Here is a 90,499-nt window from a genome sequence, read left to right on the forward strand (position 1 = left end):
GCTGTCACGCGTGGCGGGGCCGCCCTCTGTTCGGATCTGTCAGTGCGTGGCCAACTCGATCCGCTCCCTGCGCGCCCGCGGCAACTCGGTGCCGCTCTGCAGGTCCACGCGCACGTGGTGCAGCACCGCTCCACGCACCGGGAACGCACCGTCGTAGGCGTGGCTCACGGCACTGCCGCGACTGCGACCGACGTCCAGTGTCTCGTTCATGCTGAACATCGCCGGTGCGGTCACCGCGATGCGCCCGGCACCCACCTGCTCGCCGTCGACGAACAGCACCAGGTCGGCGCCCGCGGCGATCCCGCCGTCGTAGGCGAATTCCAGCTCCACCGTGTGCGCGCCCGGCGCCAACGGCGCGGTGCCCTCGGCCTTGCCGCGTGCGCGACCGAAGAAGTTGTACTCGAACACCGGCACGCCCTCGAGCAGGTACAGCGCCATCCCGCCGAAGCGGCCGCCCAGACTGAGTAGCACGCCCTCGCACGGGTCGTCCTCAGCGGTCTCGGGGGCCACGTCCAGTGACGCCGACAGCAGGAAGCCCCGGTTGAACAGCTTCGGCGCGGCCTTCTCGTTGAGTCCGTCCATGTGCGGGTACAGCGTGATGGACGAGCGGCCCGCCATGGGGTGCGGCGGCCGGTTCTCGGCGCCGGCCTGGCGACCGACCGTGGAATCATCGAGCGGCAGCACGTCATACCGGGCCGCCTCGGCGATGAACTTGGTCTTGAGCCGCTCGAGGAGCTCCGGATGCTCGGCAGCCAGGTCGCGGGACTGCGACCAGTCGACGCTCGTGTCGTACAGCTCCCACCTGCTCTCGGACAATGGGGTCAGGTCGACGCCCCCGGTGGCCATGAGCCACGGCGCACGCTGCGCGGTGACGGCGGTCCACCCGTGGTCGTAGATCCCGCGGTTGCCGAAGATCTCGAAGTACTGCGTGGTGTGCCGGTCAGGCGCGTCGGGCGCGGTGAACGTGTACGCCATGCCCACGCCCTCCAGCGGCTTCTGCGCCACCCCGTCCACGGTGTGCGGCATGGGCAGGCCGGCCGCCTCGAGGATGGTGGGCGTGATATCCACGCAGTGGTGCCACTGGTGGCGCAGGCGCCCGGGCTCGGCGATCCGTCCCGGCCAGTGCGCGACCAGCCCGTTGCGGGTCCCGCCGTAGTGCGAGGCGACCTGCTTGGCCCACTGGTACGGGGTGTTCAGCGCCAGCGCCCACGACGAGGGGAAGTGTGGGTACGACTCCGGCCCGCCGAGCGAGTCCCAGTTCTCCAGGAGCTCCTCGGTGGTCGAGGCGATCCCGTTGAGACCGGCCAGATAGTTGAACGCGCCCAGACGGCCGCCCTCGGTGGACGCGCCGTTGTCCCCCACCATGTACAGGACCAGGGTGTTCTCCAGCGCTCCGGTGGCCTCGAGGTGGTCGATCATCCGCCCCACCTGGTCGTCGGTGTGCTCGAGGAACCCGGCGTACAGCTCCATGAGGCGGGCGGCCACACGGCGCTCGTCGTGGTCCAGCTCGTCCCAGTGCGGCAGGCCGGGCGACCACGGGCCCAGCTCGGTGTCATCCGGCACCACGCCGAGTTCCTTCTGCCGGGCCAGTGTGCGCTCGCGCAGCGCGTCCCAGCCGTCGTCGAACTCACCGGAGTAGCGGTCCCGGTACGACTCGGGCACGTGCAGCGGCGCGTGGACGGCGCCGAACGGCAGGTAGCAGAACCACGGCTGGTCGGGGGCCACGGAACCCAGCTCGTCGGTCCACTGGATCGCGCGGTCCACCAGGTCCTCGGTGAGGTGGTAACCCTCCTCCGGGGTGCGCGGCGGATCGACCTGTCGGCGTCCGTCGTAGAGGACGGGCACGAAGTGGTCGGCCTCGGCGCCGAGGAATCCGTAGAAGGTGTCGAACCCCTCCTCGGTGGGCCAGCGGTCGAACGGCCCGGCGGCCGTGGTCTCCCACGGCGGGGTCTGGTGCATCTTGCCGAACGCGCCGGTGGCGTAGCCGTTGCCGCGCAGGACCCGGGCGACGGTGGCGGCCGAGTCGGGCCGGACCCCGGTGTAGCCGGGGGCGCGGGTGGCCATCTCGGAGATCACGCCCATGCCCACGCTGTGGTGGTTCCGGCCGGTGAGGGTGGCCGCGCGGGTCGGCGAGCACAGGGCCGTGGTGTGGAATCGCGTGTAGCCGGCGCCGTCCCGGGCCAGCCGCTCGATCGTGGACGTGCGACACGGGCCGCCGAAGGCCGAGGAGGTGCCGAAGCCGACGTCATCGAGCATCACCAACAGGATGTTGGGCGCGCCGTCTGGGGCGTGGACCTGCTCCGCGCCGGGGAACGCGTCCTGCTGGTGGCGCCGGTCCATCTCGGCGGGGATCCGGCCGGCGAGGCGGCGGGCCGGGAGGACATGCCGGTCGAGATCGCTCATGCCGGCACGTCCCCCTCGATCGCGACCCGCTCCATGACGCGGCGGTTCGGGAAGTAGTCACTACACGCGTAGTGCTGGGTGGCGCGGTTGTCCCAGAACGCCACCGTCCCCGGCCTCCATCTCAGTCGTACCTGGAAGTCGGGCATCTTGACCTGGTCGATCAGGCGCCGCAGCAGGTGCGCGCCCTCCTCGGGGTCGACGCCGTCGATCCGCGTCGTGAACAGGCTGTTGACGAACAGCAGCTTGCGACCGGTCTCGGGATGGGTGCGCACCACGGGATGGTGCTGCGGCGGGTAGGTCTCCTGCATCGCGGCCAGCTTCTCGGGCGTCATGCCGAGCCCGAACGACGGCGTGAAGTCGTGGGTGGCGGTGAGACCGTCGATGCGCTCCTTGATGTCGGAGGGCAGGGCCTCGTAGGCGTTGCCCATGTCGGACCACAGGGTGTCGCCGCCGGCCTCGGGGACGTCGATGGCACGCAGGACCGACCCGAGCGGCGGGCGCTGCTGCCACGAGACGTCGACGTGCCAGATGTTCTCCATGCCGGGGTTGTCCTGGCCGCGGTCGAACCGGACGACCTCGGGGAGCTCGCCCTGGTCGAGCAGTGGGTGGACCTCGAGCTCGCCCCAGTTCGCGGCGAAGTCGCGGTGCTGGCGGGCGGTCACGTGCTGCTGGTCGCGGAAGAACAGAACCTTGCGCTCGAGCAGCGCGCGCTTGAGCTCATCGATCTGCGCCGATGTGGGGTCGGCCAGGTCCACACCGGAGATCTCGGCCCCGATGTACGGGGTGACCGGCCGGACCCCCACGTGCTGGTAGGGAGCCGGGACGGCGTCGTCGGCGCTCAGCCGCAGCCGTTTGGGGCCGAACTCTATCTGGTGCTCACCGATGGTGATCTGCAAGACGGTGTGTCCTTTCCGGGACTCGCGCAGGGTGTGGCGAGGGGGTATGACACAGACTGTAGACATTCGTCTACAGTCCTGTCCATGGATAGCCCGAAATCGCACCGACCCACCGGGCGCGAAGCCGTGCGACGCGCCGTACTGGGCACCGCTCGCAGGATCTTCGCCGCCCGGGGCCCCCGCGCACCACTGCGGGAGGTCGCCGACGCCGCCGAGGTCAACCTCGGCCTGATCCACCGACACGTCGGAAACAAGGACGACCTGCTCGCGGCGGTCCTCGACCAGGGGCTCCGGCACGGGTCCGCGCGACTGGACGGTTACGACGACGCCGGGGCGGCCATCCGGTCCATGCTGCTGGGCGCCACCGACAATCCCGACTTCAGCCGCCTGCTGGTGTGGCTCTCTCTCGACCCGGGCGCGGTGGGCCGCCCGGTCCTGGACGCCTCGACCCGCCCGGCGCAGGCGGTGGCGCGCATGACCGATCCCCCGCCGGTCGACACCCTCCACCTGGCACTGGCCCTGACCACCGTCTACGCGTGGCCGGTGCTGCGCGAGCAGATCCTGGACGTGCTGGGCTTCACGCAGGACGCGCGTGCGGACGTGGACGCGCGGATGGCGGACCTGGTGGCGCGCGTCGTGACAGGATCCGGTGCGGAGTCCACGACGGAGAGAGAAGAAGTATGACGACGACGAGCTCGTGCTGCGCCCCGTCCGGCCCGCTCGGTCCGGATGACGCGCGAACGCGACCTGAGAAGAGCCCGGATTCCGGGGCGGCGCCGGGGCCCGGCGCCATGGTTCCGGGAGCGGGCGCCGGGCGACCGCGTCGACAGAAGGTGATTCCCGCGGGATCGTTCCTGATGGGCGACCACCACGACGAGGGCTACCCCGACGACGGCGAGTTGCCGTTGCACGAGGTGCGGTTGCGATCGTTCCGGATGGACGAGACAGCGGTGACCAACGCGCAGTTCGCGACCTTCTGCAAGGACACCGGTTACGTGACCGAGTCCGAGCAGGTCGGTGTGTCGGCGGTGTTCCACCTCGCCGTGGACGCCGCCCCCGCCGACGTGCTGCACCAGCTCGACACCACGCCGTGGTGGGTGGCGGTGCGGGGTGCGGACTGGCGGCACCCGGGCGGGCCGCGGAGTTCCATCACAGACCTACAGAACCACCCGGTGGTGCACGTCTCGTGGAATGACGCGTCGGCCTACTGTCAGTGGGCGGGAGCCCGGCTCCCGACCGAGGCCGAGTGGGAGTACGCGGCGAGGGGCGGGCTGCCGGCCGCCCGGTTCCCCTGGGGTGACGAGCTCACGCCACGGGGGCGATGGAACCTGAACGTGTGGCAGGGCCGGTTCCCCGCGCACAACTCCCTGGACGACGGGTATCTGACGACCGCGCCGGTCCGGGCGTTCCGACCGAACGCCTACGGTCTGCACCAGATGGTCGGCAACGTCTGGGAGTGGTGCGCGGACACGTTCGACCCCGGCTGGTACGCCGTGTCCGGGGTCGACAACCCCCTCGGACCCGATCCTGAGGAGCTCTCGGAACTGGCCCCCGGCCGCGCGCCGGGCGTCGGTGACTGGCGGGTCATGCGGGGCGGGTCGTACCTCTGCCACGACTCCTACTGCTACCGCTACCGGGTCGCGGCGAGATCGTCCAACACCGCCGACTCAGCCTCCGCCAACCTCGGGTTCCGGTGCGTCCGCGACCTCTGACTTCTGCGCGCCAATACCTACCCCGGCGCGAAGTGCGGCCTCCACCATGTCGTAGAGGTGCGCCAACACGCTGTCGAAATCCGAGTTGACCACCGTGTTGTTCGCGTCCCGACGATCCTCGTACACCGCCAGTGACCCGGTGAACATCTGCGTGGCCAGGTCGATGCGTTCGAAGGCCGTGCGCCGGGGCAGGTGAGACAGCACGTCGATCAGCCGCACCACAACGTCGTCGGTCGTGGTGCGCAGATTCACCTCCGGCACAGCCGGACCCATGACGGGCCCGACCCGCTGGAGGAATCGCGCGTAGTGGGTGGCCTCCGGCTGCGCACGCAGCAGGTCGACCATCGGGCCGAACAACACGTGCACGAGCGAGGTCAGATCGGTTCCCAGCCCCTGCTCGTCGACCTCGGCCAGCCGACGCTTGCGCTCGACGTCCAGGGCCACGAGCCGCCGGCGCAGGATCTGGGTGATCAACCCGTCCCGGCTACCGAAGTGGTACTGGACGGCGGAATTGTTCCGGTGCCCCGCCATCGCCGCGACATCGCGCATCGAGACGTTGTCCAGTCCCCGCTCGCCGATGAGCTTCTCGGCGACCTCGATCATGGCCGCCTTGGCGTCTCTGTTCTCGGCCTGGACGCCGGGCTCCACCCCGTCCGGCATGTCACCGGCGACGACGTCAGATCTTGGCTGCACCGGGACTCCACTTCCGTCCCGCGGCCTCACCCAGCTGGTTGAAGCTCAGCACGGTGAGAAACAGGACGACGGCCGGGACACCCACGAGGTAGGGGTACCGCTGGAAGTCCGCCTGGCCCGCGCTGATCATGTTGCCCCAGGTCGGCTCCGGCCTCGGGATACTCAGCCCGAGGTAGCTCAGCGACGCCTCGGCGACGATGAGCACCGCCACCAGCATGAAGCTGTAGGAGAAGATCGCCGGGAAGATGTTCGGCGCGACCTCCCGCAACATGATCCGGATCTCGCCCGCACCGAGGGACCTCGCGGCGGTGACGAAGTCGCGCTTGGCGTAGGTCATGGCATTGGCCCGCACGAGGCGCGCGAAGGACGGCACCACCATGATCCCCAGCGCGAGGGTGACGTTGGGCAGCGTGGGGTTGAGCACGGTGACGATCGCGATGAGCAGAACCAGGGAGGGGAATGCCAGAAGGGTGTCGGTGAGGATCGAGACCACGCGGTCGGTCCAGCCGCCGCGGTAGCCGGCGACCAGGCCGAGGGCGCCGCCGATCAGGGCGCCGATCACCACGCCGCCGATGCCCACCACCAGCGACACGCGGGCGCCGTAGAGCAGTCCGCCCAGGACGTCCAGGCCCTGGGAGTCCGTTCCGAGTGGGTGCCCGGATCCGAGGTCCGGCGGGAGCATCGAGGCGGTCGTCAGCGCCAGGGAGGGATCGCGAGCCTCGGCGATCGGCAGGAAGTCAACGATCAGTGCGCCCAGGACGATGACGACGGTCCAGCCCAGTGCGAGCCAGGTGCCGAGTCCGGAGACCCGGGGCAGTGAGCGGCGACGCCTGCCGGGCGTCACGGGGGCGACCGGGTCCACGGGCATATCGGTGCGGGTCGAAGAGATGTCAGCCACGGCGGATCCTCGGGTCGATGAGTGCGTAGGTGATGTCCACGGCGGTGTTGACGAGGACGTAGAAGATGGCGATCACGATCACCCCGCCCAGAACGACCGGGAGGTTGTCGTTCTGGACCGCGTCGACGATCATGCTGCCCATTCCTGGGAGGTTGAACAGGCGCTCGACCACCACGGTGCCACCGATGAGCCGACCGAGGCTGATGCCCGCGAGCGTGACGATGGACACCGTCGACGGGCGCAGCGCTTCGGAGACCAGGACGTGCCCGGTGGGCATGCCCTTCGCCCGGGCGGAGAGCACGAAGTCCTGCTGCAGCGTCGAGATCATGTCCGTGCGCAGGACACGGGTGAAGATCGCGACCTCCATGAGTGCCAGAGTCAGTGCCGGCAGGGCGATACTGCGGAGATTGTCCCCGAGCCCCTCGGCGATGGGCACGAACCCCTGGCGGGGGAACTCCGGCAGCAGCAGCGCGATGAGCGCGAGCACGCCGCCCACCACGAGTCCACCGATGAGGGCGCGTCCCCACATCACACCGGGCGCGCCGCGGCCACCTCGCTTACCGATCGGCGACAGCGCGACGGCCAGTCCGATGACCACCGCGGCCCCGAGGATGACCTGCTGAGCCAGCGAGTGGTTGAACACGAACAGGTAGATGAGCAGCAGGCCGGCCACGAAGCTCGGCACCGAGATGAACGCGAACGCGACGATCGAGGCGACCTGGTCGAAGACCCCGCCACGCCGGTAGGCGGACCAGACCGCAACCGGCACGGCGATCGCCAGCGACAGGATGATCGCGGTGAATGCGAGCTGCATCGTGACGGGCAGCGCGTTGCCGATCATCTCTCCCACGGACTGGTTGGGCGGGATGAGCGAGTTGCCGAGATCGCCTTGCACGATGTCGCCAGCCCAGTTGCCGAAGCGGGTGGAGACCGGATCGTCGAGACCGAGTTCTTCTCGCGCCAGCTGGTACTGCTCTTCGGTCGCGCCGGGACCGACGGCAGACGCCGCCGAGTCTCCCGGCACCGCCTCCATCAGGAAGAACGCGCCGATCGCGGCGAGTATGACGACGACGGCCGCGTGCAGAGCGCGTTCGCCAATGAACCTGAGCACGTGGGGGGACCCTCCATTTGAGACACCGCATGAGGCGGTCGCTTAATTTTCTTGACGTGGACACACTAAGCCGTGATACTCATCACAGCAAGACGGATTAAGTAGATGACTTAGACCGGACCACGATCCTGAGGAGGCAGTCATCCCCGCAGCTTCATCGCGCCGGCCGGACACCCCGGCCGGCGGCGCAGACCTGTTGTTGGAGGTCCGCGACCTACGCACCCACATCGACACCCCCGGGGGACGAATCACCCCGGTCGACGGAGTCGACATCTCACTGCGCCGCGGTGAGACCATCGGCATCGTCGGCGAGTCCGGCTCCGGCAAGTCGATGCTGGTCCGGTCGATCATGGGCATCGCCCCGACCACCGCGCGGATCGATCCCGCGTCGACGGTGCGGTTCGACGGGCGCGACGTCCTGTCCCTCACCCAGCGCGAGTCGCAGAAGTTCTGGGGTCGGGAGATCGCCATGGTCTTCCAGGACCCGCTGACCTCGCTTAACCCGATCCGGACGATCGGCCGGCAGATCACCGACCCGCTGCGCCACCATCTGGGGCTGAGCCGGCGGGAGGCGACCGACCGCGCCGTCGAACTGCTCGAGCGGGTGCGCATCCCCTCCCCCCGTGTACGCATGAACGAGTACCCGCACCAGCTCTCGGGCGGAATGCGTCAGCGCGTCGGTATCGCGATCGCGCTGTCCTGCTCCCCCAAACTGCTCATCGCCGACGAGCCCACGACCGCCCTGGACGTGACCGTGCAGCACGAGATCCTCGACCTGCTGCACGCCCTCCAGTCCGACGGGGACATGGCGATGATCCTGGTCAGCCACGACCTGGCGGTGGTCTCCCAGCACACTGACAGGATCGGCGTGATGTACGCCGGCCATTTCCTCGAGGTAGGCGATACCCGCGCCCTCCTGGACGAGCCCGCACACCCGTACACCGGGGCACTGCTCAGCTCCATTCCGCGCCCCGACCTGCCGCCGCACACGCGGCTGACGGTCATCGAGGGCCGGCCCCCGAACCTCCGGGACATGCCGACCGGATGTCGGTACGCCCCGCGGTGCACCCGGGCACAGGACGACTGCCTGCAGGTCGATCCCCCGCTCGAGGACCTGAGGGCCACGGGAGCCTCCGGCTCCGAAGCGCACAGGGTCGCCTGCTTCCACCCCACCATCCCCGCCCGGGCGAACATGAGTAGCGAGGCATCATGACCGGCATCCCCTCGAGCGTCGCGGACGAGTCGACCCCGGCCGGTGCCGGCCGGGCCGCGGACGCCAAGCTCGTCGTCGACGCCGTGACCGTCGAGTACCACACCCGCAAGGGCACGGTCCACGCCGTCTCGGACGTCTCCCTCGACGTCCCCCGCGGCTCGACACTCGCCCTGGTGGGCGAGTCGGGCTGCGGTAAGTCCAGCCTCGGACGCGCGATGCTCCAACTGCCCCGTCCCACCTCGGGCCGTGTGATCGTGGACGAGACCGACCTGTGCGGTCTCTCGGGCGCCGCGCTCAAGCACGCCCGGAAGATGATCCAGATGGTGTTCCAGGACCCCATCTCCTCGCTCAACCCACGGCGCACGGTCCGGGACATCGTGGCCGAGGGGCTGGAGATCCAGGGCGTGGGCAGCGGACGCGCCGAGATCCGTCAGCGGGTCGACGCGGCACTGGAGGCCGTCGGGCTGGACCCCGCCCACGCCGGCGACCGCCGTCCCTCGGAGTTCTCGGGCGGACAGTGCCAGCGAATCGCCCTGGCCCGCGCCCTGGTGCTCGAGCCCGAGGTCTTGGTGTGCGACGAGCCGGTCTCCGCGCTCGACGTGTCCGTGCAGGCGCAGATCCTGAACCTGCTCGAGGACATGAAGGAGCGCTACCGGCTGACGATGGTGTTCATCTCCCACGACCTGTCGGTGGTGCACAACATCGCCGACCAGGTGGCGGTGATGTATCTCGGCCAGGTGTGCGAGGTCGCCGACACGGAGGCGCTCTACGGCGCCCCTGCACACCCGTACACGATGCTGCTCATCTCGTCCGCCCCCACGCTCGGCGGCACCCTCGCCGACTCCCTGGGCGAGGCGCCCATCGCGGCCACGAGCTCCGAGCTGCCGTCCCCGCTCAATCCCCCGTCCGGCTGCCGATTCCGGACCCGGTGCCCCCGGGCCACCGAGATCTGCGCGACCGAACGCCCACAACTGATCGACATCGCACCCGGCCACAAGGTCGCGTGTCACCACCCTCTCGAGGAGAACTGAATGAAGCGCACTACCGGCGCCTTCGCCGTGCTGGCCGCGGCGACGCTGACCCTGACCGCCTGCGGAGGGGGGCCTGACGATTCCTCGAGCGCCTCGGGCGGCGGCGGACTCACCCCGACCGAGTCCGGCCGGTGCACCGAGGACCAGGTCGGCGGCACCATCACCATGGGTGAGTACGTCATGCTGCCCACGTTCATGCCCGGTCAGGGCCAGTACGGGATCCGCGGCGGCGCCGAGTCCGCCGCCATCTACGACCGGCTCATGCGCTGGAACCCGGAGGCCGAGGAGTTCGAGCCCAAGCTCGCCGAGTCGCTGGAGTCCAACGACGACAACACGGTCTGGACCTTGAAGCTGCGCGAGGGCGTGAGTTTCTCCAACGGCGATCCCGTCACCGCCGAGGACGTCGCGTTCACCATCGGCCTGCACCAGGACCCGGCCACCCGCTCGGTCGTCATGACCGACGCCATGCAGGTCGAGGAGGCCGTGGCGGTCGACGAGCAGACTGTCGAGTTCACCCTCGCCGAGCCGTGGGCCGGCTTCCCGGTACTGCTGTCCGGTGCCGCTGGCGAGGTCATCCCCCAGGCGGCGTTCGAGGCGTCGACCCCGGAGGAGTGGGCGCGCAACCCGATCGGCGCCGGCGCGTTCGTCATGGACTCCTACACCCCTGATCAGAACGTCGTCCTGCAGCCCAACCCGGACTATTACGGCGGCCCGGTCTGCCCGACCCTGGAGTTCATCCGCATCCCCGGCTCCCAGGGCACCATCGACGCCTTCCAGACCGGTGAGCTGCAGGTCGGCGTCCTGCGTGGCGCCAAGTTCGTCACCGAGGCCCAGGACTCCGAGTTCCAGGGCTTCGAGGAGATCATCAGCTCCGGTTCCGTGATCAACATGAACTCCGGCAACGCCGGTTACGACGGTGTCCTCACCGACGAGCGTGCGCGCCGGGCCGTGGGTCACGCCATGGACCGCGACCTGTGGGACCAGCGTCTGGCCGGTGGCACGGGCCAGCCGACCTCGGCGCTCGTGGCCGAGTCCTCGCGCCTCTACGACAACCAGGAGGGCCCGAAGTACGACGCGGACGAGGCCAAGCGACTGGTGGACGAGGTCAAGGCCGAGAACCCCGATTGGGACGGCTCCCTCGAGCTGCTCATCTCAGACGGGCCGGAGAACGTCGAGGCGGGCGTCGTCGCCAAGGCGATGCTCGACGCCGCCGGGTTCGACGTCAGCATCGTCAACGCCCCGGTCTCCCAGGTCACCGCGCGCCAGTTCACGGGCGACTACGAGATCGTGATCGGCGGCCTGGCGCCGTCCGATGCCGACCTGGCCTCGACGTTCGCCGCCGCGATGACCCCCGGCGGTGCGACCAACCTCACCGGGATCGACGATCCGGAGCTGACCGCCGCTCTCACCGAGTTCAAGGCCGCCGCGGACGTGGACTCCCAGAAGGAGGCCCTCAACCGGGTCCAGGAGGTCTACAACCGGGTTCAGCCCTTCGCTGTGATGGCGAACGCGGAGCAGTACGTGATCGTCGACGAGTCGGTCAAGGGCATCGTGCCCACGCTGTCCTCGGTCATGCTCTTCGACGGCGCCTACGTCGAGGAGTGATCCCCGTCGGCCCCTGAGCGGGCCGCGTATCACCAGCTCCACCGCAGAACCGGGCCCCGGGTCATCCGCCCACCGGCGGGACGACCCGGGGCCCGCTCATACGCCTTCACCCCACCACAGGAGAATTCATGACCCGCGCTATCCGCGCTCTGTCCGTACTCGCCACCGCGACGATCGCCCTGACCGCGTGCGGCGGGGGTGGACCTGATTCCGACAATTCGGCCTCGGGCGCCACCGCGCCGGACCAGTCCGAGCGCTGCACCGCCGACCACGTCGGCGGGACCATCACCATGGGTGAGTACGCGATGCTGCCGTCCTTCGCCCCCGGCCAGGGCCAGCATGGCGTGCGCGGCGGATCCGAATCCGCCGCGGTCTACGACCGTCTCATGCGCTGGAACCCGGAGGCCGAGGAGTTCGAGCCCAAGCTCGCCGAGTCGCTGGAGTCCAACGACGACAACACGGTCTGGACCCTGAAGCTGCGCGACGGCGTGAACTTCTCCAACGGCGATCCCGTCACCGCCGAGGACGTCGTCTACACGATCGGCCTTCACCAGGATCCGGCCACCCGTTCGACGGTGATGTCCGATGCCCTGCAGGTCGAGCAGGCCGTGGTGGTGGATCCGCTGACCGTCGAGTTCACCCTCACCGAGCCGTGGGCCGGCTTCCCGATCCTGCTCGCCGGAACCGGTGGCGAGATCATCCCCCAGAAGGCTTTTGAGGCCACGGATCCGCAGGACTGGGCACGCAACCCGATTGGTGCGGGAGCATTCACCGTCGCCAGCTATACCCCCGACCAGGAAGTGGTGCTGGAGCCCAACCCGGACTACTACGGCGGCCCGGTCTGCCCGACTCTGAAGTTCATCCGCATCCCGGGCTCACAGGGCACGTACGAGGCGTTCCAGACCGGCGAGGTCCAGGTCGGGTTCCTGCGAGGTGCCAAGACCGTGACCGAGGCCCAGGACGCCGGTGACCGCGGTTTCGAGACCATCACGAGCTCCGGCTCGGTCGTCAACCTGAACACCGGGGCGGCCGGTTACGACGGTGTGTTCACCGACGAGCGGGCGCGCCGGGCCTTCGCCCACGCGCTCGACCGCGACCTGATCGACCAACGCCTCACCGGCGGTCTCGGTCAGCCGACCGACGCACTCATCGCGGAGTCCTCGCGCTTCTACGACGGTCAGCAGGGGCCGGCATACGACCTGGAGGCAGCCGAGGCCCTCGTCGACGAGGTCAGGGCAGAGCGTCCCGACTGGAACGGAGAGGTGACGCTGCTGATCGCCGACAGCCCGGAGAACATGGAGACCGGCGTCGCGCTCAAGGCGCTGCTGGACGCCGCGGGGTTCGAGGTGACCCTGGAGAACGCGCCCGTCACCCAGGTCGTGGCGCGCCAGTTCACGAACGATTTCGAGGCGGTCGTGGGCGGGCTCGCGACCTCTGATGCCGATCTCGCCAGCACTTTCTACAGCGCGTTCGCGCCGGGCGGATCGACGAACCTCACCGGCATCGACGATCCGGAGCTGACCGCCGCCGTCACCGCGTTCAAGGCCGCTCCGGATCTGGACTCCCAGAAGGAGGCGCTGAACCACCTCCAGGAGGTCTACAACCGGGTGGTGCCGCTGGCGGTGCTCGCCAATTCCGAGGAGTACGTCGTCGTGGGCGACACGGTTCGGGGCGTCTCACCGTCCCTGTACTCGACCTTGCTCTTCGACGGCGCGTACGTCCAGGAGTGACCGGCTCCTGAAGCCGACACGGCCCCGGATCCCGCGAGGGTTCCGGGGCCGTGCTGTATCCCGGCGACTGTCAGTGCACGCGCCGCAGCCTGGTGTTGACGAACTCACCCATGCCCCACCGGCCGAGCTCCCGGCCGTAGCCGGAGGCCTTGACCCCACCGAAGGGAAGACCGGCGCGGGTGGTGCCGTGCTCGTTGACGTAGACCATTCCCGCATCGATCCGGTCGGCCACCCGTGCCGCTTCGTCGGGGTCGGTCCCCCACACTGATCCGGAGAGCCCGAACCGGGTGTCGTTGGCGACCCGCAGCGCCTCGTCGAGTTCGGTGTAGCGGTAGATCATGGCGACGGGCCCGAACACCTCGTCGTGGTAGACGTCCATCTCGTCGGTGATGTCGGTGAGCACGGTCGGCTCCATGTAGGCGCCGGGCCGGTCGATCGGGTCGCCGCCGATCCGGAGCTTGGCGCCCTGTTCGACCGCGGTGCGCACCTGCTCCACCACGCCGTCGCGGGCGTCCTCGCTGGAGAGCGGCCCCATCTCGGTGGCCTCGTCGGTGGCCTCACCCACGGCGATGCGGCCGTAGAGGTCGGTGAGTCCGGCGACGAACTCCTCGTAGATGCCGTCCGGGACGAACATGCGCTTGGGCGAGTTGCACGCCTGTCCGGAGTTGGACAGGCGAGCGCGGCCGACGGTGTCGACCAGCTCACCGACATCGTCCGTGTCCAGGACGACGAGCGGGTCCGAGCCGCCCAGTTCCAGCACGCTCTTGGTGAGGTTCTTGCCCGCCACCTCTGCCACCGCCGCGCCGGCCCCCTCGCTGCCGGTGAGCGAGACGCCGTGGACACGCGGGTCGGCGATCATCTCCGCCACCTGATCGGAGGACGCGTAGACATTGACGTACGCGTCCGAGGGCAGACCCGCCTCGCGCTGGATGCGCTCGATGAGGGCGGAGCTCTTGGCACAGATCGAGGCGTGCTTGAGGATCACGGTGTTGCCGGCCATGAGGTTGGGGGCGGCGAACCTGGCGACCTGATAGTAGGGGTAGTTCCAGGGCATCACGCCGACCAGTGGCCCCACCGGCTCGACGGTCACGGTGTTCTCGCGGGCTCCGCTCACGTCGAGCGTCTCCGGCTCCAGCAGCGCGGGCCCGTGCTCGGCGTACCAGTGGTAGATGGACGCAGCCAGCTTCACCTCGCCGGCGGCCTGCGCGGTCGGCTTACCCATCTCCTCGGAGATCGCGGCGGCCAGCTCATCGACCCGGTCCGAGAACGCGTCGCCGATGGCCGCGAGGATCCGCGCCCGCTCGGCCGACGACCTGCGGCGCCACGAGTCGAATCCGTCGGCCACGCGGGAGATCACCGCGTCGATCTCGTGGTCTGCCAGGCCGTCGTATTCCGCAGCGGTCTGGCCGGTCGAGGGGTTGTGGGTCCGGTACGTGCTCATCCTGCGATCACATCCTGACGTGTCGGGGGTGTCTGGCCGCGACCGTACGCCCCCTCGACTTCCCCGCCCACCGCTCTCGGTCGCCGATCCGCCGCGCCCCGTCAGCGCACGTGCGTCACCAGCCCCGCCGGCTCACCAGCCCTGGTATCCCGGCGCGACCCGCGTCCACGGCGCGGCGACCTCGAGCTGACCGGCCAGCCGCAGCAGCAGGTCCTCCCGCGCGTAGTCGGCCACCAACTGCACCCCGACCGGCATACCGCGCTCGTCAGTGCCGGCCGGCAACGAGACGGCCGGCTGACCGGAGATGTTGAACGCGCTCGCGCACACCGAGTACGCCGAACTACGCGCCCACATCGACTCCGGATCGGTCACATCGAGAAAGCCCAGCTCCGGGGTGGTCGACGGCAGCGTCGGGAGCAGCAGCACGTCCACTCCGTCGGGCCCGAACAGTTCGGCCACCTTCCAGCCGGTCCGCTGCGCGGTCTGCAACGCCCGAGCCACTCCGGGGGCGGTATGGGTTCTCGCGTTCTCCAGGATTGTCCGGGTCCACGGCTCGATGTCGTCGTCGTCGAGCTCCCTCCCCAACTCCGCGAGACGGTCCTCGATGGTCGCCAACAGCTGGGCGCCCATGATCGTGCCCACGGTGGACAGCACCTCGATGGTGTCCAGGCCCAACTCCACCTCGCGCACCTCGTGGCCCAGCCCGGTCAGTGTCGCGGCGGTGCGGTCGACGGCGGCGGTGCAGTCCGGATCGGTGGGGAACGGCCCGGGCGCGACCCTCAACACGCCCACGCGCAGTCGACCCGGATCGATACCCACCTCCTCGACGAACGGGCGCGCCGGCGTGGGCGCCCCGTAGGCGTCGCCGGGCACGTGCCCGGCCACGACGTCCAGCAACGCGGCGCTGTCCCGGACGCTGGTGGTGACCGCGTGGTGGTAGGCCACCGGGGCGGCGAGCCCGATGGGATGCGGCCAGGTGGGGACGCGGCCGCGGCTGGGCTTGAGTCCGACGAGTCCGCACATCGCGGCGGGGATGCGGATCGAGCCGCCGCCGTCGGTGGCGTGCGCCACGGGCACCATTCCCGAGGCGACCGCGGCCGCCGACCCGCCACTGGAACCGCCGGTGGAGTAGCCGGTGTTCCAGGGGTTGCGGCACGGCCCGTGCAGCAGTGATTCGGTGGTGGTGGTCTTGCCCATCTCGGGCACGTTGGTGGTGCCCAGGACCATCATCCCGGCGGCCTTGTAGCGCTGGACGATGGTGCTGTCCACGCTGGCCACGACGTCGGCGAACAAGCGCGAACCGTCGGCGGCGGGCAGACCGGCGACGTCGGTGCCGAGGGACTTGATGACGATCGGCACGCCGCGCATCGGTCCGTCGGGCAGGCCCGCGGCGACCTCGGCGCGAGCCTCGTCGAAGCGGGTGGCGACCATCGCGTTGAGCGCCGGGTCGTGGGCCTCGATACGGCTGATGGCCTGTTCCAGCACGTCGGCGGGGTCGAGGTCGCCGGCGCGGATGTCGGCGGCGAGCGCCAGGGCGTCACGGGGGTCGGTGGTCATGGCGAGGGACTCCTTGGGGTGGGGTGGTGTACTACGACGACGACAACGACTGCGACCCGGTCAGCCCCAGCGGGACTGACCACCGTCGAGCGGGATGGTCGCACCGGACAGGTACGAGGCCTCCGCCGAGCAGAGCCAGGCCACGGGCCGGCCGATGTCGTCGAGGGGGTCGCCCACCCGGCCGGCAGGGATCGCGGCGATGAACTCGGCGGCCTCCTCCGGGTTGTTCTCCATCCACCAGTCGAGCCCGGGACTGTGGGCGTGCGGGGCGATGTTGAGGGCGCGGATGCCGTCGGCGGCCCATTCGTAGGCGGCGGCGCGGGTCAGGGCGCGCATGGCCTCCTTGACGGCACCATAGACACCGTAGTTGCTGGGGTCCCACCGCACGGCAGCCGACGTGACCAAGTTGAGTATCACCCCACCGCCCCGCTGCTTCATGATCGGACGCGCCAACTTCATCAGCGTCAGTGCGATACCCGGCCCGGCGTCGAACGCCTTGCGGAAGCCGTCGTCGGGGTAGTCGGACAAGGGCATCGGGCGGGCCATGTTCGCGTTGTTGACCAGAATGTCGAAGCCACCGAAGTACTCGATGGCGGACTCGATGATCGCGTTCGGCGAGCCCTCGTGCGTGATGTTCACGGCCAGGCACTCAGCGGTGCCTCCGGCGGCCCGGATCTCGTCCGCGACGCCGTGGAGCTTTTCCCGGGTACGTCCGACGAGCAGGATCGCGGCGCCGGATTCGGCGAGCCCGAGCGAGATGCCCCGGCCCACGCCCTGTCCGCCGCCGGTGACGACCGCGACCTTGCCGGCCAGTCGGTTGGCGCGGTCGGCGCCCGCGAGATCGCTGGGGAGCTGAGCTGACATTGTTCCTCCGTGGTGGTGGTTGTTCATGAGGTGACGATGGTGATGATCCCGGCGAGTACCACGAGGGCGATCACGGCCGAGCGGAAAATATGGGTGGGCAGACGTTGTGCGATGGCGATGCCGATCTGGTTGAAGACCAGCCCGGCCACGACGCAGGCGGCGAGCATCGGCAGGATCGCCGGGACATCGACGTCCGTGCCCGCCCACAGCAGCGACAGGGAGACGATGCTGGTGATGACGAAGTAGCCGGCGAGGTCGGCGATGAAACTCAGCGGTGGCAGTTTGGCCCGGCCGAGCAGCAGCACGACGGGTGGACCGTTGAGCGAGGTGGTGGTGGAGAAGTAGCCGCCGATGGCGCCGGTGACCGCGGTGAGCCACGCCGCCGGCGGCCTGGCGCCTGTCGAGGTGGGCAGCGCCATGGCCAGGCCACACACGATGGTGATCACACCGGCGGCGGGTTTGAGGTGCTGCTCGGGCAGCATGCTCACGGTCTCCACGCCCAGCCACGCCCCCGGCAGGCTGGCGCCGCCGAGCAGTGCGACGCGACGCCAGTCGATGTGCTCGCGCAACTGATAGGTCACGCCCACGCGGGTCACCAGGGCCACCACGAGGTTGACCACCACGGTCTCCGTGAGCCCTACCCCGGCCAGGAGCATGAACGGTGTGGCCATGAGCGACGTGCCGAAGCCCGTCGCCCCGCCGATGACCGAGGCGACGGCCACGCACAGCACGGCGATGAGGATCAACTCCACCGCGCACCATCGATCCGGTGATCACACCGCGTCCGCGACTCCGCTGCCGGGCGGGCCGTCACTGCCCGTCGGCGGGGGCGAGATGGTTGTCGTTGAGCTGGAAACTCGGCACGTCCTTGAGGTTGATCATGGCCTCGTAGGTGCGCTTGTAGCCGGTCTTCGTGATCATCCAACGACCGTCGACGAACGCGTACGCGTCGTCATAGAAGGCGCCGCCGAAGATGTAGGTGTCGAAGGCCGGCACGATCACCCGGTCCTGCAGGTACCAGCGGCCGGTCGCGGTGTCGCCGTCGACCTCGATCTCGGGGTGGTGGGCCTGGTGCTCGGTGATCACACCGTCCGTCATCTGTCCCTTGAGCCCCTCGACCACCTGGTCACGGCCGGTGTAGGACAGGCGCTTGCCGTAGGAGGCGGTCACCTCCGGCGCGAGGGTCCCGGCGAGCTCGTCCCACAGACGCAGGTCCACGCAGCGCAGGTAGCGGTACTTGAGCGACTTGATCGCGTCGATGTCGTCGCGGCGGTCACGGGAGGTCATCAGCAGAGGCCTTTCGCAGGGGAACTGGCACGTGTTCTACGTCCACCACTGCGACTGTAGTCAATTGTGTACAGTTTGGGAATGGAACGCGAGAGGCCGACTCCCGAGCAGGCGCCCGCGCCCGAGGCCGCGGCCCGCCCGACCGGCCGCGACGAGATCCGATCGGCCGTCCTGCGCGAGGCCCGCCGACTGTTCTCCGAGCGCGGTCCGCAGGTACCGCTCCGCGACATCGCCGACGCCGCCGGAGTGAACCTCGGGCTGATCCACCGCCACATCGGCCGGAAAGAGGCGCTGATCACCGCGGTCATGCAGGATGCGGTCCGGTTCGGCGCCGCGCGCCTGGAGAACACCGACGACGCCGGCGAAGCCGTCCGCGGCATGCTGCTCGGCTCTTCGTCGCATCCCGAGATCAGCCGCCTGCTGGCCTGGCTGGCACTCGATCGCGACGCCGCCTTTCCGCCGATGGTCGACCCTTCCCAGCGCCCGGCCGCGGAGCTGCGGCGAATGAACGACCCCCCGCCGGCGGGCGACGTCGAACTGCTGTTGGTGTTCACGGCCGTCTACGCATGGCCCGTACTGCGCGGCGCACTGCTCGACGCGCTCGACATCCCCGAGTCCGAGCGCACCGGGATCGACGAACTCCTGGCCGACCTCCTGGCCCGGGTCGTCACGCGTGGCTCCGACGCCGGGAGCCCCTGATCTCTCGGACGAGAGACGACCCGCACCCGCCCGATCTCGTGTGCGCCATCACCACTCCGGGTAGAACTTGTTTCAGCAACTATTCGTAAAGCACTGACTTAGAGGTGGGAATGGGAACGCTTGACGGCCGTGTGGCAGTGGTGACCGGCGCCGGGATGGGCATCGGTCGTGGGATCGCGGGGGCACTGGCCCGTGAGGGCGCCTCGGTGATCGTGGCGGAGATCGACGAGACCGCGGGCGCAGACACCGCGGCCTGGGTGCGGGACCAGTGGGGGGTCGAGGCGGAGTTCATCCGAACCGATGTCACCGACAAGGAGCAGGTCCTGGCGATGGTCGCCGCGGCATCGGACCGTTTCGGCCGACTGGACATCCTGGTCAACAACGCGTGGAAGGGCACCGGCTTCGCGCGGCTGGAGAACATGACCGACGAGAAGCTGCGCGGCGGTTTCGACATGGCCGTGATGGCCGCGTTCTGGGCCATGCAGGCGGCGCTGCCGGAGCTGGAGAAGCACGGCACCGGACGCGTCATCAACCTGTGCTCGCTCAATGGTGTCAACGCGCACATGTACTCGGTGCAGTACAACGCGGCCAAGGAGGCACTGCGCACCCTCACCCGGACCGCGGCACGCGAGTGGGCGCCGCGGCAGATCTGCTGCAACGTCATCTGCCCCGGCGCCCAGAGCGAGGCGTACCGACGGGTCGCCGAGGCGAACCCCGAGATGGCGGCGGGCCTCGCGGCAGCCAATCCGATGGGCCGGGTGGGCGACCCGATGGAGGACATCGGGGCCGTGGCCGCGTTCCTCGCGAGCGACGCGAGCCGCTACCTGACCGGCAACACGCTGTTCGTCGACGGCGGGGGCCACATCAACGGCGTCCAGTGGGCACCGAACGTGGACTGACCCCGGACTTCTTTTCCGCCTCCGGGGCGGCCGAGGGGGACCAACTAGGGTCGGCACCATGTCGGAACCGCACGCAGCCCGGATCCCCCTCGGCCCCGACGTCCTGGTGATCCGGGACCGCTACGAGACGCTGAGCATCGCCAACGACGTGCTGATCGGCATCTGGTTCGTCGTGGGCAGCATTCTGTTCTTCTCCGAATCCACGACCACCGTCGCGACGGCGCTGTTCGTCGTGGGCAGCGTGCAGATGCTGATCCGACCGGCGATCCGGCTCAGCCGGCGGATTCACCTGCGCAGGCGGGGGTACAGCGACTCCGGATCCGACCAGGATTTCTGACCACGATCGCGGGCATCACGATTCCTCGGCGTGTCGGACGTCCGACGTATATTGGAACAGGATCCGCCGAGGAGGGGTGTCATGCACGAGCAGTACCGTTCACCTGCGCACGAACCCGGCGCTCACGAACCCGGCGCTCACGAGCTCGCCTACCCGGCCGGGCAGACCGAGGCGTTCGACACCCGGGCCTTCGACACCCCGTCCGCCGAGACCCGCGGGTTCCCGCCAGCTCCTTCTCCCGGCGCGGCCCCGCACCGGCACGCCCCCGGCCCACAGACGGGGCGCGCGCCACTCGCACACGAGGGGGGTCTGCCGTACGGGAACCCGCCGGCTCCCGCGTACCCCCCACCCCACCAGTTCGTCCCCCAGCACCTGGCGGCCCCGTACCAGTTCGGAACCGGACCGCATCTCCAGAACCCCGGCCCGTATCTGCAGCACCCCTATCAGTACATGTACCCGCCGCAGCCCTTCCAGCAGACGGTGGTCGTGCACAACGGACGCCGCGTCAACCACGTATTGCACCTGGTACTGACGCTGCTGACCGCAGGGCTGTGGTTGCCGGTCTGGATCATCCTGGCGATCGCCAACTCCTAGGCGTGCAGCAGGCACCTGCCACGCCGGGCGAGCCCGCCCACCTCGGGCGAGCCCGCCCACCTCGGGCGAGCCCGGCGGCAGGTCAGGCCGGGGTGCGGCCGTAGCGGTCGTACTCGGCCAGGAGCGAGGCCTTGTCGTCGTCGTCCATCAGGCGGTACTGGTGCGCCTTCGTGTCACCCAGGTACACGGCGTCCTCCACCGTCCACGACTGGCGCCGGAGATCCTTCTTGTCGATCTTGCGGGTCGCGGTGACCGGGATGTCCTGCACCACGCGCACGAACCGCGGCGCCCACTTGGTACCCAGGTCCTGCTGCTCCGCCAGGAAGCGACCGAAGGCCTCGGGATCGAATTCCACACCGGGCGCCATCTCGACGGTGGCCATCACCTGGTCTCCCGTCCGCGGGTCCGGGACGGGGTACACGGCCACCAACACGACTCCGGGGAAACGCGCGAGGATCCGCTCGACGGGCGCGGCGGCGAAGTTCTCACTGTCCACGCGCATCCAGTCACCCCCACGGCCGGCGAAGTAGAAGAAGCCCTCGGCGTCCCGGTAGCCCAGATCCCCCGTCCGGTAGGCGGCACCATCGATCCGCTCGGCAGTGGCCTGGGGGTTTCGGTAGTACCCCTCGAACATCGCCGCGCCGGTGCGGTTGACGATCTCGCCGGTCGCGGCCTCCGGATTGAGCAGACGGCCGGTGGAGTCGAACTCCGCCCGCGGGCACTCCCGCCCGTCGGCATCGAGTATGCAGACGTCCATGTAGTCCGCGGGCAAACCGAGCGCATTCCGCGGCGAATCCGGCGTCAGACTGATGACCACAGCTCCCTCGGACGAGCCGTAGCTCTCGATCGGCCGGGTCCCGAACCGCCGCTCGAACTCGTCCCGGTCATGCGGGGAGGCCTCGGTGCCGAACACCTGACGCAGCCGGGTCTGCTGCTCCTGGGCCGACTCCGGAACGGCGAGGATGTACGCCAGCGAGCGGCCCACGTAGTTGAAAAACGTTGCGCCGAACCTGAGCACGTCCGGCAGGAAACCGGAGGCCGAGAACTTGCGGCGCATACTGAACGTGGCACCGGTGAACACCGATGGGCCCCAGCAGGAGAAGATGGCGTTGCCGTGGAAGAGCGGCATGGCGTTGTAGGTCACGTCGTCGGTGGTGAACGACAGATAGTTGATCGCCGAGAGCGCGGCAAGTCGCCCGGTGCTGCAGATGACCGCCTTGGGCGCTCCGGTTGATCCCGAGGTGAACGTCAGGAGCACGGTCGTCGTGGGATCGCTCGCCTCCGGGACGTTCGGCAACCGCTCCCCCGCCGCGTCCTGAACGAGGTCCCGCCACCGCTGGCCGTCGACGAGGAACACCCGGTCCTCGTCCACGCCCGTGTCGAGACCGTCCAGCAGCGCCGCCTGCGTGGAGTCGGTGACGATGACGTCGCAGTCCACAGCGCGGATGTCCGTCGCGAGTTCGGTTCCCCGCCGGGTGGGATTGATGCCGACGACCGTCGCGCCCGCCAGTGCGGCGGCCCCGATCATGAAGAGATACTCGGGCACGTTCTCCAACAGCACGCCGACGTGGAATGCCCGACCCTCGCGCCGAAGCCCGTGAAGCACGATCGCCCGCTTCTCGGCCTCACGCACGACCTCGTCCCAGGTGAAACTCTGATCCTCGAAGAGCAGCCCGGGTCGCGTGTCTCCACGTCGGCGACCGAGGATGTCGGCGAAGGTGAGTCGCTGCTCGGCGACCTCGGCCGGAAGCAGCCGCTCGACCTCGACGCCGGCCGCCCCCGTCGTATCGGTCGTGGGCGCGAAGTTCGCGTGAGTAGTGCTCGCCATTTCGTGGTCTCCTCGTGTCTTCCGCACTGGTCAGTGCCCTGCCGCACCGACATAACAACTGTTGTGTGAAGTCGTACGGGAAGCGATGCTAGCCCAGATGTGTCGAGAGTCACAAGCGCACCGGGTGGATTACTGTGAACCCTTGAGCGCCCGGCTCACCACACCGTTTCCAGCCGGAGCAGAAGTGAGGACGACCGTGGCCATGCCCCCTTCCAGCGTCGACGCGAACCGGCGTGAGATCGCCTCCGCGGCCTGCGAGCTGGTCGCCGACGGCGGACTGGACAGCGTCTCCATGCGCCGGATCGCCAAGCACCTGGGGGCCACCACGGGCTACATCTCGCATTACTACGCGGACAAAGAAGACCTGCTCGAGGCAGCACTCCGTGCGGCCCTCTCCGAACTCACCGCCGGTTCCGCTCCGCGGTCCACCACCCTGGAGGAGTGGATCGACAACGCGGTTCTGACGCTGCCGCACAACGTCGACACCCAGAGGTTCTGGCGGATACTGACCGCGTACCAGTCCGCCAGCCTCAACAACGCGCGACTGGCCCAGATCCTGCGCGACTACGTGGTGGAGCAGGTCTCGGCGCTGACCGACCACCTCGCCGTCACGCTGGGCAGCACCCCGCCGGAACACGAGGTCACCGCGCTGGCCCGCTCGTTGTTCGCGGTGGTCTCGGGGCTCGGCACCACCTCGACCATCACCCCGGACGCGTTCACGCCCGCCCAGCTGCGCACGATCGTGCGCTCCTCGGTGTGCGGCCTGCTCGACGAGTTCGCCTCGCGACACCCCGAGATCGGCCCCGCACCCGGCAGGCCCACGCCCCCGGCCTGAGCCGACCCCTCACATCGGTGCAGGTGGCGACACGGCGCCACCCCTGCTAGTCAGTAGGTGTCCCAGTGTGGAACGACGCGAGGAGGCACGCAGATGGGTGTCGAGGACCACGATCCCGAGGAATACACGCCCGATCCCGATCCGGTCACGGCGCGGGAGGAGTATGAGCCCGCGCCTGTCGATGCCGGCTCCGTCGGCGAGGCCGACCCGGCCGACGTGGCCGAGCAGTCCGTCGAGGTGCCGGTGATCGAGCCAGGACCCGAGGAAGCCGAGGAGTACGACGACGAGGAGGTCGGCTGACACCAGCCGGCCAGTCGCCCGACGCCCGGATGGGCCAAATAAGGGAATCGCCGGGGCCGCGGAGGGGGGACAACGCGGCCCCGGCGATTCTGACGCACGACGCGGGGTCGCGACCCGGGGGGCGGGTCTGCGGCATCCGCACATCGCTGCAGAGTCGGCGACAGCTGGCGGGGGGATATCAGCTTTCGCCACCGACAAACCCGAGGGTAGCCACACATCTGCGACTTCACAACTGTCAAGTGAGTTCGGAGCCCCCGTTCGGGCGTGCTGCCGCAGCCGGACGCTCGGCGCCCAGATAGGCCAGCGCCGCCACCACCTGCGCGCGCGTGGCCGTGAGGAGCTTCGGCTCCTCCAGCGGCGCGAAGCGCGGCGAGTGGTTGGCCGGGATCTCGCGACCCACCATGCCCGGGGAGAGCGCGTCCCGGTAGCGGTCGGGGTCCACCGAGCCGACGGTCCAGTACGTGTACGGCACACCGAACGCGTCCGGAATCAGGGAGAAATCCTCCGACGCTGTGACCCGACCGGCCTCGTACACCGCGCGCGCCGAAGTAGGCGACGAAGGCCTCGGTGACCGTGTCCGTGACCGCAGGGTCGTTGCGGGTGAGCGGGTACTGGTCGTAGTAGAGGAAGTCCGGATCGGCCGGGGCCCCGGCCGCCACACACTCCGCGCGGACGATGCGCTCGATCGCCGAGATCACCTGCTCGCGCACCGCCGGGTCGTACGTGCGGATGTTGAGCAGCAGCTCGGCCGAGTCCGGGATGATGTTGGCCTTGGCGCCCGCGGAGATCGAACCGACCGTCAGCACCGCGAACGTGCCCGGCTCCACCTCGCGCGAGACGACGGTCTGCAGCCGCAGGACGATCGACGACGCCACCACCGGGTCCACCGCCGTGTGCGGCACCGAGCCGTGCGCGCCCCGGCCGTGGATCGTGATCTTGAGAGAGTCGCCGGCCGAGAGCACCGGACCCGCCACCGTGCCGATCGTGCCCGCCGCCGTGGGCATGACGTGCTGACTCAGCGCCACGTCCGGCCGCGGGACCCGCTCGAGCAGGCCGTCGTCAACCATTGCCCGAGCACCGGCGGCCGTCTCCTCTCCCGGCTGGAACACCGCGATATACGTGCCCGACCACTCGTCGCGGTTCTCGGACAGGACGCGAGTGGCGCCCAGCAGCGCCGCCGCGTGCGCGTCATGGCCGCACGCGTGCATGACCCCCGGGGCCTGGGAGGCGTACTCCAGGCCGGTGTCCTCCTCGATCGGCAGCGCGTCGATGTCCGCGCGGGCCAGGACCGTGGGCCCCTCGCCGTTCCCGATGACCGCCACGACACCGGTCCCGGCGATGCGCTGCGGTTCGAGACCCAGCGCGGCGAGCTCCCGCTCGATCCGGTCCGCCGTCGCATGCTCTGTCATGCTGAGCTCCGGATGCCGGTGGAAATGGCGATAGAGGTCGCGGAGCCACGGGAGAAGGTCCGCCGCGCGGTCGGCCAGCTCGGCGGCCGGGTCGGGAACGGTCCGGCCGGCCATCAGGCCGACTTCTTGGCCGGCGTCTTGCGGGCCGTCGACTTCGTGGCCGGGGCCTTTTTGGCTGTCGACTTCGACGCCGTCGATTTCTTGGCCGTGGATTTCTTCGCGGCGGCCTTCTTCGCGGCAGGCTTCTTCGCGGCGGACTTCTTCTCCGCCGACTTCGTGGCCGGGGCCTTCTTGGTGGACGACCTGGTGCTCTTCTTGGCCGCTGCCTTTGTCGGGGAACCGGAACCGTTGTCGTCGTCGGGCTTGTCGTCGTCGGAGTCATCCACGTCCCCGCCGCGGTCCTTCACGCTCGCGCGCAGGGCGGCGAGGAGGTCGGCGACCTCGTCGTCCCCGTCGTCGTCGGAGCTCTCCCGCTCCTCCACCGTGAATGCCTCACCACCGGCGGCCTTGGCCTCGATGAGTTCCTTGAGCTGGTTCTGGTAGTCGTCCTCGTACTTCTCCGGCTCGAAATCCGCCGCCATGGTCTCGATGAGCGACGCCGCCATCTTGACCTCCTGCGGCCGCACCGTGGCCTCCTTGTCCAGCCCCTCAAGGATCGCCGGGCGGATCTCGTCCGGCCACAGCAGCGTCTGCAGCATCAACACGTCCTTATACACCCGTAGAGCACACAGGCGGGTCCGGTTGCGCAGCGTGAACGTGCAGATAGCCAGCCGATCAGTCGACTCGAGAGCCTCACGCATGAGGATGTACGCGCGGTTCGAGCGCGACGCCGGCTCCAGGAAATAGGCGTTGTCGAAAGCCACCGGGTCCACCTGATCGGCGGGCACGAACTCGGTGACCTCGATCTCGTGGTTCTGCTCAACGGGCAGGCTGGCCAGGTCCTCCTTGGTCAGGATCACCATCTCGCCCTCGTCGGACTCGTACGCCTTGGCGATGTCGCCGTACTCGACCTCGTCGCCGTTGTCGTCACGCACCCGCTTGTAGCGGATTCGCACGCCGTCGTTCTTGTCGACCTGCCGCGCCCGCAGATCGTGGTCCTCCGTCGCCGCGTAGACCTTGACCGGCACGTTCACCAGGCCGAAGGAGACCTCGCCCTTCCAGATGGATCGCATGGGGGCAGTATGCGCCGGATCGGGGCCCGGGGCAGCCGGACGGGCATGGCGCGCTCGCGTCGGTCATGGCGCCCCCACGCCTTCGCCCGCCTTCCGTGCGAGGTACCGCTGCTCGGGCAATGAGGTCGCCTCCGAGGCCGCTCGGCGGTAGAGCTCGCGCGACCGCGCGCGGTCCCCTGCCATGTCGTACAAGTACGCCTGCGCCGCGCTGCGCCTCGCCAGCGTCTCCGGCACCTCGGCCAGAGCGGCCAGCCCGGCGTGCGCGCCGTCGGCGTGCCCCACCGCCACCGACCGGTTCAACCGCGCGACTGGGTTCTCACGCAGGGCCAGCAGCTCGTCGTACCACTCCACGATCTGCACCCAGTCCGTCTCGGTGGTGGATGGGGCGTCGGCGTGCAGTGCGGCGATCGCCGCCTGTGCCTGGTACTCCCCCAGCTGATCGCGTGCGAGCGCCGCCTGCAGTATCGCGATGCCCTCGGCGATCGCGCCCTGATCCCACCGGCTCCGGTCCTGCTCGGCGAGGGGCACCAGCTCGCCGTGGTCGTCCGTCCGGGCCGCCCGGCGCGCGTGATGGAGCACCATGAGCGCCAACAATCCCCGAACCTCGGGGTGGTCGATCGACCTCGACAGCTGCCGCGCGAGGCGCAACGACTCGGCGGCCAGGTCCACCTCCCCGGTGTACCCCTCGTTGAACACCAGGTACAGAACCCGCAGCACGGTCGCCACGTCGCCGGGCCGGTCCAGCCGTCGGCCGGCGAGGGTGCGCTTGGCGCGGCTGATGCGCTGCGCCATGGTCGCCTCCGGCACCAGGAACGCACGGGCGATCTGGCGGGTGGTCAGTCCTCCCACCGCGCGCAGTGTCAGCGCGATGGCCGAGGGCACGGGCAACGACGGGTGGGCGCACAGGAAGTACAGCCACAGGGTGTCATCCATCGCTGGCCCCGTCGCCTCATCTGCACGCTCAACCTCGATCACCTCCTCGCGGCGCCGACGGGCGGCCTCCGACCGGGTCGCGTCGAGAAACCTGCGCCACGCCACCGTGATCAACCAGGCGCGGGGGTCGCGCGGCGGATCGACGGCCCAGGAGCGCAGCGCCTCGAGCAGTGCTTCCTGCACGGCGTCCTCGGCCGCCGCGAAATCCGCCCCGCGCCGGACGAGGACGCCGATCACCTGCGGGGTCAGCGCCCGCAGATCCGGATCATCCACGGGCTCAGCCCTCGACCTCCCCCATACCGGTGAGCAGTGGCCGCAACTCGAGCCATTCGCGGATCGGCTCCCCACCGGGCCCCGGGGCGGCGGACAACTCGCCGGCCAGTTCCACCGCACGCTCGTAGCCGGCCACGTCGATCACCATCCAGCCGGCGATGAGGTCCTTGGTCTCGGCGAAGGGACCGTCCGTCAGCGGCGGACGCCCCTCCCCGTCGAACCGCACCCATGTCCCCGACTCCGACAGCGCGTTGGCGTCCACGTACTCGCCGGACTCCTCCAACCGGGCAGCGAAGTCGTTCATGTACTGGATGTGCGCGGACACCTCCTCAGGCGTCCACTCGGCCATGGGTGGATAGGTGGGCTGCTCGGGGGCGGAACCCCGGTAGTGCTTGAGCATCAGGTACTTGGCCATGACGGTCCTCCTCGGGTCGTGCGACCCAGTGTGGTCGCTTCACCAGGGGGACGGAACCGCTATCGGGTTCTCGACACCACCAGGCGCGGCGCCGCCGTGTCGCACCGGATTCCGCCGTTTTGCCGGCCCGGGCGGGCGGCGCTCATTACCCTCCTCCCATGGGCCGAGGGGCGTCACTTCTGCGGATCGGGGTCGTCTACGTCATCGCCGTCGCCGCGGGACTCGCCTGGCTGACGTGGGGGCCGGACACCGGCCGGCTGTGGCTGGACGGCTTGATCGCCGACCTGATCGCCACGCTGGTGGTCTTCGCGGCCAGCCGGATCTACGGGAACTCGAGTTTCTACGACGCCTACTGGTCGGTCATTCCGCCGCTGCTGGCCTTCTACTGGTGGGTTGCCGCGGACGCAGGGGTGGACGACGCCCGCTGGTGGCTGATGATGACCGTACTGCTGGCGTGGGCGGTCCGCCTGACCGCGAACTGGATCCGCACCTTCCCCGGCATGCACCACGAGGACTGGCGGTACCCGATGGTCCGGGCGAGAGCCGGCCGCTTCGAGTTCGCCGCCGACCTGCTCGGCATCCACGTCTTCCCGACCCTGCAGGTCTTCGCGGGTCTCATCCCGGTCTATGTGGTCGCCACAAGGGCCGGCGAGCCGCTCGGGTGGCTCGACGTTGTCGCCTTCGTAGTGGGCGTGGCCGCGCTGGCCCTGGAGACGATCGCCGATCTGCAGATGCATCGGTTCCTCGCCACCCGCACGCCGGGCCAGGTGATGGACACCGGGGTGTGGTCGTGGTCCCGGCATCCCAATTACTTCGGCGAGTGCGGGATCTGGTTCTCGATGGCGTTGTTCGGCTTCGCGGCCCACCCCGGCTCGTGGTGGGTGTTCTCGGGCGTCGCCGCCATGGTGGCGATGTTCCTGGCGGTGAGTATCCCGATGATGGAGCGGCGAAGCCTCGAACGTCGTCCCGACTACGCCCGGGTCGTCGAGCGGGTGTCTCGGTTCGTTCCGCGCCCGCCCAGGAAGATGCCGGCAGAGAGGACTCCTGTGTAGGACCGATGCCGGTCGCCGGCGTCGGACGCAGATGCGAGAGTGGGGCCATGGCTAGCAAGGGGCAAAAGGAATCGGTGGAGGTCGACGGGCAGACCGTGCGCTTCACCCATCCCGACAAGGTGCTCTACGAGACCACCGGCACCACCAAGGCCGAGGTGCTGGAGTACTACCTGGCCGTCGCGCCGCTGCTCATGACATACGCCGGCCGCCGGCCGGTCACCCGCAAGCGCTGGCCCGATGGCACAGACGACAAGTCGTTCTTCGAGAAGAATCTCCCCCAGCACGCGCCCGACTGGGTACCGCGGGTCGCCATCGAGCATTCCTCGCGCACCGTTCGCTACCCGGTGCTCGACTCCCCCGCGACGCTGGCGTGGTTCGCGCAGCAGGCCTCCCTCGAACTGCACGTGCCGCAGTGGACCCTCGAGAACGCCGAGCCCGGGCGCACACGGCGCATCGTCATCGACCTGGACCCCGGCGAGGACGTGGATCTCGACACCACGGCGAAGGTGGCCCTGCGCGTCCGCGACCTCCTCTCCGAGGCCGGGCTGGACGCATTCCCCGTGACCAGCGGCTCCAAGGGCATCCACCTCTACGCCCGCCTGGACCGGGCGGTGACGTCCAAGAGCGCCGCCGCCGTGGCCAAGCAGATCGCGCAGTCATTGGAGAAGCAGACGCCCGACCTGGTCACCGCCACCATGAAGCGCTCGATCCGCTCGGGCAAGGTGTTCGTGGACTGGAGCCAGAACAGCGGCGCCAAGACCACCGTCGCTCCCTACTCCCTGCGAGGGCGCGCCGAACCCTGGGTCGCCGCGCCCCGCTCCTGGGAGGAACTCGGCGACGGCGGACTCGCGCACCTGCACTGGGACGACGTCCTCAAGCGGCTGGACTCCGACGGCGACCTCCTCGACGGGCTCGAGGGCTCAGGTTCCGGTTCCGGTTCGGCCAAGAAGAAGTCGGCCACTAAATCGGCCGCGAAGAAGACCCCGGCAAAGAAGGCTGGATCCGAAGGCGGGAAGTCCTCGGCCGGTTCGGCATCGCGGGCCAAGAAATCGAGGGGCGGCAAGAAGAGCTCGTCGTCGTCGTCCGATGACGAGGACCCCGAGCCCGCCGACACCAGCTCGACCGACGTCGAGGGCTGCGACGCCGAGCCCGCCAGCGAGGACGCCGTGGTCACGAGCCTGGCCGAGTACCGGCGCAAGCGGGATCGCCGGAACACGCCGGAGCCGTTCGAGGGTGAGGTCGAGACCGATCGCTCAGGAGACGACGGACCGATCTTCGTCATCCAGGAGCACCACGCCCGCCGCCTGCACTACGACCTGCGGCTCGAACATCACGGGGTGCTGGCGTCGTGGGCCGTGCCCAAGAACCTGCCGACCGAGCCCAAGGACCGGCGGCTGGCGGTGAACACCGAGGACCACCCGCTCGGCTACGAGACGTTCGAGGGCACCATCCCCAAGGGCGAGTACGGCGCCGGCCACATGACCATCTGGGATCAGGGCTGGTACGAGTGCGAAAAGTGGCGCTCCGACGAGATCATCGTGTGGCTGCACGGCGACAAGGTCTCCGGCCGATACGTGCTCGTGCGCACCAGCGCGGAGAAGAACCAGTGGATCGTGCAATACATGAAGGACCAGTCGCCCGACTCCTTCTACGGGGGGCGCGACAACCCCAAGTCGTCGTATCCCGAGGGCGACAAGCGGGCACGAGGGTCGGGCAGGGGGGCCGCCCGGCGCTCGGGCGGCGGATCGTCCGGCGACTCGGGCAGCGGGTCCGGCGGCGCCGACCGAACCGACGCTCCCCCGCTGCCGATGATCCCCACCGCCGCCACGGTGACCGAGCTGCCCGGCGAGAAGTGGGCGTTCGAGGGCAAGTGGGACGGCTACCGCGTGACGGTGGCGACGAACGGCGAGCAGGCCCGCATGGTCAGCCGCAACGGCAACGTTATGGACTGGCTCACCGACGGTTTCCCCGGTCTCGCGCAGGCGCTGGGCCGGCCGGCGGTGCTCGACGGCGAGCTCGTGGTGCTCGACTCCGCCGGCGTCCCGGACTTCACGGCGCTGGCCAAACAGGCAGGGGCCGAGGGGACGGATGCCTCGATCGCACCGGTGCATCTGTTCGTCTTCGATGTACTGGAGCTCGATCGCGTGGACCTACGCTCGCAGCCATGGTCGCGGCGGCGGGAGGTACTGGATCTTCTCACGCCCCCACTGGCCGAGGTCCCGCGCGTGCAGGTGCCGGGAGTGCTGGACGGACCCGGCGATCGTGCCCTCGCGGAGGCGGAGGAGTTCGGCTGGGAGGGCATCGTCGCCAAGCGTCGCGACTCCCGGTACGAGTCGGGGCGGCGGTCGCGAGCCTGGCTCAAACAGAAGCTGCTCACCACCACCGACGCCGTGGTGGGCGGGTGGCGGCCGGGCAAGGGCGGCCTCTCCGGCGGGCTCGGCTCGCTGCTCCTCGGGCTGCCCACGGAGACCGGCCTGACCTACATCGGCCGGGTGGGCACCGGCTTCACCGACCGGCAGCGGCGGGCGATGCTCGACGAACTCGAACCGCTGCGGCGCAAGTCCAGTCCGTTCGTCGGGCAATTGCCCTCCGACGCGCGCCGCGACGCGATCTGGGTGTTGCCCAGGCTCGTCGTGGAGGTCCGCCATCAGGGTTTTACGGACGACGGCCACATGCGCCAGCCCGCCTGGCGCGACATCCGCCGCGACAAGCTGCCCGGGGATCTGTAAACACGCGTCCGTACCCGAGTCGAGTGCGACCCCGCTGCCCTGCGGTGCCCTGGAGAGGCTGTTCAGGGCACCGCAGGTCACGGCGGTTCAGTCACGCACGCGCCACCGCGCGGCCGTGCCACGAGGGCTGCCATCACGGCCGCGGCCACCGACGTCCTGGGCCCACTTCCCGCCCGGAGCCCCACCCGAGCCCCGCCCGGATCAGGCGTGAAGTATGTCCGCTGACATGGGGCGCCCTGCACGGCGTCTGCAGAGCACCCCAGGTCAGGCGCGCCGGTCGTGGTCGGGCGGACTCAGGGAGCGATCCCGGCGAGCCGCTTCTCGTCGATCGTGCGGTCGAACACGAACGCATAGAGCAGTCCGGCCACCACGGCGGTGTAGGGCCAGATGAAGTAGACGATCACGGCCATGGAGATCGGAATGCCCCAGAGCTTGGTGTCGCTGCTGTAGGACAGGATCGACCACGCCACGAGACCGGCCAGGACCGCGCAGTACCCGACGATCCCGATCGTGGACTGCCTCTCCCAGGTGCCGTCGGAACGCAACGAACCCTTGAGCATCAGGACCACCGCGAACAGCGGCACGGTGAGGAACACCATCTGCCACACATCGATGAGCATGCCGACCAGCGCGAACGCGCTGACCGCGGCGAAGGCGTGGATCAACATGTCCGCGCGCTTGTGGTCGGGCTCGGGGGCCAGGGCGGCGTCGAGAACGGGCTCAGACATGGTCGTTCCTTTCGGTGGATACGGCGGAGACACGAGCAGCCGCGCCATCGCTCGACGTGGTCGGCCCGCCGTAGAGATGGGCCAGCGTGGCATCGGGGTGGCGGTTGGAGGTCATGAGCGAGACCACATAGAACAGCAGGATCGACACGAGCAGCGAGATGCCGCCGACCTGCATGTACGCGGGCATCGTGATGACCTCTCGTGCGGCCAGGGAACTGATCACGAGATTGCCGACGATCGCGAAGATCACGGTGACGGTCGCGGCGGTGGCCGTGGCGCGATGCCAGTAGATCGACATCACCACGGGCCCGACGATCGCTGCGGCGAAGGCGGCCCACCCCAACGCGCCGAGCAGGAACACCACCTGGGAAAGGAACAGGGTGAGCAGCACGGACAGGACGACCAGGACCAGGCTCGAGATGCGGCTCCACAGCAGTTCGCGGACCACCTTGATACCGAACGCGGAGGGCAGGTCACGCATCATCGAGGACGCGCCGATGGTGATGAAGCTCGAGGCCGAGGACATGATCGCGGCCAGCAGCCCGGTCAGCGCGATGCCGCCGACGATCGGGTGGGTGACCGAATCGAGGAACCAAATGGCGGTGTCGTCGATGTTCGCCAGCTCGGGGGCGTCCCCGGTCACCACCATGGACCGGGTGGCCAGGCCGATCCCGACCGAGAACAGGGTCGTGACGCCGTACGCGATGCCGGCCACCGCCGCGCCCCACTTGAGCTGGGTCATGTCGCGCAGCATGAGGAACTTGGTGAGCAGCTGCGGCTGTCCCACGGCGCCGACGAAGATCAGCAGCCCGAAGGCGAAGATGTAGGTCGGCGACTTGACGCCGTCGATCGACAGGAGTTCGGCGCTGGCCGAGGAGATGGTGTCGAGCATGGGGACCCATCCGCCGGCCATCTGGATGGCGAAGAAGAACAGCCCCACGGACATGACCACCATCAGCACGCCCTGCACGAGGTCGGTCCACACGGCCGCGAGCATGCCGCCGGCCATCGTGTACGCGGCCACGACGAGGGAGCCGATCCACGCGCTGGTCGCGACCGAGGTGCCGAGCAGCAGCGAGATGATCACTCCGATCGAGGTGACCTGTGCCGTCATGTAGGCCACAGCCGCCACGAACACCGCGACGGACATGGTGGCGTGCGAGGTCTTGTCCTGGAAGCGCACGCGGATGAGGTCGGGCACCGAGTAGACGCTGTGCTTCTTGCCGATCCAGTTAAGTCGGCTGCCCAGCAGGAACCAGGCCACGGCGAAGCCGAACGGCGCGAAGAGTCCCACGGCGATGAGGGCCTGGAAGCCCCACGCGTAGGTCTGGCCGGTGCCGCCGACCATGCCCCAGCCGGACTGGATGGAGGAGAAGCTCGCGATGGCCATCACGAAGAAGCCGAGGGACTGCCCGGCCACCAGGAACTCCTTCGCCGACTTCATCTTGGTGTTGGCCCACGCGCCGATGGCGAACATCAGCACGAAGTAGGCCAGCACCACGCCTATGACTACGGGATTGTTCATTGCAGATCCTTTGAGAAGAAGACAGTCTTTGAGAAGGAGTCAGTTTTCGGGAAAATGGAGGGTTCAGCGCCCGTGATCCGAGCGCAGCTGCGCCCGGCGGATCTTGCCGGTGTTGGTGGTGGGCAGCTCGTCCAGGAAGACGACCTCCCGCGGATATTGGTAGAAGGCCAGGCGCTCCTTGACGAAGGCCTGGATCTCGGCGGCCAACTCGTCGGAGCCGGTGACACCGTCAGCGGCGACGATGTACGCGACGATCGCCTCTCCCCGTAGCTCGTCCGGCACGCCGATCACCGCGACCATCTCGACGGACGGGTGCCGCAGGATCTGGTCCTCGATCTCGCCGGGGCCCACCCGATAGCCGGCGGTCGAGATCAGGTCGTCGTTGCGGCCCGAGAACCAGTAGTTCCCGTGGTCGTCGACCGTCGCCAGGTCACCGGTGTGCAGCACGTCGTCGGCGGTCTTCTCCGCCGTCTTGTCGGGGGCGTTCCAGTAGCGCAGGAAGGCGTTGGGGCTGGGGAGTCGCACGCAGATCTCGCCCACCGCCCCGGGGCCGACAGGGTGACCGATCTCGTCGAGCAGCACCAGGTCGAACCCGGGTGTGGGACGGCCCATAGAGCCGGGCGGGGTGTCGAATCGGGCGTGGCAGGTGCCCACGATGAGGTTGCATTCGGTCTGCCCGTAGATCTCGTTGACCCGCACACCGAGGGACTCGCGTGCCCATTCGGCCACGGCCTCGCCCAGTGCCTCGCCGCCCGAGAACGCGGCCCGTAGTCCGGTGTGGGAGTAGTCCACGTCGGAGGCACGCATCATCTTGAGAATGGTCGGGGGCAGGAACGAGCAGGTCACACCGTGTCGCCGGAGGGCGTGCTCGACGGTCTCGGGGCTCGGTCGACGATCGGAGGCCACCACGGGGACGCCGCTGTAGAGGCTGGGCAGCAGCACGTCGAGGAGGCCGCCGGCCCAGGCCCAGTCGGCGGGGGTCCAGAACACGTCGCCGGTCTCACCGGTCGCGGCGGGCCGGGGGAAGCCGTCGAGCGCGCGCACCACCCCGGGCATGTGACCCAGCACCACGCGATGACCGTGGAGGGCGCCCTTGGGCTGGCCGGTGGTCCCGGAGGTGTAGATGAGCAGCGCGGGGTCGTCGGGACCGGTGCCGGGAACGACGACGGCGACGTCGGCCGAATCCGTGACCGACAGCGGGAGCACGGTGAGCGCATCTTCCCCCGGTCTCGCTGGGGCCTCCGGCTCGGCCCCGGTGACGAGGACGAGGCGCAGCTCGGGCAGCCCGGCGAGCTCGTCGGCGAGACGCTCGTGGCAGTCCGCGTCGAACACGGCGGCGACCGCGCCCGAGTCGCCCATGCGGAACAGGGCCGCCTCCGGGCCGAACTTCACCGACAGCGGCACCGCGATGGCGCCCATCAGATATGCGGCCATGTGGGCCACGGCGGTCTCGGCGGACTGTGCGCACATCACCGCGATGCGGTCGCCCTCACCGACCCCGTGGTCGCGCAGGAAGGTGATGAGCCGGCGGGCACGGGCGCCGAGGTCGCCGAAGGTCGTGATCTCCGGTGGGGCGTCGCCGCGGTCCACCACGATCGCGGGGGATTCCGGCGGATGCGCGTCAGTGCACGCGGCACCGATGTTGAATCGCTCCGGGATCTCCCAGTGGAAGCCGTCGGGCTCGAGGGGCGGGCGCCAGGGAACCGCCCGCCGATCTGTGACCTCACTCACGTTGTTCTGCATGCCCTGACCGTAGGAGTGGTCTGATTCACATACAATGGAGATTCCCCCTAGCCTTGGAGCCCTTCGATGTATGAATCCCTATCCCTGGATATGACAGACGGCGTCGCACTGATCACGCTCAACCGTCCGCCGGTCAACGCCCTGTCCCGTGCGATGCAGGAAGAACTGCGTGCAGTCGCTTCGGAGGTCTCGGGGCGCGACGACGTGGAGGCCGTGGTCCTCACCGGTAGCGATCGCGTCTTCGCGGCCGGCGCGGACATCAAGGAGATGCGCGACATGTCGTATGCGCAGATGGTCTCCGAGGCCCGCGACCTGCAGTCGGCGTTCACCGCCGTGGCCGCGATCCCCCAGCCCACCGTCGCCGCGATAACCGGCGCGGCCCTGGGCGGCGGCATGGAGCTCGCCCTCTGCTGCGATCGCCGGATCGCCGAGTCAAAGGCCAAGCTCGGACAGCCCGAGATCCTGCTCGGCATCATCCCCGGCGCCGGCGGCACCCAGCGACTGGCACGGCTCGTCGGTCCGGCCGTGGCCAAGGACCTGTGCCTGACCGGCCGCACCCTCACCGCTGCCGAGGCCCTCGAACTCCGCGCCGTCGAGGAGGTCGTCCCCGACGGGCAGTCCACCGCCCGCGCTCTCGAGTGGGCCCGGCAGTTCGTGGGCGGCCCCCGCATCGCACTCCGGGCGGTCAAGGAAGCCGTCGACCGCGGCATCGAGGTGGACCTGGACACCGGGCTGAGCATCGAGCGCGCCCTGTTCGCGGCCCTGTTCGCCACCGAGGACCGCCAGATCGGCATGCAGTCGTTCATCGACAACGGTCCCGGCAAGGCCGGGTTCACCGGCCGCTGACCGTGTCCGCCGACCTCACCCGCGGGCTCCGCGATGTCCTGGACGCGGCCGCCGAACTGGCCTCCGCCCAGGACGAGGACGCGGTCCTGCACATCGCCATCCGCAGGGCCCGCCAGCTCGTGGGGACCGATCTCGCCTACGTCATGCTGCTCGACCCCGAGCGAGGCGACACGTACATGCGGATGGCCGAGGGCGCCACCAGCCCCAAGTTCGACACCATCCGGCTCGGCATGGGACTCGGACTGGGCGGTCAGGTGGCCGAAGCCATGGCCCCGCGCTGGACCCGCAACTACCTGGCAGACGAGCAGTACACGCACGTCATCGACCCGATCATCATCGACGAGGGCGTTCTGGCGATCCTCGGCGTCCCCGTCCGTACCCACGGCCGCCTCACCGGGATGCTGTTCACCTCGGACCGCTCCGAACGGGACTTCGCGCAGGACGAGATCACCCTGCTCGCGCTGCTCGCCGACCAGATCTCCGCCGCACTCACCGCCGCCGAACGCGCATCACGGCGCCGCCGGGAACTCGACGAGACCCGCGACGCCCTGGACGCCGAACGCGCCCGCACCGCGACCCTCGCCTCCACCGTCGAGACCCATCAGCGACTCACCGAGCTGGTGGTGGGCGGGGCCACGGTGCCCGAGATCGTGGACCTGCTCGTGGACATCGAAGGCGGCACCGCAGCCGTGTACGACCTCGCCCACCGGGAGCTGGGCTCCGCCCGGTCCACCGAGGGGCCGCCGGTCGACCTGCTCCTGCGGGTCCTGCACGAGGTCACGACGGACCAGGAGCGACCGGCCGGACTCATCTCCCGGCGTGTGGACGGCCACGTCGTCGTCGTCACCCCGATCGTCACCGGCCCCGACCACCTCGGCTACGTCACGTTCGGCAGCCGCGGCGGCGCCCCGACGGCCGGCGTCGCACTGGTCCGGGTCGCGTCCGTGATCGCCCTGTTCCTCCTCGGCCACCAGGCGCGCGACGAGGCCGACAACCGCGTGCGGGGCGAGCTGCTCGCCGAGCTCCTCTCTCCCGGCGAGCACGACCTCGAGTCCCTCAGCCGGCGCGCCGACCTGCTCGGGGTGAATGTGGACTCGGACCTCGTCGCGATGGTCATCACCCCGCCAGAATCCCGCATGACGCGTGCCCTGCAGACCGAATGTCGCGCACTCGCCCGCACCGCCGGCGGGCTGGTCACCACCTATGGCGACCGGGCCGTGATGCTCCTTCCCGGATCGGACGCCGGCGCCACCGCGCGGGACGCGGCCGGCCGCCTGTCATCCCACCGCGCCACGGTCGGCGCCTCCGGTCCCATCGCCGGCCTGCCCGGACTCGACGGGGCCGACGGCGGAGGCGGAGTCGTCGACCACGTGGAACGAGCCCGGCGGGCCGCCCGGCTGCTCATCGCCCTGGACCGCGAAGGCGACGGCGCGGCGACCGAGGAGCTGGGGCTGTACGGCCTGCTGTTCAGCGAGGTCGACCGCGAATTCGTGGGCCGATTCATCGAGAGTCACCTGGGACCCGTCCGCGCCAGTGACCGCGCGCGCGGCACCGCCCTACTCGAGACGTTGCAGGCGTGGTTCGCAGCCGAGGGCAGCCCGTCGGCCACCGCCGCGCGACTGTTCGTGCACGTCAACACGGTGTATCAACGGCTCGAGCGACTCGACGCCGTCCTGGGCCCGGGCTGGCGGCGGGGCGACCGCGCGCTCGAACTACGCCTCGCGTTGCGCATGTCCGAGCTCCGCGGGGCCTGAGCAGCTCCCGCCCAGGCCTACGAGCGCACCACGTCGTAGATCATCTTCTGGATCCCGTTCCCGTAAGCCTCGTGCTCGACCAGCGCCAGCGACTGCGCGTCCCTGTCGGCCGCACTGAACAGGCGCTTGCCGGCGCCGAGGAGCAGGGGGAAGACCAGCAGGTGGTAGCGGTCCACCAGCCCGGCGTCGGCGAGCGCGTGCCCGAGCGTCCCGCTGCCCTGCACCAGGATCGGGCCGCCCTCGGTCTCCTTGAGAAGAGCCACCTCCTCCACCGACCGGAGGATGGCGATCGGCCCCCAGTCGTCCACCAGATCCTCATTGCGCAGCGTCTCCGACACCACGTACTTGGGCAGTTCGTTGTAGCGGGCGAAGTCGTCGGTCATCGTGGGCCAGATCGGCGCGAACGCCTCATAGCTCCGGCGGCCCAGCAGCAGCGCCGCAGCCTCCTCCTGCTCCCGCCCCTTGAGTTCGTATGCGGCCGGGTCGAACGCCACGTTCCGGTACGTCCACCCCGCGTTGCGGTATCCCTCTTCTCCACCCGGGGCCTCCATCACGCCGTCGAGCGAGACGAATGCCGTGATGATCAGGGTCCTCATGGGCGTCCTCCTGCCAGCACAGTTTCCTCCAGGCGCGCGTAGCTGATCTCCATGCCGTCGGTCATGCCGGTGCCCAGGATCGCGTCGCGCTGTTCGCGGCTGTCGTAGGTCACCACGAGCGAGATCAGCGTGCCACCGTCGACGGGGGTGAGCGTCTGCTCGTTGCGGGTGGGCGGGCCGTCGACGCCCTCCATCGTCTCCAGGAACACCTCGCGATGCGGTGGGTCGGTCTCCAGCAGCTCGCCGACCAGGGCGAACCCCTGGCCTTCCGTGCCGTTGGTCGGCGCGTACGCGTAGCGGTGCCGGTCCCCCGGCTTCGTGCTCGTGACACATTCGGTGAACTCCCAGCCTTCGGGCCCGTAGCACCACTGCCGCAGCAGTTCCGGATCGTGGTGGGCGGCCCACACCTGCTCCGGGGTCCCGCGCACGACCCGGCTGATCCGGACCGTGGTGTCGGACAGCAGTTGGGCGCTCGTGGCGCGGTCGGCGGCGAAGCTCCGCAGGTCGGCGAGCACGTCGTCGATCTGCCCCATGGCGGAGGTCATGCCCTCCTCCATGCCCATCTCGAGGAGTTGCTCGAGTTCGGGCAGGCTGTTGAAGTGGGTGGTCGTGGTGAGGCGCGAGCCGCCGTCCGTCTCGGCGAACTCGAAGACCATACGCATGGACGGCATGTCGGTGTTGGGCTCGCCGTCGTCGCGGGTGAAGCCGTCGAGGACCTCGAACGAGCGTCCCTCCGCGACCGCCAGGAACTCCCAGTAGCCGCCGGAGCGGTCACCGTCGGGGCCGGTCATGTAGTACTCGGACAGACCGCCGGGCGCGAGGTCGTGGCGGACGAACGTCGCGGGCCACGTGGGTGGCCCCCAGAACTTCTCGAGTTGGCGCGGGTCGGCGTAGGCGTCCCAGAGACGCCGGAGCGGAACGGTGAAATCGGCGACGACGACGAGGGTCAGCGCCTCCGGGTCCTTGGCTACTGAGGTGATGGGCATTGTGAGCCTCCAGGGATGAGATCGGCCTGCGTGGTGGGACGTGGCGGGCCAGTACCTTTCGCGGTCCTCCTTCCTCGGTTTCCGACCAGGGTCGTTCAGTCTTCGGCCAGGAACGCATCGAGGCGGTCGATACGGCCGCGCCACAGCTGTTCATAGCTGGTGAGCAGGCCCTGTGCGGTGCGGATGGTCTCGGGATTGCCGCGGATCCGGCGTTCTCGGCCGATGCGGTTGTTGCTGATCAACCCGGCCTCCTCGAGGACGTTGACGTGCTTACGGACCGCCGCGAACGACATCGCGTACCGCTCGGCGAGTTCGGAGACGGACGCCTCCTCGACGAGCGTGCGCCGGACGATGTCGCGGCGCGTGGCATCAGCCAGCGCTCGGAAGATCCGGTCGACGTCGGCATCGCTGAAGTCCGTCTCGTACGGTTGATGTAGAACCATTTGGTATCACGCTAGGCCGAACACGCCCGCCCGTCAATAGCTGACGCCGCGGAATCCTCCCGGGCCCGGCCCTTGACCTGGACTGCCCTGAAAGGGTGGTTCAGGGCACTGCAGGTCAACGCGCCGGGGCGGTCCCGAGTGCCACCCCGCCCCGCACCTGTCGCATCCCGATTCCGCCGGCCCCGACAATCCCGCCGGTCAACAATGTCGTAACTCGAACATACAGTCGATCACATGACGACCAACCACCCCTTCACCACCCAGAAGTCGGCCCCTTCGACCGAGGCGCTCACCACGCAGTTCGAGCAGAGATTCGAGCCGCCGCCGGGATTCACCACGACCACAGCCCCCGCCACCGAGGTGCTCGTCCCGGACGCTTTCAGCCGATGGGACCCCGGACAGCAACGCGGGTATCTCGCCCAACGAGTGATCAACGCCGCCGAGGGCGGCACCGTCGTCTACGCCTATGCCTGCGTTCGCAGGGCCACCGAGCACGACGAGCAGCGCGACCCGCTGGACACGGCCGCCACCATGGTGGGCGCGTCGATGGCCTTGTCGCGCCGCGGCGCATTCCGCCTCGTCGCCACAGCGGTGGAATTGATCGAGCGGCTCCCGCGAACCGCGGCACTGCTGACGACCGGATGGATCGGGGTCCACGCAGCCCACGCCATCGCCGAGGAGACCGCACTGGTCGAGGACACGCTGATCCCTGAACTCGACCGGCGCATCTGCGAGGGCCTCGCACCGACCAGGCGACGAACGCACCCGCCCAGAATCGGACCTCTCCGCAAGATGCTCAGCAAGCATGTCGCGGCCTGCGACCCCGTGGGTGCCGATGCGCGCGCACAGCAGACGCGACGTGATCAGAACGTGAGGATGACGCCCATATCGGGCGACCTCGCCCGGATCACCGCGACCCTCACCGCAGTGGACGCCATCGAGATCGCCGACCGCATCGAGGCGCTGGTACGCACCGTCCCCGCGGACGATTCCCGGACCAGCGGGCAACTCCGAGCCGCCGGCCTACTCGCCCTGAGTCGCGGCTGGACCTGTCTGCCGGAGCCCGACGGCAGCCACCCCACCGATCCGGCCGCGCAAGAGGCGGCTCGGCGGGTGATCATCCATTCCTATGACGACGGAGATCCCGACTTCCGCGGGCTGTTCCTGACGGGATACGGTCCGGTCACCGGCTACACCGCCGATGAGTTGCAGCGCATGGCGAGACGAAGGCTCGACGCGCTGGACACTCTCGCCGACCCGGACAGCGAGGGCGCGCGCCGGTACTCCCCCTCGGAGGCACTGTCCCACTTCTGCCGGGGCCGCGACGGCACTTGCGTATTTCCCGGATGCCAGACCCCGGCGGACAAGACCGACCTCGATCACATCATCCCGTTCGACCATGACGAACCCGGCCGTGGCGGTCACACGACAAGCGACGATCTCGGCTGTCTCTGCCGCACGCATCATCGCCTCAAGACCGAAGGCCTATGGGCGTACTACCGGAACACCGAAGGGGTCTACGTGTGGATCCACGGGCCGAACCATCCCGACCGGGACCCCGGGACGCGGATCATGAGCGTCCCCAACGGGCCGCTCGCGCAGTTCGCCGCACCGCGGCACCCCGAGCGCAGTTGTCTACAACAGGAGTCGGCGGAGGCCGGCCGGACCGGCGACGGCATAGCCGGGGCAGGACGCCGGCCGCACAGGCGGCAGCGCCGGCACACCGAACGGCGGTACCTGCGGGCGCAGGCCGAGCAGCGGCTCCGGCCGACGGGCGGATCCGCCGAGCAGCCGCCGGGGCAGCAGGGGCGGTCGGCAGCCTAGGCCGCGCCGCCGGGTGTCAGTTCAGGCCCGCGTACGAGTGCAGACCGGAGACCACGATGTTGATGAAGAACAGGTTGAACACCAGCACCACGAATCCGGCGATGTTGATCCACGCCGCCTTCTTCGGGCCCCAGCCGGAGGTGGCGCGAGCGTGCAGGTAGCCGGCGTACAACACCCACGAGATGAACGACACCGTCTCCTTGGGGTCCCAGCCCCAGAACCGGCCCCACGCGCTCTCGGCCCACACCGCGCCCAGCAGGATGCCCACGCCGAAGACGGGGAAGCCGATCACGGTGACGCGGTAGGCCAGCCGGTCGAGGGTCTCCGCCGCCGGCAGGGGGCGGGCCAACCCGGCAGCCCAGCCGTTCTCCTGGCCCTGCGGCTGCCACACGCGGATGAGGTACATGATCGACACGACACCCGGGACGAGCAGGATCCCCGCACCCAGCGAGATGATCGACACATGGATCGGCAGCCAGTACGAGCGCAGCGCCGGCACCACGGGTGCGGCCTCGGAGTACAGGTGCGTCCCGCCGAAGAACATGAGCACCAGCACCGGGAGCAGCAGGTACGGCCATGCCGTCTGCATCGCGGGCTTGCGCAGGAACACCAGCCCGGCGCCCACCCCGAGAATCGACGTGCCGAGGATGAACTCGTACATGTTGCCGAGCGGGAACCGGTCGGTTGCGAGTCCTCGCAGGATCAGCGACGCCACCGAGAAGACGAATCCTATGGTGATGAACAGCTGCGCGATCCGGGCCCAGCGCCGGTTCCCGGCGGCGGCCCGCTCATCGTCGGCGATTCCGGTGGAGCTGAGCGAGGTGGACTCGGTGAGCCCGGTGCCGCCGGCCGCTACGAGCTCCTTCTCCGAGACCTTGGCTACGCGGAACCCCCCGTAGTAGACCAGCGATGCGATCAGCGCCAGTACGTAGATGCCGAACGCCGTCCGGAACGCCAGATCCGAGTACGTGGACAGGGTCTCGTTGACAGGCAGCCCCTGAGCGAGAATCAAGGTATTCACCGGGTGTCGTCCTTCCGCACGGTGTCGTCGGCATCGCCGCGACTGGTTGAAGTGTGTCCCGGCTCCGCCGGATCAGGCAAGCCGTCACCGGGCAACACGGGTGTGACAGTGGATTCAGCGACCAGCCGGTCCCGGAGTGCATCGAATTCCGAGCCCCAGCCCGATCGGTCCGTCCGGGCCAGGCCCCCCAGGTCGACGCGGGTGACGTTGTCGTCGTCGATACTCACCCGGGCCCAGATTCGCCGGCGCCGCACCATCAGGCTCAACACCAGGCCGCCCATCATGACCGCGGCGAACACTCCCACCCAGATCTGTGTGGGGTCCTCGGAGACCTGGATGTTGATGAACTCCTCGGCGCCGTCGAACCGGACCTCGGTGCCGTCGGCGAGCGTCGTGGACTCGCCCGGCCGCAGGTTGACGCGCGCCTCGCGGTTGAGCAATCCCGACTCGATGAGGTCCGGCTCCAGCGAGAAGATCGACTGCGGGCGGCCGGTGTCCAGGCCGGCGTCGCCGCGGTAGACGTCGATCGCCACCGCCGGGTCGTCCATGCGCGGGAAGCGGGAGCTGAGCAGGGTGCCGTCGAACTGCGCGGTCGGCGCGAACAGGCCCTGCACGGCGATCTGCTGCCCACGCCGCTCGACCAGGTCCGGGTACATGCCGGCCGGCGGATCGAAGCGCATGATTCCCGAGGACAGGAACGTCTGCAGCTCCGTCGGCTGCCAGTGCTGGGTGTCGGTGCGGGTCTCGCCGTTGGGGAACGTCACCGTGAACGTGGGCGCGAAGCCGTGTCCCTGCAGGTAGACGCGGGTCGAGCCGATGCGCAGCGGGTGGTTGACCGCCATCTCGTAGTGTTCCCACGTGTCCGGGGAGGTGGTGGCCACGTCCTCGGTGAAGCGCACGTTCGAGGTGAACATCTCGGCCTGGCCGTTGGACAGGTAGTCGGCGCGGAAGTCCTCGATCTTGATGCAGAACTGCTCGAGGTCTGTGCCGTCGACGAGCAGGCCGGCGCGGAACGAATCGTACGCGCTCGGCGTGGTGTTGCAGAACGCCGGCGACTCCTCGTTGGCGATGAGTACCCGCATGCCCTCGGCGTACACGAACTTGCCAGCCGCGAACATGATCAGCAGGGCGAGCAGGGCGAAGTGGAAGACGATGTTGCCGACCTCGCGCGTGTAACCGCGCTCGGAGGACAGCTCGATGGTGCCGGGGACGCGGCCGTCGCCGTCGTTGCGTCGCACCCGCCAGCCACGCAGCGCGCGCTGCACCTGGCCCGCCGCCTCCTCCGGCGTGGCGGTGGTGCGGTACGCGGCGTGGTGCGGCAGCCGACCGAGATTGCGGGGCGTGAGCGGTGGCGGCGTGCGCAGCTGCTTGACCAGGTCGATACAGCGCGGCGTCAGGCAGCCGACCAGCGAGACGAACAGCAGGACGTAGATGGCGGTGAACCACCAGCTGCCGAACACGTCGAACAGCTGCAGTTTGTCGTAGAGCTCGCCGATCCAGCCGTTCTCTTCGATGTACTCGACGACATTGCCCTCGTTGAGGCTGCGCTGCGGCAGGAGTGCGCCGGGGATGGCGGCCACCGCCAGCAGGAACAACAGGATGAGGGCCGTGCGCATCGCCGTGAGGGTGCGCCATGCGTTACGGAAGAAGGCTGTGACGGCGGCTGTTCTGGGCATGGGGTCCATCTGCGTGTCGCGGTGCGTCGAGGCTGCTGCGGCTGGGTGCGCCACAGCCGGTTCGACGCCGGTCGGTCCCAGGCTAGTCGGGGGAACCTGAGCGAAACCTGGCAGGGTACAGCCGGTGACCCCGACTATGACGGGGGTCTCCCGAGGCGGAGATCGACGCGCGGCGAGGGGCCGGTATCGGCGCCCGAGAACCTCTTCGGGGCACCCCGCCTGCGGGCGCTCCGGGGAATGGTCTATTGTTCTTTCTCGCAAGGACACGGGCGCTCACGGGCCCGAGGTCCCATGCGGATGTGGCGCAGCTGGTAGCGCATCACCTTGCCAAGGTGAGGGTCGCGGGTTCGAATCCCGTCATCCGCTCAGAATGTGATGTCCCGGATCGTCGTTCACCGATGGTCCGGGACATCACTCATTTGTGGGCTTCGCAGGTTCGCGCGCGCAGGCTAGATGGGCAGCGTGGTGTCCGAGATGGCGAAGTCGCGCAGCCAGTCGATGAACAGCGCCCATGCGCCGGTCAGCAGCAGCAGGCCCACGACGATCAACATCACTCCGCCGAACACCTGGATGCCGCGGGTGTGCTTCTGCAGCCAGCCGACGGTGCGCATCGCCCAGGTGGAGCCGAAGGCCACCACGACGAACGGCAGGCCGAGCCCGAGGCAGTAGGCCACGATCAGCAGCACGCCGCGGGCGGCGTCGACTCCGGTCCCGGCGGCCACGGACAGCGCGGCGGCCAGGGTCGGTCCGAGGCACGGGGTCCATCCGAGCGCGAACACGGCGCCGAGCAAGGGGGCGCCGAGCCACGTCGACAGCGACCTGGGCTGCATCCGGGTATCACGCTGCAGTGTGGGGACCAGCCCGATGAAGACCAGTCCCATGAGGATGGTCACCACGCCGCCGAGGCGCTGCAGCAGTTCCTGCTGCGGTGCGAGGTACTGCACGGTTCCCAGCACCATGGCGCTGAGCAGGACGAACACCACGGTGAAACCGCCCACGAACAGCAACGACGCCCCCACGACGCGGGCTCGCGACGCCTTCCGGGTTCGGCGTTCCTCCACGGTCAGTGTCGCGTTGGCCGCGCGTTGCCGTTCCGCGGCAGCCGCGGTGGCCGGCGGCCGCTCGGCGCCCACGACGCTGGCCAGGTACGCCAGGTAGCCGGGCACGAGTGGAACCACGCAGGGCGAGGCGAACGAGACGAGCCCGGCGAGCACGCAGGCTCCCAGCGCCAGCAGGATCGGCCCGCCGGCGACCGTCTGCTGGAACGTCTCCCCCACGCTCTGGGCGAGCACGATCACGTCCGGACTCACGCCGGCTCGACCTCCTCGGCCAGGAGCCGCTCGATGGCGCTGTTGAGCTTGTCGTCGGTGATCTCGACCAGGTACACGGCGGCCACGCGGTGCTGCTTGTCGAGCAGAATTGTGGTGGGCACGACCGAGGTGGGGAATCCGCGCAGCGCGGCGACGGCGGCGTTGCTGGGGTCCCAGATCGACGGGTAGGTGACTCCGTTGTCCGACACGAAGTCGACGGGCTTCTGCCGGTTGGGGTCCCGCAGATTGATGCCGAACACCGTCGCGCCCCGGGCGCCGAACTCGTCCTGGATGCGTTGCAGGTCGTCGACCTCGGCCCGGCACGGGCCACACCACTGGCCCCAGGTGTTGAGCACCACGACCTCCCCGGCGTGGTCCTGCTGCAGGTTGAGCGTGGTGTCCGGGTCGAGCAGGTCCGGGCCGGCGATCTCGGCGACGGGCTTACGCTCGGCCGGCGGGTCGTAGAGGATCTCGAGCTTGCCGTCGGGGCTGACGAACTCGAAGGTCTCAGGACCGGCCACCACGGCGTCGTCCCCGGTGGCGCAGCCACTGGTGACCAGCACACCTGTCAGCATCAACGCACCGAGCGCGGTTCGGGTCTTACGCATGGTTTCCGTTCAGGCTCCGGTCTGGGACGGGTCGGACGCACCCGCCGGCTCCGAGTAGACGATGTCGCGCAGTGTGGTGCCCTCGAACACCAACGAGGTGATGGACGCCAGCGAACACTGCCGCTTGCGCGGATCGTGCCACAGTCGGCGGCCCTCGAGAAAACGACGGGTGGTGTAGACGGGCAGCTGGTGACTGACCAGGACCGCCTCGTGTCCGCGCGCCACGTCGAGGGCCGAGTACACGGCCCCGATCATCCGGTGCGCGATCTGCAGGTACGGCTCGCCCCACGACGGCTGCATCGGGTTCAACAGGATCGGCCAGTACTGGGGGTCACGTAGCGCCCCGCCGCGCCCGCCGACCTTGTTTCCCTCGAACCGGTTGTCCGCCTCGATGATGTCCTCGTCGATCCCCACCGGAAGCCCGAGCCGCTCGGCGAGCGGGGCCGCGGTCTCCTGCGCGCGCTGCAGCGGCGAGGCGACGATCGAGACGATGTCGTGCCCGGAACCGAGCACCCGCCCCACGGTCTCCGCCTGGCTCCGGCCCAGCTCGGACAGCCGGAAGCCGGGTAGCCGCCCGTACAGGACGCCGTCAGGGTTGTGTACCTCACCGTGGCGCACGAGGTGGACGATCGTCTGTGTCTCGGGACCACGGGCCGAGGCGTCACGTGAGGTCGACGACGACGAGCGCGGCTCACCCGGCGCGGCGATCGTCCCCGGCTCGGCGCCATAGGCCTCGGATCCCTCGGCCTCGGTCGACACGTGGGCGTCACCGGCGTCGGCCGCGGCACCGGGCCCGGCCAGCGACGGCGGCGCGTCGGCGGGGGCGGGGTGATCACCCCGCAGGGGGATCGGCAGTGACGTGGGGCCCGTCGCCGGGACTGCGAACCTCGCGCGCAGGCCTCGCTTGTTCCCGCTCATCGGGCGTTGTCCGGGGCGGTGGCGGCGGCTGCTGCCTCGGCGGCGACCGGCAGCGCATCGGCAATGTGCTGGAAGTCGTCGTCGGTGAGCGCGGTGGAGACGAACCAGGTCTCGAACGCGCTCGGCGGCGCGTAGATCCCACGATCGAGGAGGGTGTTGAAGAACGGTGCGTACCGGAACGACTCGGCGGCCTTGGCGCCGGCGTAGTCGGTGACCTGGTCCTCGGTGAAAAAGGTGCTGAGCATGGTGCCGGCACGCTGGATGGTGTGGGCCACGCCCGCCGCGTGCAGCGCATTGCTGATCAGCGCCTCGAGCCGGTCGGCGTTGGTCTGCAGCGTGTAGTAGCAGGAGTGGTCGGCCAGACGCAGTGAGGTGAGGCCGGCGGCCACTGCGACGGGGTTTCCGGACAGGGTCCCGGCCTGGTAGACGGGCCCGGCCGGGGCGAGGGCCGCCATGACGTCGGCGCGACCACCGAAGGCGGCCGCGGGCAGGCCTCCGGACATGACCTTTCCGAAGGTGGTCAGGTCGCCGGCCACGCCGTCGATCCCCCACCAGCCGCGGTCACCGGCACGGAAGCCGGTCATGACCTCATCCATGATGAGCAGCGCGCCGCCTGCCGAGCAGAGGCTGCGCAGTTCCTCGTTGAACCCGGGCAGTGGCGGGACCGTGCCCATGTTGCCGGCGGCGGCCTCGGTGATCACGCAGGCGATCTGGTCGCCGTGGTTGGCGAACGCCAGGCGCACCGCGTCGACGTCGTTGTACGGCAGCACGATCGTGTCGTGGGCGCTGGCCCCGGTGACGCCGGGCGAGTCCGGCAGGGAGAACGTGGCCACCCCGGAGCCGGCGTCGGCGAGCAGCGCGTCGACGTGGCCGTGGTAGCAGCCGGAGAACTTGATGACCTTGGCCCGGCCGGTGAAGCCGCGGGCCAGGCGTACCGCGCTCATGGTGGCCTCGGTGCCCGAGTTGACCAGTCGCACCTCCTCCACGGACGTGCGGGCGATGATCTCGCGCGCCAGATCGACCTCACCCTCGGTGGGGGTCCCGAAGCTGAGGCCGCGGGAGGCCGCGGACCGGACGGCGCCGACGATCTCCGGGTGGGCGTGGCCGTGGATCATCGGCCCCCACGAGCACACGAGATCGATATAGCTGTTGCCGTCGACGTCCGTCATGCGAGAACCCCGCGCTTCACGCATGAAACGCGGGGTTCCGCCGACGGAGTTGAAGGCGCGGACCGGGGAGTTGACCCCACCGGGGATCAGCTCTCGGGCCTCCGCGAAGAGCTCGGCCGATCGCGTGGTGCCTGACAGGCCGGTCGGGGTCGGGAGGGCATCACTCGGGTTCGTCACCCCTCCAGTGTCTCAGAGACGCCCGACGAGCTCTCCCCCGCGGTGCGTGGCCTGCGGCTATGCCGGCGGCGCCGGCGGGGTGAACAGCGACTTGGCCGCCGCGTCGATCTGACCGGCCACGTCCTGCAGCGCCTTCTGCGCCTGCGCGTGCACCTCCTGCGGGGTGGGCAGCGGGGCCGGAGCGGGGATCACCGGCGCGGGGGCCGCGTTCACCGGTGCGGCCTCGACGGATCCGGTGACCGGCGCGGTCGCGGCGTCGCGGTGCGTGCCGTACCAGTCGTCGGCGCCCTCGACCGGGGCCCCCATGCCCTCCTGGGCGGCGGAGGCGCGGTCGGCCGCGTCCCACTTGGGCAGCGGGTCCGGCGACGGCTTGCCCGGCACGTGGCCGGGGGTGGCCTGTCCGGTCTCGAGGAACTCCATGACGATCCGGTCGACGGCCTCGTTACCGGTCCGGAACACGGCGTGGTCGCCGCCCCCGACGGTCACCAGCGTGCCGCCCATGGCGTCGGCGACGCGGTGGGCCCCGGCGATCGGGGTCACGGCGTCGTCCTCGGAGTGCAGGACGAGAGGCTTCACGTCCAGCTCGTCTCCGCTGGGGTCGATCGTGCGGGCGACGGGATCCCAGCCCACACAGTCGTCGCCGGCGGCCTCGACCGCGGCGCGCGTCGCGAGTCGGCTGCCTCCGGTGGCCTTGTCGATCTTGGCCGCCGTCACCCCCAGCTGGTCGGCCGGGGCGGCCGTCTCGTTGCAGGTGATGATCGCGTTCATCTCGATGTCGGTGCGGTAGACCGGCGAGCGGTTCTCCTGCGCCGCGAGCATGAGGCCGACGGTCTCGTAGTCGACCCGGGCGATCTGGCCGCCGTCGTTGTAGTACTTCAGGATGTGGGCCAGCATCGGCCACGCCTGCTCGTTGTAGGTGGCGCCCACGGTGGCGTCGTAGAGACCGGTGGTGGCGTTGTTGGTCAGGCCCTGCAGCGCGGCTGCGCGGGCGAAGCCCTCGACGCGGGCGCGGCCCGGCGCGGTCGTGTTGACCACGTCGATGGCCGGCTGCTCGAGCACCGTTCCGCGCAGCTCGACCGGCAGGTCACGGGTCTCGGCCGGCGGGGGCGTCAGGTTGGCGGGGCCGCCCACCTCCTGGTCGGTCACCCACTTCCAGGAGTGGAACACCTTCAGGGGGGTGTCACCGAGCCCGTAGTACTCGTCCCGCTCGGCGATCCACCCGAAGATGTCGTTGATCCGCTTCTCCTGCGCGAACGCGCCCTGCTGCGCCTGCTCGGACCAGCGCCAGTCGGGGTGGGTGTTGGAGTCGAGCACCATCTTCCCGGTGTGCTCGGGGAACAGCGTCGCGTAGTCGGTGCCGATCGCGGTGCCGTAGGACACGCCCAGGTAGTCGATCTCGGCGAGCTCGAGCGCCTCGCGCACCGCATTGGTGTCGCGCGCGGCGTTCTCGGTGGTCATGGACTTCATGTACGCCGGGTCGGTGCCGAAGCACGCGTCGTGCAGCGGGTTGGCGGAGTTCGGGCCGACGTACTCGACCTCACAGACCATCGGGTTGGAGCCGAACATGCCGCGGGGCTGGACCGCCACCAGGTCGTGGTTCTCGTACAGCCCGGCCGGCGCGGAGCCGTCCAGCGGCGGGTTCCAGAAGTTGAGCGCGTAGTTTCCCGGCCCGCCCGGGTTGCCGAACACGGTGGACCTGGCCTGTCCCGAGGAGGCCTTGATCCGGGTCAGCGCGACCTTGGTTGTGGCGCCGGCCGGGTCGCCGTAGTCGACGGGCACCTCGACGGTCCCGCACTCCATCCCGGCGGGGAGGTATTCGGACTCCACGCCGAGCATCTCAGTACATTCCTGCCACTCCACCGGGGCGGCTGCGGCCACTCCCGATCCCAGCAGTGCGATCGCTCCCACGACCGCGGTGGTGCCAACGAAAGTGCTAGATGGCTGCACCGATCCCCAATTCCATGTGCTGTAGGTGTCTTCCCGAGAATCGGACGCCTCGCCGCAGGCTTTCACCATGGCCACATACGTCCGAACTTTCCCAACAGTAGCGTGTGGTGCGCACCACGTGGAATCGCCGGGCAAGCACTCAGCGAACCGTCATCCGATCGTTACCGTGACACGCTGATCCGCCACGAAACCCCAGGCAGAAGTGGATATATCAGCCTCGGAGACGTGAGGTGGCACTCAGGATCGACAGCGTCGCGAACACCATCGCCAGACCGGCTGACACGGTGGCGGCAAGCAGCAACCGGGTGTCCGTGACCGTGCGGACGACGGTGCCGTCCACGGGCGGGTCGATGGCGGGCGGAACGACCTCGATCGACCCCCGCGACAGCCACCACAGGAGCACGGCCAGGGCCGCCGCGACAGTCGCCACGACGACGTGACGCCGAGCCCTCATGCCGGGCCCGACGACGCATCGGCGGCCCCGACGGCGTCGACCAGAGCCGCACGCAACGCGGCGGGACGGCGGCACCATGCGCGGACCTCGGCGCCGGTGTCCAGACGCAGCCCCACGGCCCCGCGTCGCCGCGGGACCTCGCGTAGCTCACCGAGCGTGCGGGCGGTCTGCCAGGACGCCTCGTCAGGGCCCGCGCCGGCAGGGGGGAGTACCTGCTCGACGTGGGCCAGGTCGAGTTCCTCGGTGCCCTGGTAGTAGGCGGTGGGGGTGAGCCGGACGCGTCCGTGCACGCGCGTGGCGGCGATCATGACCCCGTGGCACAGCGCGGACGCGATCGCGCAGATGGTCAGCATCAGCCAGTGCACCGGCGCATCGGTGAGCCACTCGAACAACCCGGCCGCGGTGCAGAACAGCGGGGCCGCCAGGATCCAGGCCCAGCTCCAGCCGTCCTCGGCGTACAGGACGGGCCCCTCGGGCTCGGCGCCCGGCCGGATCCGGGCCGGTTCACTTGCCGACACGGGTCCCCCTGTCGCCCTTGGTGTACGCGAGCGCCTCCGCGGTGTGCTGGCGCCAGACCGCGGTGGCGGCGCACAGCCCCGCGAGGATCTGGAGGGCGACGACGACGAAGCTCACGACCTCGTCACGGTCACCCGCGCCGGCCACGCCACCGAACACGCCGATGACGACGGACACCGCATCGATCACGAGAAAGATCGCGATGAGGTTGAGCATGGTGCGGGCCCAGCCCCTGCCCGCCCGGAGCCGGAATGCCAGCCACACCGTCAGCGCGGCGGCCAGCAGCGCGAACACCGCACCGACGGCCAGCGCGAGCTGGAACAGCGAATCGATGGAGATGTCGGTCGTGCCCGCGTTATCCACGGCGTCGCGGAAGGCGCCCTGGGTGGCGACGGGCAGATCCGTGAGCCGCGCGGTCGCCGCGTTGAGCAACATGCCCGCCAACGCGAACACCGCCGCGGCCAGCCACAGGCCCCAGGCCGCGCGGATCTCCTCGGGGGGCGGGGGCGAGGGCCGGTCGAGCTCGGCCTCCCCGCCGGACCCGGCTACGGGGCCGGCCCCGCCGGTGTCGTCGGGGGCCGGCGGCCGCCACGGTCCGCTGGAGGTCACCGCCGACCACGGCCTTCGGTCAGCAGCTTCGCGGCGAGCAGCGCCCAGTACGTCAACACGATGTCGGCACCGGCACGGCGGATGGACAGGAGCGATTCCATGACCGCCGGATCGTGGTCGATCCAGCCCCGCTCGGCCGCGGCCGAGATCATCGCGTACTCACCGGAGACCTGATAGGCCGCGACCGGGACGTCGGAGATCTCCGCGGTCTGGCGGAGGACGTCGAGATACGACATGGCCGGCTTGACCATCACCATGTCGGCCCCCTCGTCCAGATCCAGCCGCACCTCTCGCGAGGACTCGCGCAGGTTACCTGGGTCCTGCTGATACGTCTTGCGGTCACCCTGCAGGGACGAGCCGACCGCCTCGCGGAACGGGCCGTAGAACGCGCTGGCGTACTTGGCACTGTAGGCGAGCACCGCGACGTCGTGATGGCCCTGGCCGTCGAGAGCCGCGCGGATGGACGCGATCTGCCCGTCCATCATCCCGCTGGGCCCCACGACGTGGGCCCCGGCCGCCGCCTGGGCGACCGCCAACTCGTTGTAAGCGGTCAGCGTGGCGTCGTTGTCCACCACCACCTCGCCGCGGGCGCCGGTACCGATCACGCCGCAATGCCCGTGGTCGGTGAACTCGTCGAGGCACGTGTCCGCCATCACCACGAGGTCGTCACCGACCTCCTCGCGGACCGCCGCCAACGCCCGGTTGAGGATGCCGTCAGGGGCGACCCCACAGCTTCCGCGGGCGTCCTTGTCCTCGTCCCGCGGTACCCCGAAGAGCATGATCCCGCCGAGCCCGGCCTCGGCGGCGGCGAGGGCCTCGCGCCGGATCGAGTCGACGGTGTGCTGGACGACCCCGGGCAGCGACGTGATGTCGCGCGGGGCGTCGATCCCGTCGGCGACGAACACCGGCAACACCAGCTGCCGGGCCTCCAGCGTGGTCTCCCCCACGAGTCGACGCATCGCAGGAGTGCTCCGGAGGCGTCGCGGTCGGACTACGGGGGCGGCAGGGTTCTGCGGCAATTCGATCACGCTCTCCACTCTACGAAAGTCCACCACCCGACGGCGGCGCGCGACGGCGCCAGCAGCTACTCGCCCACCGACGAACGCGCCCCCGAGCTCGGGAGAACTCGGGGGCGCGTTGCCGCGGTCGCGATCAGCGGCGACGCGCGCGGCGGCGCGGCGGCGGCAGCTCGCCGGCGGCCCGCAGGTGGTCGGCGTGCGAGGCCAGCGCGTCGACCAGTTCGAGGACCGAGGCGTTCTCGGGCTGCACGTCCACGCGCAGTCCGAACTCGGCGGCGGTCTCGGCGGTCCGGGGCCCGATACACGCGATGAGCGTGCGGGCATGCGGCTTGCCGGCGATCCCCACGAGGTTTCGCACGGTCGAGGAGCTGGTGAAGCAGACGGCGTCGAACCCGCCGGTCTTGATCATCTCGCGGATCTCGGCGGCCGGCGGAGCGGCACGCACGGTCCGGTACGCGGTGACGTCCTCGATCTCCCAGCCGCGGTCGGTCAGGCCCTCGGCGAGGGTCTCGGTGGCGATGTCTGCGCGCGGGAGCAGGACGCGGTTGACCGGGTCGAGCACGTCGTCGTACGGCGGGAACACCTCGAGCATGCCCAGGCTGGACTGCTCGCCGGAGGGCAGCAGTTCCGGCTGGATGCCCAGCTCACGGACGCGGGCCGCGGTGCCCTCGCCGACGCAGGCGATCTTCACGCCCGAGAAGGCGCGGGCGTCCAGGCCGAACTCGACGAACTTCTCCCACACGGCACGCACGGCGTTCGCGGAGGTGAACACGACCCACTGGTAGCGACCGTCGACGAGCCCCTTGACGGCGCGCTCCATCTGGGCGGGGCTGCGCGGCGGCTCCACCGCGATGGTCGGCACCTCGACGGGCACGGCGCCGTGCTCGGAGATACGGTCGCTCATCTCGGCGGACTGGGCCTTGGTGCGGGGCACGAGCACGTTCCAGCCGAACATGGCACGCGACTCCCACCACTGGTGGCGGTGCCGCTCGCCGGCCGACTTACCGATGGTCACGACGAGGTCACCCTCCATGTCCCGCCCGACGTCGGCCATGGTGGCCAGGGTGCCGTCGGCGGACTTCTGGGCGCAGAGCGAACCGGAGCAGGTGACGGTCACCGGCGTACCGGCGGCCAGGCCCTGCTCGGCCAGGTTGGAGGCGGCCTCGGCGAGGTGGCGCCCGGTGGTGCGCAGGACGATCGGTCCGGGAGAGCCGACGAGGGCCGCCCAGTCGACCTTGCCGCGACCGTCGGCGAACACGTAGCCGGAGCCGAGCGCGATGCCGGCGAAGGCGGGCACGGCGGTGGCCTCGGCGACTCCGGGCACGACCTCGAACGGCACGACGGTGCGGCCGACGCCCGCGATCTCGGTGACGGTGGCGTCGGTGGTCATGGGGTCACCGGCGACCAGGCGGACGACGTCGCGCCCCTTCTTGGCCTCGGCGACGAGCTGCTTGGCGACGGCCGCGGGCTCGCCCAGCACGGGCCGGATGTCGGCCGCGGTCGGGGCGGGCAGGGCCTTGAGACGCTTGACCTCGGCCTTGTCCTCGGCGGCGACGGCCGCGTCCATCTCGGCCTGCCGCGCGTCGAGCATCTCCTGCGGCACCGGCACCTGTGTGGCGACCAGCGCGAGCACCTCGGCCGACACGTCGGCGTCGGCGAAGACCAGTGCGTTTCCGGCGAGGACCTCCTGGGCCCGGCAGGTGAGCATCCCCGCGTTGCCCGGACCTCCGCCGACGAAGCGGACGGTTCCGGGGCGGGTGTTGCGTGCTCGAGTCATTGTTCGTCTCTCCGTGGGATGGGTGTCGCGCGCTGGCTGCGCGCGAGTGGGGAGTTCGTGGGCGGGTCAGGAGTCGCGGACGGTCGGTGGCGCCGTCGTGGACTCCCTGGGTACGAGTGGGTCGCGTTGTTCGGGCGACTCGTCGGACATGAGGTCTCGCGCGCCCCGGTCGAGCAGTTCGGCCGCGAGTGTGCGTCCGAGCTCCTCGGCGGCCGCGAGGGGGCCGTCGGGGTGCTCCGCGGGGACGGTGGTCCCGTGGGTGCGTAGAACTGTGGAACCGTCGTGGGCGGCGACGACCGCGTGGAGCGTGAGCTCGGCGTCGGCGGCGACCCGGTCGGCGGCGGGGTCCGTACCGGCGAAGGCGGAGTCCGCGGGACCGATCCCGGACAGTTCCGCCCGCGCGCCCACGGGCGCGGTGCACCCGGCCTCGAGGTCGGCGAGCAGGCGCCGTTCGGCCGCGATCCGCACCCGGGTGGGGAGATGGTCGACGACGGCGAGGGCCGCGATCGCGTCCGGATCGTCAGCACGTGCTTCGACGGCCAACGCTCCCTGGGCGGGGGCCGGCAACATCTCGTCGATGCCGAACCGATGGGTGGCGCGCTCGCCCACCCGGGTGCGGTCGAGTCCGGCGGCGGCCAGGACCACCGCGTCGAGGTCGCCGCTGGTGACGTAGCCCATCCGCGTGTCGATGTTGCCGCGCAGCGGGTGCAGGTCCAGGTCGGGCCGCAGGGCCGCGAGCTGGGAGCGCCGGCGCGGGGCGGAGGTGCCGACGCGGGCGCCCTCGGGGAGCGTGGCCATGGTCAGACCGTCCCGGGCGATGAGCACGTCCGACGGGTCGACGCGGGGCGGCACGGCGATCGGCGCGAACCGTTCGTCGCGTGCGGTCGGCAGGTCCTTGTAGGAGTGGACGGCGATGTCGCAGTCCCCACGCTCCAGCGCGGCCCGGAGTTCGAGGGTGAACACGCCGACGCCGATCCGCTCGACCGGCGCCATCACGACGTCGCCCTTGGTCTGCACGATGACCAGCTCGGCCTGGTATCCGGCCGCGATGAGCGCGTCACGGACGTGCCCGGCCTGCGTGGTGGCCAGCGTGCTGCCGCGCGTTCCCACCTTCAGGATCCTGCTCATGACGCCTCCTCATCCACGATGCTGTCCAGATCGAACAATGTGCTCACCACTGCCGCGAAGTCCTCGCCGTCCGACCTGGCGGCGAGTTCTTTGACCTTCACCGTCGGCGGGTGCAGAAGTTTGTCGACCACCCGGCGGACGGTGTTGGCGACCTCGTCGCGCACCTTGTCGTCCATTCCCGGCAGGCGTGCCTCGAGGCGCCGCATCTCGGCCGCGACCACCTGCCCACCGCGTCCCCGCAGCTTGCCGATCAGCGGGCCGACCTCGGCCATGCGCTCGGCCTGGGTGTACGCGGTCAGCTCGGCGTCGACGATGGTGCGGGCCGCGTCGGACTCGGCGGCGGCGCCCGAGGTGGCGGGATCCTCCTTGAGGGCCTCGATGCCCAGGACCGTCACGCCGGGCAGTCCGGCGACCGCCGGGTCGACGTCCCGCGGCATCCCGAGGTCGCAGATGACCAGGTGGCCCAGCTCGCCGCGGCCGGCGAGCGCGGTGTGCACGTCGCCGAGCGTCACGACCGTGCCCACTGCTCCGGTGCAGGTGAAGAGGATGTCGGCCCTGGACACCGCGCGGGCCAGTTCCTCGAGCGGGAACGCCGCGGCCGGGGTGCCGGCGTCGCGGGCGATCTCCGACAGGCGCTCGGCCCGCTCGGCGGTGCGGTTGGTGACGTCGATGTGGGAGATGCCGCCGCGGCCCAGGTGCGCCACGGCGAGCCCGCCCATCGCGCCCGCACCGAGCACCACGGCCCGACGCCCGTCGAGGTGGCGGCCCGCGCCGGGGCCGTCTGCGGCCGAGCCGGCCGGGTCGAGGCCGGTCGCGTCGAGGATCTCGGCGGCCCGGTCCAGCGCGACCGACACCACGGAGGCACCGGCCGAGTCGATCCCGGTCTCGGTGTGGACGCGCTTGCCCACGTGCAGCGCCTGCTGGGCCAGACGGTGCAGTGTCGTCCCGGCCGCGCCGATCTCCGACGCCGACTGGTAGGCGGTGCGGATCTGGCCGATGATCTGCTGCTCGCCCACCACCATCGAGTCCAGGCCCGAGGCCACGGAGAACAGGTGCTCGGCTGCGGCCTCGGAGTACCGGATGTACAGGTGGCGGCTCAGCTCGTCGATCGCCATCCCGGAATGCCTCGACAGCAGCGCCACCACGTCGTCGAGCGCCGGGTGGAACGCCTTGGCGGCCGAGTACACCTCGACCCGGTTGCAGGTGGTGACGATCATCGCCTCGTCGATGTGCTCACCCGCGATCAGTTCCTCGGTGAGCACGTCCCGGTCGACCTCGGAGACGGCGACGGCCTCGAGCAGCGAAACGGGCGCACTGTGATGGGAGACACCCACCAGGAGGATGCTCACAACCGACCCCCGGCCGCCGGGGCGCGACGGGCCCATGCCAGAATGGATGCCAGCTCGTCAACTCGTGGCCTGACGGCCCGGGACGCAGCATCAGGACGGCCGCCACCGCGCGGGCCGGAGACCGAATGAACGGACAGGGCACCGCAGGACGAACTCGCGGAACGCTGCTCCACAGTCGGTCGTCTCCTGTCGATGTGCACGGCTGCGTACAGGCCGGCCCCACGCCGGGACCGACCTGCCGGGACGGTCGCGGCGGTGAAGCCTGCGTACGACCCGTAACGCGATCCACCGTAACCCGCATGGCACCCCGGGACAAAACCGTCACCGGGGTCAATGCTATGCGCGGCGGACCCCGCGCGCCGTCCGTGAGCAGCACCGACCGCCGGCCCGCCCCACGAAAGGACCTCCCCCGTGCCTCCCCGCCGCAGATACTCCTCGTCGGCGTCGCCGGCGACCCGCGCCCGCTACGCCAGGCGCCGTCAGCGGCGGCTGTCCCGGGTGGACAACGATCTCACCGACCAGCAGTGGTTCGAGATCCTCGACGCCTGGGAAGGATGCGCGTACTGCGGGGAGACCGGGCCGGCGCTGCAGCGCGACTGCGTCCAGCCGATCTCCCGCGGTGGCCGCTACACCGTGGAGAACGTGGTCCCGGCCTGCGCGTCCTGCAACGCGAGCAAGCACAACAGTGAGGTGACCGGCTGGATGCGGCGCAAGAAGCTCGACGAGGGCGCGTTCCTGCTGCGCCACGCGACGTTCCTCCGGGCGCTCCGGGGCGCCGGGCAGCCGGGGGTCCCCGAACTGCCGGAAGAGGCGGACGACGTCTAGTCCCAACCCGCGAACGGCTCGGTGTCGGCGAGCGTGGCGACGAGCTCGTCGTCGTCGACCTCCCAACAGGAGTGCTCGGAGCCGTCCACCAACACCACCGGCAGTCGGTCGCCGTACTCGATCGCGAGCTCGCGATCGGCGGCCAGGTCGACGTCGGTCACCTCCAGCCGCGCGCCCGCCCGCGCGCACAACGGGACCAGCTGATCGTGGACCCGCACGCAGCTCCCGCAGCCCTCGCGCGTCAACAACGTCACACCGTGCACCATGCCTAGATAGTGCCCGACCGCCCCAGGGCTGCCCTAGGATGGGGCCCATCGCCCCCAGGAGGTCACGACAGGTGAACGACGACGACGCCGACACCACGCCCGCCGACGGCCTCGACCCGGAGTCCCCGGGCGCGGACGCGTCGGATTTCACCGACGAGCAGGTGGGGTCGGACGGCCGGCCGGCCGTGTTCGGCATGCGGCTGCCCGGTCGCGCTGACGTCACGAGTGCCATCGGCCGCCTGGCCTACCGGCGTCGCAGCCATCGCATCCAGCGCATGGCGGGTAAGGCGTCGGCTGACAACGCCGTCAAGATCGAGAAGGGTGTGGAGACCGGCACCCCGCTGGCCGACGCCCCGGTCCCGGCGGACGGGCACGCGGTCGAGCCGTTCGTCGCCGACCCGCAGGTGGCCGCGTTCTTCGACGTGGACAACACGCTGATCCAGGGTGCCTCGATCATCCTGCTGGCCCGCGGGCTGGCCAAGCACAAGTTCTTCACCGCCAAGGACATCATGGGGTTGGCGTGGTCGCAGGCCAAGTTCCGGATCTCCGGCGAGGAGAACGCCGACGACGTGGCGAGCGGACGCGACAAGGCACTGGCGTTCGTCGAGGGCCGCACCGTCGCCGAGCTGACCGCGCTGAGCGAGGAGGTCGTGGACACCTCGATGCTCGACCGCGTCTGGCCGGGCACACGGGCGCTCGTGCAGATGCACCTCGACGCCGGTCAGCAGGTCTGGCTGGTCACCGCCACGCCGGTGATGCTGGCCCGCGTGATCGCCACCCGGCTGGGCCTGTCGGGCGCGCTGGGGACGGTCACCGAGGAGAAGGACGGCGTCTACACCGGCCGGCTCGTGGGCGACATCCTGCACGGGCCCGGTAAGGCGCATGCGATCGCCACGCTCGCCGAGAAGGAGGGCTTCGACCTGTCGAAGTGCTACGCCTATTCGGACAGCTTCAACGACATGCCGATGCTGACCATGGTGGGCCACCCGGTGGCCATCAACCCGGATTCGAAGCTGCGGAAATACGCCTCGGAAAACGGCTGGAACGTCAAGGACTTCCGCACGGTTCGACAGGCCGCCAAGAAGGCCGTGCCGGGTGTGCTGGCGGTCGGCGGGATCGCCGGCGCCGGGGCGGCTATGCGGTCGAAGTACTCCTCCCGCCCCGGCGGCGCGTAGCGCGAGGTCAGCCGAAGAAGACGCTGCCGCGTCGCGCGAGGTTCCGGAACAGCGTGTTCTGGATGGTCTCGCGGACCTGGTCGGTGATCTCGAAGACCACCATCGGGTCGTCGGCAGCGTCCGGCCCCAGGTGCGCGGTCTCGATGGGCTCGCCGAACTCCATCGTCCACTTGGTGGGCAACGGGATACCGCCGAGCCCGCCGAGGAGCGGGAACGTCGGGGTGATGGGCATGTACGGCAGTCCGAGCAGCCGCGCGAGCGCCGGGATCTCGCCGATCTTCGGGTAGATCTCCTCCGAGCCGACGACCGAGCACGGGATGATCGGCGCGCCGGCGGCCAGCGCGGTGGACACGAACCCGCCGCGGCCGAAGCGCTGCAGTCGGTAGCGGTCGGCGAACGGCTTACCGAGGCCCTTGAACCCCTCGGGCCACACGGCCACCACGTGACCGTCCTCGAGCAGTCGCTCGGCGTCGGCGTTGCAGGCCAGGGTGGCGCCTGCCCGGCGGGCCAGCGGCGCGGACACGGGCAGCGTCATGGCCAGATCCGCGGCCAACAGACGCAGGGCACGACCACCGTGGTCGTGGACCGCGACGCTGGTCATCAGCCCGTCGAGCGGGAGCACGCCGGCGTGGTTGGACACGATCAACCCCGCGCCCTCGTCCGGGATGTTGTCCGCCCCGATCACCTCGACCCGGAACCAGTGCTCGAACAGCGGGCGCCACAGGGGCAGCCAGACGTTGGTGTAGAAGTGTTCGTCGAAGCCGAACTCGTCGACCTCGTAGCCGCCGGTGATGCGGGTCGCCAGGATCTCCCCGGCGGTGTTGATGGCCTCGGCCATCCCAGACAGCGCGCTGACGTCGCCGGTCGCGAGCATCACGTCCACGCCGCGCGCGAGATCGCGGACCGGCGCGAGCATCTCGACATCGATCGGCACGGCCTCCACGATCTGCCCGAGGGTGGCCCGCATCGAGCTGAGGAACCTGTCGACGATCCGCCCGATCTCGGTGGCGGCGGCGTCGCTGCTGGTGGTCGCGCCGAGGAAGCCCTCCCCGACCATCCGGTCACTCCGGGCGTCCCGGCGGCCCTCACCCCAGCGGGGGCCGCCGAGTGGCTGGCTCAGATCGAATTCCGGGCCCTTCACAACGCCTCCTCCATGCGGTCGGGCAGGGCCCCGATCGCCTCGAGCTCACCGATGGTGGTGTCCACGCCCGCGCGCAGCCGGTCGGCCACGGGCCCCGGTAGCAACTTCTCGAGCTTGGCGACCTTACGCTCCAGCGAGGCACGGGTGACCAGCGGTTCCGTCCCGGAGTCGACCAGGTAGGCGTGCAGGGCCTCGTCGGTGGTGTAGCTGGGCTGGAAGCCGAACTCCTTGCGCATGCGGGTGGTGTCCACCACCCTGCCGAACCGCAGGTACCGCATCTGCGACGGGCCGATGTCCCTGAGCCCCCGACTGAGCAGCATGCGGGCCGCGTACTTGAAGGTCTGCGGCGGCACCGGCAGCGGGATGTGGCCCGCCCGGCGGATCGCCCGGGCCAGCGTGAGCACACCCTCGGCGGCGATGTTGTACGTGCCCGGCGCCGCCCCGAGGGTGGCGTGGAGCAGCGCGTCCAACGCGTCCTGCGGGTGCAGCAGTTGGACCCGCGGGTCGTAACCGGCAAGCACCGGCGCGACCGACGGCAGCAGCAGCTCCCCCAGCACGGTCGGCTCGGGCAGCCCGAGGATGGCGGGGATGCGCAGGATCGTCACGTCGATGTCCGGGCGCTTGCGGGACATGCCCCGCACATAGCCCTCCACGGACAGGTGGTCCAGCGGGATGCCGCCGCTCGGCTGGCGGCGCGCGGCCATGTCCTCGGTGAACATGGCCGGGTCCGAGCCCGAGGAGCCGTAGACGGTGGTGGAGGAGATCAGCACGAACCGCTTGACGGTCGAGGCCCTGCCACACGCCGCGATGACGTGCATCGAGCCCATGATGTTGGACTCCTTGACGGCCGCCCGGCCGCCCGGCGCGAAGTCGGTGTGGAACAGCCCGGCGTGCACCACGGTGTCGATCCCCGCCTCGCGCAGGATCCCCTGCAGACGCGGCGACTGGGGGTCGAGCCGGACGAACTCCGCGTCACGCATCCGCCTGCGGTGCTGGGGTGACGGCTTGACCGAGTCGATGGCCAGCACGCGCTCGACGGACTCGTTCCGGAGCAGCATGCCCACCAGGTGCGCGCCGAGGTAGCGACTGCCGCCGACGACCGCGACAGCACGCGCCGGCGGGCGGCTGGAAGCTTCGGTGTTCACCCGACCGAGTCTAGCCGCGACGTGCCGTGCGAACCGGCCCCGGCCGGAAATACACCGATGCCCGCCACCACTGGGGCGACGGGCATCCGCTACAGGCGTGAGTCCGGGCGCGATCAGCGCGCCGCGGGACTCACTTACCGAGTTTGCGACGCTGCACGCGAGTCCGGCGGAGCATCTTGCGGTGCTTCTTCTTGGACATACGCTTGCGGCGCTTCTTGATCACAGAACCCATATCGGGGTCACCTACCTGTCGACTACTGGTCGTGGACCTTGGCTTGCGCTCCGGCGTCTGAAGCGGGCTTCTCGAGCCGGAACGGAACCAGTCCAGCCTACCTGCAGGCGGGTCCGCGACGAAAATGGGTCCGGGACGGAATGTACCTCCGCCCCGGTCGGGTCAGCCTGCGGAGAAGTACGAGGTGTCGAGGTACTCGTGCACGGCCTTGGCGTGGACGCGGAACGAGCGCCCCACCCGGACGGCCGGCAACTCGCCGGAGTGCACGAGTCGGTAGACCGTCATCTTGGACACGCGCATCAGCGCGGCCACCTCGGCAACGGTGAGGAACTGGGAGCCCCCCGCCGGCTGCGAGCCGCCTTCGGTCTTGTCGGTAGTCGCCATCGTCACAACCCTTCGTGGCACGCGTCGCGCCGCAGGCTTCCCCTCCTGCGGTACGGACACGCACGTGCTGGAGATGAGCCTAGCGTGAAAGGTGTGATCAATGCGACGGGAGTGGGCGAATTACTTCAATGACACGCCGCCGAGACCTGAGTTCACCCGTTCTGAACTGGGCTTGTGCTAAAAGCGACGACCCGCCAGGTGGGGTTTCTCTCACCTGGCGGGTCGCCTCCCTCGCTGCTTCGCCCTCCCGGCAGCCGCCCGGGCCGTCCTCGTCGAGGCCGGCGGGTGCGTGCGGGTGGGCGTGCGCCGCGGGTCAGTCGATCTCGTCGTCGTCCTCGATCACGTCCCGCGCCATCTCGCGGGACCGCGACGCGGCGGCCTCGACCGCATCGGCCACCGCCGCGCGCAGGCCTCCCGACTCGAGGCGGCGGATCGCCGCCGCGGTGGTGCCGCCCGGCGAGCTGACGTTGTAGCGGAGCTGTCCTGGGCCCTCGCCACCGCCGGCGAGCATCGCGCCGGCGCCGAGCGCGGTGCCGGTGGCCAGGGTCGTGGCCACGTCGCGGGGCAGGCCCTGCTCCACGCCGGCGTCGATCAGCGCCTCGGCGAGGAGGAAGAAGTAGGCGGGGCCGGACCCGGACACGGCCGTCACCGCGTCCATCTGGGCCTCGGTGACGACGACGACGGCGCCGACGCTCTCCATGATCGACCGCACCTGCTCGAGATGCTCGTCGCGCGCGAACCGGCCCTTGCAGATGGCCGAGACGCCCTGGCCCACGAGCATCGCGGTGTTGGGCATGACCCGCACGACCGGCGAGCCGGCGCTGAGTCTGGTCTCGAGCGATTCGGTCGAGACACCCGCGGCGAGCGAGACCACGATCGACTCGTGGACGCTGTCGGAGATGGCGTCGCCGACCCGCTCGGTCACCGCGGGCACATCCTGCGGCTTCACGGCGATCGCGATCACATCGGCGCCCTCACACCCGATGTCGAGGGTCGTGGGCAGGATGGAGTACTTCTTGGCCAACTCGTCGGCGCGGGCCTGGACGGCTTCGATCACCACGATGTCCGACCCCGGGGTCCCGGCCTCGCGGAGACCCGCGATGAGGGCCTCTCCGATGCGTCCGCCACCGACCACTGCGATTCTCGTCATGCCCATCACAGTGCCACACCGCCGCGGGCCGGCCCCGGCGTGCCGCCCCGCTGACGTGCGCGCTGAAATGAGCTCCGCCCGCATCCGGAAGCGGATGCGGGCGGAGTCGGTACGTGCTGGTGCGGAGCCGCTAGGTGACGAGCCTGAGCAGGAGCGGCCCGCAGGTCACGCCTATGCCCACGATCACCGCCAGGGCGATGCTGACCGTGTCATTCGACCGGCGCAGCACGCGCACCATGGCGACGAGCCCCACGATCACGATGATCGCCAGCGCGAACGCCACCCACGGCAGGTCGGTCCACAGCAACTGGAAGCCGATGAACAGCGCCGCGCCCGCGACCGCGGAGGCGAGTACCTGGGCGACGAGGATCATCCACTGCGACGCGGGCGACCGCTCGGTGTCCGCGTGATCGGCACGCGTGGCATCCGGGTGATCGGCACGCGCGGTGTCCGGGTCGGCGTCGCGGTACCGGTCCGTCGTGGCCGGTGCGGAGTCCCGGTCACCGGAGACCGCGGCCGCGGTCATCCCGGCGACGCCGGCGCCGCCCGCGGCAGCAGCCGCAGCCCGGCCGAAGGAGCCCTCGCGGCCGTCCGTGTCAGTGCCCTCGGGGGCGGCTGAACCGGTGACCGCGCCAGCGTCCTTGACGCCTGGAGCGGGCGCGGTCGCGGCGGGAGCCGCATCGCTGTTCTTGTCTGTGGCCCTGTCTGAGGCCTTGTCTGCGGCCTTGTCCGTGGTGGCCGCGCCTGCGGCGACCACGCCGGCCGGAGCCTCGGGAGCACTGTGGGCTGTGGAGCCACTGCCGGTCGGCACGCCCCACGCCTGCTGCCGGGCCGGGGCGGAGTCCGCCCGACCGGCGGTGTCCCCCGCGGCGGTGTCCCCCGCGGTGGAGTCCTTGGCCCGCGTCGGCGCCTGTGCCTGCGTCTGCGCTTGAGACTGCGTCTGCGCGGCGGTCGGCTGCCCGGGACCGGCCTGGGAACCGGTACCCGAGCCGGTCGCGGCGGCGCCCGCAAGACCCGCGGCACCGGCAGCAGCGCCACCCGCCGCCGCGGCACCGGCCACACCGGCCCCGGACGGCCCGCGATCATCGCGCGCATCAGGGGTCCAGGCGCCCGTCGGGCGCGCCGCGGCCTGGTCCTTTTCCTTGCGCTTACGGCCGAACAGACCGCGACGCTTCTCCTGCGGCTGCCCCTCGGGCGTCTCGTCCGCGGTCGCGGGAGCACCGGCCCCCGGGGCGGGCGGCTGCTGCGCGGGCGCCTGCTGTGTGGGTGCCTGCTGTGCGGGTGCCTGCTGTGCGGGTGCCTGCTGCCGGGCCCCCGGCTGCCGGGCGCCCGGCTGCTGGGCCGGGATCCTGGCGGTCTGGGCCGCCGAAGGCTGCGCTGCCGGCGGCTGCTGCGCGGTCGGCGACTGCTGTGTCGCCGACGGGCGCGCCTGCGACGCCGACGCGGGAGCCTGCCCCGACTTCGGGGTGGACGGCTGCGGTGTGGGCGGCGTCGTCGTCCTACCCGTCGCCCCCGACTGCGCGGTTCCCGCGCCCGCACCGGTCTGGTCGCCCGTCGCCCGGGGCCCGTCCGCCGACGGCGACGAACCGCCCTCGGCAGCCTCCGCCTCGCGCGCATGACGCCGCGCCGCACGGCCACTGAGGACCGTGTCATCGGTGATGCGCGGGATCTCACCGGTGAGCTCGGAGACACTCACCCCACCCTCGTCAGCCCGGCGGCGCCGACGCCCGGTGGGCGCGACCTCCTGCTGCTCCGCGCCCATGCGCTTGAGCAGCTCCGCCACGGTGATCTGCTGACCGTCAGAATCCTCGGCCATCGTCAGCTTCCCTTCCCGTCGCCGCCCACGTCCCGGTCGAGACGCTGAAGAATGAGCCCCTCACGCAGAGCCCACGGACAGATTTTCACACTTTCCAACCCCAATGCACGCATGGACGCCTCCGCGACCAACGCGCCGGCCACCACTTGATACGAACGATCAGCGCTGACGCCCTCCAACTCTGCCCTGTCCGCAGCGGTCATGCGAGAGATGAACGCGATCACCTGGCGCAGACCGGCCGCGGTGAGAATCCGCTCGACCCGCGGCCCCTCGGACGACGGCGCCGCGCCCGTCAGGCGTGCCAGCATCCGGAAGGTCTTGGAGGTGGCGCAGGCGACATCCGGATCGCCGGCGGCACGCAGCTCCTTGGCCGGCCCCTCCAGCTCGGCATCGATGTAGTCGCGAAGCTGATTGATGCGCTTGCGCTCCGGCGGGTCCGTTTTGAACCAGTCGTGGGTCAGACGGCCAGCGCCCAGCTGCAGGCTGAAGGCGTGCTCCGGCAGCTCGTCCTCCCCGCTGGTCAGCTCGAGCGAACCACCCCCGATGTCGAGGTTGAGGATCCGCCCGGCGCTCCAGCCGTACCACCGCCGCGCCGCGAGGAACGTCATGCGCGCCTCGTCCTCACCGGAGAGCACCCGCAGTTCGACGCCCGTCTCCTTGGCGACCTTGGCCAGCACCTCGTCCGAGTTCGCGGAATCCCGCACGGCGGAGGTCGCCAGCGCCATGACCTCCTTGCACTTGGTGGCCTTGGCGAGATCGGCGGCCTCGTTCACCGCGTCGATCAGGCGGGCGATGCCGGTCTTGGTGATGCTGTTGTCCTGATCCAGGTACTCGATGAGACGCAGGCGGGTCTTGGAGTCGTTCATGGGCGTGGGGTGGCCACCACGATGCGCATCGACGACGACGAAATGAACCGTGTTACTCCCGACGTCCAGGACACCTAATCTCACACGCCCACCCTAAACGGTCTACGGTCGCTGGTTGTGACCGCCACCGAACCTTCTACAACCCCGGGTACCCCTCGCCCCGAGGTCCCGTTGGACTTCCCTCGCGAGTGGTACAGCTTTCCCGACCCGACCAACGGCGAGCATCTCATCTCAGTGGACATGACGTGGCTGCTCTCGTCCTGGACGTGCGTCTTCGGCACGCCCGCCTGCCACGGCATCGACAGTTCCCAACCGGAGTCCGGGTGCTGCACGCACGGCGCGTTCCTCTCGGACGACGAGGACCGTGAGCGCCTCACCCGGAACGTCTCGCTCCTGGCACCCGGCGAGTGGCAGCATCGCGACGCCGCGTTCGCGGCCGCCGCCGCCGAGAACTCCGAGAACGAGGTGTGGCTCGAGGAGGATGAACTGACGGGCGACGACGGCGAGATGGAGCCGGCGCTGCGGACCCGCAAACTGGGCGGGCGCTGCGTCTTCTTCAACGACCCCGGCTGGCCGGCCGGGTCGGGCTGCGCCCTGCACCACATGGCCGGGCGCACCGGGCGGAGCCTGCCGGAGTCCAAGCCGGACGTGTGCTGGCAGCTGCCGCTGCGCGTGACCCACGACTGGGAGGACCGCGCCGACGAGGTGGAGATCCTCCACACCCGTGTAGGCGAGTACGACCGCCGCGGCTGGGGCCCCGGCGGGCTCGACCTCGACTGGTACTGCACAGGCTCGCCCGAGGCGCACGTGGGCGCCGAGCCCGTCTACGTCTCGCTGCGCGACGAGCTGGTCGAGTTGCTGGGCGAGGAGCCGTACGAGGTGCTGGCCGCGGCCTGTGCGCGGCGGCGGCAGCTGGGCATCGTGGCCGTGCACCCGGCGACCGCCCGCGCGTGCGGGGCCTGAGACCGGCTGCCGACCCGCCTCCCCCGCCCACTCTCCGCCTCGCCGCCAGCCGGGCTGGGCGTCGACCGGCTGCGGGGACCGCACGCGCAGCGGATCAGGGCTCGAACTTGTAGCCCAACCCGCGGACGGTCACCAGGTGCACCGGCTTGCCCGGATCCTGCTCGACCTTCGAGCGCAGGCGCTTGACGTGCACGTCGAGGGTCTTGGTGTCGCCCACGTAGTCCGAACCCCACACGCGGTCGATGAGCTGCCCGCGGGTGAGCACCCGGCCGGAGTTGCGCAGCAGGTACTCGAGCAGATCGAACTCCTTGAGGGGCAGCGTCACCGCCGCCCCGCGGACCGTCACCGTGTGCCGCTCGATGTCCATCCGGACCGGTCCCGACTCGAGGACACCGATCTCCTCGGGTTCGTCCGCCTCCTTGTCGGCCCCGCGGCGTAGGACCGCCCGGATACGCGCGATGAGCTCGCGGGCCGAATAGGGCTTGGTCACGTAGTCGTCGGCGCCCAGTTCGAGCCCCACGACCTTGTCGATCTCACTGTCCCGGGCGGTCACCATGATGACCGGCACGCTCGAGGTCACGCGGAGTCGCTTGCACACGTCGGTTCCCGACATCCCCGGGAGCATGAGGTCGAGCAGCACGATATCGGCGCCCTCGGACTCGAAGCTCTCCAACGCGGTCGGGCCGTCGCCGGCGATGGTGACGTCGAAGCCCTCCTTGCGGAGCAGGAAGGCCAGCGGGTCCGCCAGCGAGTCCTCGTCCTCCACGATCAGCACCCTGGTCACGGCACCTGGTCCTCTCCTTGATCGACGTGCTCTGTGGCGGGAGACGCCCCGCCGGAATCCGGCTCCACATGGGCCGGGAGTTCGAGAGTGAAGGTCGACCCGGTCCCGGGTCGACTCCACAGGGATACGGCGCCGTTGTGGTTCTGGGCGACGTGTTTGACGATCGCCAGCCCCAGGCCGGTGCCGCCGGTCGCGCGGGAACGGGCCTTGTCGACGCGGAAGAAGCGCTCGAAGACGCGCGTCTGGTGCTCGGGGGCGATCCCGATCCCGCGGTCGGTGACCCGCAGCATCACCGTGTCGCCGGAGATCCCCCGGGTGATCGACACCGGCGTGCGCTCGTGCGAGTAGTTGATGGCGTTGAAGATGAGGTTCGCCAATGCGGTGACCAGCAGGGTCCAGTCGCCCTTGATCTCCAACCCGGACGGCGAGTCGGTGATGAGCTCGATCCCGGCCGTCTCCGCGGCGTTTGCCGCCCGCCGGAGTGCCTCGTCCACCACGTCGTCGACGTCCACCGGCTCCGGGTCGCGGATCCGCTCTGCACCCTGCAGGCGGGAGAGCTCGATGAGCTCGGTGACCATCTTGCCCAGCCGCTGCGCCTCGCTCACCACGCGACCACCGAAGTACTCGACCGAGTCCGGGTCGTCCTTGGACTCCAGGAGCGCCTCGGCGAGAACCGCCATCGCCCCCACCGGGGTCTTGAGCTCGTGGGAGACGTTGGCCACGAAGTCGCGCCGGGCGGCCTCCATGCGGCGGTGCTCCGAGTCGTCGTCCGCGAACACCACGACGAACTGCTCGCCGTGGCCCTGCAGGATCTCGCAGCGGCCGCTGACCGACGGGATTCGGCGACGGCCGGCCGCCATCTTCGCGGGCAGGTCGAACACCGAAGTCCGGTCGTCGACGAACGTGGCGTGCGCCGCCGTCCAGACCGGCTCGATCAGCAACCGGTCCTCGACGATGCCCAATTCGTCGGCACGGCGGTTGAACAGCACCACGTCCTGGTGACGGTCCACCACGGCGAGCGCGTACGGCGCCTGCTGATAGACCGCCCGCAACACATCGAGCCTGGTCGGCCCGGCCTGCTCCGCACGTCGCCGGTCGGCTCGCGCATTGATCAAGGGGATGACGAAGCCGCCCACGACGAAGCCGATGATCCCGGCGACGATCGCGAGGAAGATCCCCAGACTGACCTGCACGACCCAGATACTACGACCCGGGTATCCCGCCCGGAAAAGCAGAACCCCCCGTCCACCTGCGCGAAGTTCGCAGATAGACGGGGGTTTACGGCTCGTTCACCGGGCCTTCACCTCACGCGTGGGCGGTGGCCCGGACGGCGTGTCGCCCGCGCGACGGCGGCCCCGAGGAGGTGGGGCTACTTTCCGCCCTGGCTGGCCACGGCGGCAGCGCCGGCAGCGGCGGCCTCCGGGTCGAGGTAGGTGCCGCCCGGGTTGGCGACCTTCCCGGCCTCGTCGAAGCGGTAGACCAGCGGGATGCCGGTCGGGATGTTCAGACCCGCGATGTCGTCATCGGAGATCTCGTCGAGGTGCTTGACCAGCGCGCGCAGCGAGTTGCCATGCGCGGCCACCATGACCGTCTCGCCGGCCGCGATGCGCGGGGCGATCTCGGCGGTGTAGTACGGGATGAAGCGGTCCACCACGTCCTTGAGGCACTCCGTCAGGGGCACCTCCGGGAGATCGGCGTAGCGGACGTCGCCGGTCTGCGAATACTCGTTACCCGGGTCGATGGCCGGCGGCGGCGTGTCGTAGCTGCGGCGCCACAGCATGAACTGGTCGTCGCCGAACTCTTCCTTGATCTCTGCCTTGTTGAGGCCCTGCAGCTTGCCGTAGTGGCGCTCGTTGAGCTTCCAGTGCCGCACCACCGGCACCCAGTGGCGGTCGCATGCGTCCAGCGAGATGTTCGCCGTGGTGATCGCGCGGCGCAGCAGCGAGGTGTAGACGATGTCCGGGAGGATGCCCTCCTCCGCGAGGAGCTTGCCGCCGCGGACCGCCTCCTCACGACCGAGGTCGGTGAGATCGACGTCGACCCACCCCGTGAACTGGTTGGACGCGTTCCACCGGGACTGGCCGTGACGCAGGAGGACGAGTGTTCCGTAAGTCATAGGTCCATTATGACCCGATGCTCACCGGCTACGGTGCAAGCATGACCGCAGACGCCGGAGACACCCCCGAAGCCACCGACCGGCCCTGGACGGTCCACTACACCCCGGGGACCACACACGACCTGGATTACGGCACCACCACCCTGTGCGACCAGTTCGACCAGGCCGTCAGCGCCCACTTCGAACGGCCCGCCACCGAGTTCTTCGGCCGGGTGACCACCTACGGCGATCTCGGCAGCCGGGTCCGGCGCGCCGCCGAAGGCCTCCGCCTCCTGGGCGTGGGCAAGGGTGACCGCGTGGCCGTCCTCCTGCCCAACTGCCCCCAGGGCATCGTGGTGTTCTACGCGGCTCTGCGACTGGGCGCGATCGTCGTCGAACACAATCCCCTGTACACGGCCGACGAGCTCGAGGCGCCCTTCGCCGATCACGGTGCGAAGGTCGTCGTGGCGTGGAACGTCGTCACCGACGTCGTGCAGGACCTCGCGACCCGCCCCGACACCGCGATCGAGCACGTCCTCGCCGTCGACCTCCTCGACGCGTTCCCCACCGCCAAGCGCCTCGCCCTCCGGCATCTCCCGGTGCCCGCGCTACGCGCCTCCCGCGACAAGCTGTCCCGCCCCGACACGCACACCCCGCGCTGGGCGGCCCTGGAGACCGGCCCCGAGCTGGATTTCTCCCATCCCTACCCCACCAACGACGACGTGGCGCTGATCCTCTACACCTCCGGCACCACCGGGACGCCCAAGGGCGCGATGCTCACCCACGCCAACCTGGTCGCCAACTCGACCCAGGGCAAGGCCTGGGTGCCCGGGCTCGAGCCCGGCAAGGAGCGGTTCCTGGCCTCGCTGCCGATGTTCCACGCCTACGGGGTGACGATGTGCGTGGTGTTCGGCATCGCCCAGGGGGCCCGGCTCCAGCTCGTGCCGACGCCCGACATGGACCTGATCATGCCGATCTTCGCCAAGGAGCCGCCGACATTCATCCCGGCCGTCCCGCCGATCTACACCCGCATCCTCGAGGAGGCCGACAAGCGCGGCATCTCGCTCAAGGGCATCCGCAACTCCTTCTCCGGGGCCATGAGCCTGCGCGCCGACCTCATCGAACGGTGGGAGGCCGCCACCGACGGCCTCTTGGTGGAGGGGTACGGGATGACCGAGACCTCGCCCATCACGGTGGGTAATCCCATGTCGACGGCGAGGCGGGCCGGCTCGATCGGCGTCCCGTTCCCCGACACGGATATCCGGGTCGTCGACAAGGAGGACCCGTCGCGGGACGTTCCCACCGGGGAGCCCGGTGAGCTCCTGGTCAAGGGTCCGCAGGTCTTCCCGGGGTACTGGAACAACGAGGAGGCGACCGCGGCGACGCTGCACGACGGCTGGCTGCGCAGCGGCGACGTGGTGGAGCAGGCCCCCGACGGTTTCCTGCACGTGGTGGACCGGATCAAGGAGGTGATCGTCACCGGCGGGTTCAACGTCTACCCGTCGGAGGTCGAGGCGATACTGCGGACGGCTCCCGGCATCGCCGACTGTGCGGTCGTCGGCCGGCACGGGGCCCACGGTGAGCAGGTCGTCGCGGCGGTGGTGCTCGAGCCGGGTGCGTCGCTCGATGTGGACGCGATCCGCGCCCACTGCAAGTCCTCGCTCGCCGGGTACAAGGTGCCGCGCGAGTTCGTCGAACTCGACGAGCTGCCCGCCAACCCGATGGGCAAGGTGCTGCGCAAGAAGGTCGCCGAGGCCATCAACCCCTGACCCCTGGAAAGACCTGCAGCGGCTCGAGACGACAGAGCTGCGCAAGCCCACGAGCCAGCTCAACTCCCCCGACTTACGCTGCGCCGGTGACCTGCGCTGCCGGCGTGTACGCAATGCAGCCACTCACGCTGGCACGCGGGACCCTCCCGCCAGCGCAAGCCCACAAGCCAGCGCACCCCCCCCAACTTACGCTGCAGAACTGCCCGTCCGTGCTACTCGGGCTGGGGCAGATCCTCGGTGAGGTGGCGGAACGCCTCCAGGTTGCGCAGCGACTCGCCCCGCGAGACCCGCCACTCCCATTCCCGGCGGATCGCGGTGTGGAAGCCGGTCTCGATGATGATGTTGAAGTCGTGGTCGGCGGCCTCCAGTACCTGCCCGAGCACGCGGTCGAGCTCCTCCTCCGTCACCGCGACCAGCGGCATCCGGCCGACCAGATAGATGTCGCCGTTGTTGTCCAGCGTGTACGCCACCTGGTACATCCGGCGATTGCGACGCAGCAGGTACTTGTAGACCTTCTCGAAGTCCTCGTCCGGCCGGCGGCACACGAACGCCTCGACGCGCACGCTCTCGCGGTTCACGGTGAGATGGCAGGCCGTCTTGAGGCGCTTCTCCCCCGGCAGCTGCACCACGAAGGTGTTGCCGTCGGCCAGCGTCGACTCGATGTCCCGCTCCACCAGGAAGTCGCGGATCCGCTCGACGGTGGGGGCGTCGGCCTCGTCCGGACCTCGGGCGGGCCCGGACGCGGCGCCAGCAGAGGAGCCTGCACCGTCGAGGGCACCGGCCCCAGCCGCAGCATCATCCTCGCCGTCGTCGCCCATGCGCTTGCTCTCGGTGGGGTCGATCATCGTGGCTCCTTCGCGGGTTAGAATGGACTCAGGCGCGGGTTGGAACGAACTCAGGACGCCGTGGCCGCCGCGCGCCGCGCCCGGTACGAGGCCATCGTGCCCGCATACGACGCCAGCAGCCCGTCGGCCGTGGAATCCCAGCTGAACCCGGCGGCGTGCACCGGGGCGTGGCGGGACATCTCCAGCCGCAGCTCGTCGTCGTCGAGCAGTGATCCGAGGACCCGCGCCCACTCGCGCGGATCGTGCCCGTCCACGGTGAGCCCGGTCCGGCCGTTCGCGACGGCCGTCGGCAGCCCGCCCACGGCGGCGGCCACCACCGGCGTCCCGCACGCCTGCGCCTCCAACGCGACCAGTCCGAACGACTCTGAGTACGACGGCACCGCCACGATGTCCGCGGCCCGGTACACGTCGACCAGCTCCGACGGCGGGCGCGGCGCCAGGAAGCTCACGCGGTCGGCCACGCCCAGCTCCTCGGCCAGCTCCATGAGCGAACGCGGCCGCTCGAGCCCCGACCCGCTGGGCCCGCCCACCACGAGCAGCCGCACGTCGCGGTGCGGCTCGGCGCGCACGATCTCGGCGAGCGCCCGCACCACCACGTCGGGTGCCTTGAGCGGCTGGATGCGGCCGACGAACGCGATCACCTCGGAGCGCTGCGCCACGCCGAGTGCGCGCCGGGCCTGCTCGGTGCCGCGCCGGGTGCCGGGCGTGTACTGCTCGAGGTCGGCGCCGGGGGGGACGATGTCGATGTCGGCCGGGTCGGCGTCGTAGTAGCCCACGAGCTCGTCGCGTTCCCCGGTGGTGTTGACGACCAGCCGGTGCGCGGCGTCCACGATCTGCTGCTCGCCGATGCGTCGCGACTCCGGTTCGGGGGTGTCACCGCTGGTGAGGACCGCGTTCTTGACCTCGGCCAGCGTGTGGGCGGTGTGCACGAGCGGCACGCCCCAGTGCTCGGAGGCGACCAGCCCCGCCTGGCCGGACAGCCAGTAGTGGGAGTGGATGAGGTCGTAGTGGCCGGGCGCCTGGCCGGCCTCGGCGCGCATGACGCCGGCGACGAACGGACACAGCTGCGTGGGCAGGTCCTCCTTGCGGAGGCCCTCGAACGGGCCGGCCACGATGTTGCGGACCAGCACGCCGTCGCCCGCCTCCTCGACCGGCGGCTGCGACGAGTGGGTGGCGCGGGTGAAGATCTCCACCTCGACGCCGCGGCGGGCCAGACGCCGCGCGGTCTGCAGCACGTACACGTTGAGCCCGCCCGCGTCACCGGTGCCGGGCTGGGCGAGCGGCGAGGTGTGGAACGACAGCACCGCGACGCGCTTGGGGAGCGGCGCGGCGGGGCCGGGGCGGAGGTCGGAAACGGTCACCAGTCCGATTGTGCCTCCGTGCGCGCCGGGGTGCACGCGGCGCGGGGGCGGGGATCGGGTGGGACGACGACGACAACGCCCGCCGCTCGCCCACCCCCCACGGGCGGTGTGGGGTGTCTACAGTTCGGCGGCGAAGGCGTCGAGCTCGGCGAGGAACTTCGGCTTCTCCTCGATGAAGGGCGCATGGGCGGACTCGGCGAAGCCCACGTAGCGGCCGCCGGGGATCATCTCGGCGTTGGCCTGACCGGCGGACGGCAGCACCACGCCGTCGTGCTCACCGTGGATCACCAGCGCGGGGATGCCCAGGCCGCGCAGTGTCTCGTCGTTGTCCACGCGACGGGTGAGCAGCTTCTGGCGGACGGTCGGCGGGGTGGCCAGCGAGAGTCCGAAGATCCGCTGGCCGCTCGTGCCGTCGCCGGACCGCATCATGGCGCTCCCGAAGCTCGCGAGCGCGGCCACGGCCCTGCCGGGGTTCTCGTCGAACGCGCCGTTCGACGTGACCTCGACCATGGCCGGGCCGATCGCGCCGCCGGCGGACCGGGACACCGAGGTGACGGCGCCGCAGAGCACGATGCCCGCGACCCTGCCCTCGCCGCGGGCGGCGAGGTAGTCCGACACCACGATCCCACCGTACGACCAGCCGAGCAGGATCGCGCCCGCCCCATCGCTGACACCGGCGGCGTCCAGGACCGCCTCGACGTCGTCAGCCCACTGCGCAGCCGAGTCATAACCGGCGTCGGCGACGTCGGAGTGGCCGTGTCCGCGCAGGTCCAGCGCCACCACCCGGAACCGGGTCGCCAGGTCGGCCAGAAGATCCGGGCCCCAGCAGGCGCTCGACTGGGCCCAGCCGTGGATCAGCACGAGCGGGCGCGCGGCGGGGTCGCCGAGCACGCGGTAGGCGATCGTGGTGCCGTCCGAGGAGACGGTGGAGGCGAGGGAATACGTGGCGGGAGAGGTCATGTCGGCCATCGTGCCAGTCCCATCGCTATCGCACGTCGGCTCGTCGGAGGTGTCCCCCGAACGCGGAGGACCCTCCCCCGGAGCCGCCCCGTGCGGTTACCGTGTTCCAATGGCAGCCACCACCACCGCGACAGACCCCGACGTCGTCGTCCGGATGTTCTTCGACGCCCTCGCCTCCGGCTCGACCGCCGCCGCGGCGGAACTGGTCTCCGGCGACGTGTGGTGGGCGAACATCGGGCTGCCGACCGTGCGCGGCAAGCGGGCCGTCGTCGGCGCGATCGCCGCGATGCACCGCAGCGTGCGATTCGGGGTCCGGACCCACCATCTCGCGGTGTCGGCGCCCGCGGACCCCACCGATCCCCGCTCCCCGCACATCGTTCTCACCGAGCGCACCGACTCGCTCGGGATCGGCCGGTTCCGCTGCGACTTCTGGGTGTGCGGGCGGCTGGAGGTCCGCGACGGCCTGGTCTGCGGCTGGCAGGACTACTTCTCCACCGCCGACATCGCGCGCGGCGCGGTGCGCGGGCTGGTCGAGATGATCCCCGGCCGTCGCGTCGGTCGATAACGCGGCATTAGGCGCGCGGTCGGCCCGCGGCCGCTGAGCAGCCGTACGGCCGGCGACGTCGTCACCTACGCTCGAGTGCATGACCGATCACAGTGCCGCCCGTGAGCGCCTCGCCGCCCTGCCCGCCGACACCCGCGTGGCGGTGGTGACCGGCGCATCGTCGGGCATTGGCGAGGCGAGCGCCCGCGAACTGGCAGGCCAGGGCTTCCACGTGATCGTTGGCGCGCGGCGCGCCGACCGGCTGGAGGCACTCGCCGCCGAGATCGGCGGCACCGCCCTGCCTCTCGATGTGACCGACGCGGACTCGTGCGCGGCGTTCTGCTCGGCCATCCCCCGCCTGCACGTGCTGGTCAACAACGCCGGCGGCGCCAAGGGCACCACCAGCGTCATGGACGCCGACGAGGAGCAGTGGCGCTGGATGTGGGAGACCAACGTCCTCGGCACGCTGCGGATGGTCAAGGGACTCATGCCGACCCTCGTGGACACCGGCGACGGGCTGGTCATCACCATCACCTCCATCGCGGCGCTCGAGTCGTACGACAACGGCTCCGGCTACACCTCCGCCAAGCACGCGCAGGCCGTCCTGCACCGGACGCTGCGAGGCGAGCACCTCGGCCAGCCCGTGCGGTTCACCGAGATCGCGCCCGGCATGGTCGACACCGAGTTCTCGAGCGTGCGGTTCGACGGCGACGCGGACAAGGCCGCCGCCGTCTACCGCGGGCTGACCCCGATGATCGCCGAGGACATCGCGGAGATCGTGGGATTCGTCGCCAGCCGGCCGTCGCACGTGAACCTCGACCAGATCGTGGTGAAGCCGCGCGCCCAGCACTCCGCGATGCGGGCGCACCGCGACTGAGCCGGGGCCGGATCACGACGCTCCGGCGGCGCTACAGAAGGTGAGGCTAGGCAACGTCAGGTTAGGCTTCACACCGGCAGGTTAGGCTAACTGACCTGGCACGATGCCGCGCGCGGTCCTATTGTGGGACCCCTCGGGAGAACCCCTCCCGGCGCGTCTCGACTCTTGTCGAGGCCGCCTCACGAAAGGCGCCACCATGACCCAGAGCAGCAGCACCTACGCCGAACTCCTCTCCGCCCAGGTCGGCCACGAGTTCGCCGCCAGCCAGCAGTACATCGCGATCGCCGTGTGGGCGGACGCGCAGGACCTTCCGCAGCTGGCCGCCCGCTTCTACCAGCACAGCCTGGGCGAGCGGAACCACGCCATGATGATGGTCCAGTACATGCTCGACCGGGACATCCCCACCGTGATCCCCGCCGTGCCGGCGCCCCAGGCCGAGTTCGACGGGCCCGTTGGCGCACTGAGCCTCGCGCTCGAGCAGGAGAAGCAGGTCACCCGCCAGATCGAGGCGCTGTTCCAGGCCGCGCGCGCCGAGGCCGATCCGCTGGGCGAGCAGTTCATGCTGTGGTTCCTGCGTGAGCAGGTCGAGGAGGTCGCCAACATGAACACGCTGGTGACCATCGCCGAGCGCGCGGACGACGACTGGTTCCGCATCGAGGAGTACCTCGCCCGCGAGACCGACGCCTCCACCAACACGGGCACCCCGCCCGCGGTCGCCGGCGGCGCGGTCTGAGCACGACCGCCTGACAACGGCGGGCCGGGAGGGCAGGCGGTCAGCGCGACCAGTCGGCCAGCCTCTCGACGAGGATGCGGTTGCTCTCCTCGAGCGCGGCAGCGTTGGCCTCGGCCGATCCGCCGGACAGCATCCCGTCGGCATGCGCGCCGGGCACGGAGAACACGTGCCCGGCGTCGTCGTATATGTGCACCTCCGTACTCTCCGGCAGGTCCTCGGCGATCCGCCGGGCAGCCGCGTCGGCAGGCCACACCTGGTCGTCGCCGCCGGCGAACACCAGCATCTCCCCCGGTAGTCGCGTGAGATCGATGCGGGCATCGCCGGACTGCGGCGCCTCGAGCGCCCCCTCGAACACCGGCCGCAGGTGGATCGGCGCGCCGAGGAGCGAGGCAAGCGCCAACCTCAGGACCGGCCCCGGACCGGGCGCGTCGGCGTAGGCGACGTACGGCACGTCCTGCCCGCCGACCGTCCACGACGACACCACGTTCCGCTGGTCCATCCCCTGCATCACGTGGTCCATCGGCGCGAACAGCACCAGGTTGTCGACCCGCGGCTCGTAGGTCGGCAGCAGTGCGGCGAGCTCGGCCCCCTTGGACGTCCCGACGATCGTGACGGGATCGGCCGATTCGGCGTTGGCCTCGGCCCAGTCGATCGCCTGCGACGCCGTCTCCACGGGGACCCGGTCCAGCGTCTCCGGCTGGCCGGGCTGCCCGAAGTAGAACAACGACAGCACCTCGTGCCCCGCGCGCGCCAGCAGTTCGGCGTGCTCGAAATCGGGCCCGCCCTCGGAGCCGCCCCAGGTCAGCACCACGCCCTCGTGTCGGATCGTCTCGGGCCGCAGGTGGAAGCCGCGCACTCGCCCGTCGGCGATCGGTGTGACCTCGATGCCCGGCAGCTCCGTGGGGTAGGACGCCGGGTTCCGCGGCTCGGCGTAGGCGAGGGCGGGTTCGGGGTAGCGGAAGTGGTTGACGACGCGCGCCGCGACGACCGCGAGGACGACGACGAGGAGGAACACGAACGGCCACCTCAGCACGTTCCAGAGCTTGCGCATCGTGCTCCTCCCCGGGGTGGCCGTCTGTCGGCAGCCTATCCAGACGCGGGGCCCTGCCATCGCGATTACGCCGAGCGGACGTACTCCGCGTAGGTCACCCCGCTCTCGAATTCCCGGCTCATCCGCCGCGTGAGCGGCATCGCCGACGCGCCCGGCTTCGCGGCGGCCGCGCCGATGAGGGGGATGCCGTCACCGAGCACGAGCGGGTTGACCTTGAGCCGGAGTTCGTCGATCTCGTCGATCAGCGTCGCCGCGAGTGCGCCGCCGCCGCACAGCCAGATGTCCAGCCCCGACTGCTCCGCCTTGAGCCGGCGGACCACGGTGACCGGGTCCTCCGAGGTGATGGTCAGCCCCTCCTGTGTCGGCAGGTCGTCGGGATGGCTGGTGAACACGTACTGCCGCAGGTGCGGATAGCCACTGGCCAGCCCCTCGTCCACGGCCACCTGGTGGGTGGCCCGTCCCATCAGGACGGTGTCGAACACCCGCGGGGGCGTCTCGGCCAGGCCGAGTTGCTCGCGGAAGTGCCCGGGGACGGACTCGGGGTAGTGCTCGACGATCCAGGGCCCGTGGTCTCCCTCGAGCGGGAAGAAATCGAAGGCGCCGTCGGGGGCGGCGATGTAGCCGTCGAGGGTGACGGCCACGTAGTAGATGAGCTTTCGCATGGTGGTTCCTCTGGTCGGTTCTCGGATTGGTCGCGGATCAGGCGAGGGTGATCACGTCGTCCACCCCCACGCGGTCACAGAACCCGTCGTCGTGACTGACCAGCAGGAGGGCACCCCGCCACTGCGCGAGCGCATCGGCGAGCACCTCCACTCCTTCGAGGTCGAGGTTGTTGGTCGGCTCGTCGAGGATCAGCAGCTGCGGCACCGGCCGGGCGAACAGCTCCGATGCCAGTGCCGCGCGCAGCCGCTCGCCGCCGGACAGGTCGCCGAGCCGGCGGAACCCGGCGTAGCCGATGAACAGCATCCGCGCCGCGTGGGCGTGGGCCTCCTCCGCCGACGCCGAGGGGCGTACCGCGCGGATCGCGTCGACGACCGAGCAGTCAGGATGCTCGACACGCAGGTCCTGGGGCAGGAACGCCCACGGGGTGGCGATCGCCGAGGTGACGGCGTTGTCGTCGTCGTTCCCACGCATCGCACCGGACGCCGCGTGGTCACCGGCGGGATCGTCGCGATGGCCTCCGATGAGGCGGCGCAGCAGCGTCGTCTTGCCGCTGCCGTTCGGGCCGGCGAGCCGGACCCGGGCCGGCCCCGCGAGGTGGATGCGGCCGGCGACTGGGTCCTCGACATCCACCACCACCCGGCCCGACGGGAGCTGCGGGTCGGGTAGCTTGACGCGCAGCAGTTCCTCGCGGCGGACCGCGGCATCGGCCTCGCGCATCCGTTCCTGCGCCTGCTCGACGCCCCGCTCGTGGGTGGCCCGGTACTTCGCGGCCGACTCCTGCGCCGCCCGCTTGCGCGCCCCCATGATGATCTTCGGCTCGCGCTTGGTGGCTTCCATCTTCCGGCCGTACCGCTCGCGCCGCGCCAGCGCCACCTGCGCGTCGGCCTTGTCGCGCTTCTCGGACCGCAGATCATTGCGCGCGCCGGTCAGTGCCTGCAGCGCCGCCGACTGCTCGGCGTCCACCACCTCGCGGTAGTGCTCGTAGTTCCCGCCGAACACGCGGGTCCGGCCCGCGCGGAGTTCCACCGTGGTGTCGGCGCGGTCGAGGAGTTCGAGATCGTGGCTCACGACCAGCGCGATGCGGTTGCCGCCCGCCACGAATCGCTCCAGCGCGCTGAACAGCCTGCCGCGCGCCCGCGAGTCGAGGTTGTTGGTGGGCTCGTCCAGCAGCAGCACCCGCGGATGCCCGAGGAGTCGACCGGCCACGGCCGCGAGCGTGCGCTCCCCGCCGGACAGCTGGCCCACGGGTCGGTCCAGATCCGTGGGGAGGCCCAACTCGTCGAGCTGCGCGACCGTGCGTTCGGCGATGGTCCAGTCGTCGGCGAGGCGGGTGAAGTCGTCGTCGTCGCCCTCTCCCGCCTCGATCCGCGCCAGCGCCGCGAGCCGGCCGCCGACCCCCAGCTCATCGGCGAGGGTCCGCTCGGCGGGGGCGTCGGCCAGCAGCTGCGGCACGTACGCGACATCGGCGGGGTAGGCGGAGCCGGCCGCGGAAGCGGTGGCGGTCGGGTCGGTGGCGGCCGGGTCGGTTGCGGTCGGGTCGGTTGCGGTCGGGTCGGTTGCGGCGCCCGCGGCAATGATGGCGGCGCAGGCCACGCCGTCGACTGTGATCGATCCCCGTGCAGGCGGCAGCACGCCGGCGATCAGCCCGAGGAGGGTGCTCTTGCCGGCGCCGTTGCGGCCGACGAGTGCGGTGAGCCCCGGACCGATCGCGAGGTTCAGGCCGGAGAAGAGTGTGGTGTCGTCGGGAAACGCGAAAGCGACGTCCGACAGGACGAGGGAAGACATGTGTGCTCCAGGGAGGTGGCTGATGGGCCGAATCTCACCTGTGGTTACGCACTGTCCTGTGTTCTCCTCGTTAGCGCTTCTCGGCCCTGCGCCCCTCGCCCGGCGGGTCTCCCCTGCCCGGACGCCGTGCGCTGCCGACGTGCTCGCAGCACACTACCCCCGCCGCAACGTCCACACAAGACCCGGTAACCCGCCCGACCCCACCGGCGGTTGCAAGACATCACCCCCGAGCTGCAAGACAGAATGTGCGAGAACCCGGCCGAAAACCTGCGAGATGTCAGGCATCTGAAGGTCGATGTCTTGCAACTGGGCTGCGGCGGGGCGGGGTCTACATGAACGCGCTGGGCGGCAGACCTTCGCGGCTGGTCATCGGCAGTTCCTTCTCGAGCCGCTCCATGAAGAAGTGCGACTGCACGGCCGTCCAAACGTTATTGGTGAGCCAGTACAGGCCGATCGCGATGGGGAAGTTGAAGAAGTACGCGCCCACGATCGGGAAGAACGGAAACAGGTACATCATGATCTTCATCGATTTATTCATCGACTCGGTCATGGACTCGGCGATGGTCTGGAAATCCTGTGGCTTGTCGGCACCCGCGCTCGCAGCACCCGCGCCCGCAGCGCCGGCCCTGGCGGGCGTGCCCGGGGTGCCGTCAGCACGATCGGTCGAACGCTCGCCCGCGTCCCCTTCGACGCCGCCTTCAACGCTGCCCTCGACGATCCCGTCGACGTGGTCCCCGCTGCCGGCGTCCGCGCGCTCGACCTTCTCGCCGTCGATCTCGATGACCTCACCGTCGACGAACGGACCGCCCGCACGGTCCTCTGCCTCGACCTGCGCGACCGCCGCCTTCTCGGCTTCCTTGGCCGCCTTCTGCCGGCGGAAGGAGTTCCACATGTTGATGAACGTCGCGATGCCGGCGAGCACGAACAGCGGCACGGCCAGCACGAGGATGTCCTCGCGCACGAGCCCCGGGTGCAGCGACTCCATGACCTCCTGCGGCATCCGGATGTAGGACGCCAGCGGCACACCGAAGATCTCGGCGTTGAGGAACGACGACACCTGGTCCGGGCCGAACGCCCCGTTCGTCATGGTCTGCGCCTCCTCGATGGAGACGTCCCGCGGCGAGAAGTTCAGCAGCACGTGGTACAGGCCGAGGAACACCGGGATCTGCACGAAGAGCGGCAGGCAGCCGGCTGCCGGATTGACCCCGGCATCGGAGTACATGGCCTGCATCTCCTTGGCCTGCTCCTGCCGGCCCTCGGGAGACTTGCGGTCCTTGTACTTGAGCTGCATCTCCTTCATCTTGGGGCCGAGCTGCGCCATCTTGCGCATGGAGTACTGCTGCCGCCACATCGACCGCATGAGCAGCAGCCGCACAGTCACCACCAGCAGGATCACCGAGCCGACCCACGCGAGCCCGGAGTTCGGATCCACGACGAAACTCAGCACCCAGTGCCAGAACTTCATGACGAGCGACACCGGGTACGCGAACAGGTCCACGGGCGAATCTCCATAAGACGGGCGGCGCCGCGAAGGCGGGCGCGCGGGGCGGGTCAGACCGAGAGGTCACCGTCCAGCGTGCCAGGCGCGTACGACTTGGTGGCCGCGGGGGTCACGGCGGCACTCCCGCAGTGCGCCCCCTATCCGGGTCAGATGCTGCAGCCCACCCAGACGGGTTCGGGGTGCAACTCCACGCCGAACGCCTCCCGGACGCCGTCGCGCACCTCGCGCGCCAGCGCGATCACGTCGTCGGCCGTGGCCGCCCCCCGGTTGGTCAGCGCGAGGGTGTGCTTGGTGGAGAGCCGAGCCGGGGACGACGACGAGGGATAGCCCTTGCCGAAACCGGCCCGCTCGATCAGCCAGCCCGCCGAGAGCTTGGTCCCCCCTGTCGCCGCGAACGCGGGCATCTGCCCGGCCGGCCCGTCCCCGAGCCTGCCCGCCACCCGGGATCGCACCGCGGGGAGATCCTCGTCCCGTACCACCGGGTTGGTGAAGAAGGAGCCGGCGGACCAGGTGTCCTCGTCGTCGTCGTCGAGCACCATCCCCTTGCCACGCCGCAGCTCCAGCACGGTGCGCCGCACCAGGGCGGGGTCGGTCCGCTCCCCCGGCGCCACGCCGAGACGGCCGGCGAGTTCGGCGTAGCGGATCGGCTCGCTGCGTCCGGCGCGGTCGAGGCGGAACTCCACCTCCAGCACCACCGCGCGATCCGAGTTCTTGAGCACCGACGTCCGGTAGGCCAGCCCCAGCGCGTCGGGGGTGACCCACTCGTCGACCCCGCTCGCGCGGTCGTACCAGCGGACCCGGTGCAGGACCTGGGCCACCTCGACCCCATACGCACCGACGTTCTGCACCGGCGTGGCCCCCACCGAGCCCGGGATACCGGACAGGCACTCGAGGCCGCCGTACCCACGCCCGACCGTGTCGGCGACGAGATCGTCCCAGGTCAGACCCGCACCCGCGCGCACGATCAGCGCGTCGGCCTCGTCCAGGTACTCGACCTCGCGGTTGCGCACGGCCACCACGACCAGGTCGAGGTCGCCGCCCGCCACCACGAGGTTCGAGCCGCCGCCCAGCACGAGCACCGGCCGGTCGGCCGCGTCCAGGGCACGCACCGACTCGGCCACCCCCTCGGCCGTGGAGCACGCGAGCAGCGCCCGGGGGCGGCCCCCGATGCGGAGGGTGGTCAGTTCGGCCAGGGACGTCCGGGGCGCGGCGGCGACGCCGTCGACGTCGCTCAGCGCGCGGACGACCGGGTCGGAGGAGTCGGCGGGCGGCAGGATCACACGCCTGAGGGTAGTCGCCTGCTTGTAGTGTCTGACCCCATGGCGACCCGCTTCTCACATTCCGTCCAGCTCGGCGGCCCCCTCGAGGCCGTCCATGCCTCCTATGCGGACGAGGCCTACTGGGCCGACCGGCTCCGCGCCGTGGGCACGGCCGGGGACACTCTCGACGACCTGGCGGTGAGCGGCGACACGATCACCGTCACCGTCACGCAGCACATTCCTGAATCGGACATCCCGGACCTGGCCCGCAAGGTGCTGCCGGGTGAGCTCAGCCTGGTGCGCACGACGCGGTTCAGCGAGTTCGACGGTGCACGCCTGGTCGGTACGTCGCGCGCCGAGGCCGCCGGCGGGCTCGGCGTGATCACCGGCAGCGGCGAGACCGTGGCCGAGGGGGAAGCCGCGCTCGAATCACTGTCCGGCCAGGTCAAGGTGACCGTTCCGCTACTGGGCGGCAAGCTGGAGAAGCTGGTCGTGCAGCACCTCGACAGGCTCTTCGCGGAGGAGTACGCGCACCTGAACGGCTGGCTCGCAGCGCGCTGAGCCGGATCCTGTACGCCCGCTGAAGAGGCGCTGATGCGCCTCGCCAGGCAGATCGGAGACAATCGGTCCAATGCAGCCGCCGAACGACACCCAGCGACTCCCCGCCCATGACCGGCCCGGCGTCCAGCACGCCGACACGCAGCAGTTCCCCGCCGCCTCCTCCTCCAGCGACGGCGGCCGGCGGCGGCGGCGGCGCGGACCGATCATCGCCCTGATCGCCGGAATCGCAGTGGTCCTGGTCGTGGTGGGGCTCGTCGGCCTCGAACTGGGTCTGCGTAACTCCATCAAGCAGCAGATGTCCGAGGAGGTCACCACCGCCCTCGGCTCTCCGGCCGAGGTCGAGCTGGGTGCCCGGCCGGTGTTGCTGTCCTATGTCAGCGGGACTCTCGGCTCTGTTCGCATCACCACCGACGGATCCCCGGCCGCGGGCGCGACGGGCCCCGCCCCCGCGATCGACATCCGGGCCGAAGGGGTCAGCTCCGAGGGCGACGTCACCCACGTCGACTCCCTGACCGGCACCGCGTTCGTCTCGGACGAGACCATGACCGCGGCTGCCGCCGACGGTCAGGGCACCGGTGACTCCCTGCTCGGCGGGCTCATCCAGGTCCAGGACGTCACGTCCGACCCGGCCGCCGGCGCCCTCCGCGTGTCGATCAGCGGTCTGGCCGAAGCGGTGGTGACCCCTCGCCTGACCGGCGGCAACCTCGAGCTGGCGCCCGAGCAGGCGTCGATCTTCGGCTTCACCCTGCCCGCCGAACTGCTGGGCGGGACCATCTCGATGATGGACTCGGCCCTCGCCGATCTCCCCGAGGGTGTGGAGCTGACGGGCGTCCACGTGGTCGACGGCGGGATGACCGTCGATCTCGCCGGCACCGACGTGACGCTCGAGTCGACTCCCTGACCCGGCTCGGCGCTCCCGCCCGACCCGGCACACTGGGGGCATGCGCCTGCTCATCACCGCCGACACGCACGTGCCCACCAGGGCCCGCGATCTCCCGGTGCGCCTGTGGGACGAGGTGGAGCGTGCGGACGTGGTGATCCACGCCGGCGACTGGATGGACCCGGGACTGCTCGACGCCCTGGAGCAACGGGCACCGCGGCTCATCGCGTGCTGGGGCAACAACGACGGCCCCGAGCTGCGCGAGCGACTGCCCGAGGTGGCGCGCGCGACCCTCGACGGCGTACGGCTGGCGGTGGTGCACGAGACCGGCGCGTCGGCGGGGCGGGAGAAGCGCACGGCCGCCGCTTTCCCGGACACCGACGTCCTGGTGTTCGGTCACTCGCACATCCCCTGGGACACCACCGCGACGAGGGCGTTCGGGGGGAGCGACCTGCGCTTGCTCAACCCGGGCTCGCCCACCGACCGGCGGCGTCAGCCGCACTGCACATACATGACCGCCATCATCTCCGGCGGGCAGCTCGGCGAGGTGGAGCTGCACCGGTTGTGAATCCGCCCGGCCCGCCGGTGCCGGGCGTGCGGCCACGGGCTCTGCCACCCTTGAGGCCATGACCACTCACGAAGTAATGCGCGCCGTGTCCCAGGATTCGCTCGGGGAGCCGGACGTGCTCGTCGTCGTCGACCTCCCCCGGCCCTCTCCCCGCACCAACGAGGTACTGGTGCGCGTCGCCGCCGCGAGCGTCAACCCCACCGACTGGAAGCACCGCCGAAACGGCGGCTTCCTCGGTGAGCCCCCGTTCGTGCTGGGCTGGGACTTGTCCGGGGTCGTGGAGGAGGTGGGCATCGGGGTGTCCCGCTTCGCACCCGGCGACAGGGTGTTCGGGATGCTCTCCTACCCGTTCGGGCACGGCGCCCACGCCGAGTACGTGACGGCGCCCGCCGCCTGGTTCGCCCCCACGCCGGAGTCGCTCGACCACGTACAGGCCGCCGCACTCCCGCTGGTGTCGCTCACCGCGTGGCAGGCACTGGTCGAGAACGCGCGGATCCAGCCCGGCCAGCGCGTGCTGGTCCATGCCGCGGCCGGCGGGGTCGGGCACGTGGCGGTGCAGATAGCCAAGGCCCGCGGCGCCTACGTGATCGGCACCGCCAGCGCCGGCAAGCACGACTTCCTGCGCGAGACCGGGGTGGACGAGCCGATCGACTACCACGAGGTGAACATCGCCGAGGCCCTCTCCGACGTGGACGCGGTGCTCGACACGATCGGCGGCGAGACCTCACTGGCGTCGCTGCGCACGCTGCGGCCGGGCGGGATCGTGGTCTCCATCCTGCCGGTGGGGTCGGACGATCTGTTCCGCGAGGCGGAGCAGCTGGGCGTGCGCGCGGTCCGCATGCTCGTCGACTCCTCCCGCCACGACCTGGTGTCGATCACCGAACTGGTCGAGCAGGGCGCGATCCGGGCGACGATCGCCGAGGTCTTCCCGCTCGCGCAGGCCGCGGAAGCGCATCGGCGGGGCGAGACCAATCGCACCACGGGCAAGCTCGTCCTCACCATGGACTGACTCCCTCGGATTTGATCCCCGGGCGGGATCGTCCTGACCTGCGGCGAGTAACACCCGCCGGCCGGGTGCCGATATCGGCAGTGTACGAAGCATTGTGAACCAGAGCACTGCGACCGCACCGTGGTCGGCCCCCGGCGACGAGGCGGCTCTGGCCCACCGAGACCGAGGAGCCACCCGATGATCTTCCGCCCCGACGGCCCCATCAGCGGGCCGGCATACGATGCGATCAATGCCGCCTTCGGTGCGTTCGCCGGCATGTTGGAATCCGTCGGGATCTCCTTCGAGCAGTCCGCCGTGCCGCTGAGCTTCCTGGCCATGCCCTTCGTGGCAGGCTCCAGCTACCTCCCCGCGGCGCTCGGGTCCTGAGCCACGCCCGCGCCTGTCAGCTCTCGAAACCTGCCAGGACGGCCCGGCTGCCGCTGAGACCGAGTCTCGTGGCACCCGCGGCGATCATGGCCCGGGCGGAGTCCGCGTCACGGATACCGCCCGAGGCCTTGATACCGAGCGTTCCGCCGACCGCCCGGTGCATGGCCTCGATCGCCCGGACGCTCGCACCACCCGCGGGGTGGAAACCCGTCGAGGTCTTGACGAAGTCCGCCCCGGCCCTGGCCACTGCGTGGCACAGCGCCTCGATCCGCTCGTCCCCCGCCTCCTCGCCGAGCGCCTTGTGAATGGCCGCCGTCTCGAGGATCACCTTGATGACCACCGGCGGCGGCACCGCGTCGCGCATGGTCACCACGTCCGCCATCACCTCGTCGACGAGTCCGGCGATCGCCGCGCCCACGTCGATCACCATGTCAACCTCGCGCGCCCCCTGGTCCACGGCCAGCCGGCCCTCCATGGCCTTGACCAGCGAGTGATGCTTGCCGGACGGGAACCCCGCGACCGTCGCCACGGTCAGCTCCCCGGCCCGCACCGGGAGCATGGCCGGACTGACGCAGACCGCCTTGACGCCCAGCTCGCGAGCCTCGGCGACACAGGCTTGCACGTCCTCGCGAGAGGCGTCGGGCGAGAGCAACGTGTGATCGATCATCGCGGCGACCCGAGCGCGTGTCAGGCCGCCCTGCGGCGGAGTGTGGGGGGTGCTGTGGGGGCCGCTGGGGGGGCTGCTGGGGGGGCTGCTGTGAGGGGCGTCGTCCATGTGGACCAGCCTAGCCGGGTGGTCCGACACGCCCTGCTGGCACAATGACCACTCATGTCACGTCGCTTCGTCCTCACCCTGGGCTGTCCTGACCGCATCGGCATCGTCGCCCGGATCGCCACGTTCCTCGCCGAACTGGGCGGCACGATCGTCGAAGCGGCGTACCACGCGGACGAGGACTCGGGCTGGTTCTTCACCCGGCAGTCGGTGGACGCCGACTCGATCGGGATGGAGCTGGACGAGCTGCGCCGGCGTTTCGCGCGGGTGGCCAGCGAGCTCGGACCAGAGACCGACTGGAAGATCGCCGACTCGGACGAGCCCAAGGACGTCGTGATCCTGGTCTCCAAGGACGGCCACTGCCTCCACGACCTGTTGGGGCGCGTCGAGAGCGGCGATTACCCGGCCCGCGTCCGCGCCGTGATCGGCAACCACGACAACCTGCGCGGCATGGCCGAGGCCCACGGTGCGCCGTTCCACCACGTGCCGTTCGCGGCCGACCCGTCCGAGCGGGGCCCCTCGTTCGACGAGGTCGCCAGGCTCGTCGACGACATCGACCCCCAGGCCATCGTGCTCGCCCGCTTCATGCAGGTGCTGCCCGACGAGCTGTGCACCCGCTGGGCCGGCCGCGCGATCAACATCCACCACAGCTTCCTGCCGAGCTTCGTGGGGGCCCGCCCGTACCACCAGGCGCATACGCGCGGCGTGAAGCTGATCGGTGCTACCTGCCACTACGTCACCGCGGACCTCGACGAGGGCCCGATCATCGAGCAAGACGTCATCCGCGTCGATCACACGGCGACGGTCAAAGACATGGTCCGCCAGGGTCGCGACGCCGAGAAGCTGGTCCTGGCCCGCGGCCTGCGCTGGCACCTGGAGGACCGCGTGCTGGTCCACGACGGCCGCACGGTGGTGTTCACCTAGTCGCGGCCGGGGCGGGCGACACAACGTCCGTGGTGAGTACAGCTAGCCCTTGGGGAAGCCATAGCGCTCGGTGAGCAGTGTCTGCGCTGCCGACAGGAAGATCAGGCGGGCTGCCGCACCGGCGCCGGGCAGGATGCCGGTGACCCGCTTCTCGATGACCGATTGGTCCATCCCCGATCTCTGCAGGGTCTGGACCAGCACCTCGATGGCCTCCGCGGCCGTGCTCTGCCCCTCCATGAAGCATCGACCGATGCCGTCGAGGGCTTCCTCGTCGACCCCCAGCACGAGCAGTTCGCGGAAGAGCTTGTACATGTAGTCGTCGGCCAGGAAGTGGTCCGCAGACGTGGTCTCGCTGACCAGTCCGATCGCCGAGCCCTGGTCCACGAGCTCTTCGCGAAGTTCGAAGCCGGCCACCGCCCCTACTCCGCCGCGCGGGAGGCGACGACGACGAGAGCCGGTGGTACGCCGCTCGGCACGCACGCTCTCCACCTCGAGCAGCTCGGTGAGCGTGAAGCCGTGCCGCTGCGCGATGAGCAGCTCCTCGATGGTCGCAAAGGTGTATCCGCGGTCGAGCAGCCGCAGGATGAGAGCGAGCCGACGCTGGTGCTCGGGACCGTAGTAGCCGGCCCGGCCACGCCTCTCGGGCGGCGGGAGCAGGCCGCGTTCCTGGTAGACGCGGATGTTGCGGACCGTGGTGCCCGCCAGATCGGCGAGCTCCTCGATGCGGAGCTCGCTCCCGCTCCCGGCGGGCGTCATCGCCGGCGCCCACCCACTGCCGGCCGCACATCGGCGAAGAACACCCCGACCGCGACCATCGCGATGAGGCTGAAGAATCCGAGGGGCCGGATCGCGAACAGGATCGCCGCCACCGCGCAGATGGCGATCCAGGCAGGCTTCGGCCACTTGCCCTCGATCGAATAGGCGGAGGCCGGCGGCAGCGCGGCGAGCAGCAGTCCCGCCAGGGCCCAGACGACCAACGCCGCCTGTATCCCCATCTGGACCATGCCCCAAGTACCTGAGAGATCGTCAATCACGGGACCATTCTAGACAGCGGCCACGGGCGGGCCCGCGAGACGACGACGCCGAAGACGAACACCGTGATCTTGGCGCCGCCGCCGATCTTGTCGGAGACCCAACCACCGAACGGGCGGCTGAACGAACCGACCAGGGCGCCGAGGAAGGCCAGGTTA

Annotated in this window: 86 protein-coding genes, 1 tRNA gene and 1 pseudogene; 31 read left to right on the forward strand and 57 right to left on the reverse strand. The window is 70.2% G+C overall.

Annotated features, from left to right (window positions below; genetic code table 11):
* Positions 1-39: 39 nt before the first annotated feature.
* Positions 40-2,403 (reverse strand): arylsulfatase, encoded by a 2,364-nt coding sequence (locus ACWIFB_RS13315; protein ID WP_454058501.1) that lies wholly within the window; start codon positions 2,401-2,403, stop codon positions 40-42.
* Entirely contained in the window at positions 2,400-3,299 is a 900-nt protein-coding gene (locus ACWIFB_RS13320) for a TauD/TfdA dioxygenase family protein (protein WP_454058502.1), read from the reverse strand. Before ACWIFB_RS13320 ends, ACWIFB_RS13315 begins: the two co-directional genes overlap by 4 nt.
* Before the next feature lie 84 nt (positions 3,300-3,383).
* Here ACWIFB_RS13320 and ACWIFB_RS13325 point away from each other — a divergent pair, with 84 nt between their 5' ends.
* On the forward strand, positions 3,384-3,983 hold the full coding sequence (locus tag ACWIFB_RS13325) for a TetR/AcrR family transcriptional regulator (RefSeq protein ID WP_452098455.1): 600 nt from the start codon (positions 3,384-3,386) through the stop codon (positions 3,981-3,983).
* Positions 3,980-5,011 carry a formylglycine-generating enzyme family protein gene (locus ACWIFB_RS13330; protein ID WP_454058503.1) on the forward strand — a complete coding sequence of 344 codons (1,032 nt, stop codon included), beginning with the start codon at positions 3,980-3,982 and terminating at the stop codon, positions 5,009-5,011. Before ACWIFB_RS13325 ends, ACWIFB_RS13330 begins: the two co-directional genes overlap by 4 nt.
* Here the strand turns inward: ACWIFB_RS13330 and ACWIFB_RS13335 are convergent.
* The 3 genes from ACWIFB_RS13335 to ACWIFB_RS13345 are packed head-to-tail and all read right to left on the reverse strand — an operon-like array spanning position 4,967 to position 7,713.
* Positions 4,967-5,704, reverse strand: a complete 738-nt coding sequence (locus ACWIFB_RS13335) for a TetR/AcrR family transcriptional regulator (protein WP_454058504.1) — start codon at positions 5,702-5,704, stop codon at positions 4,967-4,969. The two genes, ACWIFB_RS13330 and ACWIFB_RS13335, sit on opposite strands and share 45 nt — an antisense overlap.
* The gene (locus tag ACWIFB_RS13340) at positions 5,688-6,602 is read right to left on the reverse strand and encodes an ABC transporter permease (RefSeq protein WP_454058505.1); all 915 of its coding nucleotides are present in this window, start codon (positions 6,600-6,602) and stop codon (positions 5,688-5,690) included. The genes ACWIFB_RS13335 and ACWIFB_RS13340 overlap by 17 nt, the downstream gene beginning before the upstream one ends.
* A complete protein-coding gene (locus ACWIFB_RS13345; protein WP_344994149.1) occupies positions 6,595-7,713 on the reverse strand; it encodes an ABC transporter permease in 1,119 nt (372 codons plus the stop codon). The genes ACWIFB_RS13340 and ACWIFB_RS13345 overlap by 8 nt, the downstream gene beginning before the upstream one ends.
* Positions 7,714-7,909: 196 nt before the next feature.
* Between ACWIFB_RS13345 and ACWIFB_RS13350 the strand changes: the two genes are divergently transcribed.
* The 4 genes from ACWIFB_RS13350 (at position 7,910) to ACWIFB_RS13365 (ending at position 13,292) form a co-directional block, all read left to right on the forward strand.
* Positions 7,910-8,926 (forward strand): ABC transporter ATP-binding protein, encoded by a 1,017-nt coding sequence (locus tag ACWIFB_RS13350; protein WP_344994152.1) that lies wholly within the window; start codon positions 7,910-7,912, stop codon positions 8,924-8,926.
* Positions 8,923-9,957: an ABC transporter ATP-binding protein gene (locus ACWIFB_RS13355; RefSeq protein ID WP_454058506.1), complete on the forward strand. Its 1,035-nt coding sequence runs from the start codon at positions 8,923-8,925 to the stop codon at positions 9,955-9,957. Before ACWIFB_RS13350 ends, ACWIFB_RS13355 begins: the two co-directional genes overlap by 4 nt.
* Positions 9,958-11,562 (forward strand): ABC transporter substrate-binding protein, encoded by a 1,605-nt coding sequence (locus tag ACWIFB_RS13360; RefSeq protein ID WP_344994158.1) that lies wholly within the window; start codon positions 9,958-9,960, stop codon positions 11,560-11,562.
* Positions 11,563-11,690: 128 nt separating this feature from the next.
* Positions 11,691-13,292, forward strand: a complete 1,602-nt coding sequence (locus tag ACWIFB_RS13365) for an ABC transporter substrate-binding protein (protein WP_344994161.1) — start codon at positions 11,691-11,693, stop codon at positions 13,290-13,292.
* Between the two features lie 70 nt (positions 13,293-13,362).
* On the opposite strand, the gene ACWIFB_RS13370 is transcribed toward ACWIFB_RS13365, so the two are convergent.
* The 5 genes from ACWIFB_RS13370 to ACWIFB_RS13390 all read right to left on the reverse strand — a co-directional run bounded on the left by ACWIFB_RS13370 (position 13,363) and on the right by ACWIFB_RS13390 (position 18,441).
* Positions 13,363-14,733 (reverse strand): aldehyde dehydrogenase family protein, encoded by a 1,371-nt coding sequence (locus ACWIFB_RS13370; protein ID WP_344988032.1) that lies wholly within the window; start codon positions 14,731-14,733, stop codon positions 13,363-13,365.
* A 132-nt stretch (positions 14,734-14,865) separates the two neighbouring features.
* Entirely contained in the window at positions 14,866-16,290 is a 1,425-nt protein-coding gene (locus tag ACWIFB_RS13375; protein ID WP_454058507.1) for an amidase, read from the reverse strand.
* Between the two features lie 60 nt (positions 16,291-16,350).
* Entirely contained in the window at positions 16,351-17,154 is an 804-nt protein-coding gene (locus ACWIFB_RS13380) for an SDR family NAD(P)-dependent oxidoreductase (RefSeq protein WP_454058508.1), read from the reverse strand.
* A 23-nt stretch (positions 17,155-17,177) separates the two neighbouring features.
* Positions 17,178-17,906: a sulfite exporter TauE/SafE family protein gene (locus tag ACWIFB_RS13385; protein ID WP_454058509.1), complete on the reverse strand. Its 729-nt coding sequence runs from the start codon at positions 17,904-17,906 to the stop codon at positions 17,178-17,180.
* A gap of 58 nt (positions 17,907-17,964) precedes the next feature.
* Positions 17,965-18,441 carry a nuclear transport factor 2 family protein gene (locus ACWIFB_RS13390; protein ID WP_454058510.1) on the reverse strand — a complete coding sequence of 159 codons (477 nt, stop codon included), beginning with the start codon at positions 18,439-18,441 and terminating at the stop codon, positions 17,965-17,967.
* Positions 18,442-18,522: 81 nt separating this feature from the next.
* Between ACWIFB_RS13390 and ACWIFB_RS13395 the strand changes: the two genes are divergently transcribed.
* The 4 genes from ACWIFB_RS13395 (at position 18,523) to ACWIFB_RS13410 (ending at position 20,970) form a co-directional block, all read left to right on the forward strand.
* Positions 18,523-19,140: a TetR/AcrR family transcriptional regulator gene (locus tag ACWIFB_RS13395; protein WP_454058511.1), complete on the forward strand. Its 618-nt coding sequence runs from the start codon at positions 18,523-18,525 to the stop codon at positions 19,138-19,140.
* Positions 19,141-19,250: 110 nt separating this feature from the next.
* The gene (locus tag ACWIFB_RS13400) at positions 19,251-20,039 is read left to right on the forward strand and encodes an SDR family NAD(P)-dependent oxidoreductase (protein ID WP_454058512.1); all 789 of its coding nucleotides are present in this window, start codon (positions 19,251-19,253) and stop codon (positions 20,037-20,039) included.
* 58 nt (positions 20,040-20,097) lie between these two features.
* Complete coding sequence (locus ACWIFB_RS13405) at positions 20,098-20,376, forward strand: YrhK family protein (RefSeq protein ID WP_454058513.1); 279 nt, start codon at positions 20,098-20,100, stop codon at positions 20,374-20,376.
* Positions 20,377-20,457: 81 nt separating this feature from the next.
* A complete protein-coding gene (locus ACWIFB_RS13410) occupies positions 20,458-20,970 on the forward strand; it encodes a hypothetical protein (RefSeq protein ID WP_454058514.1) in 513 nt (170 codons plus the stop codon).
* 82 nt (positions 20,971-21,052) lie between these two features.
* Here the strand turns inward: ACWIFB_RS13410 and ACWIFB_RS13415 are convergent, their stop codons facing one another.
* A complete protein-coding gene (locus ACWIFB_RS13415; protein WP_454058515.1) occupies positions 21,053-22,798 on the reverse strand; it encodes an AMP-binding protein in 1,746 nt (581 codons plus the stop codon).
* 202 nt (positions 22,799-23,000) lie between these two features.
* Here ACWIFB_RS13415 and ACWIFB_RS13420 point away from each other — a divergent pair, with 202 nt between their 5' ends.
* Together ACWIFB_RS13420 and ACWIFB_RS13425 are read left to right on the forward strand one after the other, a co-directional pair.
* Positions 23,001-23,633: a TetR/AcrR family transcriptional regulator gene (locus ACWIFB_RS13420; RefSeq protein ID WP_454058516.1), complete on the forward strand. Its 633-nt coding sequence runs from the start codon at positions 23,001-23,003 to the stop codon at positions 23,631-23,633.
* Between the two features lie 93 nt (positions 23,634-23,726).
* Positions 23,727-23,933: a hypothetical protein gene (locus ACWIFB_RS13425; protein WP_452098437.1), complete on the forward strand. Its 207-nt coding sequence runs from the start codon at positions 23,727-23,729 to the stop codon at positions 23,931-23,933.
* A gap of 235 nt (positions 23,934-24,168) precedes the next feature.
* Here the strand turns inward: ACWIFB_RS13425 and ACWIFB_RS13430 are convergent.
* The 4 genes and pseudogenes from ACWIFB_RS13430 to ACWIFB_RS13445 all read right to left on the reverse strand — a co-directional run bounded on the left by ACWIFB_RS13430 (position 24,169) and on the right by ACWIFB_RS13445 (position 28,135).
* Positions 24,169-25,456 (reverse strand): annotated as a pseudogene (locus tag ACWIFB_RS13430) (M20 family metallopeptidase).
* Positions 25,456-26,514: a non-homologous end joining protein Ku gene (ku, locus tag ACWIFB_RS13435; protein WP_452098435.1), complete on the reverse strand. Its 1,059-nt coding sequence runs from the start codon at positions 26,512-26,514 to the stop codon at positions 25,456-25,458. The pseudogene ACWIFB_RS13430 and the gene ku overlap by 1 nt, the downstream one beginning before the upstream one ends.
* A 63-nt stretch (positions 26,515-26,577) precedes the next feature.
* A complete protein-coding gene (locus ACWIFB_RS13440) occupies positions 26,578-27,720 on the reverse strand; it encodes an RNA polymerase sigma factor (RefSeq protein ID WP_454058517.1) in 1,143 nt (380 codons plus the stop codon).
* A gap of 4 nt (positions 27,721-27,724) precedes the next feature.
* A complete protein-coding gene (locus ACWIFB_RS13445; protein ID WP_452098433.1) occupies positions 27,725-28,135 on the reverse strand; it encodes a YciI family protein in 411 nt (136 codons plus the stop codon).
* A 158-nt stretch (positions 28,136-28,293) separates the two neighbouring features.
* Here ACWIFB_RS13445 and ACWIFB_RS13450 point away from each other — a divergent pair, with 158 nt between their 5' ends.
* The gene (locus ACWIFB_RS13450) at positions 28,294-29,187 is read left to right on the forward strand and encodes a DUF1295 domain-containing protein (protein ID WP_454058518.1); all 894 of its coding nucleotides are present in this window, start codon (positions 28,294-28,296) and stop codon (positions 29,185-29,187) included.
* Positions 29,188-29,234: 47 nt separating this feature from the next.
* Positions 29,235-31,916: an ATP-dependent DNA ligase gene (locus ACWIFB_RS13455; RefSeq protein ID WP_454058519.1), complete on the forward strand. Its 2,682-nt coding sequence runs from the start codon at positions 29,235-29,237 to the stop codon at positions 31,914-31,916.
* Between the two features lie 293 nt (positions 31,917-32,209).
* Here ACWIFB_RS13455 and ACWIFB_RS13460 read toward each other — a convergent pair whose 3' ends face one another.
* From ACWIFB_RS13460 to ACWIFB_RS13470, 3 genes are all read right to left on the reverse strand, one after another.
* Positions 32,210-32,644, reverse strand: coding sequence for a hypothetical protein (locus tag ACWIFB_RS13460; RefSeq protein WP_454058520.1), 435 nt, complete (start codon positions 32,642-32,644; stop codon positions 32,210-32,212).
* The gene (locus tag ACWIFB_RS13465) at positions 32,637-34,169 is read right to left on the reverse strand and encodes a sodium:solute symporter family transporter (protein ID WP_454058521.1); all 1,533 of its coding nucleotides are present in this window, start codon (positions 34,167-34,169) and stop codon (positions 32,637-32,639) included. The genes ACWIFB_RS13460 and ACWIFB_RS13465 overlap by 8 nt, the downstream gene beginning before the upstream one ends.
* A gap of 63 nt (positions 34,170-34,232) precedes the next feature.
* Complete coding sequence (locus ACWIFB_RS13470) at positions 34,233-35,912, reverse strand: AMP-binding protein (protein WP_454058522.1); 1,680 nt, start codon at positions 35,910-35,912, stop codon at positions 34,233-34,235.
* Positions 35,913-35,978: 66 nt separating this feature from the next.
* Here ACWIFB_RS13470 and ACWIFB_RS13475 point away from each other — a divergent pair, with 66 nt between their 5' ends.
* Both ACWIFB_RS13475 and ACWIFB_RS13480 read left to right on the forward strand, forming a co-directional pair.
* On the forward strand, positions 35,979-36,758 hold the full coding sequence (locus ACWIFB_RS13475; protein WP_452098427.1) for an enoyl-CoA hydratase/isomerase family protein: 780 nt from the start codon (positions 35,979-35,981) through the stop codon (positions 36,756-36,758).
* A gap of 2 nt (positions 36,759-36,760) precedes the next feature.
* Positions 36,761-38,512 (forward strand): helix-turn-helix domain-containing protein, encoded by a 1,752-nt coding sequence (locus ACWIFB_RS13480; protein WP_454058523.1) that lies wholly within the window; start codon positions 36,761-36,763, stop codon positions 38,510-38,512.
* A 17-nt stretch (positions 38,513-38,529) separates the two neighbouring features.
* Here ACWIFB_RS13480 and ACWIFB_RS13485 read toward each other — a convergent pair whose 3' ends face one another.
* The 3 genes from ACWIFB_RS13485 to ACWIFB_RS13495 form a co-directional block, all read right to left on the reverse strand.
* Complete coding sequence (locus tag ACWIFB_RS13485) at positions 38,530-39,108, reverse strand: dihydrofolate reductase family protein (RefSeq protein ID WP_452098425.1); 579 nt, start codon at positions 39,106-39,108, stop codon at positions 38,530-38,532.
* The gene (locus ACWIFB_RS13490) at positions 39,105-40,094 is read right to left on the reverse strand and encodes an SRPBCC family protein (RefSeq protein WP_454058524.1); all 990 of its coding nucleotides are present in this window, start codon (positions 40,092-40,094) and stop codon (positions 39,105-39,107) included. The genes ACWIFB_RS13485 and ACWIFB_RS13490 overlap by 4 nt, the downstream gene beginning before the upstream one ends.
* 95 nt (positions 40,095-40,189) lie before the next feature.
* Positions 40,190-40,537, reverse strand: a complete 348-nt coding sequence (locus ACWIFB_RS13495; protein WP_452098423.1) for an ArsR/SmtB family transcription factor — start codon at positions 40,535-40,537, stop codon at positions 40,190-40,192.
* Between the two features lie 234 nt (positions 40,538-40,771).
* Here ACWIFB_RS13495 and ACWIFB_RS13500 point away from each other — a divergent pair, with 234 nt between their 5' ends.
* Positions 40,772-42,361 carry a DUF222 domain-containing protein gene (locus ACWIFB_RS13500; RefSeq protein ID WP_454058525.1) on the forward strand — a complete coding sequence of 530 codons (1,590 nt, stop codon included), beginning with the start codon at positions 40,772-40,774 and terminating at the stop codon, positions 42,359-42,361.
* Between the two features lie 16 nt (positions 42,362-42,377).
* Here ACWIFB_RS13500 and ccsB read toward each other — a convergent pair whose 3' ends face one another.
* Both ccsB and resB read right to left on the reverse strand, forming a co-directional pair.
* Positions 42,378-43,382: a c-type cytochrome biogenesis protein CcsB gene (gene ccsB, locus ACWIFB_RS13505; RefSeq protein ID WP_454058526.1), complete on the reverse strand. Its 1,005-nt coding sequence runs from the start codon at positions 43,380-43,382 to the stop codon at positions 42,378-42,380.
* Positions 43,379-45,058: a cytochrome c biogenesis protein ResB gene (gene resB, locus ACWIFB_RS13510; protein ID WP_452098420.1), complete on the reverse strand. Its 1,680-nt coding sequence runs from the start codon at positions 45,056-45,058 to the stop codon at positions 43,379-43,381. The genes ccsB and resB overlap by 4 nt, the downstream gene beginning before the upstream one ends.
* 293 nt (positions 45,059-45,351) lie before the next feature.
* Here resB and ACWIFB_RS13515 point away from each other — a divergent pair.
* A tRNA-Gly gene (locus tag ACWIFB_RS13515) sits at positions 45,352-45,424 on the forward strand.
* 83 nt (positions 45,425-45,507) lie between these two features.
* On the opposite strand, the gene ACWIFB_RS13520 is transcribed toward ACWIFB_RS13515, so the two are convergent.
* The 12 genes from ACWIFB_RS13520 to ACWIFB_RS13575 form a co-directional block, all read right to left on the reverse strand.
* A complete protein-coding gene (locus tag ACWIFB_RS13520; RefSeq protein ID WP_454058527.1) occupies positions 45,508-46,368 on the reverse strand; it encodes a cytochrome c biogenesis CcdA family protein in 861 nt (286 codons plus the stop codon).
* On the reverse strand, positions 46,365-46,976 hold the full coding sequence (locus tag ACWIFB_RS13525; RefSeq protein ID WP_344995079.1) for a TlpA family protein disulfide reductase: 612 nt from the start codon (positions 46,974-46,976) through the stop codon (positions 46,365-46,367). Before ACWIFB_RS13525 ends, ACWIFB_RS13520 begins: the two co-directional genes overlap by 4 nt.
* A gap of 9 nt (positions 46,977-46,985) precedes the next feature.
* A complete protein-coding gene (locus ACWIFB_RS13530; protein WP_454058528.1) occupies positions 46,986-47,894 on the reverse strand; it encodes a histidine phosphatase family protein in 909 nt (302 codons plus the stop codon).
* Positions 47,891-49,201, reverse strand: a complete 1,311-nt coding sequence (hemL, locus tag ACWIFB_RS13535) for a glutamate-1-semialdehyde 2,1-aminomutase (RefSeq protein ID WP_454058545.1) — start codon at positions 49,199-49,201, stop codon at positions 47,891-47,893. Before hemL ends, ACWIFB_RS13530 begins: the two co-directional genes overlap by 4 nt.
* A gap of 96 nt (positions 49,202-49,297) precedes the next feature.
* On the reverse strand, positions 49,298-51,148 hold the full coding sequence (locus ACWIFB_RS13540; RefSeq protein ID WP_454058529.1) for an alpha/beta fold hydrolase: 1,851 nt from the start codon (positions 51,146-51,148) through the stop codon (positions 49,298-49,300).
* 250 nt (positions 51,149-51,398) lie between these two features.
* A complete protein-coding gene (locus ACWIFB_RS13545; RefSeq protein ID WP_454058530.1) occupies positions 51,399-51,641 on the reverse strand; it encodes a hypothetical protein in 243 nt (80 codons plus the stop codon).
* Positions 51,638-52,159 (reverse strand): hypothetical protein, encoded by a 522-nt coding sequence (locus ACWIFB_RS13550; RefSeq protein ID WP_452098415.1) that lies wholly within the window; start codon positions 52,157-52,159, stop codon positions 51,638-51,640. Before ACWIFB_RS13550 ends, ACWIFB_RS13545 begins: the two co-directional genes overlap by 4 nt.
* Positions 52,146-52,766 (reverse strand): hypothetical protein, encoded by a 621-nt coding sequence (locus ACWIFB_RS13555; protein ID WP_452098414.1) that lies wholly within the window; start codon positions 52,764-52,766, stop codon positions 52,146-52,148. The genes ACWIFB_RS13550 and ACWIFB_RS13555 overlap by 14 nt, the downstream gene beginning before the upstream one ends.
* Positions 52,763-53,794 carry a porphobilinogen synthase gene (gene hemB, locus ACWIFB_RS13560; protein ID WP_454058531.1) on the reverse strand — a complete coding sequence of 344 codons (1,032 nt, stop codon included), beginning with the start codon at positions 53,792-53,794 and terminating at the stop codon, positions 52,763-52,765. The genes ACWIFB_RS13555 and hemB overlap by 4 nt, the downstream gene beginning before the upstream one ends.
* A gap of 124 nt (positions 53,795-53,918) precedes the next feature.
* On the reverse strand, positions 53,919-55,562 hold the full coding sequence (locus ACWIFB_RS13565) for a bifunctional uroporphyrinogen-III C-methyltransferase/uroporphyrinogen-III synthase (RefSeq protein ID WP_230928450.1): 1,644 nt from the start codon (positions 55,560-55,562) through the stop codon (positions 53,919-53,921).
* Positions 55,563-55,628: 66 nt separating this feature from the next.
* On the reverse strand, positions 55,629-56,690 hold the full coding sequence (hemC, locus tag ACWIFB_RS13570; RefSeq protein ID WP_452098412.1) for a hydroxymethylbilane synthase: 1,062 nt from the start codon (positions 56,688-56,690) through the stop codon (positions 55,629-55,631).
* Positions 56,687-58,039 (reverse strand): glutamyl-tRNA reductase, encoded by a 1,353-nt coding sequence (locus tag ACWIFB_RS13575; protein WP_452098411.1) that lies wholly within the window; start codon positions 58,037-58,039, stop codon positions 56,687-56,689. The genes hemC and ACWIFB_RS13575 overlap by 4 nt, the downstream gene beginning before the upstream one ends.
* Positions 58,040-58,450: 411 nt before the next feature.
* On the opposite strand from ACWIFB_RS13575, the gene ACWIFB_RS13580 reads away from it, so the two are divergent.
* Positions 58,451-58,864, forward strand: coding sequence for an HNH endonuclease (locus ACWIFB_RS13580; RefSeq protein ID WP_454058532.1), 414 nt, complete (start codon positions 58,451-58,453; stop codon positions 58,862-58,864).
* Here the strand turns inward: ACWIFB_RS13580 and ACWIFB_RS13585 are convergent.
* Positions 58,861-59,118 (reverse strand): glutaredoxin family protein, encoded by a 258-nt coding sequence (locus ACWIFB_RS13585; RefSeq protein WP_454058533.1) that lies wholly within the window; start codon positions 59,116-59,118, stop codon positions 58,861-58,863. The two genes, ACWIFB_RS13580 and ACWIFB_RS13585, sit on opposite strands and share 4 nt — an antisense overlap.
* 206 nt (positions 59,119-59,324) lie before the next feature.
* On the opposite strand from ACWIFB_RS13585, the gene ACWIFB_RS13590 reads away from it, so the two are divergent.
* Positions 59,325-60,305, forward strand: coding sequence for an HAD family hydrolase (locus ACWIFB_RS13590; protein WP_454058546.1), 981 nt, complete (start codon positions 59,325-59,327; stop codon positions 60,303-60,305).
* 7 nt (positions 60,306-60,312) lie between these two features.
* Here the strand turns inward: ACWIFB_RS13590 and ACWIFB_RS13595 are convergent, their stop codons facing one another.
* The 7 genes from ACWIFB_RS13595 to ACWIFB_RS13625 form a co-directional block, all read right to left on the reverse strand.
* The gene (locus ACWIFB_RS13595; protein WP_452098408.1) at positions 60,313-61,446 is read right to left on the reverse strand and encodes a lysophospholipid acyltransferase family protein; all 1,134 of its coding nucleotides are present in this window, start codon (positions 61,444-61,446) and stop codon (positions 60,313-60,315) included.
* A complete protein-coding gene (locus ACWIFB_RS13600; protein ID WP_452098407.1) occupies positions 61,443-62,591 on the reverse strand; it encodes an NAD-dependent epimerase/dehydratase family protein in 1,149 nt (382 codons plus the stop codon). Before ACWIFB_RS13600 ends, ACWIFB_RS13595 begins: the two co-directional genes overlap by 4 nt.
* A gap of 130 nt (positions 62,592-62,721) precedes the next feature.
* The gene (locus ACWIFB_RS13605; protein WP_003855542.1) at positions 62,722-62,823 is read right to left on the reverse strand and encodes a 30S ribosomal protein bS22; all 102 of its coding nucleotides are present in this window, start codon (positions 62,821-62,823) and stop codon (positions 62,722-62,724) included.
* Positions 62,824-62,985: 162 nt separating this feature from the next.
* Complete coding sequence (locus ACWIFB_RS13610; RefSeq protein WP_452098406.1) at positions 62,986-63,207, reverse strand: helix-turn-helix domain-containing protein; 222 nt, start codon at positions 63,205-63,207, stop codon at positions 62,986-62,988.
* Positions 63,208-63,520: 313 nt separating this feature from the next.
* The gene (gene proC / locus ACWIFB_RS13615; protein ID WP_454058534.1) at positions 63,521-64,357 is read right to left on the reverse strand and encodes a pyrroline-5-carboxylate reductase; all 837 of its coding nucleotides are present in this window, start codon (positions 64,355-64,357) and stop codon (positions 63,521-63,523) included.
* Positions 64,358-64,487: 130 nt separating this feature from the next.
* Positions 64,488-66,173, reverse strand: a complete 1,686-nt coding sequence (locus ACWIFB_RS13620; protein ID WP_454058535.1) for a hypothetical protein — start codon at positions 66,171-66,173, stop codon at positions 64,488-64,490.
* Between the two features lie 2 nt (positions 66,174-66,175).
* Complete coding sequence (locus tag ACWIFB_RS13625; RefSeq protein WP_230928460.1) at positions 66,176-67,123, reverse strand: Ppx/GppA phosphatase family protein; 948 nt, start codon at positions 67,121-67,123, stop codon at positions 66,176-66,178.
* A 33-nt stretch (positions 67,124-67,156) separates the two neighbouring features.
* On the opposite strand from ACWIFB_RS13625, the gene ACWIFB_RS13630 reads away from it, so the two are divergent.
* On the forward strand, positions 67,157-68,002 hold the full coding sequence (locus ACWIFB_RS13630; protein ID WP_452098403.1) for a hypothetical protein: 846 nt from the start codon (positions 67,157-67,159) through the stop codon (positions 68,000-68,002).
* Positions 68,003-68,096: 94 nt separating this feature from the next.
* Here the strand turns inward: ACWIFB_RS13630 and ACWIFB_RS13635 are convergent, their stop codons facing one another.
* The 3 genes from ACWIFB_RS13635 to ACWIFB_RS13645 all read right to left on the reverse strand — a co-directional run bounded on the left by ACWIFB_RS13635 (position 68,097) and on the right by ACWIFB_RS13645 (position 70,902).
* Positions 68,097-68,786 carry a response regulator gene (locus ACWIFB_RS13635; protein WP_452098402.1) on the reverse strand — a complete coding sequence of 230 codons (690 nt, stop codon included), beginning with the start codon at positions 68,784-68,786 and terminating at the stop codon, positions 68,097-68,099.
* Complete coding sequence (locus ACWIFB_RS13640; protein WP_452098401.1) at positions 68,783-69,979, reverse strand: sensor histidine kinase; 1,197 nt, start codon at positions 69,977-69,979, stop codon at positions 68,783-68,785. The genes ACWIFB_RS13635 and ACWIFB_RS13640 overlap by 4 nt, the downstream gene beginning before the upstream one ends.
* A gap of 176 nt (positions 69,980-70,155) precedes the next feature.
* A complete protein-coding gene (locus tag ACWIFB_RS13645) occupies positions 70,156-70,902 on the reverse strand; it encodes a phosphoglyceromutase (RefSeq protein WP_295651200.1) in 747 nt (248 codons plus the stop codon).
* A 41-nt stretch (positions 70,903-70,943) separates the two neighbouring features.
* Here ACWIFB_RS13645 and ACWIFB_RS13650 point away from each other — a divergent pair, with 41 nt between their 5' ends.
* On the forward strand, positions 70,944-72,650 hold the full coding sequence (locus ACWIFB_RS13650; RefSeq protein ID WP_454058536.1) for a long-chain-fatty-acid--CoA ligase: 1,707 nt from the start codon (positions 70,944-70,946) through the stop codon (positions 72,648-72,650).
* 212 nt (positions 72,651-72,862) lie between these two features.
* Here the strand turns inward: ACWIFB_RS13650 and ACWIFB_RS13655 are convergent, their stop codons facing one another.
* The 3 genes from ACWIFB_RS13655 to ACWIFB_RS13665 all read right to left on the reverse strand — a co-directional run bounded on the left by ACWIFB_RS13655 (position 72,863) and on the right by ACWIFB_RS13665 (position 75,825).
* Positions 72,863-73,495, reverse strand: a complete 633-nt coding sequence (locus ACWIFB_RS13655; protein ID WP_454058537.1) for a YbjN domain-containing protein — start codon at positions 73,493-73,495, stop codon at positions 72,863-72,865.
* Positions 73,496-73,545: 50 nt separating this feature from the next.
* Complete coding sequence (mshA, locus tag ACWIFB_RS13660) at positions 73,546-74,856, reverse strand: D-inositol-3-phosphate glycosyltransferase (RefSeq protein WP_454058538.1); 1,311 nt, start codon at positions 74,854-74,856, stop codon at positions 73,546-73,548.
* Between the two features lie 117 nt (positions 74,857-74,973).
* Positions 74,974-75,825, reverse strand: coding sequence for an alpha/beta fold hydrolase (locus ACWIFB_RS13665; protein WP_452098397.1), 852 nt, complete (start codon positions 75,823-75,825; stop codon positions 74,974-74,976).
* Positions 75,826-75,925: 100 nt separating this feature from the next.
* Between ACWIFB_RS13665 and ACWIFB_RS13670 the strand changes: the two genes are divergently transcribed.
* The 3 genes from ACWIFB_RS13670 (at position 75,926) to ACWIFB_RS13680 (ending at position 77,970) form a co-directional block, all read left to right on the forward strand.
* Positions 75,926-76,381: a limonene-1,2-epoxide hydrolase family protein gene (locus ACWIFB_RS13670; protein ID WP_454058539.1), complete on the forward strand. Its 456-nt coding sequence runs from the start codon at positions 75,926-75,928 to the stop codon at positions 76,379-76,381.
* A 79-nt stretch (positions 76,382-76,460) separates the two neighbouring features.
* Positions 76,461-77,237 (forward strand): SDR family oxidoreductase, encoded by a 777-nt coding sequence (locus ACWIFB_RS13675; RefSeq protein ID WP_452098395.1) that lies wholly within the window; start codon positions 76,461-76,463, stop codon positions 77,235-77,237.
* Positions 77,238-77,433: 196 nt separating this feature from the next.
* Positions 77,434-77,970, forward strand: coding sequence for a ferritin (locus ACWIFB_RS13680; RefSeq protein ID WP_230928470.1), 537 nt, complete (start codon positions 77,434-77,436; stop codon positions 77,968-77,970).
* 40 nt (positions 77,971-78,010) lie between these two features.
* Here ACWIFB_RS13680 and ACWIFB_RS13685 read toward each other — a convergent pair whose 3' ends face one another.
* From ACWIFB_RS13685 to ACWIFB_RS13705, 5 genes are all read right to left on the reverse strand, one after another.
* Complete coding sequence (locus ACWIFB_RS13685; RefSeq protein WP_454058540.1) at positions 78,011-79,021, reverse strand: alpha/beta hydrolase; 1,011 nt, start codon at positions 79,019-79,021, stop codon at positions 78,011-78,013.
* A gap of 65 nt (positions 79,022-79,086) precedes the next feature.
* Positions 79,087-79,683, reverse strand: coding sequence for a dihydrofolate reductase family protein (locus ACWIFB_RS13690; protein ID WP_452098393.1), 597 nt, complete (start codon positions 79,681-79,683; stop codon positions 79,087-79,089).
* Between the two features lie 37 nt (positions 79,684-79,720).
* Positions 79,721-81,469, reverse strand: a complete 1,749-nt coding sequence (locus ACWIFB_RS13695) for an ATP-binding cassette domain-containing protein (RefSeq protein WP_454058541.1) — start codon at positions 81,467-81,469, stop codon at positions 79,721-79,723.
* Positions 81,470-81,797: 328 nt separating this feature from the next.
* A complete protein-coding gene (gene yidC / locus ACWIFB_RS13700) occupies positions 81,798-82,967 on the reverse strand; it encodes a membrane protein insertase YidC (protein ID WP_454058542.1) in 1,170 nt (389 codons plus the stop codon).
* Between the two features lie 149 nt (positions 82,968-83,116).
* Positions 83,117-84,205, reverse strand: a complete 1,089-nt coding sequence (locus tag ACWIFB_RS13705) for a UDP-N-acetylmuramate dehydrogenase (RefSeq protein WP_454058547.1) — start codon at positions 84,203-84,205, stop codon at positions 83,117-83,119.
* An 84-nt stretch (positions 84,206-84,289) separates the two neighbouring features.
* On the opposite strand from ACWIFB_RS13705, the gene ACWIFB_RS13710 reads away from it, so the two are divergent.
* The 5 genes from ACWIFB_RS13710 (at position 84,290) to ACWIFB_RS13730 (ending at position 87,613) form a co-directional block, all read left to right on the forward strand.
* Positions 84,290-84,790: a DUF2505 domain-containing protein gene (locus ACWIFB_RS13710; protein WP_452098390.1), complete on the forward strand. Its 501-nt coding sequence runs from the start codon at positions 84,290-84,292 to the stop codon at positions 84,788-84,790.
* A gap of 70 nt (positions 84,791-84,860) precedes the next feature.
* Complete coding sequence (locus ACWIFB_RS13715; protein WP_452098389.1) at positions 84,861-85,691, forward strand: LmeA family phospholipid-binding protein; 831 nt, start codon at positions 84,861-84,863, stop codon at positions 85,689-85,691.
* Positions 85,692-85,731: 40 nt separating this feature from the next.
* Positions 85,732-86,238 (forward strand): metallophosphoesterase family protein, encoded by a 507-nt coding sequence (locus tag ACWIFB_RS13720; protein WP_452098388.1) that lies wholly within the window; start codon positions 85,732-85,734, stop codon positions 86,236-86,238.
* A gap of 58 nt (positions 86,239-86,296) precedes the next feature.
* The gene (locus ACWIFB_RS13725; protein ID WP_452098387.1) at positions 86,297-87,247 is read left to right on the forward strand and encodes an NADP-dependent oxidoreductase; all 951 of its coding nucleotides are present in this window, start codon (positions 86,297-86,299) and stop codon (positions 87,245-87,247) included.
* Between the two features lie 177 nt (positions 87,248-87,424).
* The gene (locus tag ACWIFB_RS13730) at positions 87,425-87,613 is read left to right on the forward strand and encodes a hypothetical protein (protein ID WP_452098386.1); all 189 of its coding nucleotides are present in this window, start codon (positions 87,425-87,427) and stop codon (positions 87,611-87,613) included.
* A gap of 16 nt (positions 87,614-87,629) precedes the next feature.
* Here ACWIFB_RS13730 and deoC read toward each other — a convergent pair whose 3' ends face one another.
* Positions 87,630-88,280 (reverse strand): deoxyribose-phosphate aldolase, encoded by a 651-nt coding sequence (gene deoC / locus ACWIFB_RS13735; protein WP_452098385.1) that lies wholly within the window; start codon positions 88,278-88,280, stop codon positions 87,630-87,632.
* A 162-nt stretch (positions 88,281-88,442) separates the two neighbouring features.
* Between deoC and purU the strand changes: the two genes are divergently transcribed.
* Positions 88,443-89,309 carry a formyltetrahydrofolate deformylase gene (gene purU / locus ACWIFB_RS13740; RefSeq protein ID WP_454058543.1) on the forward strand — a complete coding sequence of 289 codons (867 nt, stop codon included), beginning with the start codon at positions 88,443-88,445 and terminating at the stop codon, positions 89,307-89,309.
* A gap of 42 nt (positions 89,310-89,351) precedes the next feature.
* Here the strand turns inward: purU and ACWIFB_RS13745 are convergent, their stop codons facing one another.
* On the reverse strand, positions 89,352-90,065 hold the full coding sequence (locus ACWIFB_RS13745) for a MerR family transcriptional regulator (RefSeq protein WP_454058544.1): 714 nt from the start codon (positions 90,063-90,065) through the stop codon (positions 89,352-89,354).
* Positions 90,062-90,343 carry a DUF2516 family protein gene (locus ACWIFB_RS13750; protein ID WP_344993905.1) on the reverse strand — a complete coding sequence of 94 codons (282 nt, stop codon included), beginning with the start codon at positions 90,341-90,343 and terminating at the stop codon, positions 90,062-90,064. Before ACWIFB_RS13750 ends, ACWIFB_RS13745 begins: the two co-directional genes overlap by 4 nt.
* Positions 90,344-90,499 lie beyond the last annotated feature (156 nt).

Source organism: Dietzia sp. NPDC055340 (assembly GCF_053645335.1).

Excerpts from the sequence above, each read along its gene's own strand:
- ACWIFB_RS13315 (WP_454058501.1), bottom strand. The coding sequence starts at position 2,403 with ATGAGCGATCTCGACCGGCATGTCCTCCCGGCCCGCCGCCTCGCCGGC.
- ACWIFB_RS13325 (WP_452098455.1), top strand. The coding sequence starts at position 3,384 with ATGGATAGCCCGAAATCGCACCGACCCACCGGGCGCGAAGCCGTGCGA.
- ACWIFB_RS13330 (WP_454058503.1), top strand. The coding sequence starts at position 3,980 with ATGACGACGACGAGCTCGTGCTGCGCCCCGTCCGGCCCGCTCGGTCCG.
- ACWIFB_RS13355 (WP_454058506.1), top strand. The coding sequence starts at position 8,923 with ATGACCGGCATCCCCTCGAGCGTCGCGGACGAGTCGACCCCGGCCGGT.
- ACWIFB_RS13360 (WP_344994158.1), top strand. The coding sequence starts at position 9,958 with ATGAAGCGCACTACCGGCGCCTTCGCCGTGCTGGCCGCGGCGACGCTG.
- ACWIFB_RS13365 (WP_344994161.1), top strand. The coding sequence starts at position 11,691 with ATGACCCGCGCTATCCGCGCTCTGTCCGTACTCGCCACCGCGACGATC.
- ACWIFB_RS13370 (WP_344988032.1), bottom strand. The coding sequence starts at position 14,733 with ATGAGCACGTACCGGACCCACAACCCCTCGACCGGCCAGACCGCTGCG.
- ACWIFB_RS13375 (WP_454058507.1), bottom strand. The coding sequence starts at position 16,290 with ATGACCACCGACCCCCGTGACGCCCTGGCGCTCGCCGCCGACATCCGC.
- ACWIFB_RS13380 (WP_454058508.1), bottom strand. The coding sequence starts at position 17,154 with ATGTCAGCTCAGCTCCCCAGCGATCTCGCGGGCGCCGACCGCGCCAAC.
- ACWIFB_RS13390 (WP_454058510.1), bottom strand. The coding sequence starts at position 18,441 with ATGACCTCCCGTGACCGCCGCGACGACATCGACGCGATCAAGTCGCTC.
- ACWIFB_RS13395 (WP_454058511.1), top strand. The coding sequence starts at position 18,523 with ATGGAACGCGAGAGGCCGACTCCCGAGCAGGCGCCCGCGCCCGAGGCC.
- ACWIFB_RS13400 (WP_454058512.1), top strand. The coding sequence starts at position 19,251 with ATGGGAACGCTTGACGGCCGTGTGGCAGTGGTGACCGGCGCCGGGATG.
- ACWIFB_RS13405 (WP_454058513.1), top strand. The coding sequence starts at position 20,098 with ATGTCGGAACCGCACGCAGCCCGGATCCCCCTCGGCCCCGACGTCCTG.
- ACWIFB_RS13410 (WP_454058514.1), top strand. The coding sequence starts at position 20,458 with ATGCACGAGCAGTACCGTTCACCTGCGCACGAACCCGGCGCTCACGAA.
- ACWIFB_RS13415 (WP_454058515.1), bottom strand. The coding sequence starts at position 22,798 with ATGGCGAGCACTACTCACGCGAACTTCGCGCCCACGACCGATACGACG.
- ACWIFB_RS13420 (WP_454058516.1), top strand. The coding sequence starts at position 23,001 with ATGCCCCCTTCCAGCGTCGACGCGAACCGGCGTGAGATCGCCTCCGCG.
- ACWIFB_RS13425 (WP_452098437.1), top strand. The coding sequence starts at position 23,727 with ATGGGTGTCGAGGACCACGATCCCGAGGAATACACGCCCGATCCCGAT.
- ku (WP_452098435.1), bottom strand. The coding sequence starts at position 26,514 with ATGCGATCCATCTGGAAGGGCGAGGTCTCCTTCGGCCTGGTGAACGTG.
- ACWIFB_RS13445 (WP_452098433.1), bottom strand. The coding sequence starts at position 28,135 with ATGGCCAAGTACCTGATGCTCAAGCACTACCGGGGTTCCGCCCCCGAG.
- ACWIFB_RS13450 (WP_454058518.1), top strand. The coding sequence starts at position 28,294 with ATGGGCCGAGGGGCGTCACTTCTGCGGATCGGGGTCGTCTACGTCATC.
- ACWIFB_RS13455 (WP_454058519.1), top strand. The coding sequence starts at position 29,235 with ATGGCTAGCAAGGGGCAAAAGGAATCGGTGGAGGTCGACGGGCAGACC.
- ACWIFB_RS13460 (WP_454058520.1), bottom strand. The coding sequence starts at position 32,644 with ATGTCTGAGCCCGTTCTCGACGCCGCCCTGGCCCCCGAGCCCGACCAC.
- ACWIFB_RS13465 (WP_454058521.1), bottom strand. The coding sequence starts at position 34,169 with ATGAACAATCCCGTAGTCATAGGCGTGGTGCTGGCCTACTTCGTGCTG.
- ACWIFB_RS13470 (WP_454058522.1), bottom strand. The coding sequence starts at position 35,912 with ATGCAGAACAACGTGAGTGAGGTCACAGATCGGCGGGCGGTTCCCTGG.
- ACWIFB_RS13475 (WP_452098427.1), top strand. The coding sequence starts at position 35,979 with ATGTATGAATCCCTATCCCTGGATATGACAGACGGCGTCGCACTGATC.
- ACWIFB_RS13485 (WP_452098425.1), bottom strand. The coding sequence starts at position 39,108 with ATGAGGACCCTGATCATCACGGCATTCGTCTCGCTCGACGGCGTGATG.
- ACWIFB_RS13490 (WP_454058524.1), bottom strand. The coding sequence starts at position 40,094 with ATGCCCATCACCTCAGTAGCCAAGGACCCGGAGGCGCTGACCCTCGTC.
- ACWIFB_RS13495 (WP_452098423.1), bottom strand. The coding sequence starts at position 40,537 with ATGGTTCTACATCAACCGTACGAGACGGACTTCAGCGATGCCGACGTC.
- ACWIFB_RS13500 (WP_454058525.1), top strand. The coding sequence starts at position 40,772 with ATGACGACCAACCACCCCTTCACCACCCAGAAGTCGGCCCCTTCGACC.
- resB (WP_452098420.1), bottom strand. The coding sequence starts at position 45,058 with ATGCCCAGAACAGCCGCCGTCACAGCCTTCTTCCGTAACGCATGGCGC.
- ACWIFB_RS13525 (WP_344995079.1), bottom strand. The coding sequence starts at position 46,976 with ATGCGTAAGACCCGAACCGCGCTCGGTGCGTTGATGCTGACAGGTGTG.
- ACWIFB_RS13530 (WP_454058528.1), bottom strand. The coding sequence starts at position 47,894 with ATGAGCGGGAACAAGCGAGGCCTGCGCGCGAGGTTCGCAGTCCCGGCG.
- ACWIFB_RS13545 (WP_454058530.1), bottom strand. The coding sequence starts at position 51,641 with ATGAGGGCTCGGCGTCACGTCGTCGTGGCGACTGTCGCGGCGGCCCTG.
- ACWIFB_RS13565 (WP_230928450.1), bottom strand. The coding sequence starts at position 55,562 with ATGACTCGAGCACGCAACACCCGCCCCGGAACCGTCCGCTTCGTCGGC.
- hemC (WP_452098412.1), bottom strand. The coding sequence starts at position 56,690 with ATGAGCAGGATCCTGAAGGTGGGAACGCGCGGCAGCACGCTGGCCACC.
- ACWIFB_RS13590 (WP_454058546.1), top strand. The coding sequence starts at position 59,325 with ATGCGGCTGCCCGGTCGCGCTGACGTCACGAGTGCCATCGGCCGCCTG.
- ACWIFB_RS13605 (WP_003855542.1), bottom strand. The coding sequence starts at position 62,823 with ATGGGTTCTGTGATCAAGAAGCGCCGCAAGCGTATGTCCAAGAAGAAG.
- ACWIFB_RS13610 (WP_452098406.1), bottom strand. The coding sequence starts at position 63,207 with ATGGCGACTACCGACAAGACCGAAGGCGGCTCGCAGCCGGCGGGGGGC.
- proC (WP_454058534.1), bottom strand. The coding sequence starts at position 64,357 with ATGACGAGAATCGCAGTGGTCGGTGGCGGACGCATCGGAGAGGCCCTC.
- ACWIFB_RS13620 (WP_454058535.1), bottom strand. The coding sequence starts at position 66,173 with ATGGCCGAGGATTCTGACGGTCAGCAGATCACCGTGGCGGAGCTGCTC.
- ACWIFB_RS13645 (WP_295651200.1), bottom strand. The coding sequence starts at position 70,902 with ATGACTTACGGAACACTCGTCCTCCTGCGTCACGGCCAGTCCCGGTGG.
- ACWIFB_RS13650 (WP_454058536.1), top strand. The coding sequence starts at position 70,944 with ATGACCGCAGACGCCGGAGACACCCCCGAAGCCACCGACCGGCCCTGG.
- ACWIFB_RS13655 (WP_454058537.1), bottom strand. The coding sequence starts at position 73,495 with ATGATCGACCCCACCGAGAGCAAGCGCATGGGCGACGACGGCGAGGAT.
- ACWIFB_RS13665 (WP_452098397.1), bottom strand. The coding sequence starts at position 75,825 with ATGGCCGACATGACCTCTCCCGCCACGTATTCCCTCGCCTCCACCGTC.
- ACWIFB_RS13670 (WP_454058539.1), top strand. The coding sequence starts at position 75,926 with ATGGCAGCCACCACCACCGCGACAGACCCCGACGTCGTCGTCCGGATG.
- ACWIFB_RS13675 (WP_452098395.1), top strand. The coding sequence starts at position 76,461 with ATGACCGATCACAGTGCCGCCCGTGAGCGCCTCGCCGCCCTGCCCGCC.
- ACWIFB_RS13680 (WP_230928470.1), top strand. The coding sequence starts at position 77,434 with ATGACCCAGAGCAGCAGCACCTACGCCGAACTCCTCTCCGCCCAGGTC.
- ACWIFB_RS13685 (WP_454058540.1), bottom strand. The coding sequence starts at position 79,021 with ATGCGCAAGCTCTGGAACGTGCTGAGGTGGCCGTTCGTGTTCCTCCTC.
- ACWIFB_RS13690 (WP_452098393.1), bottom strand. The coding sequence starts at position 79,683 with ATGCGAAAGCTCATCTACTACGTGGCCGTCACCCTCGACGGCTACATC.
- ACWIFB_RS13695 (WP_454058541.1), bottom strand. The coding sequence starts at position 81,469 with ATGTCTTCCCTCGTCCTGTCGGACGTCGCTTTCGCGTTTCCCGACGAC.
- ACWIFB_RS13710 (WP_452098390.1), top strand. The coding sequence starts at position 84,290 with ATGGCGACCCGCTTCTCACATTCCGTCCAGCTCGGCGGCCCCCTCGAG.
- ACWIFB_RS13715 (WP_452098389.1), top strand. The coding sequence starts at position 84,861 with ATGCAGCCGCCGAACGACACCCAGCGACTCCCCGCCCATGACCGGCCC.
- ACWIFB_RS13720 (WP_452098388.1), top strand. The coding sequence starts at position 85,732 with ATGCGCCTGCTCATCACCGCCGACACGCACGTGCCCACCAGGGCCCGC.
- ACWIFB_RS13725 (WP_452098387.1), top strand. The coding sequence starts at position 86,297 with ATGACCACTCACGAAGTAATGCGCGCCGTGTCCCAGGATTCGCTCGGG.
- ACWIFB_RS13730 (WP_452098386.1), top strand. The coding sequence starts at position 87,425 with ATGATCTTCCGCCCCGACGGCCCCATCAGCGGGCCGGCATACGATGCG.
- deoC (WP_452098385.1), bottom strand. The coding sequence starts at position 88,280 with ATGATCGATCACACGTTGCTCTCGCCCGACGCCTCTCGCGAGGACGTG.
- purU (WP_454058543.1), top strand. The coding sequence starts at position 88,443 with ATGTCACGTCGCTTCGTCCTCACCCTGGGCTGTCCTGACCGCATCGGC.
- ACWIFB_RS13745 (WP_454058544.1), bottom strand. The coding sequence starts at position 90,065 with ATGACGCCCGCCGGGAGCGGGAGCGAGCTCCGCATCGAGGAGCTCGCC.